The following is a 115,343-nucleotide window of genomic DNA, read 5'->3' as shown; positions in this document are numbered from 1 at the left end:
AAAGCAAAACCAGGACGTGACTTTTTCCCGGCTTGTCAGCAAGTTGTAATTCAAGGTAATGATTTAGATTTAAACAAGTTACCTTTGATACGTCCTTATATTGGTGATGCTGGCAAGATTATCACGCTGGGATTAGTAATTACCAAAGATTGTGAGACGGGTACTCCAAATGTAGGCGTGTATCGCTTGCAACTACAATCTCAGAATACGATGACAGTTCACTGGTTATCAGTGCGGGGTGGAGCAAGGCATTTGCGAAAAGCGGCCGAACGTGGGAAGAAATTAGAAGTTGCGATCGCACTTGGTGTAGATCCTCTAATTATTATGGCAGCTGCCACACCCATCCCTGTAGATTTATCAGAATGGCTATTTGCTGGACTTTATGGTGGTTCTGGTGTGCAGTTGGCTAAGTGTAAAACTGTAGATTTAGAAGTTCCCGCAGATTCCGAATTTGTCTTAGAAGGAACGATTACACCAGCAGAAGTTTTACCAGATGGGCCCTTTGGCGACCACATGGGTTATTACGGCGGCGTGGAAGATTCGCCATTAATCCGCTTTGAGTGTATGACGCACCGGAAAAATCCGATTTATTTAACAACATTTAGCGGCCGTCCACCGAAAGAAGAAGCGATGATGGCGATCGCACTCAATCGCATTTATACTCCCATACTGCGGCAACAAGTCTCAGAAATTGTCGATTTCTTCTTACCAATGGAAGCTTTGAGTTACAAAGCGGCGATTATTTCCATTGATAAAGCATATCCGGGACAAGCGCGACGGGCAGCTTTAGCATTTTGGAGTGCTTTGCCACAATTTACATACACAAAATTTGTAATTGTTGTAGATAAAGATATAAATATTCGCGATCCGCGTCAAGTTGTGTGGGCAATTAGTTCCAAAGTTGACCCAGTGCGGGATGTCTTTATTTTGCCGAATACACCTTTTGATACGTTGGATTTTGCCAGTGAGAAAATTGGCTTAGGTGGACGTATGGGAATTGATGCAACTACAAAAATTCCACCAGAAACAGACCATGAATGGGGTTCGCCTTTGGAATCTGACCCTGATGTGGCGGCGATGGTAGAGAGACGATGGGCGGAGTATGGTTTGGCAGAGTTGCAGTTAGGAGAAGTAGACCCAAATTTGTTTGGCTACGATATGAGGTAATGTGCTAGGGGAACTCCAAGAAATAAATTATCCAATATTGTGGGGTGGGCATCTTGCCCGCCCAGTCTATAATATGGCGGGCGAGACGCCATTGGTGTCAAGTTAAGCTCAAACTTCCTATGTCAATAAGCATTTATGCTCAAAAATTCGGTTTTAAAGGGATAAAAAACGAACTTTCTCAGGGACTATTAATGCTTTGTTTATTAGCATCACTCCCAGCTTGCGTATAAAAGTCAGAAAAAGTTCACCTTTATACTTCGTTCCTAACAAAACCTATCGTTGACAAATGGGTTTTAACCTTAAGTTGACACTAATGGCGAGACGCCCACCCCACAAGAGTTAATGGAATATTTTTTATTTGGAAGTCCCTAAGACAAGAGACGCGATGAATCGCCGTCTCTACAATAGACATCTCCGAAAAAGAATTGTTTTGACGTAGCAGTGCTAGGTCTCTACAAGGGTTCTGGGTAACGCATCTTTAATTTCTGGAGATGTCTAATAATCAATCTCTTGTAGAGACGCCGATTTATCGCGTCTTTAAGATTTATTTCTTCTCTCAGTGTCCTCCGCGCCTCTGTGGTAGCCTAAATCTATTTTTCTCTGCAAAAATGACTAACTCAGCACCAAGTCGTTTGGGTGAACTCGCCAACCTATTTTTTAAACTGGGCGTTATCGGCTTTGGCGGCCCGGTTGCCCATATTGCCATGATTGAAGATGAAGTGGTTAAGCGCCGTCAGTGGTTGACAAGGGAGCATTTTCTAGATTTACTGGGGGCAACGAACCTAATTCCTGGCCCAAATTCCACAGAAATGGCTATTCATATAGGATACATCTATGCAGGATGGCTGGGGCTGATTGTGTCAGGCGTTTGTTTTGTCTTACCTGCGGTTCTAGTTACTTGCGGGTTTGCTTGGGTTTATGTTGCTTACGGCACTTTACCCCAAGTTGCTCCCTTACTTTATGGCATTAAACCAGCAGTTTTAGCAATCATCATCAATGCCCTCTGGGGCTTGGCAAAAAAGGCTGTGAAAACCCGCCAATTACTAGTAATTGCTTTGGCTGTAGCATTACTGACATTATTATTGAAATTAAATGAAGTAGTTGCCCTACTAATTGGGGGATTGCTGGGTATGGTTTGGTTACATTCTGGTGATAAAAACGACAAGCCAGGAGATAAAGCCAACTTTCTCATTGCTAGTCTCAGCACAGGTGCAACTTTGAAAGCATCAGTGGCTATTGCTGCATTAGTCGTTACTGTATCTACTGCAACCAATGTTTCTTTATGGCAGTTGGGTTGGTTTTTTCTGAAAGTTGGTAGTGTCTTGTTTGGTGGTGGCTATCTTTTGGTGGCTTTTCTGCAAGGGGGATTAGTTCAAGAATACGGTTGGCTGACACAACAACAGTTACTAGATGCGATCGCAATTGGTCAATTTACTCCTGGCCCAGTACTTTCCACTGCTACCTTTATCGGTTATGTCATTGCTGGCATACCTGGTGCTATTGTCGCCACAATCGGAATTTTTCTACCTTCTTTTGTTTTCGTTGCTGCCCTGAATCCCTTAATCCCACGCTTACGGGCTTCTTCTTGGACTAGAGCCTTTTTGGATGCTGTGAATGTTAGTGCTGTAGCCCTAATGGTTGTTACTACTCTACAACTGGGGGCAGCCACTTTAACCTTACCACAAGCCCCATTTGTAGATTTTCTCGCCCTAGCGATCGCCATCGTCTCAGCTATTTTAGCTATTCACTACCGCATCAATGCTGCATGGTTAGTCTTTGGTAGCGCTTTCATTGCATGGGGTGCTTCACTCTTGGGCTACATTCGATGAAATTCCAAGTATTGTAGATTAATAGCAGTTATTAACTTGACTTTAAACACTTATTAGTTTATTGACTCGAATTTATACAGATTTTTCTGATTTTGTCGGCTTAAACAAGTCAAAAAAAATATATATGAAATCTTGCTTTCAAACTATTTTCATGTGATAATCACCATTAACTCCTGCAAACCTACCAACTTACAGTAGTTTATAATCAGAGTTGAATAATTCAGCTTTTGAAAAGCTATAAACATACCAGTCTATAGCTTTAGGGATAATACCTATAAAAATTTGCGACTTTGGATTTTAGCACACATCTGTGCATACATTCGACTTAACTTATAAAGGATGAGAAATAAGTTTTTCATGCCAATTTTTACCGTAAATTAAAGGGTTTAAGAACCTGCAATCTACATGTAGCACCCATTTCAGTCGGGGTTTGTCTTGAGAAATCGCTCCACTTGGGATGCATCCCAAGACCGCGTTTCTCGCTAAATCCCCGTCTGAAATGTCTTTGATTTTGAATTTTGAATTTTGAATTTTGAATTGTTATGTCTCTATTCAATCATCTAAATTACTATCCTCAATAGTTAAGAAATTAGTTTATGAAGTTCCAGTCATTTCGTTTTATCCCAAGTTTGGGGCGGTCTAAATCTTCCCAGTCCCCAATCCCTAGTCGCCAATCCCCAGTCCCTATTTCAATCCGGGGTCTTTCGGTAATAGTTGCAATGGGTGCATTTTTGGGTTTAGCGATCGCTACTCATACCGGCAGTTCCAAGAATGCTACAGTCACTCAGCCGATTGCTACCAACTTGTCAAATGTTACCTTACGCGCTTCAAATTTCAAAGGCGGTTGGGATTTGCAACTTAAGTTATCTGGACAAGATAAATTTCCCTACAAAACCGAGTTTACAGAATTTACTGGCGGAAACTTGATCGTACAGGCAATCAACGCCAACGCTCTTGATATTGGTAGTGCTAGTGAGATCCCACCAATTTTTGCGATTCAATCCCAAGGGGCGGTAAAAATCATTGCTTCCATTAAGGGGCCGACAGTGGGTCAAGTCGTACTCATACCACAAAATTCCAAAGCGAAGAAGTTTGCTGACCTCAAAGGTAAGAAAATCGGCTATGTGAAAGCGACTACAGCTCATTACTTCCTGATTAAGATGTTGGCACAAGAGGGATTGACACTCAAAGATGTGAATGCCGTACCGCTAACTATTCCTGACGGACTCTCTGCCTTTAGGAGAGGCGACTTAGATGCTTGGGCTACTTACGGTTACGCAATCCAGCAAGCCCAGAAAGACGGAGCTAAGGTACTCAAATCAGCGAAAAACATTCTCAGCGGTAATTTTACAATTGTCGCATCACCAAGTGCGATCGCCGATCCCAATAAAAAAGCGGCGATCGCAGACTTCCTCTGCCGCATCCAAAAATCGCAAGATTGGCAAGCATCAAATATAGAGCTGTGGTCAAAGAACTATGCAAAAGCAATTGGAGTGGATGAAAATTTTGTCCTCAAAGATGCCAAAGAGGGTTTAAAACAGACGCGATCGCAAGTGCTGCCAATTTCCCAACAAGCGATCGCTTCCCAACAAGATGTCGCCGACACCTTTTATCGTGCCGGAGTCATTTCCACGAAGGTTGACGTGAAACCATTATGGGATGGAAGCTTTACCAATGCGATTAATAAATGCAAATAGTCAACCAACAGGGAGTAGGGAAGACGGCATTGGTCGGGGCATGAAACCCCGACCAATGCTACCGTCTTGAAAGACGGGGCTTGTATCCCACTGGTTGTTGGGGCTATTCTTTTTCCCTACTCCCTACTCCCTACTCCCTACTCCCGCCCCAACGGGGCTTGGTCAATCCACGGTTTGACTGACAATAAAAAAGTTAACTTCAATTAAGGTGAAATATGTCCATTCAAGACACAGTAACTAGCTGGGAACAACTGTTAGAAATTGCCCAAAAAAATACCCCTGCTCGACGGGTGCGTAGACCAGGGCAATCTCCTTCTACTGCTCCTATCCCTAGCAGTCTCCATAAACTGCCACCAGATACAGAACCGCCAGTACTTCTTTACCGCGATACTAACTCTTGGTGTCCATTTTGCGAAAGAGTTTGGTTTGCTCTCGAAGAAAAGGAAATTCCCTTTGCAACAGAGTTTATCGACTTGACTAACAAGCCTAAATGGTATACCGACTTAGTTCCTACAACCCTTGTCCCGGCTGCAAAAATTGAGGGAAAGTTAGTTTATGAATCCAAAGACATTCTTCTAGCATTAGAAGAACAATTCGGGCCAACCTTGCTGCCTGAAGACCCAGAGGAAAACGCTGTTGCTAGGCAATGGCTTGAGGATGCTGAAACCAATGGTGTGAGAGATATCGCTTACAAATTTCTCAGACAAGCTCCTGAAGATCCTCATGAATTAGCCAGCTTACAGGCAGCTTTTGAAGCGAAATTAGACGAACTCGAACAACTTCTTGGAAAGTATCCTGGCCCCTACTTTTTGTCAACATTTAGCGTGGTAGATATTACCTACAGCCCTCATTTAGACCGTTTGGCGGCTAACTTACCCGTTTATCGGGGATATCACCTCAAGGGAAATCCCCGATATCCTCGGATCAACGCTTGGTTTGAAGCACTCAAGCAGCGTCCTGCCTATCAGCGCGTCAAATCGGATGATACCACCAATAATTTACTCCTGCGTCGCCGATGGGGCGTGACACCAATCGGCAATCCTTTGCCCCCTGACCCAGCAGCTAGCCAAGAAATCCAATTTCGGGCAGAAGCGGCTGAGAGGTTGACTGATAACCGAGAAGTTGCTTTAGGAGATATCCTAAAAAACTCCGGGGTGCAAGCATTGGCAGTCAATGGCGACACAACAGCCGTTAAAGAAGCAGTTGATTTTCACCTGAGATTGCTGGCTGACTATCTCATCAATGGCAATGGTGCAGCATTACCGTGGGGACGCGTGGGTGGCAAAGACAATGCCGATCCAACTGCGGCCGCCATTGGAGCCATCACACTTGCCTATGTGAGAAATCGCATCTGTGCGCCACGGGATATGAGCGCTGGTGCTGCAACTGCATTCCGGGCAGCAGCAGATAAAGTGTTGGCATATCTCTATTAGCGATCGCTAGTGACAGGCTAAAATTCTATTTCGCACGGTGGTAGTCAGGATAATTTTTAACTACCACCGATGATCCGATCGGGTTCAATGTCAGCCTCCTTGTGAAAATAGGTAAGTTTCAATCCAGGATTAAGACCGTTTCGGCACTATTACCCCAAATACCCAATTTCCTATCTGTACCTGCCGTTTCTGCGATCGCCAATTGAGAATTCAGCCCGACAACCATTTTTCACCCAAATACGATCATTCCGATAGCCCCAATTTCCTCTACAAGTGGCGTCAGACAATCGCCTAACAAGCCTCACTCTGCCTCTACTACTTATTGAACAAGTATTCCTCTGATTATTACGGCTTGAACAAGTAATTATTTCCTGAGCGGAAGCGGGAGCTGCAACGCCCAAAAGTGTACCTATACTAATGCTGGCAACCATAAAGGTGGCAGCAACAATGGGAAGACGGATAGCCATATTCAATGTTAGACCTATTCAAAAATTCAAAAACAAAAACTATAGTAATTATAGCAAACTGCATTAATAGCCAATTTTCAAATCAATTAAATGCAAAGAATATTTGTATCATTAATAGTATTAAATACAACAGCTTCTATCAAGAATATAACTACTACTTAAGAAGTAAAGCCAGGAAAGTAAAAAGTCTAAAACCTATATACAGCAGGTTTATAGTAGGCTTTTTCTACCTTAACTTTCGTTTTATATACTAAAAACGGCTGAGAACTTGACTTTTGAATAATCGCCAAAAGCTTGTTTGTGCCAAGCTTATAGCCATTTTTTAAAAAGTCTCGTTGTTACCCGTTCGCAGTATAACTAAATACAGTTCAGTTAAGCATTTGTCTCTTCTCTCAGTGCCCTCTGCGTCTCTGTGGTAGCCTGCGGCAAGCCGCTCCGCGTCTACGTTAAAAAAATTGATGTTGACAAAGGGTTTTAGCCTTAACTGAACCGTATTGTTTTATAAGTGATCTAATATCAATACATTTGGGCATTAATTTGAGCAAATTTATGTAAATAAAAAAAGGAGAGTATTGCTACTCTCCTAAGGTAATATGAGTGAAAATTTATTTTCTTAGTGATTCAAGCGAGCTTCACGTTGACGCAATTCACGAACATGTCGCGCACGAGCTTGACGTTCACGTAATTCATGAGCGCGTCGTTCACGAGCTTGGCGTTCACGCAATTCACGAGCGCGTTGTTCACGGATTTGACGTTCACGTTGAATTCGATTGTTATTAAAAGCTACAGTATTATGATTAAAACGATCGCGCTCAAATTTCAATTCAGCAGCATTAGCATTTTGAGAAAGAGCAGCAATTGAGGTAGCGGCTAATAAGCCTCCAAGTAGAATAGCTTTTAAGCGGTTCATATATTTCTTAATCTGCCTTGCATTACTTGATTTGTACATTCTCAATGTAATCGACATAATCAAATATACGCCTGTGACAAAAGTCATATTTAAATAGTTACTTTTTTCACTAATACTAGGATTTATATTTAATTTTTGAAATTGGATAATGGTCGATATTTCACTTGATACACGTTATACCCTCAGTATCCTTAGTAAGATTTAAATCTAATTCCTATCAGCACACCACAAAAAGGGTATGGAATTTAGCGAGTCAAAGGTTTGCCTCGTTCCTAGTCTCCGACTGGGAATGCTCGTCGTTGAGGCTCCGCCTCGCTTGCTGGCGGCAGAGCCATCAAGAGCAGCATTTCCAGCCGGAGGCTGGAAACGAGGTTTTAAAGGAGTTGCGGAATGTCAAATTATTTAACTAAATCCTTCACCTTATTGATAATGCTCACTGGATCAATGCCTTGGTGTAAAAATTGTTCCCATAAACCGCCGCAACCTTCTTTATGAGTACCAAGATAAGCATACTTGGGAGTAAACCCGCGCTCTAATAGCCAGCTACCGAAACGGCTGCCCAATCCAGTTCGACGGTTAAAGGATTCCACAACCAGTACAAAAGGAGCATTACCGATTTTCACCATTATCTCTTCGTCAATAACGTTTAAGGTTGGTTTATTGATCAAACCTACGTCTAGCCCTTCTTGCTGGAGACGCTCAACAGCATCCAGGGCACGATATAGAGCTTCACCAAAGCTGATGATGTAGCCTTGGGTTCCTTCTCGAATTACCTCATCTTTGCCAGAGACAAATTTATAATCACTACCAAAAAATTCATGGCCGTTTTTGTCAAGAATTAATGGTACTTTAGAACGAGTAGAGAAAATAAACCGCAGTCCCGGATCAAAAAATACAGCTTCTACACAAGCTTTCATTTGATTCGCATCAGATGGAAAGTAAAGACGTGTTTCGTAGCCATCATCTAAACCATTGTCAGCGAACATATTGTTCAAACCAAAGTGGCAGGTATTATCTGCCATATCATCGATACCTGCATGAGAAAAGTGACAAAGTACATTAGAGTAGTTCAACCGCGCCATCGTAATCTCTGAGATACACATTTCCAAGAAAGCGCTAAAGGTTGCGAAAATACCTTGTTTTCCTGCTTCCATCCCAAATCCGGCAGCAGCAGAAAAGTTACCCCGTTCCATGATGCCAGAGGAGATAAAAATTTCCGGGTAGGCATCGTGAATCTTCTTCAGACCACAAGAGCCTTCAAGATCGCTATCAATGACTCTGACTTTTTGCTTGCGTTCTGCTTCACTGATGCGACTTAAGACAGAAACTACCGCATCACCAAACACATTGCGGTTAGCATCCCATTTATTACTAGAGCCAAGAAAAGTATAAGTGTGCTTCGGTTTTTGAATGCTCTTAATGTATTCAACAGCAGTAGTTTGTTGGTGTGATTCGAGATATTGAATTGCTAACTCTACGGAAATCACATCATGACCGTGAGTCGAACCTTCTAACCCTTTAATACCAGGACACATGGGGCGTTTATTGATGATGGCAACTGGCCCAGGAGTTGCTACAGCTTCACAAATCCGACGGTATAAGTCGTCTAAGTCTTCTCCATCTCCTTCGAGTATCTTTAACCCATGCCCTTCTAAGGTTTTGGCGACTGTAAAACCGGGTAAATATTTTGAAGGATGTCCGGCGATTGTCACGTCATTATCATCAATGATTAGCTTCACATTAAGATATTGAGCGACAGCCAAGCGGGCAGCTTCCGCGTCATTACCTTCCTGCTGGGAACCATCGGAACCAAGACAGAAAACTATCTTACCTGGATTGGCGATCGCTACGCCATTGACGTAGGGCCATATATGTCCTAGTCGTCCAGAGCTAAATTTTACACCAGGAGTTAGCCCTAATTCCGGGTGTCCTGGTAAGCCGGAGTGGGCTTCACGATAGTGCAGGAGTTGCTCACTTGGTAAGTCACCGTGCAAGGCTGCCATCAAATACTGAGTTGCAACTCGATGTCCGGCTTCATCAAAGAAAATCGGCACAAATTGATCCGATGCTGCCCGAAATAAGGCATCAAGTATGACCACCTCTGGTACTGTGTCATAAGGCCCTCCAGTGTGGCCACCCACCCCTCTAGCAGCTCCAGTGGCTGTAAACAAGACGATCGCATCGCGGCAGAGTTGAATATTTGTTTTTAGGCTCTCTCGTTCCTCCACGGTAAGAGTTGTCTTGGCTGGGTTAAGAACCAGAGGCTTGTAAGCACTCAAATCAATAGGAAATTGAATCTTCGTAACAGTCACGTCGTTTCGCTCCGAATTCAAAAGTCAAAATTCAAAATTAAGGGAACTCCAAGAAATAAATTATCCAATGTTGTGGGGTGGGCAACATGAGCGCCCAGTCCATAGGGCGGGCGAGACGCCCACCCCACAAGAGTTAATTGAATATTTTTTTATTTGTCAGTCCCTGATGATCCCCATAAATAAATTTAGGGGCTTGTATCATGAGTCGTTTTCGGTCATTGAAAATGCAGCTAAGATTGTTAAATCCCGCTTGCGTGAATATGCTTGAATTTATTTAAAGACGATCGAAAATATGCAGAAACCTGCATGTCTATGAGTATAAACTCACAAACGTGCAATTTCAAGATCAAATATGCAACTTCAGGAAAATCAACTATGTTAACTGCGGAGCGCCGACAATTCATCTTGGAAATTCTGCGACGTGACAAGAAGGTACTATCGTCGGAACTCAGCGCGGTTCTAAAGGTTTCTGAGGATACGATTCGTCGGGATCTCCGAGAACTAGCTGAATCTGGTCTTTTGCAGCGCGTTCATGGGGGGGCACTTCTGGTTTCTCCAGCTGTTGCGAGTTATGCCGATCGCCAAAAACAAGCACCGAAAGAAAAAGAAGCGATCGCTCGTGCAGCTGCCAAATTAGTTTGTACAGGGCAGGTGGTGATTTTAGATGGAGGTACAACAACTCTCCAAGTAGCCCGTCATTTGCCCTTGGATTTGCAAGCGACAATTGTCACCAATAGCCCTCCCATTGCGATCGCCTTGGCAGAACATCCCCATATTGAAGTTGTCATGTTGGGTGGACAACTCTACAAAAAAGCCTTGGTAAACGTTGGTGCTACAACAGTTGAGACATTACGAATGATTCGTGCAGATTTGTGCATGTTGGGGGTGTGTAGTCTACATCCAGAATTTGGGATTAGTGTAGCGAACTTGGATGAAGCCCATGTTAAACGAGCGATGATTGCTGGAGCCGCGGAAGTAGTTGGATTAGCCACAGAGGAGAAGTTAGACACTGCTGCACCTTATGTTGTGCAGTCGATTTATGCACTAACTTATCTTGTAACTGCACCGACTGTATCCGATCGGCTGCTAACTTCTTACAAAGCTTTAGGTTTGACGATCATTCGTGATGAGTCGGCTTGAGGAGGCAGGGGGCAGGGGGCAGGAGGTAAAGCCGACCTACTTATTATCGTTAATTAAAGGGTTTAAGAACCTGCAATCTACATGTAGCATCCATTTCAGTCGGGGTTTGTCTTGAGAAATCGCTCCACTTGGGCAAAGCCCAAGACCTCGTTTCTCGCTAAATCCCCGTCTGAAATTTCTTTAATTTTGAATTTTGAATTTTGAATTGTTCAGGTGTCATTTTGTCCAGATACTTTGGTCGGTGATGGAACGCACTTCGATCTGTGCAGGCAAGATTTGGTCTTTGTAGGAACGATCAGCCACGGTTTGCAATGCGCGGATATCGTCATCGCTCACCGGGCGCAATTCTCGTGCGGAGCGTTGGGTAATGGATTTTGAGGTATTTAGTGGCAAGCGCGACAGTTTTGCGTAAACTTGAGCATAGCCATCTGGATTCGCGATCGCCCAGTCGCTAGCTTTGTTCAGCCGCTTTAAAAAATCTGCGATCGCCGCCCGCTTACCAGGATCGGCTAGGGCTTTGTCGCTTGCGGTAATTAACGATAATCCACTGTTGATACCCTGACCGTCACGCAGCACCCGCCCGCCATTTTGTTGCGCCACATAAAAGTAGGGATCGAAGGTCGCCCACACTTCGATACTCTTGGATGAGAAGGCCGCAGATGCATCAGTTGGTAGCACAAATTTGACCGTTACATCAGTGCGTTTCAGACCAACCTCTTCAAGGGCACCATAAAGCTGGTACTGCGAAACACTACCCCGCGCTGAGGATACTACTACAGTCTTACCCTTCAGGTCAGCCACACCTTTAATGGGAGAATCCGCATGAACGATGATGCCAAGTCCTTCGCCCTTGCCAACTTTGGTTGCAAGGATCTTGAGCGGCGTTTTACCTACGGCTGCGGCCAGAACAGGAAGATCGCCGGCGGGTGCGGTATCCACTGCACCCACACGCAGCGCTTCAAATAAAGGTGCAGCACCCTGGAAGCTTGCCCATTTGTATTTATACGGCACACCTTCAAGTGCATTGGCGGCTTCCACAAGCGCCCGCGTACCACCAACTTGATCGCCTAGCACGACGGTAACTTGTGACAGATCAACATTTGTCGCTTTTTGCGGACTGGCTAGCTCCCCACATCCATAGAGTCCTAGCAAGGGGAGAAATGCAACCGACAGGATGAGTACCTTATTAATATGGTTGAATCGCATCATGTGTAAGTGGGGAGTGAGGAAAAGATCAATTTCATGCTTGGCGGTGTACAAAGTTCATCGGGACTACTGGTCTGTCCCATTAATTCTGATAGGTGAATCAAATTTCAATTTCTCTTCTTTACCTCTTAACTTTGCGCTCTTTGCGTCCTTCTCTAACGAGACGCTGCGCGAATGCGGTTCGTTCTTTTTTCCCTCAAATTTAATGGGACAGACCACTACTTTCTACCTCGCTATTGCAAAACTTAATTACGAATTACGAATTACGCATTATTCTCAGATTCCTGTTTTGTATGCTGGCCCCAAGGTTCACGAGCGAAGATCCGGCGTACTATCGGCTCAAAGAAAGTCAGGGGCAGAGTATCATAGTTTGGATCAAATGATTCTTGATCCCACTTATGGCAGAATTCAGCAGTGGGGTCAAAGTAAGGATGACCTCGGAACTTTTCTCTAGCATGGCGATCGCGTCCTGTATGATGCCAGAAATAATAGCCTTGGAAAATCCCATGATGTTCAATTATCCAATGGGTAGATGGACTCACATAAGGTTTGAGGATGGTTGCTGCTAGCTCTGCATGATTTACAGGTGCTAATAAATCACCAATATCATGCAGCAATGCAGCTACCACAACTTCTTCTTCTGCCTCATCCCGAAAAGCGCGTGTTGCCGTTTGTAGCGAATGCTGATAGCGATCGATCAAATTTCCTGGATAACTCTCTTGTAAGCCAACTAAAAGTGTTAGGGCGCGATCGGCAACCTGATTTAACAAAGGCTTAGAGTGTTCCCGTAACAAAAGATAATCCTCTTTTGTTCCGTCTGCCATTCGTGTATAAGTGGCAATAGGTCTTTTTGTAGATGAGTCTGACATTACATACTCCCGATGTAAATCTCAAAATTCTCTGTTTATTCTTTCAATACCTTCGCCAATTTACAAGTATTGGCATCTCTCCCATTCCCTACTACTGGCGTGGCAAGGCTAAAATGTTGCAAAAAAATTGTAGGTTGGGTGGAGGCTTTGCGTAACCCAACATCCTGGTAAATAAGCGTACAGAATTAATTACACTTTTAATTTGCATAACTAGGGCGGGCAAGATGCCCACCCCACAAGAGTTTTAATTCCAGGTAATATGCAAGGTTATTTGTCCAACAGCTTATTAAGCTTGCTATGCCACTACGCTGGGTACTGATGTCCAATAATGGGATGAGTTTGATAAGGCTCTTCAAGAAACTTGCGCTCTTCATCAGAAAGTTTCAAATCTACAGCCTCAACTGCATCTTTGAGATGTTCTATCTTGCTTGCACCAACAATCGGAGATGTTACGCCTGGTTGATGTAATACCCAAGCCAAAGCAATTTGTGTTGGTTTCACACCACGTTTTTGCGCTAATTCGACGACGCGATCGACTACTTGAAAATCAGAATCTCGATAGTAGCGACTATGACCCAATTGGTCGGTTTTTGCTCTTATTGTCTCACCATAGCCTTCCTTAGTGCGATTCCCAGCCAAAAAGCCTCGCGCTAAAGGACTCCAGGGAATAATCCCAATGCCTTGGTCTAAAGACAGAGGTATTATTTCTCTCTCTTCTTCTCGATAAACCAAGTTGTAATGGTTTTGGATAGAAACAAAGCGAGTCCAGCCGTGTTTGTCAGCAGTGTAAAGAGCTTTAACAAACTGCCATGCGTAAACACTTGAGATCCCCAAGTAGCGAACTTTACCTGATTTGACTACATCATGGAGTGCTTCTAAGGTTTCTTCAATTGGTGTCTCGTAGTCCCAACGGTGAATCTGGTACAAATCTACGTAATCTGTTTGTAGCCGCCGTAAGGAAGCGTCAATGCTATCAAAAATATGCTTTCGAGATAGTCCTCGGTCATTGGGGCCATCACCGACTTTGTTATATACTTTGGTAGCAATTACAACTTGATCTCTTTTCGCAAAGTCTTTTAATGCCCGACCCAAGATTTCTTCGCTCACACCCAATGAGTATGTATCAGCAGTGTCAAAGAAATTAATTCCCAATTCCAAAGCCAGTTTAACAAATGGGCGACTTTCTTCTTCTTCTAATACCCATTCATGCCATTTGCGAGAGCCAAAGGTCATAGCACCTAAAGCTAGGCGTGATACTTTCAGTCCAGTTTTGCCGAGATTTACGTATGTCATAATTTTTTAGGGATTTAAGTATTCGGGATTGGGCATGGGGCATGGGGCATTAACTGGTTCCCAGCCTGGAGGCTGGGAACCGATTCTTGGAGGCTCCGCCTCCAGTGGCTTGACCAGAGGCAGAGCCTCTCAGAATTCGTTCCCAGCCTAGAGGCTGGGAACGAGGCACAGTCCCAGTCCCCAGTCCCTAATCCCTACTACGCTGGGTACTGATGCCCAATGATGGGATGAGGTTGATAAAGCTCTTCTAGAAATTTGCGCTCTTCATCAGAAAGTTTCAAATCCACAGCTTCAACTGCTTCTTTAAAATGCTCTATCTTAGTTGCCCCAACAATTGGGGCAGTCAGTCCTGCTTGATGCAATAGCCAAGCTAGGGCAATTTGCGCTGGTTTTACACCGCGTTTTTGAGCTAACTCAGCGACGCGAGCAACTATTTGAAAATCTGACTCTTGATACTGGCGGTTTCCCTCTGAATCTTCGACTTTTGACCGTATTGTTTGACCGCCTTCTTGAGTGCGATTTCCCGCCAAAAAGCCTCGTGCTAAAGGACTCCAGGGAATAATCCCAATGCCTTGGTCTAGAGATAGAGGTATAATTTCACGTTCTTCTTCGCGGTAAATCAAGTTGTAGTGGTTTTGGATAGAAACAAAGCGAGTCCAACCGTGTATATCAGCCGTGTAAAGAGCTTTAGCAAATTGCCAAGCATAAACACTAGAGATTCCCAAATAACGCACTTTACCTGATTTAACTACGTCATCAAGTGCTTCTAGGGTTTCCTCAATTGGTGTTTCATAATCCCAACGGTGAATCTGGTACAAATCTACGTAATCTGTTTGTAGCCGCCGCAAGGAAGCATCTATGCCATCAAAAATATGTTTGCGAGATAGTCCTCTGTCATTAGGGCCTTCACCAGCTTTACCGAAGACTTTTGTCGCAATGACAACTTGATCTCTTTTGGCAAAGTCTTTAAGTGCCCGTCCTAAAATTTCTTCACTGATGCCTTGTGAATAAACATCAGCTGTGTCAAAGAAGTTAATTCCCAATTCCAAAGCCAGTTTGATAAAGGGGCGGCTTTCTTCTTCTTCTAATGTCCATTCTCGTAGTTTACGAGAACCAAAGCTCATAGTACCAAGGGCAATACGTGATACTTTTAATCCACTTTTTCCGAGATTTATGTATGTCATAAGTTTTTGGGGGTTGGGGATTGGGGATTGGGTACTGGGTACTGGGTACTGGGTACTGGGGATTGGGTATTAATTAGTTATTTGTTCCCCTGCTCTTCTTCCCCAGTCGCTAGTCACCAGTCCCCAATCCCTGCTACGCTGGGTACTGATGTCCTAAGATGGGATGTGGTGTGTAAGGTTCTTCCAGGAACTTACGCTCTTCATCGGAAAGCTGCAAATCTACAGCCTCAACTGCTTCTTTGAGATGCTCTATTTTGCTAGCACCAACGATCGGAGCGGTTACGCCTGGTTGATGCAATAGCCAAGCTAAGGCAATTTGTGTTGGTTTCACGCCGCGTTTTTGCGCTAATTCGACGACGCGATCGACTATTTGAAAATCTGAATCTTGATAGTAGAGATTGTGGGCGAATTCGTCGGTTTTTGCTCGCACGGTTTGACCATAGTCTTGTTTGCTGCGATTTCCGGCGAGGAAACCACGCGCTAAGGGACTCCAAGGAATGATCCCAATTCCTTGATCTAGAGATAAGGGTATGATCTCTCTCTCTTCTTCTCGATAAACTAAGTTGTAGTGATTTTGGATCGATATAAAGCGACTCCAACCGTGTATGTCAGCCGTGTAAAGGGCTTTGGCAAACTGCCATGCGTAAACACTTGAGATTCCTAAGTAACGAACTTTACCTGATTTGACTACATCATGTAGTGCTTCTAGGGTTTCCTCTATGGGCGTTTCGTAGTCCCAACGGTGAATTTGATACAAATCGACGTAATCTGTTTGTAAGCGCCGTAATGAGGCATCAATACCATCAAAAATATGCTTACGAGATAGCCCGCGATCATTGGGGCCATCACCGATTTTATTGTAGACTTTGGTAGCAATAACTACTTGATCTCTTTTAGCAAAGTCTTTGAGCGCCCGTCCCAGAATTTCTTCACTGGCACCTAAGGAGTAAACATCAGCAGTGTCAAAGAAGTTTATCCCCAATTCCAAAGCTAGTTTAATAAAGGGGCGACTTTCTTCTTCTTCTAGTACCCATTCTCGCCATTTCCGAGAACCATAGGTCATAGTACCCAAAGTCAAGCGTGATACTTTTAATCCACTTTTTCCGAGATTTACGTATGTCGTCATACTGTTTGCTCTACTTTTTGATAACGTTGTGATAGTTCTAATGCAACTTGAGAAGCTTGATGTGCTTCATCGATGTGTCCTAGCTGGTTGTAAGTATTAGCTAATTCTCGTTGAATCACGGGAATGTTGCTACGGGCAGCATTGCGCTTTTCCAGAACATTTAAGGTTTTGTGATATTGCCGATCGCGAATCAGTGCATCAAGATAAATTTGCTCAAATAAATCTCGTTGAGCATGAGATCCACCTGTGGAGTATAAATCGGGTAATACTGGCTCTAGTTCAGCGATCGCATTTTCCCAATCCCCACGAGCATGAGCAATCATCCCCCTAGCGGCTGGTACTCCTACCTCTATCCAAGTCGGCCGCGCATAGGGTAAGACGTTCTCTCCATGAGTTTGCATACTCTCTAACATCTCTGCCGCCCAGTCATCTTTACCGCCCCGTACCAATGCATAGATATATTGCAAATCCAAAAAGGCGAGGGTATGTTCGTGTATTCGTGGTTGCAGGTAAGCAGCAAGTTCTTGCCAGCGCGAACCAACATCTACACCGCGTAACTCTAGCCGTAACAACAAGGCGATCGCGTTAATCTGTTCGCGTCCATTGTCTTTTTTGGCACGTCCCCAGATGCGCGTGTCATATATCTCTAATACTTTGGCAAAATTCTCAATATCCAAGTAGTAAAGGGATGTGTGCCACCAAAGATGTCCATAAAAAGCCGAGCTACCATATTCCCAAGTGTCGCTAAGACTTTCCATTAAGCTAATTCCTTCTTGTAAGCGTCCTTGAGTTTCTAATACATGAGCAACGGCGTGGTGTGCCCAACGATTATCTCGTTTCAGAGCGATCGCTTGTCGCCCATATTCTTCTGCTTCTGCTAAACGATGGCACTCTTCTAGCCCAAAGGCCAGCATCCCATACATATAAGGGTTGTCACGATTGGCGGCGAAAACTTTTTCGGCAATTAGTAACATTCCCTGACTGTTACCGGAATTTCGATAGTGGTATTGAGCTAGATGTACCGAGGCTAAATCGCGGGGAAAGGCAATGGCGATCGCTTCATGATGAGCGATCGCTTGAGCAATGTCTCGGTTTGCCCATGCTTCAATTGCCACAACGTAAAGTTTTTCGCGATCGTTCGCTCTTTTTAGGTAAGATTTCGCCAGATTGAGATAGTATTTGGCCTTGGTTAAGGCAACAGAGCCACCAGCAAATAGATAAAAGGCGGCAACTTGAGCGTTGGCGATGGCTACGCCCGCCGAAGGCATCGCACAAGTCGGATCTGCTTCAATTGCTTTGAGAATCACTTGGGCATCGTTACCAACACCCAATAATTGATCCACAAAGCCATTGATGGCATCTACCGCTGCTGATGAGTCGGTAGTAATTTCGAGTTCAGATGCATCTTTTACCATTGATTTTCCCAGAGCATTGCACAGCGACAAGCATGACTTTGCAAAAGCTAGGCTATAAACTACTGTATCTCAATAGGGTTACTGGGGTTAATAATAATTGGGATTAATTTTTTTCAGAACTTTTTTGTCACCTAAATCTTTGCTCAGGGTGGCTTTGGAAAATTGCCGTTGCATAATAGAGGGAAGTTAAAACAATTCGCAATTCGCAATTCACAATTACGTTTTGCGACGGGGATTTAGACCCCGACCCAAAACGGGCTGCCTGTATTGCTGGGGACTTAAACCCCCAAAGTTCGTTAACAATGAATAAACTGCCCTCCAACCGTGAGATTTCTTATCTGGAAACAGACTGGAGACTAAAATGACCCCAGCAGCGATGTCTGGTGACAAGCCGCAAAGCGTCTACGCTACACCCCGTCAGGAATCACCCTTATTGTTTGAGGGAGTGACCTGGAGAGAATTCAAAGCAGTTGAGCAGTTGTTAGAGCGCCCAGGATATCGCCTATCTTTCCTAAATGGAATATTAGAGATCCGAAGAATGCCAGGAGAAGAACACGAAACCGTCAAGGAAAGGCTTGGGGCGTTGCTGGAACTGTACTTGCTTGCGGCAGGGTTTGACTTTACTCCAACTGGTTCAATGACATTAGAAAGTGAATCGGGTGCAGTAAAGCGAGAAGCAGATAAATCTTATAAACTTGCGCCTGGTCGAGTAAGTCCCGATTTGGCTATAGAAGTGGTGTTTACCAGTGGCGGGATCAACAAACTGGAAGCATACAAGCGGCTGTTGATTCCTGAAGTGTGGTTTTGGGAAGACGGTATGTTATTCGTTTATCACCTGCGCTATGAGGGCAACGCACTTCACTATGAAAGGGTTTCCAGTAGTGAGGAGGTCAAAGGGATCGATCTGGATTTGTTGTTACGCTGCATTAATATGGTGAATCATGTTGATGCCATCAAGACTTTTCAGCAAGCACTTCAGAAGTAACTAGTACTGCAAGGCGGAATTCAAAATTCAAAATTCAAAATTCAAAATTCAAAATTCAAAATTAATACAGCGTAAGCGTTTCATTGATTTTGAATGGTGAGGCAGTCCGGTCTTCTCCCAAGGGGAGACGCCAAGGGCGATGGGGGTTCCCCCCATGAGGAACTGCCGTTAGCGCAGCGTTAGCGAGTCTGCGAGCGTCACCCGAAGGGGTGGTTTATTTACGCCGTGTTGTACTGGTGTATTTGCTCCACTCAGGGGTAAGGGTGCGTGCTGGGCGATTATCAGCCAAGCAAATGATTATTGTCTAATGACTAAATCGACGGGCGGCTATCCCGGACACCCCTCTTGAAGGTATGGGATTCCCGCCGATTTTCGTTGAATCATGATTTTTCTCTTTGATAGCGTTGATTGCAATTTCCTTAGAAAAATCCTCGCGGTGGTAGTGGTGTGCCGTTGATTTCGTAGTCGCCAATGGCACGAGCCTTAAAATGGCTGGGATTATGGGATGCCAGGGTGCGGGCGTTGCGCCAATGACGATCTAAGTTAGAGCTTTTTTTAGTTGTGGAAGCCCCGCCAACTTCAAATAGTAAGGTGGCTGAACGTAGTGCCAAGTCATCGACAATTAATTTTGCTTTGGATGCACCCAGAGAAGCTGCTAGGGCTGCGGCTAATTGAGCCTCCTCACCTTGGGTTTTGGCAACAGCGAGGCGATCAAGACCATCGGCAGCAGCCAGTACAATTGCTTCAGCAGCAAAGGCGTTGGCGGAGAGTTGCCCGACAGTTTGCTGTAACAGGGGGTCATCTGCTGCTTGCTCGGCTACAGCATGGTAGAAGGTTCTGGGGCGTTTGTGAATTAGCGCTGTCGCATCGCGCAAGACGCTGCGAATAATCCCGGCGTTCACCGCCGTCAGGAACAATTGCGGGACGATGTTGTAGGGTAAATTGTCTTTGTCTGTATCCTTTTCCAAAATGACTTCATCTGCTTCCACACGGACATTTGTAAACTTAGTTGTTCCCGTGCCAGTCAACCTTTGCCCAAAGCCGTCCCAGTCGTCCACAAGCTCAACCCCTTCGCGGTTGCTGGGAATAATCCCCGTTGCTGGGATGTCTTCTGGTGTGAGCAGACGCACGTAAAGAAAGTCTGCGTAAAGGCTACCAGTGCTGTAATATTTCGTTCCGTTGAGACGGTAGCCGTTACCATCAGGTGTTAATTTGGTATTGACGACTCCGCCACCACCGGCTTTTTTCAGTTCTAGTTCATTGGCAGCGCTACCGAAGATTGCGCCATCAACGGCGGCTTTGAGCCAGCGCCGATTTCTGGCGGTGCGTTCGGAACGCAAAATTCGCTCTGTGATGGAGAAATGATTCCGCACAATGTGAGCAACATTCGCGTCAGCATCCCCCAAGCGAATAGCAACCTCGAACAATTCCCGTGCGGTTCTACCAGCCCCACCTTCAGCAACAGGGATTCGCAATGCACCCAACCGGGAACGCCGGATTAATTCCACCACATCATAGGGCAGAATGCGATCGCGATCGCGCTCACTTGCCCCAACAGCGATAAAATCCAAAAGCTGCTGGAATTCTGGCGAATTGGCTGTGACAGGAGCCGAAAACTTAATTTGGGGTTCTAGAACTTTCTCTACAATTTGGGTCATGGTTTTTCTCTCTCAAATATCTGATGTTGAAATGTTCTTAGAAAAATCCTCGTGTCGGTAGTGGTGTACCGTTGATTTCGTAGTCCCCAATGGCACGGGCCTTGAAGTGACCGGGATTATGGGATGATAAGGTGCGGGCGTTGCGCCAATGACGATCTAAATTAGAGCTTTTTTTAGTTGTGGAAGCTCCACCAACTTCAAAGAGCAAGGTAGCTGAACGTAGTGCCAAGTCATCAACAATCAATTTGGCCTTAGCTGCACTCAGAGAAGTTGCCAAAGCTACTGCTAATTCAGCCTCTTCACCTTGAGCTTTGGCAACACTCAGGCGATCGAGTCCATCAGCAGCAGCCAGTACAATTGTTTCTGCGGCAAAGGCGTTGGCGGAGATTTGACCGATAGTTTGCTGCAATAGCGGGTCATCTGCTGCTTGCTCGGCTACGGCATGGTAGAAGGTTCTAGGGCGTTTATGAATGAGGTTTTTTGCATCACGCAGCACGCTACGAATAATCCCTGCATTCACCGCAGTCAAGACTAATTGCGGAACAATATTGTAGGGCAGTTTATCTGCATCTGGGTCTGTATCAAGAATTACCTCATCTGCGGCAACGCGCACATTGGTGAAGGTAGTTGTTCCTGTGCCGGTCAAGCGTTGCCCGAAGCCGTCCCAGTCGTCTACAAGGTCAATCCCCTCGCATTTCGTTGGTATAATTACTGTGGCAACGGTATCATCAGGTGTTAGTACTCGCACGAAAATTAAGTCTGCAAAAAGACTACCAGTGCTGTAATACTTGGTTCCATTCAGACGATAGCCATCACCATCAGGTGTTAATTTTGTATTTGCCACTGCGCCGCTACCAGCTCGCTTCACTTCTAGTTCAGTTAAGGCGAGTCCAATAATCGCGCCATCAGCAACGGCTTTGAGCCAACGACGATTTCTGTCACTGGGTTGAGCGCGTAAAAGCCGCTCTGTAACAGAGAAATGATTCCGCACAATATGAGCCACATTTGGGTCAGCATCTCCCAGGCGAATCACGACCTCAAACAGTTCTCGTGCAGTGCTACCAGCGCCACCATCAGCAACAGGGATTCGCAATGCACCTAATCTGGAACGCCGGATTAAGTCGATGACATCAAAAGGCAGGATGCGATCGCGATCGCGCTCACTTGCTCCGAGAGCGATAAAATCGAACAGGCTTTGCAATTCTGCCGAGTTGGGCGTTACAGGAGTCGAGAACTGGAAGGTCGAATCTATAACTTTTTCTTCGATTTGAGTCATTGTTTTTAGTTATTGGGCATGGGACATTGGGCATGGGGGACTATGTAAAATCCAAAATCCAAAATCTAAAATTCATTGTGCGATCGCCTTGGCAATCACCTGTACAATAAACAGATCGTGGGCGGCTCCAGCAATGCGGAAGCGGGCAAAATTTTCCATTTCTTCTTGTGTTTCGGGCGGACGAGTCTCTACTTTTTCCAAGTTGAGTAAATAAGGCGCGTGTTGGGCTGCTAGCTTGTTCAGAATTTCAGTTTCATATTCTTCAGTCCACACGGGTTTGCTTAGACTTGCAACCATTGGTTTTCTCCTGATTTAATAATTAGATATCTCCAGAAATTAAATGTGCGTTATCCAGAACCCTTGTAGAGACGTAGCATTGCTACGTCTCTACATTCTTTTTCACCAGATGTCTCTTGAAAAATGTCAAAGCTTGAGTTTTTCACGCCTAAATAGGCTTTGTGGGCGATTTAATCCGAAGCGATCTCTCAAGGTTTTTCCTGTATACTCGTGGCGAAAAATTCCCCGCTTCCTGAGAATTGGGACTACGTGATCGACAAAAATCTCCAAGCCTGAAGGTAAAACATCTGGCATTAAATTAAAGCCATCAACAGCCCCAGCTAAAAACCATTCTTCAATTGAGTCTGCTATTTGCTCAGGTGTCCCAGCAATAAAACGATGTCCTTTGCTGAATCGTTTAGCTAACTCGCCGACAGTGAGATGTTCACGACGAGCCAGACCGATTATGGCCTTGCTAAACCCTCCCACGCCGTCAGCTGGCTGATATGTACCATCAAGTATGAAGTCAGGGAATGGTTTATCTGGGTTTAAGTCATAGACTACAGACCCCAGATGACCGGCTAAGGCACCTAACCTTTCTTCTGTCCCTGTCAACTCAAGATGCTCTCTGTGCCGCTTTTTAGTCTCTTCTTCTGTGCTACCAATCACAGTTGACAGTCCAGGTAATACCTTAATTGCGTCAGCCGGTCGCCCATGTTTAACTGTGCGTCTTCTGAGATCGGTTGTATACTCAATTGCATCAGGGAGTGATAAGAGTGATGCAAAGACCCCATCTGCATAACGAGCAGCTAATTCTAAGCCTCCAGGTGAGCCGCCAGCCTGAAATAAGATGGGCTGTCCTTGGGGAGAACGTGGGAGATTAAGCGGGCCATCGACATGAAAGTGCTGCCCATGATGATTAATCGCATAAATCCGTTCTGAATCAGCAAAGCGTCCGCTAAGTTGATCGCCGATGAGGGCATCATCGTCCCAACTGTCCCATAATTTCCGCACGACTTCGACAAATTCTGCGGCTCTTTCATAACGTAATGACTTGGGTAAATGGGGCGCGTCACTATAGTTTTTAGCTGCGTTAGCGTTACGAGTGGTGACTACATTCCAACCCACCCGCCCATTGCTCAGATGATCCAGAGAACCAAAGCGACGGGCAATATTATACGGTTCTTCAAACGACGTAGATGCTGTACCAATTAACCCAATATGTTCTGTAACTGACGCTAAAGCAGCAAGTAAAACGGTAGGATCAAAACCGATTGCTGGGCCTGACTCAGGTGATGTAAATAAAGATGGGCTGTCTGCGAGAAAAATAGCGTCCAGGGTTCCCCGTTCTGCGACTTCAGCAATGTGCTGCCATTGATTAAAATCATAGTAGCCAAAGGGTGATGCTTGGGGACTCCGCCAAGCACCAGGATGATTACCAGCAGGCAGAGCATTAAGACCAAAATGTAATGTACGATTACTCATAATTTATTAGAATGCAGGTGCGATCGTCCCTTGGTAGGTGTTAGCAATAAAATCTTTTACTTTGGGATGAACAACTAATTGATCGAGTTTTTTAATGTTGGGATCATTTTCTTTGGACCGCAAAGTTGTTAACCCTGCTGTATATTTTCTTTCTAGATTGGTTGGGTCTATAAGGATAGGATCTAGCTTAATTCGGGCATTTGCCAATGTAGTTGCATATAGCGAAACAACATCTAAATCATCCAGCGCTCTAGCTAGGGAACTTCCATCTGCTTCTTGAATTTTCAAGTTTTTTGGATTTTCGGTGATATCTTTAATGGTGAACAAATCACCGGAATTATCCCTAAGCTTAATCAAGCCCGCAACTCTGAGTAATCTTAAACCACGGTCTTGATTGATGGGATCATTGGCAATCCCAACCGACGCACTCTGAGGAAGTCCATCGGCTGATTTGATTTTCAATCGTTTTGAATAGAGTGCAAATATATAGGAAAAAATGCGCGGATGCATAACTAAATCTAGATTGAGTCTCTTGGCGATGTTTTCCATAAACGCTTGATGCTGACCAAGATAAGCGTCAATTTCTCCACTTTTAAGCGCGTTGTTGGCAAGGATACCATCGCTAAACTTGATCAAATCAACCTTTAAGTTTTGACTCGGTGCTAACTCTTTCTGCACAAACTTCAGAATATCTTCTGGGACAAGCTGGGTAATTCCCACTTTGACGGTGCTGATTTGTTGAGATGAATTTTGACTAGAGGTGCAACTGGTAAAGAGAACAGATGCGATCGCACTTCCTGTTCCTAAAATAAAATATCGGCGATGTATTGCTTTTGAACGAATCACTTTGTGTTTTACTCCTCATCGATACTTTTCTGCTTTAAAACACTGGTACTACTGCATTTTGATACGTATTTTTGATAAATTCTTTGACTTTGGGATCGATTATCAGTTGATTTAGCTTTTGAATTTTGGGGTCATTTTCTTTACCCTGCAATGTCACTAAACCCAGAGCATATCTTTTATCGTTGGTTGATTCTTGGACGATGGGACGCAAATCAAGCTGTTTTGCTTGGATCAGCAGACTCCCTAAAAATGCGCCCACAACGACATCATCCAATCCTCTGACAATAGCTGGCCCTTCTAATTCTTTGAATTGCAGATTTTTAGGGTTTTCTACTATGTCTTTAACAGTAAACAGATTACCCGATGTATCTTTCAATTTGACCAATTTTTGAGATTGCAAAAACTTGAGGGTACGATCCTGATTACTAGCATCACTCTGGATGGCGATTGTTGCACCATTAGGAATTTCACTCAGTGATTTAATCTTTTTAGAATAAATTCCGATTGGCGTTAAATAAGTTTGATTTAGCATCACCAGATTGAGGTTGAGTCTTTTCGCAGCATCTTCCATAAACAGACGATGCTGAAAATAGTTGGCATCAATTTCGCCACTCTTTAAGGCGTTATTCACCTGTACCCAATCGCCAAATTTAACAGTCTGAATCTCTAAACCTTGACTGGATGCTAATTCTTTTTGAATAAATTTGAGAATATCTTCAGCAATTACAGACCAAACCCCAACTTTAATTATGTTGGTTTGTTGTGATACTGATACATTCTGAGTAGTTGGCGTACTGGTCGATTGATTTTGACTAGAGGAACAACTAGCGAAAAGAACGGAGGCTAACGCACTTCCTGTTCCCAAAATAAAATAACGACGGTTTATTCTTGTTGAAAGAATCATATTAATTCACAATTCACAACTAAAGACACTTTCAGACGAGGCTTAAATCCCCGTCTGAAATTGCTCACCTAACGCATCATCGCTAATCATTAATTTGCAAAGGTATTGAGCAAAATGTATAGTTTATTGACAAAGAGCTTGTATCTTATCTGTCTTTCAATTACTATTATTGCATTAATCTACTGTAAGTCAATCGGCAATAAGTATTTTGCAATTGTACTGCAATTGGCATAGTCACGTACAGAAGACATCTATAAATGATGTCTTCTAGACTTTACTACCGGATTCCTATCTGATTTTGGAAATCTACTTAGTAGAGTTAGTATGACCAAACTTACAACTAAGCTCTAAGTGTAGATGATTTTTTCCAGAATCAAAGAGGATTCCTATACTAGAAATAGGTGTTGAACTTAGTCTCAACAGATAACCTTTGTGTATAAGTCTTGATTCCAAATTCTCAACAACCAGAAGAGCATCACCTATGAGCTTAAACAGCCAAGTTATCGATAAACCGACCTCTCAAGATTTGCCATACGTAGAGGCCAACCTCAATTACCTAGTCCCGATGGTGGAAAAACCTATCAACTATACTTATGAACCACCATCAGGTACACCTCGCTCCAATACCGCCTATCAAACACACAAACTGCGAATCTACAATGCTCGTTCCATCTCAAAAGATATCTTGCTAGACCAAGAAGGATTTGCATTTACCGAGCATAATACCAATGTTCGCAACTTTTATGACGAAGACGAACTACGTCAGGTTTACTATCCAGAAGCAGAGCAATTATTAAAAGAGGTAACAGGTGGAACTAAAGTAGTGATATTCGATCACACTCTGCGTAATGCCGATTTAAGCAAGCCTGGTGAAAATAAAATTAGGGAACCTGGCAAGCGCGTACACAATGACTTTACAGCTAAATCTGGCTATACAAGGGCGCGCTGGGAGTTAGAAAAAAGAGGTATAGATAATGATGAGATTGAGGCACTATTAAAACAACGATTTGCCATCATCAATGTGTGGCGGGGAATAGCTGACACAATTCAAGAATCGCCATTAGCACTGACTGATGCACGTACTATTGCACCACCAGAACTTGTAGCGGGTGATTTAGTATATCGCGATCGCATTGGTGAAACTTACGCAGTCACATACAACCCAGAACATAAATGGTACTACTTCCCTCAAATGCGGCGAAATGAAGTCATATTTATTAAATGTTTTGACTCCGCAGAAAATGGGCCTGCACGTTTTTCTGCCCACTCAGCCTTTGACGATCCGACGAGTTCCGTAGATGCGCCTGCAAGACAAAGTATTGAGTTACGAACATTGGTCTTTTATCCTGCATAGATGAGTTAGGGAGCATCCTGTTTTGGCGGATCGCCCTGCGAAGACAGCGCACCCTACGCGAACTAGAAGTCTGGGGCTATACAAACGAATGGCACTAAGAAAAGCCCAAAAGCTTGTGTAGCCTCGTTCCCAGCCTCCAGGCTGGGAACGTATTCCGAGAGGCTCCGCCTCTGGTCAAGAAAGAGGAGGCAGAGCCTCCCAGAATGGGTTCCTAGCCTGGAGGCTAGGAACCAGTCATGGTAAGGGCTGTATCTTAACTTAGTGCCATTCCGCTATACAAACTAAACCCGCGCAGGCGGGTTTCAGAGAGTCCGCATAGGCGGACTTAGTTTGTGTAGCCGCGATTTCCAATCGCCCGGTGTTTCTATATTTTTTCACCTTCGTAAGCAAGAGCTTGATCGCCTGCTTGGGCAAATCTCTGAGCGAGTTCAATTAGCTGTTGTCGCTCTTGATCGTTAGCAATCCCAGCCGGAGGAGGCATGAGTTTTTCTTTGATTTGGCGCACCGTTTCATGTCGTAAGGTGAGAGCCTGATTCGGATAATTCAGTATTAATATAGGATTCTGCTTGGCGGCGTTGTCTGGCCTGTGGCAGACAACACAAGCATTTTCCCTCAGCTTGACCTCCAATGCCCGATAAGCAGCATCAACTTTAGTCACGTATGGGTTCGATGGAGAAAATAAATGTGTATATAGTGTCACATAAGGCTGCTTCTTGCCATTAGCGTCATTCCAAACCCATTTACCATCCCAGGAATGATTTACCTTTGGACGCTTGGGATCAACTACTGCTGAACGTAGCGAACCGATCAGCTTCTTTTGTTCTAGAAAGAAAAGTAATTCCGTAGTTTGCTGATAAGAATCCCATTTTTTTGATGAGTGCCAGAACGGATAAGGAAAATCTCCAATATCAAGCTGATTCCGAAACTGAGTGGAAAGGTGGATGACAATCAGATTATTTATTTGTTCAACCTTGGGTTCACCTTTAAACATAAAGGTAGAGAGGTAAGTACGTCGCCATACGAAGGGATCAAATTCGGTTTTCTGGTTATCTTTGAGATTATAGTTACCAACTTTATTTTGAGCGCCCCATAAAAAGGGTACGTTCATAGTTTCGCGCAAGATTGTTAGCTTGGCGAGTTTGTCAGCGCAGGAGTTGAAGGCAGCTAAATTTTTAGGATCAGAGACGACGGGACAAGCCGCAATAATTTCTTTGCCGACTTTCTTAGCTAGTTCTATATCCGGCGATGCTTCTTGTGCTGATACTGTATTCTTGGTGTTGAATGCTGGGGTTGTAGAGATCAAGAGAGCGATCGCGACTACTATGCTCAGTAACACAAACTGCGTAGGCGCAGCCCGCCGCAAGTATCGCGAATAAAATTTCTGAAGATTGGGCATTGGGGAATTCTTCAACTCAATAAGATGCAAACCAATGGTAGAGACGCGACATTGCACTTTTGCTCTGCAAACGCGTCTCTAAGTCTGCCTTTCTAAGGGACTTCCAAGAAATAAATTATCCAATCTTGTGGGGTGGGCGTCTCGCCCGCCTTTGCTTACTGGGCGCTCATGTTGCCCACCCCACAATAAATAGTTGGTTGGATATTTTTTATTTGGAAGTTTCTAAACAGTGAAAGCTTTAAATCGTGACTTTTGTACCATCAAATTTGGTAAACGTGAAACCTTCAAATTTTTCGCGGAAAGTTAGTTTCTCGTCTTTCAGGATACCAATGGCGATCGCTTCGCCAAGGGCTAACGAAGCTGCTGCATCTGTGCGCCAGTGAATCCCTGCACTATCACGACCTAAGCCAATATTCGCCGCCAGTTTGTTCAATTCGCCGCCCACTGTCAATGGTGGCCCTTGATATGGAATCAACTTGCTGGGATCTTTGGGATCGGGCACTACCGGATTGGGAATCACATAATTTTCATCAAATAGCGCCTTCAAGATCGTGACGCTAGCACCCGCCGACACCGAAGCGCCCCCTGGATAAGAAGAGTGCAACGGTGCCCCTTCGGGGAAGGCTTGGGGTAGTAAATAGGATTTATTTTTGCTGAAGAAGCGATCGAGTGCTTCAGACTGGAAAACTTCCGAGTGAATCGGATAGTTGGTTTTATTCACCTTGTTGTTGTGAACTAATCCACCATAAGCCTCAGCTCGTAGACGACGATGTACATAATACTTTTGCCAATAAGCCGCTCTAACTGCATGAGGACTAACCCAACCGATCAGAGATTGTGAATACCCTGGGCCAAATGTTCCAGAACCACTAGATTGTGTCTTCGACTTGTTGTAAGGATTGCCAACATTGTAAGGTGAACCAACACCGCCAGCGAGGGGATTATCACTGACTGGCTTGGCGAGTAGAATCAAAGCTGCATTTGTATAGACTGGTGGTGGGGTATGGGCAATCTCTGACTGGTCGCGCCCGTTGATAAAGTAGCGAGGGGTTGAGTCAAACTTAATCGTTCGACCAGGATCGCCACCATTTTGTACTAGCAACCACTCCTCATAGTTAGTTTGGAAACTATTTTCGGGAATAGCTAGAGGAACACGGTTAAGTTGAGCATAACTATGGGTTCCTGCGGGTATTGGACGCAGTAAAAACTGGGAGACATAAGGGCCTACATCTACCCCTGGTAGAGTGTGATAAATCGTTTTACCAGAGGCATCAACATAAATCGCGGTGCCTCGAAACAAAAGTTCGGGTGTAACCTGTCCGTTTTGTTTAGGCCCTTTAAATGCTGATAACCGATTCAGATCCTTAACAGCTGCCAGAATCAGAGGGTTAGTTGTATCATTGCGGAATTCGCTAAAAGGTACATCCTGTAATAGTTGTTGCCAAGCAATTTCCAGGAATTCAGCCCCCTGTTCTGCACTATCTAGGGTGGGTGGTACTGGAATCGTCAATTGGCAAGTATTCACCCCACTCAAGCTAATTGCTAATGGGGTGAGCGGTTGTACTAGCTTTCGTTTGCCACCCAGAATGATTTTTTCATACTCGTTGGGATCGCCAGATTTCAGCGCATTAATCAAAGATTGATAAGCCTTCAGATCAACTTCGCCCAGTTGATTATGGGGCAATCCTCGTGTATCTGTGGCAATTTTGTTGGCGTACTTCGCCTCATCTCCGTTGGTGGGATGGGGAGGAATGGGAATTTCCCGATTAAGCTTGGCTGCTGTTGTACGTACTTGAAAGGCTTTCTCGCGTAAGTCGCCATAGTTTGGCTTGACAGCAGGTTCCTGGGCCTGGACAATATTTTCTCCTTTCTTCGAGGAAAAGGATGAGCTAAAAACCCCAGCAACAACACTAGCTGCACTAAATAAGCCGGCGCGGCCGAGAAATGAGCGTCTGCTGGCACGACCAAGGAATAATCTTCTACTACCTGCGTTAGTTTGAAATTGCTTAGTTTTTCTTATTTCACTATCAGCCTGAGCATTTTTTTCAGAATCTTGATGAGAATTGGGATCTGCTTGCATCTAAGTTGTTCTCCACTGGCAAAAAATAATTCAAAAATCCAGCCACGAGTAAATACATGAGCGGCTAAAAGCTAGAATGACTTTGAGCCACACACGGAATAACCACCTCTATAAAAAGATGGCAATCTCACTGAATTTGTGATGAAATCTGGGATTGTTCTACTAGAAAGTAACTTGCATTGGAGATTGTTCTCCTGACAGTTATCTAAAGTATTTAATGCTAATACTCAAGCTTTCATCGCATGGTTATTACACTTCCGTAGTCTTAATCAGTCCGATAGCTTGTTGCCAAGATTCAAGAGTCGCTATATGAGCTGCACTTTCTTCCAGCAGACTGCAAAGCCCGATAAGTCTATCGATTTACCGTATTTTTGATGTTAAATCAGACTTTCTCACAAATGGTGATCAAAATCAAGAGGTTTTTACAATAAACTTATCAAGAGCCTGAAAGTCCTGGAGGAGTTACGGCAGAACAAGATGAGGAGTGGGGGAAGAAGTTTTCATTCCCTCGTTCTGTCCGAACCTTTCGTGGGGTCTAACTTGCAAAGACCTTGTTTTTTGCTGCTAGCTGTGTGATACTTTCCTTTGAATTATAAAATAACATAAATCTCTTAAATAAGGCAAAAAATAATGATGATATTCAAGAGATTTAGAACGTGGATTTTATTGATTGGATTAGCACTATTGACGTTTGTCTTTGTCGCTTGTGCTTCTGGCAATAAAACTACTTCACAAGCACCAGAAAAAGTAACCATTGCTTATCAACCTGGAATTAATTACGCTAATCTACTTATCGTCAAGCAACAGCAAATTTTAGAAAAACAATTTCCCAAGACACAATTTGAGTGGCAAGAATTATCGAATGGTGCAGCTATTAGAGATGGAGTTATCGCTAATCAAATACAAGCTGGTGCAAGTGGGATTGGGGCGTTTCTTGTAGGTTGGGATAAAGGTGTGGGCTGGAAAACATTAGCTTCACTTAACTATAGTGAGTTTTGGTTAATAACGAAAAACCCCAACATCAAAAGTCTCAAAGATATCAAGCCAGGAATGAAAATTGGTTTACCATCTCTAGATGGGATACAAGCACTTGTAGTACGAAAGGTGGCGCAAAAAGAATTAGGAAATCCCACCGCACTCGATCAAAACTTGCAAGTGATTTCTCACCCGCTAGGTTTGCAATCGCTGTTAACTGGTCAAATTGATGCACATTTTACAACGCCACCTTTTCAGTTTCAGGAAGTTGAAAAAGGTGGTAGGGTAATTATTAAAAGCTCTGATGTTTTTGGCAAGACTAGCGCAGCTAGTGTATTTATGACTGAAAAATTCTACAATCAATATCCTGAGTTTGGCAAAGCTTTGTATACCGCAATTGCCAATGCTACTAAAATCGTGAATGAAAAACCTGATGAAGCGGCCAAAATTCTCTCAGAAATAGATGGCGGAAAAGTCTCACAGGAACAATATAAAAAGTGGCTTACGAATAAAGCAGTGGCTTATGGAATTGAGCCAAGAGCCTTCCTCCAATATGGAGCATTTATGCATGAAATTGGCATACTAAACAAGCAGCCCAAATCAATTGATGAATTAATTTTACCACCGCTTAAAGGGGGTGGGGGAGATTAACTTCATGATTAATTTAGAGTCTTTGATACTAGCTACTGCGAAGGTAAGAATATCAATACTAATAAATTTGTCGAAGTTGCTGCTTATCTAGAAAGTTGACTCGGCAATTATTCCTGGCGTGAGGCTTTTAGAGTATGAAATTTGTGAGTCGAACAACAGCAAATTCCGATAAATTTGAGAAGTTATATGCTGATCTCAAAGCCAGTAGTACTTTCAGGCGCGGAGTAATTTTTTGTAGCTTATTGATTTTTTGGCAATTGTATGTATGGATTGCCCAAGTTCCTCCCTTGCTGATTCCTGGCCCAATAGCAGTTTTAGAAGTACTGTGGCACGACTTATTGAGTCAAAAACTGCTGCAAGCAACACTCAGTACTTTGTCTGTGTTATGTATTGGTATGGTCTTGGGTGTGATTCTGGGTACGGCTTTAGCAGCTTTCGCCAAAGTTTCTCTTTTTGGTCAAGATTTGCTAATTGTGATGAGTTCGATGCTGAATCCCTTACCTGCGATCGCTATTTTACCCCTAGTAATGATTTGGTTTGGGTTCACTTCTGTTTCTATTATCATAGTTACTGCCCATGCGACAATTTGGCCAATTGCCCTGAATACAGAAATGGGACTCAGTACTATCAACCCAACGGTTCTGATGGTGGGGAAAAACCTTGGTCTAGATGGTTTCAAATTGATTCGAGAAATCATGATCCCTGCTGCATTACCTCACATCTTAACAGGTTTAAGAACTGCTTGGGCTTTTGGTTGGCGTACCGTGATTGCCGCTGAATTAATATTTGGTTCAGGAGGTGCTACTAGCGGTTTGGGATGGCAGATTAATAACAGTCGCTACTTCCTACAAACCGATCGCGTATTTGCTGGATTAGTGGTAATTGCAATTTTGGGTTTAGCTGTCAATTATCTTTTTCGATTAATTGAAATCAACACGGTGCAAAAATGGGGTATGAAACGTAGTTAAACAGTTGATATAATTAGGTAATTGTCTCTACAAAACATCTAAAGCTTTGCATAAGTTCGTAGCTTTTTTCAACGCAGAGGAACACAGTGGTAAACGCAGAGGTACGCAGAGTTTTACCAAAGTTAATTCGCTATGAATTAATGAAATGTTGTACTTAGTATACATGACCGTAAAAGAGGTTCGGAAATATCGAGGGTTGATGTTGGGTTTCACTATGTACCCCTACGAGGATCTTGCTACCACCCAACCTCTTTTTTGGGTAGGCTGTACTTAGCCTTTATTTGACTGTGGAAATAACCCCAACTGAGCGTAAATTGGATCTACTATTTTTCCTATTTTTGGCAGTTGTCTACTAAAGAAATATGCTCCTAAAATACAACAGATACCACCAAACATTAAAGCATTGCTAACACCAAAATACCCTGCCAATGCTCCAAAAAATAAATTACCAAAAGGCAGTATTCCTAAAAAACCGGTTGTAAAGATACTAGTTACCCTACCTCTTTTATCTTCTTCAAGTAGAATCGATTGCAGAAAGTTACTAATTGAAGCCAAAGTGAGACTATTATTCATGCCGATGATAAACATGAATATTAGACAAATATTTAAATTAGTTGACCTGGAAAAAATTATTAACCCTAAACCTAAAATGGCTGTAGAACTTGCGATGATTGTTCCTAATCCGATGATATTTTTTCTGGAAATGAGATAAACACCTGAAATTATAGAACCAAGTGCCGAAGCTGTCATCAGATAACCCATAGTTTCTGCGTTACCTTTCAAAACTTCTTGAGCAAAAATTGGTACTAAATTGACGTAGGTCATCCCCATAAAGCAGACAATAATTTGCAATATCAATAAGTATTTAATTGGCAAGAATTTGTATGCATAAACAAACCCTTCTTTGAGGTTGTTCCAAATTTGGGACTTGTGATTAGATGCATTATGTATAATTGGGTTTACTTTGACAGTTAAGATTGCAGATATAAAAGGTAGATAACTAATACTATCTACGAGAAAACAGGAAGCTGCACCAGACCTAGCAATCACTAAACCCCCAATCATCGGACTAACAAACTTCGCTGTGTTAATCAAGAATGAATGGGAAGCCATTGCACTATAAGTATCTGATTTTTTATCCAAAAGTCTGGGAATAATTACCTGACGTGCTGGTAAATCAAAAGCTTTTACTGTTCCCTGAAGCGTACCAATGAGAATAATCCATACAACGTTGATGTTACCACTAAGAGTTAGAAAGGTTAGGGTAGAAGAGAGCAAAATAGATACTAACTGAGTAGTTAATAAGACATATCGTAAGTTCCAACGATCTAATAAAACTCCTACTAAAGGAGTAAGAACTAAGCCCGTTGCTTGATTTGTAAATCCAGCTACACCCACTAATATAGCCGAATTAGTTAATTGGTAAACTAGCCATACTAAAGCAATTTGAGTCATCCAAGACCCAAAAAAAGATAAACTTTCGCCAATAACAAAACAAGAAAAGTTTACAGATTTAAGCGCAGGTGGAAGTTCAAAAGAAGCAAACTTGAGCTTTTCTTTTTGGAAGTGTTCTCTATTACTTGGTATCATGATTCTTTCCCTGATTAAAAGTTATTGCAGCCCTGTTTTGTCAGAATAGACTTCACTTGAAAATCTGAGTTAGTAGTTTGTATTCAGCGATTTATCGCTCAATTTCAAGGGCTAAAGCCGCTTACTAAGTACACGTCACCGTAAAATTGGTTCGGAAAAATCAAGGGTTGATGTTGGGTTTCACTACGTTCCACCCAACCTACGAATGATTAAATTCCATACTCTTTTTCAAGTGGGCTGTACTTAGCTAGGAACTTTTGTAACTCCTCAAAATTAATAAGACAGACTACCATAGCCTAAAAGTTTTCATCCTACTTCGTTGTATTTACGTAGCGTCGCTTTGCGTTCACTCTATTCATGCTTTTTCCTTTATTTGGATAAGATAATTTGCACAGACAAGGACACCAATAGAGACATTGCATTGCAACGTCTCTATTAATTTTTCTGATGAAGTTTTAGCAAACCTGCATATTACCAGCCCTGAATGAGTATTAGCAATACTTAATGTTCGTAAAACAGAAAGTTTGTATGCTTACTATTAGAACAAAAAAATAGCGAGACTATGACTAGAGTATGTATCATATCATGTCTGATCGAATATGTAAGTACGTTGTAACTGGCTTTGATATCAGCGTTGAATTAGTCGCCCGGATTTTGCCCGATACAGTCTCCTAATTGCTTACCTGGTTTCTCGTTCCCATTGTTGCTATGGGAACAAGAAAAGCCATTGCAAGGTGACTCATAAAATATTTTTCTCAGCGCTCTCCGCGTCTCTGCGGTTTAGAAGCAATTTATTTAACCGCAGAGGCACAGAGAACACAGAGAGAAGAGCTTTTCAGATGACGTGAAAAGTAAGAATTTAGTATGGGTGAACTTATAGCCAAGCGCGATCGTATTGAACAGGCCAGAGTTTATCGTGTCCTAGCTGTTTGGCTGCCAGATGTGGCCAGTAAGGATTGCGGAGGAGTTCACGTCCTAACAGGACTATATCAGCTACTTCTGTACGAATAATTTCGTCGGCTTGTTCAGGGGATGTAATTAAGCCCACGGCTCCTGTATGAATATTAGCTTCGCGGCGGATGCGTTCGGCAAACTCAGTCTGATAGCCAGGTTTAATTGGTATCTGAACGCCTGGTATAGTACCCCCTGAAGAAGTATCGATGAGATCGACTCCTAGAGATTTCAGTTTGTCGCTTAGAGCGATACTTTGCTCAATGTCCCAGCCATTGTCTACCCAATCGGTGGCGGAGATACGTACCCAGAGTGGATGTGTCTGGGGCCAAACCTCTCGGACTGCTTGAACTACTTCTCTGAGGAGACGAGTCCGGTTTTCAAAACTGCCACCATAATCATCTTGACGGTGGTTAGAAAGGGGTGAGAGAAATTGGTGCAGTAGATAACCGTGGGCAGCATGGATTTCAACTACTTTGAATCCAGCTTGTAGAGAACGTTTAGCGGCTTGGGCAAAGGCATCAATAACTTCTTGAATTCCCTCAAGGCTGAGGGCTTCTGGAACTGGGCTATCTTGGCTAAAAGCGATCGCACTACTCGAAATTAAGGGCCGCCAACCTTCCTGAGATTCATCTAGTGCTTTTCCTCCCTTACTCGGTTTGGCAGTGCTGGCCTTTCTACCTGCGTGAGCAAGTTGAATACCTGCAACAGCACCAAAATTATGAATTAATGCCACAGTCTTAGCTAAACTTTCTATATGTGAATCTGACCAAATTCCCAAATCTTGCGGGCTAATGCGTCCACGTGGCTCCACAGCTGCTGCTTCTGTGATCACTATCCCAGCACCGCCAACTGCGCGAGAGGCTAGATGAATAAAGTGCCAATCGTTAGCATATCCATTTGTACTGGAATATTGACACATTGGTGAAACGGCGATGCGGTTGCGAAAGGTAACTTCACGAATTTTGAATGGTTCAAACAGATGTGCCATTGATATTGATTCCTTCTCTTGCTAGGTAAAAGGGGTTGGGGATTGGGGATTGGGGATTGGGGATTGGGGACTGGGGACTGGGGATTGGGGATTGGGGATTGGGGATTAGGGATTGGGGATTGGGGATTAGGGATTGGGGATTGGGGATTAGGGATTGGGGATTGTGGGCTGGGATTTTACTCGTAAGAATTATGTAAGGGACTTTGACTCGAATGGCACTAAGTTAAGACACAGCCCTTGGAGTGACTGGTTCCCAGCCTGGAGGCTGGGAACCGATTTTGGGAGGCTCCGCCTCCAGTGGATTGACCAGAGGCAGCAGCCCTCTGGGAATACATTCCCAGGCTTCAGACTGGGAACGAGGCGACACAAGCCTTTCGGCTTTTCTTAGTCCCATTCGATTTTGACCCCTCCCAAGTTTTGAATAATTTCCCAGTCCCCAGTCCCCAGTCCCCAATCCCCACAACCAGTCCCCACAACCAGTTAAACAACTGTAGATTTTCTCTTACGTACACTGAAATGAGCGATAAACGCCACTGTCAACAAAAATAATCCCAAGGCGCAAACGCCGTTCCATTGCCACAATCCCCAGACATAAGTACCAAGAAAAGAGCCGAGTGCGCCGCCAGTGTAGTTTGTCACCATGTATACCGTATTCAAACGGCTCTCAGCATTTGGAACTAAGTTGTAGACGCGGATTTGATTTGAAATATAACCAGTGTGCATTCCCAAGTCAAGAATAAGCACCCCTAATATAAGACCGAGCAAATGAGTTCCACCAGCTATCCAAAGGATGACAAAAGCTGATAGAGATAGCGTAACAGCTACTCCAATTAACATTCTGGGGCCGCGTTTGTCTGCTACTCGTCCAACAATTGGGGTGGTAAAAACGCCGATTAAGCCAACTAAGCCAAATAAACCTGCAACTCGACTGTCGTAATTATACGCGGGAGATTCTAGTAGAAAAACTAGAGTTACCCACGCAGCATTAAAGGCTGCAAATACTAGTGCAACATTCAGCGCCGCTTCACGTAATACAGGCTGTTCACGCACTAGTTGCACAAGACTCTGCATTAGTTGCTGGTATGACAGGGTAGATGAAGCCTTACTTACAGGTATCCGCCCTTGGATGACAAAAGCTAGGATCAGCATTACACCTGCTGAGATGCCATATACGGCTCGCCAACCCAGATATTCCCCAATTATTCCACTGACTGAACGGGCGAGAAGAACGCTGAGGATCATACCACTGAGTAGGGTTCCAATAACTTTACCCCGCTCTGAAGGGTGTGTTAGTTGGGCGACTAGTGGAATAACTAGATGTGCTACTATGCTACAGAAACCAAGTACGAAACTTGATACAGAAAGCCAAGCCATATTAGATGCTGTAGCTTCCACGACTAATATACCAGCCAGCAAACCTAGCATAGTAACAATTAACCAACGGCGTTCCATGCGATCGCCCAAAGGAACTAATAACAGTAGTCCGACTGCATAGCCAGTCTGGGTAAGAGTGGGAATAAATCCCACTTGTTGGACAGAGATATTCAAGCTACGTCCCATATCAGCTAGTAGCGGCTGATTGTAATAGACATTGGCCACTGCTAAACCACAAGCGATCGCTAAAGTTAAAACAGTACTCCGCTGCGTCAGCGAATTGCTATTAGTGGTTAGAGCAGTATGCTCTTTAGAACTCATTATGATGCACCAAAATATTGAATAGTAGCTTAAATGCTTGTTGAATGACTAGAATCATCATCAAGATTTTGATGAATAGGCTTTTTCTCAGGCTTTTTGGTCTGTAATTCCCAAATGTCGCGTTTTCCTAGTTCTTGATCCGCTAATAACTGTAGATGATCTGGTAATTTCGTTGTTTGCCAAATTGACCAAATTTCTCCACAAAGTAATTCTTTTTCAATTTGTCCAAAAAACATGATTTTACTCTCCAGTAATGCTCAAGTTTAAGTTTCGTAACTCCTAATTTCGGAAAGATGAAGTAACAAATTTGTCATTTTTCATCGAACAGAATTCAGAATGAATAATCGGCGTTTTTGCACTCACACCAACTTGAGAATTTGGTTAGCTTACTTCCCGCAGGGTATCCCCGACTGGTAGCGAGTCGGCGTATCCTTACAGAGAAGCAAGCTACGCGTAACATCTCCGGCTCCGCTCCTGAATTCTGAATTCTGAATTCTTCTTCATTCTTTCACCATCTTTAAAATACAGGTACTATTCGTCCCTGATACTGCTTGTTAATAAAATCTCTAACTTGTGGATCGTTAAGTAACTTATTTAGCTTTTGAATTTTTGGCTCATTTTCTCGACCCTGTAATGTAACTAATGCCAAAGCATATTTTTTATCTTTAGCTGTCTCCTGTCCCATAGATTGCGGTGTTATTCCTGCTAGAGCAACGGTTTGAGCCGAAGAAACAATGAAATCTACATCATTAATAGCTCGAACTACCTGGACTCCTTCTACTTCCTTAATTCGCAAATTTTTCGGATTCTCAGCTATGTCTCTTTGAGTTACAAATTCTTTGGTATTTTCCTTAAGTTTTATTAAGCCATTACTTGCCAGTAACCTCAATCCTCGGTCATTATTAATCACATCATTGGCAATTGTGACAGTGGCATTTTGAGGAACCTCATTTACAGATTTAAGGTTTTTTGAGAAAAGACCGAGTGTGCTTAAGGAAACTAGATTTAATGGGACTAAATTGATTTTGAGTTCCTTGACTGCATTATTCATGAAAGGTCGATGTTGGAAAAAATTGGCATCAATTACTTTGTCTCTTAAAGCCGTATTTGGTTGTATCCAGTCATTAAAATTAACAACTTTTACTTCTAATCCTTCTTGAGGTGCTAGCTTAGTATTTACAAATTTCAAAATATCTTCAGATATAATTCCCGTCACCCCAACTTGAATGACTTCTTTTTGTGCCGTTGCTTGGGCTGTATTTGAAGTTACTTGAGCTTGTTGTTGGCTACAGCTAGCAAATAGGATAGAGGCGGTAAATGAGCCTAAAGCTGTGAGAAAAAATCGGCGGTTAATTTTTGGATGTTGTATGTTCATGGGCAATATTCTTGGTGATTCAAGATCGGAAGTGAACTAACCGCTTTCTCTACAAGATGCGGAAGACGCAGAGAGAAGATTGAAAAGTTTACGAATCCTGACAAAATGGCAATTTATGAAAATAAGTGAGGTTTAAAACCGTACTTCGTCCCGCTACGCGCTAACGCCTGCAAGTGGCGCGTTCGCGGTAGCGTTCGCACGAGAAAGAATCATTGTTTCCCAAGGGTTGTTGAAACCCCATCCGCAAGTGGCGTGGCTGTCTTTAATTTTGAATTTTGTTAGCGCAGCGTTAGCGAGTCCGCGTTCGCGAAGCGTCTCGTAGAGAGCGTCATTTTGAATTTTGAATTGATTCATCGTTTTCTTGTTCGCTGCGCCAGTAAATCGCCTAAAAACTGTACGATTTGCACTAGGGCAATCAGAACCACAATGGTGGAAATCATCACGCCAACATCGAATCGTTGGTAGCCGTATTGAATTGCCAAATTACCTAAGCCGCCACCACCAACGGCCCCAGCCATTGCGGAAGAGTTCAGTAGACTCACAACCAGAATTGTCATACCCAGCAGCAGGGAGGGGAAAGCCTCTGGAATCAATACTTTAAGAACGATTTGCCAATGGTTACAACCCATTGCTTGGGCGGCTTCTATTAGTCCTTTATCAACTTCCAGAATGCTGGTTTCAGCGATGCGGCCGAAAAATGGGATGGCGGCGAGGGTTAGGGGAACTAGCGCGGCTGTACTACCGATGGAAGTACCGACAATCAATCGCGTTAGTGGTGTCAAGACGACTAGCAAAATAATAAAGGGAAACGATCGCCCGGTATTGACGATCGCACCCAAAACTTTATATACCTGTGGAAAATCTAGCAGGTTCCCTGGCGCTGTCATCACCAAGATTAAGCCCAAAGGCAAACCTAAAAGTATCGCTACTACCGCTGATATACTCACCATGTAAAAGGTTTCACCAGTAGCCAGCCATAAACTTTGCAGCAATTCTTGCCCTTGCATCAATAAACCTCCACTTCAAACTCTGATTTGGGTAAATATTTCAAGGCTTGGGTTACTTTTGATCCTTCTAGTTGGATGTGAAATTGACCAACGCGGCGATTGCATACTACGATAAATCAATAGAGTTAGCGTTGTATTGACTATAAGATTTGCATAGATGAAGATAAAAAACAAGGGCAGGGGGGCAGGGAGCAGGGAGCAGAAGGAAAAAAGCAGGGGGCAATGGCACAAAGCAAAGCTTATAGCTTTGCCCTAACTGGTTCCCAGCCTCCAGGCTGGGAACCCATTCTCGGAGGCTCCGCCTCCAGTGGGCTGACCAGAGGCAGAGCCTCTTGGAATACATTCCCAGTCTTCAGACTGGGAACGAGGTGAACGATAAACTGGGCGCTCATGTTGCCCACCCCACAACAAACATTTGGATAATTTATTTCTTGGAGTTCCCCTACGGCCGATTAACGATGTTGGATTGAAAATGGTGTAAAGCGTCAGAGTCGCAATCCTGCCTGTTTTAGTAGTGGGAGAACGCGCTTGCCGAAGAAATCGAGATCGGGTTCAAAATCGTAGAAGGCGAGTTGGAAGCCATCAACACCAGCTTCTTTTAGTTGCAGAAGTTGGTCGGTAATCTGCTCAGGGGAGCCGATCAGTTGGATGTTACCGCCGATCGCACTCCCAACACCATGCCGCAGATTGCCCCTTTGATGCCCCTTCCAGGCATGTGCATCACTGGTGAAGCGAGAACGTCCAGCGATCGATTCGCGATCGGCGTGGTCGATAATTGCTTGAGCATATTCTTCCGCCTCCCGTTCGGTTTCGCGGACGACAATTAGTGGATTTAGGAGAGTGCGTACTTGTCGGCCATTGTCGATCGCCGACTGTTTGACACGGGCAGTGTGAGCGGGTAGCGAGGATAGGGCGCTTTCGATGTCGCCACCACCGGGGCTAGTGATGAACACGATATCAGAGTGGCGACCTGCAAAATTGATACCTGCATCGGAACCAGTGGCGTTGACCAAAATCGGCCGACCATAAAGCGATCGCGGGCTAATATAAGCATCCTTAAACTGCCAAGAAGCCTGACTCTGATAAGAAAAGTTTTCGGTTTCAGACCAGAGTCTTTCGAGGATGGAGACAAATTCATCAGCGAGTTCGTAGCGGCGATCGTGTTCGATCTGGCTCCAGCCGAACAATTCATGCTCATAAGCTCGGTGTCCGGTGACGACATTGATACCCCATCGACCTTTGGAAATGTGGTCGAGGGTTGCGCCAAATTTGGCAAGATGAATCGGATGCCACGGCCCGTAGAGGACGTGAATTGTCGAGATTAGCAGGATGCGTGAGGTAATACTGGCAAGGGATGCAGTGGTGATGAAGGCATCTAAACCCGCTTCCGTCCGTGTCGGGCCTTGTCCACCTTTAGGCTGCCAGGTAGAATAGCCAAAAACGAGGTCAAAACCGAGTTCCTCAGCCTTTTGGGTCAGCTTGGCATTGTAATCAAATGACCAGTCGGTAGTGCGCGGTAAGGCTGATGAACTCCAACCACCATGATGAATAGGTAAGAATAATCCGAGCAAAACGGGCTGTCGTAAAGCTTGCGACAACGGGCTATCAGGATAATCTGCCGGACTAGCCGCCGTAGCACGTGTTTTAAGTAAAGTAGTATCGATTGCATTCATAGTTTGATTGGGGATTGGGGATTGGGGATTGGGGATTGGGGACTGGGGATTGGGGACTGGGGACTGGGGACTGGGGACTGGGGATTGGGGACTGGGGAATAATAACTCCTAACTCCTAACTCCTAACTCCTAACTCCTAACTCCTAACTCAGCACTCAGCACTCTAATGCACTTCTACCTCAAACTCTGATTCGTGTAGATATTTCAAGGCTTGCGTGATCTTTGACCCCTCCAGTTCGATGTGAAATTGACCAACGCGGCGATCGCCTACGGTTTCGACGCTACCACTGAGGATATTGATATCAACATCAAAACGACGTGCTAAAGTGGCGAAGATTGGTTGTTTGGCTTGTTCTCCGGCAAAGGCGATCGTTGCTAGCACTGCGCCAGGACGTGCTAAATGTCCATTGCGACGTGGGAAAACTTCTTGGGCGAGAAGTGATTCTGGTTTGGCAATTAAATCACTGACTCGCCCCTGTTCTACAACCTTGCCAGCATTGAGTACGGCTACACTGTCGCAGATTTGTTTAACTACGCCCATTTCATGGGTAATCAGCAAAATTGTTAGCCCCATACGCCGGTTGAGATCGCGCAATAGTTCCAAAATCGATCGCGTCGTTTGAGGATCGAGTGCTGAAGTCGCTTCATCAGAAAGCAATACTTTTGGTTCACCAGCTAGCGCCCTAGCAATACCAACCCGTTGCTTTTGACCGCCCGAAAGTTGTGCTGGATAAGCATTCGCTTTACCTGCCAAACCAACTAGTGAGATTAATTCTTCAACTTTTGCCCGTTGCTTCAGTTTGCTGTAACCAATCACTTCCAAAGGAAAAGCGATATTTTCCGCCACAGTTCTGCAACTGAGTAAGTTGAAGTGCTGAAAAATCATTCCAATTCGCTGACGACTTTGGCGCAACCTGATACCGGAGAGTTTGGTGATTTCCTGTCCATCCACTGTGACGTAACCTGATGTAGGCTTTTCTAATTGATTAACACAACGAATTAAGGTACTTTTACCTGCACCACTCTGTCCTAAAACCCCAAAAATCTCACCTGGTTTGACCTCAAAGCTAACGCCATCCAGTGCTACGATCTCTTGATTTCCTTGGTGATAAACTTTGCGTACATCAGTAAATGTGATCATCTTAATAATTACTCCAAAAAAAGGATATATGTCTTGTTTGAGAAAGCAAAGAAATTTATATTGCAATCCGATTCATTTAAGCATTTCTTTCTTCTCTCAGTGTCCTCTGTGCCTCTGTGATTCCTTCAAAAAATTGACTTTTTTGCTAAGGAATAGGAATCACTGCACCTTGATACTTTTCTTTAATAAAATCCTTGACTTTTTGATCCCGGAGCAATTTGTAAAGTTTCTGAATTTTAGGGTCATTTTCTTGCCCCTGCAAAGTAGTAAGAGTAACTGCATAGAGTGGGTTTTTAGCTGATTCCAATGCCAAAGCATCTTTATCTGTTCGCATTCCTCCTGCTAGAACTGTTGCACCTGTCATCACACCTAAATCGACATCAGGAAGAGAGGGTAACAACTGACCAGATATAACTTCTTTGATTTGCAAATTTTTGGGATTCTCGACAATATCTTTGACACTTACTAAAACCCCAGGATTATTTTTCAGCTTGATTAACTTAGCTTCTTCTAGTACCTTCAACGCCCGATGAGCATTGTTGATATCGTCAGGAATAATCACTAACCCATTTTTAGGAACCTCAGCTAAAGATTTATGCCGTTTGGAATAAATGCCAACTGGATTCAAATGAATTGGAGGGTTTAAGGCTACCATTTTGATATTGTGTCGCTTGCCAAAGTCCTCCATAAAAGGTACGTGCTGAAAGTAATTAGCATCTATTTGTTTATCCCTCAGTGCGAAGTTGTCCTGCACACCGTCACTAAAGGTAATGATTTCGATGTTTAGTCCTGCTGCCGGTGCTAAATTCTTTTTGACAAATTCTAAAATCTCTCCGGCTGGGACAGGTGAAACTCCAACTTTTATTTTCTCTTCTTGTGTACTTGCAACTGTATTAGCAGTTGTTTTTGCTGATGTATTGACTGCGGTAGTAGAGGCAGAATTGGGTGAACTACAGCTAGCAAATAATGTTGATGCTGTAAATGATATAGCAGTTATTACAAAGAAGCGGCGGTTAATTTTGATTAAAGGATTTTTCATGCGATTGCCTTTGTATAGTGTTACAGGAGTTAAAAAGATTAACTTGCTTTTTGAACTCCAAAATTCCATCTAAAAACTCACATCATTAGGGAATTGCCAGCACAGCACCTTTGTATTTCTCTTTAATAAAATCCTTAACTTTTTGATCGCGGAGCAATTGATAGACTTTTTTAATTCTGGGGTCGTTTTCTTTTCCTTGTAACGTAGTCAGAGTAACTGCATAAATTGGGTTTCGAGCAGATTCCAACGCTAAGGCATCTTTATCAGTTCGCATCCCTGCTTGGACAACCCAGTTACCTGTTATTGCTGCTAAATCCACATCAGGAAGTGAGGGAATTGCCTGCGCTCCTGGTATTTCTTTGATTGTGAGTTTTTTGGGATTTTCAACAATGTCTTTGACACTTGCTACTCCTTTAATATTGTCTTTTAGCTTGATTAATTTAGCGCTTTCTAGCACCCTCAAGGCTCGGTTAGCGTTGCTAGCATCATCAGGAATAGTGACAAGTCCATTTTGCGGGACTTCAGCTAAAGATTTGTGACGCTTAGAATAAACTCCGACTGGATTTAAGTGAATTGGAGGATTAAAAGCGACCATTTTGATATTGTGTTGCTTGCCATATTCTTCCATAAAAGGAACGTGCTGAAAGTAATTAGCATCGATTTGTCCATCCCTAAGTGCTGAGTTATTTTGGACAAAATCATTGAAAGTAACAATTTCAATATCTAGTCCTGCCTCCGGTGCTAAATTCTTTTTCACAAATTCTAAAATTTCTCCTGCGGGTACAGGTGTAACTCCAATTTTGACTTTCTCTTTCGTTGCCGTAGTGACAGTATTAGCTGCTGGTGTTGCTGCCGGATTTGGTGCGGGACTAGAAGCAGAATTGGGTGAGCTACAGCTAGTAAATACTGTAGATGCTGCAAATGATGTAACCGCGATGAAAAAGAAGCGGCGGTTAATTTTGATTAAAGGATTTTTCATGCGATCGCCTCTTTTTTTGTCAATTAACAAAGAAGAATTCAGGAGTCAGGATGGGCTAAACGCTAATACGCTTGGGTTAAGGCTAAAATACTTTTTTTAACGAACCGCAAAGGACGCATTCGCGCAGCGTCTCGTCAGAGAAGGACACAAAGGAAGAAAAGGAAGAGAAGCTTAACTGAACTGTATTGGGCTAAACCTTAGCTATCCGCTAACAGAATGAAATTCTGTGCAAATTATGGAAAGCTCAGAGTTAGGGAGTCCGCGAGAATATTGATTCTGACTCCTGAATTCTGAATTCTGACTCCTCAATTCCTTTTTGCTTTACCATTTTTGGTCAGGAACCCAGTTGAAATTTTTATCTTTGACATCGATTTTTTTGGGAATAACTTTTAATTCGTAGAATGCATCTGCCATATTTTGTAAGCCCGTCAGAACTTCACTGTCTACAGGTAAAACCTGTCTAGTTCCGCCACGTCCTTCAACGATTTCCATTGTCTTTAAATCAACTTTATAGAGTTTTGAAAGCAGTTTGGCAGAATCTTTGTTGTTATTTTTAGCCCAAACACCAGCCTTTTCTAACTCTTGCAAAATGACTTTGAGAATGTCTGGATGATCGCGTACAAAATCTGGAGAGGCAAAGTAGAAACCTGGGCTTTCGACAATAGCTTTGTCACCAAATACTGTAGTATTATCTGCTAATAGACGAGTCCGAAGTTTGCGCTCAGTTTCAGCAGTGTAAGGGTCCCAAATTACCCAGGCATCAAAATCGCCACGTTGAAAAGCGGGTAAAGCTTCTGCTGGTGTCAGAAAAACAGGTTGAATGTCGCTGTATTTCAAACCCGCTTTCTCTAAAGCGCGGACAATCATATATTGCGAACTCGCTCCTTTCGCAAAAGCAACTTTTTTGCCTTTGAGATCAGCAAGAGTTTTGATCGGTGAATTTTCTAGCACCAAAATAGCTGAACTTCTGGGGCTACTTGTACTCGCAGCTACCCGCACAAATTGTTTATCAGCCGCTTGAGCAAATACACTTCCGGTACCACCACCACCACCGAAAACGATCGCACCTACTCCCATCCCTTCAAGTAAAGGTGCAGTAGAGGAAAATTCATTCCAGGTTACAGAAATCCCTTGAGGTTGTAAGCGTTTCTCTAGCGCTCCTTGGGCTTTGATAATATTTAGTAGAGACATCCCTTTTTGATGCCCCATTTTCAGCACTGTTAGCTGATTCTTCTGGGGTTCCTGTTTCTGCGGACTGGCAGAATTAGCCGCATTGTTCGGGGTGCAGGATGCGATCGCAAAATTCAAGCCTAAACCAATTACAAATAGTAGCACCAGCGATCGCATTCCAGGTTGCTGAACAAGCTTTAACAACCTCCTCTGATTTATCCAAACTAAAAACTGATTCACCAATCGAGTTAACATAATTATTCCTTTGTTGCTTGCTTTATTCCGGTAAACAGGTTATACCAATTTGAAAAATGATGGCGACAGATGAATTCACACCAATGTAATTCCCAATCCAAAATCTAAAATCCCAAATCCAAAATGGTAGCAGGTTTACCACTTCTGGTCAGGAATCCAGTTGAAATTTTTATCTTTGACATCAATTTTTTTGGGAATAACTTTTAGCTTATAGAACTCATCCGCCATACGTTGTAACCCTGAGAGTGATTCGTCATTCACAGGTACTACTTGTCTAGTTCCACTGCGTTCCTCAACAGTTTTCATTGTTGCCAAATCAATCTTGTACACCTTAGAAAGCAATTTGGCAGAATCATTAGTGTTCTTATTAGACCACTCAGCCGCCTTTTCCACCTCTTGCAAAATGATTTTTAAAAGGTCTGGATGGTCGCGTACAAAGTCTTGAGAAGCGTAATAAAAACCTGGACTTTCGATTGCAGCTTTGTCACCAAAGATAGTGCCATTGTCTGCAATTGAACGAGTGCGAATTTTTTGCTCGGCTTGAGCGGTATATGGGTCCCAAATTAACCACGCATCGATATCACCACGTTCAAATGCAGGTAAAGCTTCTGCTGGTGTGAGAAAAACAGGTTTAATATCGTTATATGTTAAACCTACTTTTTCTAAAGCCCGTACTATGATGTAATGCTGACCGGAGCCTTTAGCAAAAGCAACTTTTTTACCTTTGAGATCGGCAACGGTTTTGATGGGTGAATTTTCCTTGACTAAAATTGGTGAACCCTTTGTACCACTACTGAGTGATGCAGCTACGCGCACAAATGGTTTATCGCCTGCTTGAGCAAAAACGCTTCCTGTACCACCACCAGCACCAAAGACTATTGCACCTGCACCCATCCCATCAAGTAGGGGTGCTGTAGAAGAAAATTCATTCCAGGTGACAGAAATACCCTCAGGTTTTAAACGTTTCTCTAGGGTTCCTTGTGCTTTGAGAATATTTAGTAGTGCTACCCCTTTTTGATGCCCCATTTTTAGCACTGTTAGCTGACTTTTTTGGGGTTCTTGTTTCGGTGCAGTTACAGAGTTAGCGGCATTATTCGGGGTGCAAGATGCGATCGCAATGCTCAAGCCTAAACCAATTACAAATAGTAGAGCAAAAGCTTGTATACCAGGTTGTTTCCTAAACTTCAATAAGCTTCTCTGATTTATCCAAGCTAAAAATTGATTCACAAGTCGATTTAACATCCTTCCTCCTTGGCGTTACATAAAAATTTGATTGGCATCCAAACAAGGGAATAATTTGTTATAAATAATTAAGAAGCACGAGGCTCAACTTAGAGAAAATCACTATGTTGAAAATCTATCTATGAATATTTTTTATAAAAGAATAAATTGAAACTTCAGAAAAGGTTTGATTGGAATTATTTAGCTGAGTGATAATACAATTAATCTGCCTAACGGTGTAGTGTTCGTGATAACTAAATTTGATAATATAAAAAATATTTTTATAAAGAATATTAAGTTTTAAATTTTCTTTGCTTTATTGGTTAACAGCAAAATTCATAACTATTATCGGAATAGTTATGCTCCTAAAAAATAATAATGAAAAAAGCACAATCTAATGTCTAGATATAGAGCTTATCGTACCCTATGGAAAGCTGCTATGCGTCTATGTATGCAGTACACGCTGACTTCTGTGCTAAAAGGAGAGAGACTTTAAGTCTTACTCCCCTTCCAGTAACAAAAGTTTTTCTACTTCTCTCTTAATTGTTCCTTCTATTTGCTTATTGACTAATAGAAGTGAGTTGAGGATTAGGAATATCAAGTAGGTAAGAAATTACCTCTTTACGCCAAGCATCGTATACTGGCTCGATGCCTTTAGTATTAGCACCATTGAAATTTTCAGCATCTTGCCAGCGCTGTTTAATATAAGGAGCGCGACGTTGCTGAATTTCTTCGTCGAGTTCTAATAATTGTGCGGCGATTTCCGATTTTTCAGTAGGCGAGGCTTGCTCAAACTTTTTGCGCCACCAATTAGCGATCGTAATCCGATGAACTGCTTCATCATCATTGAAATGCTCTTTACTCTTCTGGGCTAATTCCTCGTCACCGATTGTGGATGTCAGTTTATTGAACCAAACTTGGGGCAAGATGTAATGCTCATAGTGGAGTTCCCAGGCAACAAAACCTAGCCAATTGCGAAAGGGTACATCTCCTAAAAACTCCCAATGGCGTTCAGCTTCCTTGCGGATATCGTCAATGGGATCGCGTCCAGTGAGGGCAATAATACGTTCCCGAAAGGCGATCGCATGGGCCCCATCATCCCCAATTTGTCTGCTTAAAATCAAATGCAAATCAGGGTCAGGAATCAACAAAATTGCCTTACTAGCAGCTTGCACAATAGACAAGTCGTGTCCACCTGTTGCAGCCCAGTACTGATAAAAACCTGCTTTTTCTTCTTCTGTTTCTGGGGGACGACTAGCATGTTCACGAGTTAGGGGAACGTGAGGCGCGTGCTTGCTAATCAATTTTTCTAGAGTTTCTTGTTCAAACTCTACATTCCAAGTCCGAGTTAGAGTTGCAGTCATAAAGTTTTTTTTGGGAATTGGGAATTGGGTATAGGGGAATGGCACTAAGAAAAGCCCAAAAGCCTGTGTAGCCTCGTTCCCAGCCTAGAGGCTTGTGAATGTATTCCGAATGGGCTGCCGCCTCTGGTCAAGAAAGAGGAGGCGGCAGCCCCCCCAGAATGGGTTCCCAGCCTGGAGGCTAGGAAGCAGTCAGTGCAAGGGCTGTATCTTAACTTAGTGCCATTCGGGTATAGGGCATTGGGCATTGGGCATTGAAAAGAGGCAGAGGGGCGGGGTGCGGGGGGCAGAGGGGAAAATTCTTCTCCCTGCTCCCTTGCTTCTTTCCCAGCCCCTAATCGTTAACACTCACAAGTTTGGGCAGTTTGGAGATGGGAATATCCAAGAAGTAAGAGAGTACTTCCCGCCGCCAGGCATCATAAATGACTGGCAAATCATCAACTTCAATGCCAATAGCGCGGTTAGCCAGCTGCCAATGATCTTTAAGATAAGTACTGCGGCGGCGTTGACCTTCTTCATCTGCTTCTAGGACTTGTGCGACTAAATCCTCTTTCTCAGATGGCGAGGCTTTGTCAAATTTACGCTGCCACCAATCCACAACTCCTAGACGGTGAACTGCTTCATCTGGCAAGATTCTCTCAGCAGCAAACTTTGCTGATTCTGGGTCATTGATTTTGCTAATGCGGCTGTTGAGCAAGAGCAAAGATACGATATGGAGTTCGTAGTGTAATTCAAAAGACAAGAAACCTTGCCAATTACGAATAGGTAAGTCCCCTTGGTAGTCCCAATGCTTTTGTACTTGCTTTTGGATATCATCTATAGGGTCATATCCAGATATAGCTTGCGCTCTGAGACGAGTATTTTGGGCGTGTGCGCCGTCATCTCCAAGTTGTCGGCTCAAAAACAGCTGTAATTCTGGGTCGGGAATTTGGTCTATTACTTTGGCACAAACTTGGACAATGAATAAATCATGGGCTGCACCAGCAACACGATATTGGTAGAAATTCTCTTTTTCTTCTGGTGTTACTGGTGGTCTGGGATCTTCCTGACGTGTTTTGGGAAGATGAGGAGCGTGCTTGTCAATCAGTTTGTTGAAAATTTCAACTTCTAATTCAGTTGTCCAAGCTGGACGTGTGAGGATTGCTGTCATATTTTTTTGGGTAATGGGGATTGGGGATTGGGGAATGGGGATTGGCCTGGTTCCCAGCCTCCAGGCTGGGAACCCATTCTGGGAGGCTCCGCCTCCAGTAGCTTGACGAGAGGCAGAGCCTCTCGAAATACATTCCCAGCCTGGAGGCTAGGAACAAGGCTAAACAAGCTTTTGGGCTTTTCTTAGTGCCATTTGGTTAGGAGGCTAAACGAGTAGTTTGAAAATACGTCCCAGTCCCCAATCCCCAGTCCCTTGTTTAATCGTTAATACTCACGAGTTTTGGTAGTTTGGAAACAGGAATATCGAAGAAGTAAGACAGTACCTCTTGTCGCCAAGTGTCGTAAATTACATCTCCTCCTTCAACTTCAACGCCAAGGGCACGGCGGGTAATCTGTCCATGCTCCTTAAGGTAGGGATTGCGCCGGCGTTGAACTTCTTCGTCTGCTTCTATTACTTGTGCTGTTAACTCAGCTTTTTCAGTTGGTGAGGCTTTGTCAAATTTACGGTGCCACCACTGCGCGACTCCTGCACGGTGGTATGTTTCATCGGGAATGATTCTCTCTGTGGCAAAAGTTGACGATATTGGATCGTACAATCTTGACAGCCGCCGATTTAATACGCCAGGGGCAACAATATGATGTTCATAATGTAGTTCCCAGGCTAACCAGCCTAACCAATCACGTATGGGCAAGTCTCCTAAATAGTCCCAATGCTTTTGTACTTGCTTTTGAATATCATCTATGGGGTCATGGCCAAATAATACTTCTATTCGCCGACGGGTATTTTCAGCGTGTGCGCCATCATCTCCAAGTTGCCGACTTAAAAATAGCTGCAATTCCGGGTCGGGAATTTTATCGATGATGTTGGCGACAACTTGCACAATAAATAGATCGTGAGCAGCTCCACCAACGCGGAAGGGATAGAAATTATCTATTTCTTCTTTTGTGGCGATCGCTCTTTGTTCATACAACCGCTTTTTCGGAATATGCGGGGCGTGCTTATCAATTAGTCTATCAATAGTTTCAGTTTCAAATTCAATTGTCCAAGCCGGACGTGTGAGAATTGCTGTCATTGGTTTTTCCTGTGTGTGAGTTTGAAATGAGACAAGTTACTCAGGGTTCTCCGGTTGAGCGATCGCCCAATTATTGAGGGTATTGGGTACTGAGGATTGAGTATTTGGAAAACTTTCCCCCAGTCCCCAGTCCCCAATCCCTCGTCTTAATTCGACTGGGAATTAGATGAGTTGCTCCAAGGAAGAATCCTGCCTTGGGGGTCGCTGGGCAAATTGTTACGACCCATAAATATTTTGGCTGACTGTTCTCTGACACCTGCTGGAGTACCTCCGGGATTCCAACCAAGGGTTTCTCGGTATCCGCCCAACAATCCTGCTTTTATGAGAGTTTCTTCATCAACTTGCACAGACTCATCTGCCTGTGGAGCAACGAACAATGCGTCTACTGGACAATACAGTTCGCACATAAAGCAGGTTTGGCAGTCGCTTTTACGAGCAATTCTTGGTGGACCATCTGGCACTTTGTCAAAGACGTTGGTGGGACAAGCCGAAACGCAGATATTGCATTTAATACATCGAGATTCGCTAACTAGTTCAATCACAGTGCTACTAACTCCCTCTCTTTAGCGCTGGTTTCGAGTTTTTGAGGCTTTACCCACACTCGATCTAAACCACCACTTAGTAAACGGTGGTATTGATTTGGATCTTGCTCAGGATAGTCTAAGTGTTTGTGCATACCGCGACTTTCTTTGCGTTCCAGGGCGCTAGAGTACATCCACCTGGCTGTCGCTACCATTGCAGTGGCTTCTCTAGCTTGAACAGCTTGATTTTCTGACACTCCTTGACTATTGCGAATTTCTTTCCAGAGGTGATTTAGGCGACCAAGAGATTCTGTCAATCCTTGCTCTGTACGGAATAGATTGCGATCGTAGGGGAATACTTCTGCTTGGACTGCTCGAATCACTTCTGAAGGAGCAAAGCTGCTACTGCTGGCGTTATTGGCAGACACTCCAACTTCTCCAAGTCCGCGGACGGTGCGTTGATTGGCTTGAGTTCCCAACTGGCGGGCGTAGTTGGCTGCTGCTTCACCTGCCCAATATCCTGAAGAAGTGGCCCAGGCGGCGTTATGACTACCACCACCTGTAAAGCCACCACAAATCAATTCCCGTGTTGCGGCATCACCAGCAGCATAGAGTCCGGGTACGGTGCTAGCACAGGTATAATCGGTAATCCTAATGCCGCCTGTACCGCGTACTGTTCCCTCTAGACGCAGAGTTACGGGGAAATGTTGGGTGAAGGGGTCGATACCCATGCGGTCAAAGGGTAATAAGAAGTTGTGTTGGACAGTCCGCAACATCGCCTGAATTTCGGGAGTTGCTTTGTCTAGGCAAGCATAAACAGGTTGGGTAAGCAGGGTACGGGCAATGATCGATCGCCCTTTTTGAGAACCTGCACCTTCAATTTCTGTACCATCTTGGTAATAGAAGGTTGCCCAACGGTAGTAAGCGCCTTTGGTAACGGAAGAAAAAGCTGGTGATAGGGCGTAAGCATTGGAAAATTCCATTCCTGACATTTCTGCACCTGCTTCAGCTGCCATTAAGTAACCATCGCCTGTGAGAACGTTACAACCTAAAGCTTTACTGAGGAAGGCACAACCACCAGTAGCAATTACTACGGCTCCAGCTTTGACTGTCCAGCGTTCACGAAGTGTCCCCGCAGGGGATTCGCCAGTTTGGCGACAAATACCTTTAGCACCTGCCACTACACCTTCTGTGTCTACCAGCAATTCTAAAGCTGGACTGTGGTCAAGTATTTTCACCCCTGCTCTAGTAATCTTTTTCCGCATCAAGCGCATATAATCATGAGCTTGTTGTAGCGATCGCCGATGGGGACGCCCTTCATCATCTACAGGAAAAGGATAGCCCCAATCTGACAGTTTATTCAGGTTTGTATAAGTCTGATCTAATACACGTTCCATCCAAGGACGCTCTGAGAGGAAACCCCCTAGAGCTTCCCGACTCGCCATTGCCGCTTCCCGTTGTTCTGGGTCAGGTGGAACATACCAAACACCAGTACCAGAAGGTGCTGTTGCTCCGCTCGTACCGCAGTAGCCTTTATCTACGAGTACTACTCTCACCCCTTGAGCGGCAGCATTCCAAGCCGCCCAAGTTGCTGATGGGCCACCGCCGATGACTAAAACATCAGTCTCTAAATTCAGTTGTGATGTAGTATTATTGCCTGATTCAGATTGATATGCACTCACGATTACACCTCCTAACTTATTGAATTGGGAATTGGGCATTGGGCATTGGGAAAGAGGAGGCAGAAGTTCTTTAATTTTGAATTTTGAATTTTGAATTTTGAATTGATTTCTCCCCCAGTCCCCAATCCCCAGTCCCTATCCTGCCACCAGTTCTAGCGATGCCTCCGGCGGGCTACGCCTACGCACTCGTGGCATTACCTCTTCGGAAAAATGCCTCATTTCAGTCGCGAACGGCTGAAATTGCAGCATAAATGTGCCAATTCCCACTCTGTTAAATTCGGCAATGCGACTAGCCACGGTGTCATAGCTACCAACTAAGCCAGCAGCCGTGCCACCGTTACTTCCTACGCCTGGGTACTTGGCTAAGTTCTTAAACATCACGACTTCCGAATCGACTCCTTTGAGCAACTCTGAGCGATCGTCTTGTGCTACTACCATTGCCCGCAAGTTGTGATATTCTTCTTGGGCTTCTTCATCTGTGGGTCGAGCGATCGCAAATGCGGACATTGCAAAGCCCAGTGGTTTGGAGCGATCGCGCGGCTGTTTTGCAACCTGAGCAATGGTTTCTCGGATCACTTCTATAGGACGACCGTTGAGAAAAAATACATCTGCCTCTTTTGCCGCTAATGCCTGCGCTGGTTCTGACTCACCTCCCACATACACACGTGGATGAGGATTAGCTACGGGAGGAGGATTAAAGCTGAGGTCACTGATCTGAAAATAATCTCCTTGAAAGTTAACTCTTTCTCCACTCCACAGCGCCTTTACTACTCTGATCCACTCATTGGAATAGCGGTAACGCTCATCGTGGGGAAGAAAAGATATGCCTGATTTTTCCATTTCTGGCTTAAACCAAGCACTTACTAAGTTGATCGCAAAACGCCCACCACTGATCGCATCAATACCTAATGCCATCTTCGCTAAAATTGCTGGATGAAAAAGTAAAGGCTTCACAGCGGCAATAATTTCGATAGAATTTGTGGCTTCGGCAAGGGCTGCTGCTGCTGTCCAAGTTTCCAGCTGATCTAGTTGTTGATTTCTAGGATTAATAATGTGTTCTGCGATCAAAGTTGTAGTAAACCCGCACCGTTCAGCCAACTGGAGGAGATCCTTAGCTCGTGAATAACTGGCATCACGAGGTTCAAGAGGATGGTTCATTACGCCGCAGTTGCCGTAAACGGGAATCCAAATCCCGTAGCGTGGCTCAGACATAGCTTTCAAGAACCCTTGTAATGGACGCTAAAAGTTTACTTGGCACTAAATTTTGAGTTTATCGGATAATCCACCTAATCTCCTGTGAATCTACGGTAAACCGACTAATATGCCGTAGTATACAGTTATGAGATTTGCATAGATTGTGCTAAAAAACAAGAGGTTATTAAAATTTATTGACATTACTCCTTAAGAGAGTTCAGTTTGTAGCGAAAACTTCTCAAAAAAATAAAGGACAAGTATAATTCTTGTCCTCAATGCTTAAAATAACAGATTTTCCGTCGAATAGGTCACACAAAAGGAACTAAGTATTAGACATCTCCAGAAATTAAATATGCGTTACCCATAACCCTTGTAGAGACGTAGCAGTGCTACGTCAAAACAATTCTTTTTCGGAGATGTCTATTGGGTATTAGGAAAACTCTTTCCCAATCCCCAGTCCCGAATCAAATTAATTCTCTGTACCCATATGCCCGTAAAATTGAAAGCGTCCAATGCCGAGAAATTGGCCAGCAGTTTTCTCACCAGAGGGAAAAGCCTTAACGCCAAATAAATAGACGCCATCATTAAAAGGATTCTCGTAAGTTTGCAGACCAATCGTAACCGTCTTACCTGGTGCTATGGGAGTATCAAAGGTTACTGTGATAGTCTGCTGTTTGTCGTTACCTTTTACAGTTTTGAGTGCCAGCTTTGAACCTTGTTGATTGCGTGTGCCTTCAAAGGCAAAAGTATCTTTCTGATTGAATTCAATATCTTCACTCCCCTGAATCTGGTTAAAAGTGACCTGCTGCAAGGGTTCCCCGGCTGTCGCTGGCACTTCCAGAGTGAAATAGTACGTCGTATTGGGAATACTTGTAGCGCTGTATGGAGTACTGGCACTAACTAAACGTGGTGGTTCGGCAAAGGCGATCGTACCATTGCTTAAGGTAACTGCATTGGCTACCGAATGAGGTAGTAAATATAGTCCAGTGCTGACAACAAATAGAGTACTAAAAAAACGATTTACGTACTTCATGATTTATATTTTTTTACCTCAATGTTTTTTATCTAAGACTCAATAATTTCAGTCTTGCTTCAAATACCCATAAGCAATCCTGAGTAAACCAATTATTACAGTCTTTAAAGTTAGTAAGTTAATTAAGCTTACCGACTATTTATTATGCGGTTTTGCTGTAATTCTAGCACGCGCTTTCAAGTTCTCCAGGAATAAAAATGGATATTGAAATTTAAATTTAACTGGTGATTTTGAGCTAATTATTATTAGTAAATTCCCTCAAAAGTCGATGATTTTAACGGCCTTTCATGGTAACCAAACACTCATACATCCATATATTTACCGTAGTTTAACTAACTTAATACCCTCATAGAGCGATATAGTTACCGTAGGATAAATAGCAAATTATTTTAAAAATTGATAATTTTATACAGGAGTAAATTTATAAATTGAATTACATATCAATAAATTTACTGAACTTATAATTAGTAAATTATGTTAAAGAAGAAAGTGAATTACTACAGTAGTCTATCAATAAATAGTTGATGGATAAATAAATTCCTTGTAGAGAGGGCGATTTATCACGTCTTTATAATAGACATATGCGTTACCCAGAACCCTTGTAGAGACGTAGCACTGCTACGTCTCTACGTTATTTTTCGGAGATGTCTAATGATTTATCGGATCTTTGCGCTCTACAATTTCCATCAAAAAACCTTAACCGAACCGTATTGATAGCATTCTTGTTTACGTGAGGTACACCCGTAGGGTCTTGCCGTGCCCCATTGGTGTCAACTTAAGCAAAAATGAACCATAAGATGTAATCTGAGAACATCTTGATTGATGTTCTTAGTGATACATCATGAGTAGCAAACGCCCAGCGCGAACAGGAAATCCAGACCTGCGGCAGCAAAAGCATGTACCAGCACCGCCGATTGCGGAAATCCAGCAAAAAAGTCTATACACCGTAGCCTTTATAAGGAGAGGGATTGAGGGTGAGGTAAACCAGGGACATATATTGTATGTTATTTAATTCTGATTCCTAACCATGTACAGCAGATTTCAACTTCGTGCGAAACTTGCAACAAGATAAATGTATTCTCTATACCCATGAAGTATTGTAGATATCGTTAGTCTGCAATCTTTGGCTCTGGATTTTCAAAAAAATGTTACGACTTTATCATTTATTACTAGGTTCTATTTTGCTGGTGTCAATACCTCTGGGAGCAAAATTTGTTCTCCCCCAATTTTCTCCTCCACCCAAAGCGGTAAAACCTCTAGCTGTTGCAAAACTCCCCAATCCTAATGAGGGAAATATCTGGCAGAAAATCTTAGTAAATGCTGCTGCTCCAACTAACTGGCAAGTTGCTCCTTGTGAGGGAAATGCACCCTTGCTGTGTATCTCCTCTGGCGGGAAACGTTTGGGTACAGTTGAGATTAACGTTTACCCACTAGCTAACAATGAGGACTTCCGAAAGAAACTTGTAGCAGCTGGTATTCCAACTGGTTCTCAAGTTGACTACCAAAGTCCCAAATACCAAACCCAGGTATTAGAAGCACTCAAGGCTTGGGTTGCAGATCACTACGCTGCCTTTGCAAAAGATCGTCAGGGTAAATATGGAAAAGAGATTACCTTCTCAACTTATCCACCCCAACCAGTACCTATTGGCAAGCTTCAGGGAATCCGCTATGGGTTCGCTGGACTTAAGCAACAAGGTGGAGTACAAGAGCAACATATCGGTCATGTTGCCTTTGATGGGACTAAACTTTACGTAATTACTACTGCATTTGACACAGATACGCAAACAGGTAAGTTTGAGAAACTGGAAAACTTAGCTATTTTTCAACCTTACTTATATGCGATCGCCGCAGATTTGCGTTTACCTTAATAGGGATTGGGGATTGGGTATTGGGGATTGGGTATTGGGGATTGGGTATTAGACATCTCCGAAAAATACGTAGAGACGTAGCACTGCTACGTCTCTACAAGGGTTCTGGGTAACGCATATTTAATTTCTGGAGATGTCTATTGGGTAAAATTTTCTTCTTCCCCAGTCCCCAGTCCCCAGTCCCCAGTCACCAGTCCCCAGTCCACCTAAATCTCAGCTACCGCCCGTTCTATTAAGCGATGCGCTAAAGTTTGCGTACCGGTGTGTTCATAATAATTTGTTGATACATCAATGAACGCTGCAAGGTAATCTAACTTGTCATCGGCAACATCGATAAAACCTTGCAAATTGTGGACAACCTTTTGTGGCGTTAAATCATTGGCGGAGACTAGCCCACTCATCCAACCTTTAACTGAGTCAAAGCTTTCGCCAATAAAGTTGAGTTTACCAGCAGGACTATCCCCTGGAATCACATCTTTGATGCTTTGGAAAGTCGAGTTTTGTTCTAACTCCTGTGGATTTGTTTGATCAAGCACAGATAACGCTTTGCTGATAAAGCCTGGCCCCAGAGGTATCAAACCATCAACGCAAACTAATGCCACCATGCGGATCAGTGACTCACCACTATACTCACCTAAAGAGGCGACAAAATCCCCAATACTATCTCCAGGAATGCCGTTAATTTGACAGAAGGCTACTAACTCAGCCACTAATTTCAATGTCAAATCAATGGTTTGGGCTTTATCAGCTTTGGGGGTGACAGAATTTAAAAAACCCAACAAAGGAATTTTTTCGCTAACTTTGTTAGCTAAAGCTGCTGCACCAAGGGCTTTATCTGTAGTATCAACGGTTTGATATAACCACAAGGCTGTTTGGTATCCTTGGGATTTGTCGTTGAATAGATAAATCGCTCGTTCGCCAATTTGCTGAATTAAATCTTCGTCGTCTTCGCCAGTGACAGTCTTAATGGTGTTGACAAAGCCGACGGTATTTTGCCACTCGCCAGGAGCAACAAAATCTAGGGATTTCAACATAGAAACAGTCAAGCCGCCGGTTGGTAATTGATCAACTAAATCAACAATCGATTTACTCACAAAAATCTCCTTATTTAGGGTTTATTATCTTTAATGTCAGTAATTTGGCTCATTTCAGGTTAGCCAGACCATTAAGATTAAACTTCTCTAACCAATCTGCGCGATCGCTAGCTTTAAATGACGAATCACGAGAAAGTGCTTTTACTTGGTACTTACCTACCAAAATTGCAGTTTGCGTCTTACCAACTTCTATTGCCGGATAGCCACCAATTTTTTTGGTACTATTTGAGAACTTTGCTGTGGCATTAGGTGTGCTGGTAGTATCAGAAATAGACAGTAACGCTAGTTCTTTACCGCCTTTTTTCAACTTCGCTTCCGAAAAACCTTTTTTCTCTTGGGTATAGACGCGCTGGTAGCCATCACCTGCATCAGGGAAAAATTTATTAAATTCGCTACCCTGAGTTGCGTTCTTAGCAACTGCAAGACCCTTTTTTTGTTGAGTGCTTTCTTTTTGCACCTGGTCAAAACGTCCAGGTGTCTTTGGACTACAGGCCGTTGTCAGTATCATTACCGACAGCAACAAAGCGGCTACTACCCTACGCCCACGGTGTAAAATCATTCTTGGCTTCTCCTTATAGTTGAGCTTTGAGGCAATTATCTGCGCTGCTAGCAATTATTACCCGTAAAATTTACTTTTTGATAATTATTGCCTAAGTTCTCAACTATAGCCGTTTAATTTTGCACTTCAAATCAGACTTAACGCAGCAATTAACCCAATGCAAAAACGCCCCCCCTTTCGGGAGAGCGTCTTTCAATCTAGCGAAACTTCAGAATTAACCGTTGATAGCAGGAGCGGTAAGAGCTACAGGAGCAGAATCGCCAGCAGCCAAATCTAGAGGGAAGTTGTGAGCGTTACGCTCGTGCATTACTTCCATACCCAGGTTAGCGCGGTTGATTACATCTGCCCAAGTTGCAATCACACGACCTTCAGAGTCAATGATTGATTGGTTGAAGTTGAAACCGTTCAAGTTGAACGCCATTGTGCTTACACCCAAGGCGGTGAACCAGATGCCGATTACAGGCCATGCTGCTAAGAAGAAGTGCAGTGAACGGCTGTTGTTGAAGGAAGCGTATTGGAAGATTAAGCGACCGAAGTAGCCGTGAGCCGCAACGATGTTGTAGGTTTCTTCTTCTTGACCGAATTTGTAACCGTAGTTTTGTGATTCAGTCTCAGTTGTTTCACGAACCAAGGAAGAAGTTACAAGAGATCCGTGCATTGCAGAGAACAAACTTCCGCCGAATACACCAGCTACACCTAATTGGTGGAAGGGGTGCATCAAGATATTGTGTTCTGCTTGGAACACGATCATGAAGTTGAATGTTCCAGAGATACCTAAAGGCATACCATCAGAGAATGAACCTTGTCCGATTGGGTATACCAAGAAGACTGCACTTGCTGCTGCAACGGGTGCACTGTAGGCGATAGCAATCCAAGGACGCATACCTAAGCGGTAGGATAGTTCCCATTCACGACCCATGTAGCAGAATATGCCAATCAGGAAGTGGAAGATTACCAATTGGTAAGGGCCGCCGTTGTACAACCACTCATCTAAGGAAGCTGCTTCCCAAATTGGGTAGAAGTGCAAGCCGATGGCGTTGGAGGAAGGTACTACTGCACCAGAGATGATGTTGTTTCCGTAGATCAAGGAACCTGCTACTGGTTCACGGATACCATCGATGTCTACTGGAGGAGCTGCGATGAAAGCGATTACGAAGCAAGCGGTAGCCGCTAGCAGGGTAGGGATCATGACTACGCCGAACCAACCGATGTAAATCCGGTTATTGGTGCTGGTGATCCATTCGCAGAATCGATCCCATACGTTGGCGCTTTCGCGACGTTGTAAGGTTGTTGTCATTGTTTTATAAATGCGATTATTTGCAGATGAATTTAGGTAGGTTTGACTACCTGTTACACATCTTAAATAATTTATTGCGTTTTGTAAAGTACTTTCAGAAAAAACTTTCTCTTGGGATTTACGCACCCACAGAGAATTTTAGATTTTGGATTTTGGATTTTGGATTGTGAAAAATGGGGACTGGGGACTGGGTACTGGGGACTGGGCAAGAAAAGTAGAATTAAAATTTATGAGTAAAATTTGGTTAGGGGTCTGAATCTCTATCTAAATCTCCCTAATCCCCAGTCCCTAATCCCCAGTCCCTAATCCCCAATCCCTAATCCCTAGTTCAATTTGTTGCTGGCTGCTTGGATATGGACTCTATACCCACTTCTGGTAAAGGTGGACGCACAGATAAATAAATCAATGGGCCGAATAGGGGTATCAAGGTTATTAACCAGAAAAACTGCGGATTTTTCCAACCGCGACGCGCCATATCATCCCCTAGTAATACAGGAAATAATAGGGAAAGTAGACAGAAGTCTATGCTCATCACATGGATAAAGCGGTTAGTTTGCCACTCTTGCACAAAACTGCCCCAATCTCCTCCTCTTAAACCGTAGACAACTAGAATAACTGTGGCTACCGTTAATACAAAACCAGTCACACGAGAATCTAGCACCTTAATTAAGGTATTCTTTTTACCGAGAAATTGATTATTTGGTTCTCGTAGGGCTAAGTAAGGCAACAAGGCAAAAGCACCAACTGCAAAAGAAGCAGTAGCAAACAGCCAAGCAGGTATTTTTTGTCCTCTACCATCAATAAAAACTACTGCGCTGTAAATAAGAGGCCAGATGCCCATGAGGTTGAATAGTGCTATAACTAACGGGTTAACGCCTTGCCAGTGGCCAAGAGAAAGGTTTTTAATTAACTCAAATGTATCGGGTTGATCGGGAGGCGCGAGGAAAAAACCATAGACAATGAATCCCAGCCACAGCAGGCCAAAGGCAATTTTTCTCACCATGAAAGATTTAGGTAGGTAGTATTAATTATTGATTTTGCCACTAAAAACTAGGCTACTTAGCATTCAAGGATTGAAATAACTAAAAGCTTCTGAGAGATAATCAGCGGCAGATGCTACTACTGCGATCGCACTTTCATAATCTAGGCGCGTTGGCCCCAAAACTCCCACACTTCCTACGGGTATCGAACCCCGGCGATAGTTGGAAGAAATCAAGGTGCAGGTACGTATCGGTTCTAAGGGATTTTCTGCGCCAATACGAACTGTTACCTTTGGTTTACTACCTTCCTCTGGTTCTGCCTCCTCAAATATTAATCGCCACAGTTGGTCTTGTTCTTCTTCCAACAGATGGATAATTGTTTGTACTTGCTGTAACTGGGCAAATTCTGGCTGGCGCAAAACTTCTGACACACCCCGAACCATAATTTGGGTTGCACTGGGTGCAAGAGTCCGACGTGTCAATTCGGCAACTGAATTTTTCAAGAATTCCCCGTAGCGTTGGAACTCCTGATCTAGTTCGCTCCAGTTGAGGTAGGGTAATTCCAACAGACTTCGCCCCCGCAAGTGACTATTCAAAAAGTTAGAAACAATCTGTAACTCGCGATCGATTACCTCTGAATCCCGTTGTGTCTCTTCTACTGTTGGCGACAAATCCATCAATTTGGAATGTGTCTCGTAACCATCTGTCACCACAATTAGCATGATCCGCCCGGCTTCAATTTGCACTAATTGCATATGTCGCAATAGCGCTGTAGTCGTTTGCGGCATAGTGATCAAGCTAATGCAACCACTCAAGGTTGCTAAAATTTGCGCGGCTCCTTGCAGTAGGGTTTCTAAACTCCGATCATGCCATTGTAGCTGTTTTTGCAGTGCTACCTCTACTTCTCGCCCTAAAGTTTCTGTCCGCGTAGCGTCTGTCTGCGACACGCTGCGCGATCGCAGAGAAGGTGTAATTAGCTGGTCAACATAAATGCGATAGCCTGAATCTGAAGGTACACGTCCAGCAGAAGCGTGTGGTTGATAGAGTAATCCAGACTTTTCTAAAACGCCCATCACATTGCGAATTGTCGCCGAGCTTACACCCAGGTCGTACTCCTCGACCAAAGCCTTTGAACCAACTGGCTCTGCCGTAGCAATATAGTGACGTACCGTTGCCCAAAGTATATGCTGTTGTCGATTTGTTAACTGGACTTCCATTGTGGTATGTTTTGCCGAAGGCAAATTTTAATCAAACTTTGAACAGATTTGTGGATTTAATCGAAAACAGAAAATATTAATAATTGATTAAGATATTAGATTATACAACTATATTATGATAAGAATTTTTAAGGTTCATACAGATACGGCATTTTGTAAGAGTAAGGTTTAAATAGTAGCTCAATTTTTTTAGTAAAAGCTGCTAGTTATAATTTACCCTCATCATGCTCTTTTATAACCGTATTTTTGCACAAACTTTCAATTGCAAAAGTATTATTAGATACGTATTTTTTGGTAGAGTCTAATATTCAACTGTGATTTGACCCAGAAAATTTTTGTGCAGATGTGCTTGATATCCCAATTCCAAGTTTTCTGGCAGGCGTCTAAAGTAATGTACTGCTGTTTTCAGCATAGCAAAAGCCAGATGGAAGACTGAGTTCCACCTGAGCAAAAGCTAATATTGGGGAATTGAAGGATCTACTAATAGGGAATAGGCATCAATACCACCCGAAATATTTTGCACATTTGTAAAACCTTGAGCAATTAACCACTGGCACATCTGGGCAGAGCGGATGCCGTGGTGGCATAGCACAAGGGTTTCAGCTTGTGGATTGAAGAGGGTAGGTACTTGATCTCCCCATTCGGCAAATTGACTTAAAGGTAGGTTGACAAAGCCCTCAATGCTAGCAATTTCCAATTCTTGGGGTTCACGCACATCTACTAGCTGAATACTTGTATCATTAGAAGAAAGACGTTGTGCCAGTTCTTCTACACTAATTTGGTTCATGGGTTGACAAAAAGAATTCCCTATAAACAGTCCTAATCTTATTTATGGTGACAGAAAATCTCTACCTTTGCATGAGTATCCATTCTCAAGAGGGTTGATTAATTCTGCTAGTCTTTCTGCTTAAATGGCTGTAAACCGTCTTTTTTAATAGGTTAAATGTGAATAGGCAACGTTCATTTATTGGTTTTATCGTCGCTGGGGCGATCGCACTGCTAGTAATTGTGATCGCCAGCTTTTACTGGTTTTTCGCCAAAAGTCCGGCTAACCTCATTGCTTCCACCTCCCAGCCTGGTGCAGCCATATTCGTGTCAAAACTTTCCCCTGCAATGGTTTCATTACTGGCAAATCCCGATCGTTTGCAGGCGTTGGATCGTGAAGAGGAACTATCTAAACTCAAAACCAGTTTATTCGCCAAGAGTGGCATAGATTACAAAGAAGACATTCAACCCTGGTTAGGGGACGAAATTACATTAGCGATCGCCACCTTAGATATCGATCGGGACTTAGAAAACGGACAGCAGCCAGGGTATCTATTGGCACTAGCAACCAAGCAACCGGAGAAAAGCCGCGAGTTTGTCGAATTGTTTTTTTCTAAACGGGCGTTAGCTGGAGCAAACCTAACTGTTGAACAATATAAAGGTGTAAAGCTGATTTCTGACAATCAAGAAGAAATCACAAAAGAGAAAATCCAAAATCCAAAATCCAAAATCCAAAATTATCTAGCTGGTGCTGTTGTTGGCGAAGGCTTTGTATTGTTTGCCAACGATCCGAAAGTGTTGCGAGATGCGATAAATAACGTCCAAGCGCCCGATCTGAATTTGACTAGCTCTCCTGAATACCAAAAAGCTACCAAAGAACTGCCCAAAGGGGGTTTGGCTGTAGCTTTCTTAAATCTTCCCATCGTGGCAAAATGGCAAGGGTTAGAGTTATCAGAACAACTTTATAATAGCCAAATCATATCCTTGGCGTTGAATCCCAAAGGATTGCTGGCGGAAACCACCTTTTTGACTTCATCAGAAATTGTCCCACCATCTACACCATTATCTAAACCTGTAGGAGCATTGCAGTATATTCCAGCGTCCGCAGGTTTGGCAATTTCCGGCTCAAATTTGAGTAATTTGGGTGACAGTGATTTAACTAAACTCTGGAGACAAGCAACAGCAACTATATATGGTTCTGGGGAAGATGTGGTTTCTCGGTTAGCAAAACCTTTGGCGGATGTTCAAAAACGCTGGGGTATAAACTTGCCAGAGGATATTTTCAGTTGGGTACAAGGAGAATATGCCATAGCATTGTTACCTGAGAAAGAGCAAACAACCCCACATTGGATTTTTGTGGTGGAAAAATCTGAGAGTGTGGAAAAAGGCGTTACTCGTCTAGATGCGATCGCCTCATCCAACGGACTCAGTATCAGTCCGTTAACTATAGATCAGCAAAAAATTTCTGCTTGGACAGAGTTAACTACGGCTACTAAAAAAAGTGATGTTAAAGAAGGAGAATCTTTTAGCATTGAAACAAAAGTGCGGGGATTGCATACAAACTTAGGAAATTACGAAATTTTCACCTCTGATTTAGAGACAATGGATAAAATTCTCACAATCAAGAATAATTCCATAATTGACAATCCCAACTTCAAAGATAGTATCGCTGCGATTCCCTTACCAAACCAAGGCTATATATATCTTGACTGGACAAAGAGCCAAAATTTGTTAGAGCGTCAAGTACCGATTCTCAAACTAGCAGAAGTCTTAGGTAAACCATTTTTTAATAATCTGCGATCGCTCACACTCAGTAGTTATGGAACTGACACGCGATCGATTAAAGGTGGTGTCTTCTTCCAACTAAATAATTCGTGAGATTTTCATATAAGTTTAAAATGCAGAAGGTAAAATATGATCTTACCTTCTGCATTTTATTTTACCGGATATTTACGTATATTTTCTGTACCATTTGCTATTTGTATTTGTAATCTTTGGATAGGTACTGGCTACTGGCCTAGAAATTTAGGTTCGATGTGGCAGTGAGTCTCAAATACATCAAAAATAATTTACACAATACCCAGGTAGCGATCGGTAATGGGCAAAGCAATTGGCATTGATCTAGGGACGACGAATTCTGTCGCCGCTTTTAAGTTAGCAGAAGTGGAAGTAGTTACGGCTAACGATAACACGCCCCCAGACAGGAAACTGACGCGATCGGTTGTTGCTTGTGAGCAAAATAAATTTTTGGTAGGAGATCAAGCTTACAACCAACTCAGGGCTAATCCTGAAAACGTGGTTGTTTCCATCAAGCGCCTAATAGGAAGAGGTTTTGGCGATCCAACCGTACAAAAACAAAAGTCGGAATTTGGTTACAAAATTGCTCAACCTAGTCAGGGGACAGACAACGGTATTGCAGTTTGGCTAGGAGGTAAAGAATATCAGCCAGAGGATATTTCTGCTGAGATTCTCAAAAAAGTTGTGCAAAATGCCCAAGTTTATCGTCAAGGGTTTGCTAAAACAGGCGAAGTCATAGATCAAGCAGTTATTACCATTCCCGCTTACTTCAACGACAAACAACGCCATGCTACCCGCACAGCTGCACTCAAAGCTGGAATCACTCCTTTGGAACTGCTACCGGAACCCACAGCCGCGGCCATATCTTACGGTTTTTTTCCAAATGGGGAAGATTTCAAAACAATTTTAGTTTTTGATTTTGGTGGTGGTACATTTGATGCTTCGGTAATTCAAGCAGCAGGAACTTCATTTATTGAACTGGGAAAAGCTGGAGATTTATGGCTGGGAGGAGATGACATTGACTCTCGCATGATCAAATTTGTTAAACAGCAATTTGCCCAGCAAGAAAGAATTGCTGATATTGATGGCTTGATTTCCAAAATGCCCCACTATCAACGAGTGCGATTTAATGCTGACTTAAAGTTAGCAGTAGAACGCGCCAAAGTTGAACTAAGCACTGTTACAGTATCTTGCATTGCTCCTGCGACTCAATTGCTAGACGAATTGGGTATTGCCATTCCCATTGAAGTAGAAATCACCCGCGAACAATTTGAGGAAATAATTTCTGATTTGGTAGAGCGTTCGATTCAAATTTGCCGCCAAGCACTACAAGATGCTGAACATCATCTAGAGATGATAGATGTAGTCTTATTGGTTGGTGGTTCTTGCCAAATTCCTCTAGTCCAACGCAAAGTCAGAGAAGCCTTTGGAGCAGATAAAGTAGTGGTGCATCTCCGTCCGATGTATGCGGTGGCGGAGGGTGCAGCAATTGTCGCGGCTGGACTAACAGAGAAAGTCACAACAGTCTCTCGTGATTATTTTATCAAACTAGTGGATGGCAGAGAGCAAGTAATTAAGCGGGGTGATATTTTACCAGTGACTACATCCCACACTTTTAAAACTGCTGCTGATGGACAACGGTTGATTCACTTTCAATTTTTTAATCCCGATCAAGTAAGGCAAGATTTGGATGGGGTGAGCGGAAATGAAAGTATTGGAGATATTTGGTTAGGTTTAAACCAATCTTATCCAAGAGGGACAGAAGTTTTAGTCAACTTAGAGTTAGATGAGAAAAACAGTGTTCTAGGGATGACTGCCACATTAAAAAATGACCCTTCAGAGAGAGTGAGTTGCACCTTTTCACGAGGGCGATCAGACGAGAAAATATATAAGGAATTAGAGGAAACGATCGCAGAACTCAATAACCAAAACCTAACTCATATCGGTGTAGAAGAAGCACTGAAGCTAGCGTTACCAGTGGTGCAGTTAAGCAACCAAATCATTGATCCAAAGACCGGAGAGGAACGTGGCGATTTACGCGATCGCGCTGGTGCAAACTTGAAAAAATTTCAGGTATCCATGTCTAAGGAACGTCTAGAAGCTGAGTCTCTTGTTAATGAATGCGATCGCATAGTTAAACTCTGCGGATCGATAATTCCCCAACTACAGCAGGAACGATTGCAAAAGCTGAGTCAAGAATTGCAAGATGCCATCGACACCAATAACCTCTCCAAGATGGAGTCTAAAAGTGAAGATGCAAGACGAGAACTTGACAATTTACCTGATGAAGTCCAGCTCATTCAAGCTTGTCTTTTAGCAATTCGTCAAGCTTGTGCGGTTGCACCGACTCAAGCAAATGCCATGTCTGACAAACTTTCTCGGATGCTTGGAGCTATGGAAAGTGATGATGGACAGGAAGCCAATCGCTTGTGGAGTGAATTGCAACCAGATATCCAGCGTTGGCTAAAAGAGGATTTACCCAGCAACAGCATTGTCACAGGACTAACGCGATGAAGATTCAGCTGAACTGTCCTGTGTGTGATTACCAAGAAATTGAAGGTGACACTTGTCCTAACTGTGATACCGACCTTTCTGTAATTCGGATGCTCAAAGAATTACCGCAGGTGGAAAACCCTCTGCGACAAGTGAAAATCGCTAAATGGCAATTAGGAGTTGCTTTACTCCTCCTCATTATCGGCATTGGGTTGGGAGCAATAGGGAGCTTTATATTCCTGCAACCACAGTTACACACATTAACTGTCTCTTCTCCCAATCCAGTTAGTAGCGATCGCCTAAAACTACCAGTTAATCATGCCCCTGTGACAGCTAAGAAACCCCCAAAACCAATTACCTATACTGTCAAATCGGGAGATAACCTCAGCGCGATCGCTGAAAAATTTTGTGGTAAAGGAACCTCTTGGCAAGTAATGGTTAAAGCTAACCCCCAACTCAAAGGGCGGGAAAATGATATAGACGTAGGAGATATGTTGAAAATCCCCAACTGCAAGGAGGGCGCTTGATGAGCATTGTTGATAGCTTCAACGCTTTCACTAAAACTCTGCTGGGAGTGGGTATTGTTGATGCCTGGAAGCAAGCACCACAGACTAAAGAAGCTAGTCAAAAAGCCGCACAATTAGCCCAAAACAAACACCTGCGAGAAGCAGTAATTATTGCAGAAAAAGCTCTGGCTGTCTGGTCGAGAAAACCAGGTTTTTGGGAGCGCTTGATTTGTCAATTGCTGCTGGGTCAGCTGTTAGATAATCTTACTCAGCAACTCAAGCAGTGGCGCTATCAAGTGGCAGAAGTAGATAAACTAGCTGCTAATGCCAAAACCCTTCTCAAGCAAGATACGGGCGACCCTTTAGAAGCACAAGCACTCGCAAATGCGATCGCTCTTTATCAGCGTTGTACTAAAATCCTCCACGATGATCGCATCTCGCGGTTAATCAGCCAGTACCAACAAGAACTACAACGGCGACAGCAGTTTTTGACTTTAGTGACACAGGGACAGTCTCAGGCAGAAAATCGGTTTTATAAAAATGCGATCGCAGTTTACCGAGAAGCTGAAAAGCTTTATTCTACTGAGTCTCTGCAACAGGCGATCGCTGCAAGCGTTGCTCAAATCCAACAAGAAGAAATTTATGATATTGCTTTTGAGAAGGCGCAACAAGCTCAAAGTGAAGGAAGATTACAGGGGGCGATCGCACTTTTAAAAAATGCTCTGACTAACTTTTCTCGCTCTGACGGACTTGATTTACTACAACAGCTACAACAAACACTTAAAGGAAAAGAACAATTTCGCCAAGGGCTAGCAGCAGAAAAAGCTGGTGATTTTAAGGCTGCTGCATCCCTTTATAAAAATGCTAAATTGCTCTTGCCCAACTCTACATACTGCCAAATCCGGTTAGCACTTGTGGCAATTAAAACTCAGGCATGGGCGATCGCGCTAAATCACTTAGAAGCTATACCTGGAGAACAAGCTGCTTACTTACGTGGATTTGCCTACGCACAACAAGAAGATTTACAGGTAGCTTATAAAGAATGGCTTGGGCTGACTACTACTAACATTGCCAAGCAACGAGAGATAATCAAAAACCTTTCGCAACGTCAACGTCTGCTAAGACTACAGAATATAGAGCAGCTAGTAAAGGCTGAAAACTGGCAGAATGCTAAAACAGAAAGTACAGAATTTATCCAAAAATTTGGTTCCGATCCGTTAGTCGAGAAAAATCTTAATGAACATATTCAGCCACGTTTAGAAGTTGAAGTATGGCAAGAAAAAAATTGGAGAATTATTGCTGACAAAGCTGAAGAAGCCTGGATTTTACAACCTAATATTACCACATTACATAATTGGGCAATAGCAAATTATTATCTTGCTAAAACTGATCCTCTAAAATTGTTAAATGTGATAATTTCATTTTCAACAGCGCTGGCAAATATAACTGAAGATCCAAGCCTTCAAGATGTGCCTTGGTTAGAAAATAAACCTGTAGATTTTTCCTCAGTCTCTTTAGAATTAAAACGTCGAATAGCAGCATTAATAGATACTTGGAAAGATAAAAATATTCAAGAATATTTTAATTTACGCGATTGGTATAGATTAGAATTAGTATCTCTAAACCTTATGGGTGAGCCATCACAATGGGGAATGAAAATAAAAGATGTATTTATTACACCTAGTTGTTATCAGCAATACCTTACTGAGTGGCAAGGTAGTTACAACAATAGGATAAATGCTCACCAAAAAATTTTAAATTCTCTTTATACAAATTGGGGATTAGCTATGGCTGCTTGTTTAGAAGGAGATTACCAAAGAGCAATTCAACTTAAACCCTCAACCACAGATAATTCTGATATCGCAGCATTTGCTCAGAAATTTGTCGCTTACCATGAAGGTTGTTATCAACTACAGCAGCAAAAATGGCAAAAGGCAATTATTCCTCTGAAGCAAGCAAAGCCAGAAATAAAAACTAGTAATGATTGGCAACAAGAAATAGATAGACTTTGTGGATTGCAACGTCAAATAATATCAGAATTTCAAGAGCATTTAGAGTTTGCCAAGTTTTGGTACGACCTTTTAGAAAGTCGAGATGCTAGAAGTTATCTAGCTGAGTATAAGGCAGAACAAATACGTGAACAAATTGCTAATGAACAAATTTCATCAGAAATAGCACTGAGAGAACTACAAAAAATTAAGGAAATTGACAATCAGAATCCTATTGTAATCGACTTAATCAAGAGAATTGAATTTAATCAAGAATTAGAATTAATTGACAATTTACTAAAAAATAATAAATTTGAAGAAGCTGTCCAACGTGCTAAGAAATCTCAGCATCAACGTATACGTAGTATTGTGTCGGACATTTGCGTAGAAATATTAATCAAGGGTTTCCAAAATCGCGATTTAGGATTTGAAGATATTTATCAATTAGGCTATTGGGCTTATGAACTCTGTCCAGATGATCCAAATGTCCAAGAAGTTTACAGGTTTAGCCAAGAACTGAAGGATATTCAAAATCTAATGAAATGCGATCGCTTTGATGAAGCCGTTCATCGTGCCAAATACTCACAACATAACTCTATTCGTCACTATGTCGCTGACTTTTTTATTAAAACCTTGCTTAAAGGTATTCAAAACCGCGATTTATCTTTTGATTTGATTCAGCAATTAGGTCGATGGTCTTATGAACTTTGTCCAGACGAACCTGCTTTTCAAGAAATTTATCATAGTCTAAAGATTCGTTAATTAAAGGTATTCAATGGAATATAATCCTTATGATATTCTGGGTGTATCCCCAGCAGCATCCAAAGCTGAAATTGCAAAAGCTGTAGCAATGGCAATGAAGCAAAAAAAGCATCCTATGGATATCATTGCTAAAGCTCAAAAAAGCTTACTTAAACCAGAAGAACGCATTATAGCCGACTATTTGCGCCCCATACTACCCACTATTAAGCACTTCAAATATAGCGATTTATCGCCTTTGGTTCAACCAGCACCTACACTGGTATTATTGCCAGAATTCGATGGATTAGAGCAAGCGATCTCTGAATCTGCCCAAGAAGAATGCCTAGAACAAGAGCCTTTACCCATAACCCTATCAGAGTTATTCGCCGAGGGCATGACAGCTTGTAAAGAAGGCCGTTATCCCAAAGCGATAAAATATCTCGAAGACTACTGCCAAAGCTGTACAGAACGGAATAGTAAAGATTACATTCAAGCCCAAATGTGGCTGATTAAAGTGTATAAAATAGTTGGACAATTAGAAAGAGCGATTGCACTTTGTCAGCTTTTGAGTAACCATACTCATCCACAAGTGCAAACTTGGGCAACTAAAACTTTACCGATGTTATCAAAAGAGGTTTCTCATGTTTAATTTTATTCTCAGTCAAGGGAAGCGTGATTGGCTTAAACAAGAATTTGGCAACCTCCAAAAGGAAAAAGTTTTATTACAACAGTCCTTGCGAGAACAGCAAAGCCAAACCACAGCAAATACTGAAGATTTATTCTTAGAATTGCTAGAAATTGGTGATGCACTAGAAGCCTTACTAGATTATTTTGAACAGAACCCCAACCCCAGCCCAGAATCTATCCAGCGTTTACCCAAATCTGTAGGGGCGGTTCATCGAAAGTTTCTCGGTGTACTAGGAAAGCGCCAAGTTTTACCTATAGAAATAGAACTGCAAAGTACACAGCCAGATTTTAATTTATGTCGTGTTGTTGATCGTGAAGTCAAAAATGATATGCCAGACCAAACAATTACTAAAATAGTTCGTCGAGGGTTTTCTTTAGGAGAAAAGATCCTGCGTCCAACAGAGGTAATAATATCTAAATCATCAATTGGAGAAGTGTAACTGCTGTTCAGATCAAAATACAACCTAGTAATTATCTACCTACTTTCAAAGTTATTAACTGTGGCACATGTGAATGTGGCACATCCAACTGAAATTTCACTGGAATTTCTTCATTAGAATATGTATATATCATTACTACTTTAAAAGCCTGTTGGAGGGCTACTATGAAATACTGTCGCCCCCGACTTCAGTTTCGCGGTGGATGGTTGGTAGCTATACTTACCGCCATCACAGCTACCCCTGCAATAGCAGAGACAGCGAATTTTGGCACTTTCAATTTATCAACAAATTTTAATCCAGCACAAGGAACAGTACAGGGGTTTACAGGTGGTTCTTACTCATTGTCTGCCATAAGTAACCGCGATCGCGATCAAAAAGCCTGTGTTGGCTTTGCCGATCCCAATCCAGATCACATTATGGTTTTGGAAAAAGACTTTTCTAAGTTGACAATTCAAGTCGATAGCAATAACAACGACACGACTTTACTGATTCAAGGCCCAGATCAAGCAACAATTCGTTGCGGCGATGATACTGGCAAAAGTAAAGATGCTAGCGTTAGCGATCGCAACTGGAAAAGTGGCACTTATCGGATTTGGGTAGGTACATTCAATCCTGGAGTCAAGCTCGATTACACTCTGAAAGTAGAGCAGCAGTAATGGGAGTAGGGAGTAGGGAGTAAGGACTTAGGTATTGGGAAAAATTCATGCCTATTCCCCATTCCCAATTCCCAATTTTTACGTGTAACACCTGAGAGGATAATATGGATAGTAGCTTGTTGTGCTTTCCGAGGGTGCTATCTCGTGCTATCTATACTGCGTGCTGACTTTCGTATCATATTTGAACGTGACCCAGCTGCTCGTAACTGGTTGGAAGTTTTATTTTGTTACCCTGGTTTGCAAGCCCTGCTATTCCATAGGCTGGCTCACTGGCTGTATACTATTGGTCTTCCTTTGATTCCGCGCCTGATTTCTCACGTGGCTCGGTTTTTGACTGGAATTGAAATCCACCCTGGTGCAGCAATTGGGCAAAGTGTGTTTATTGACCACGGTATGGGTGTAGTAATTGGTGAAACTGCGATCGTCGGAGACTATGCCCTAATTTACCAAGGTGTCACCCTGGGGGGTACTGGTAAAGAATGTGGCAAGCGCCATCCCACTGTGGGCGAAAATGTTGTAGTTGGTGCTGGAGCGAAGGTACTGGGCAATATCCAAATTGGCAATAACGTCCGTATTGGTGCTGGATCTGTTGTTCTCAGGGATGTACCCTCAGACTGCACCGTAGTGGGCGTGCCTGGGCGGATTATATATCGTTCTGGAGTTCGGGTTGCACCTCTGGAACACAATAACTTACCAGATTCCGAAGCTGAAGTAATTCGTGCTTTAGTAGACCGGATTGAGGCGCTGGAAGAACAAATACAAACTCTTCAGCGCACACACTCTTCTGAAAAAACTCCTGTTTTAGTGGGTTGTTTAGTCACTCAAGAAGATGAGTTAACCCACGATACTCGCTGGTGCAACCTCAAGGATAAGACCATCCAGCAATTTCTAGATGGTGCTGGAATTTAAAAAAATGAAAGGGAGTGGGGAGTGGGGAGTAGGGAAACTAAGCCCATTGGTGTCAACTTAACGTGAAAGCAAGTCTGGAAGAAGCTTTTAGATTGCTTCGTTCCCAGTCTCCGACTGGGAATGCTTGTCTTTGAGGCTCCGCCTCTCTTTACTGGCGGCAGAGCCACCAGGAGCAGCATTTCCAGCCGGAGGCTGGAAACGAGATTTGAAAAGGGTTTTAGCTTAAGTTGACACCAATGAACTAAGCCGCCCACAAGGGGCGGGGTTTCAACCAATATGCGATACAAGGATTTTTTCTCTGACGAGACGCTAGCGCGAACGCGCCACTTGCAGGCGAAAGCGCGCAGCGGGACGAAGTACGGCTTTAAACCTAAATCGAGGGCTAATTTCTTCCCCTACTCCCTACTCCCGCCCCGTCTAATAACTAATGACCAATGACTAAATTATGACTTCGGTTCACCCAGACCCGGAGTTTCTTCTTTATTAATCTTAGGTACAAAATCAGGACGCTCTTTGCTTTCCCAACCTGCGGGGCGTTTCGAGTTGTACCAAGCTATTGACCCAATAGTGACAGCAGCAACAAAACCAACGACATACACCAAGGTAAAAGCCACGGGAAATTGAGGGCCAGCATCTATAGCTGGTGTTGCTGTCTGCATAAAAAATAAATGCATGATTATATTCTCCAAGGTTAGGTAACACTACTTAACACAGTATAAGATGAGCGTATCACCTAACATCCCCCCGAAGTTTAGTTTGAACAACTTGATATTGTATGGCAAAGAGCAGAGGGAGCGGGGAGTAGAGAGAAGAGTTTTCCCCTCAGCAAGAGCAGCAGCCTGCCCCTCTACCTCTTTTCAATAGACATCTCCAGAAATTAATATGCTTTACCCACAATCCTTGTAGAGACGTAGCAGTGCTACGTCAAAACAATTCTTTTTCGGAGATGCCCAATGCCCTTCCTCATTGCTGAGGAGGTCTAAGTCTATCCCGCCAGCTAGGCTGTGGTGATGAAGAACCGGAATTATTGCTAGGAGAAGACTCTGGCTGACTTCTTCGAGGCGAGGGAGAATCAGATTCTACTCTTCGCCGTCGTGGAGTAGATGATTCCCCTGAAGAATTATTGGAATTTGATTCGCTGCGATCGCGCCTTCTCCGTCTTGGGTTAGAATCGCTTGATTGCTGTTCATCTTGAGAATAGCTTCTCCGGTTTCTACGTCTCCTAGATGAACCACTATCCTCAGAATTTCTCGCACTTTCTCTTTCTGAGTCATCATCAGAGTCAATAGAACTATTCACCACTTGCTTGGGTTTAATGGACTGAGCTTTGATTGTGCCTTTGCGACCTTCTAACTTGGGTCGTTTGGGAAACTTTTCTACTGGCATCCCCTCTACCGCTTTTTCCATAAATTCGTGCCATGTATAAGCGGCACTACTACTACTGCCATCTGTGGGGCGGTTATCATCGTTACCTAGCCAGACCCCTGTCACCATCTGGGGAATGTAGCCAATAAACCATAAATCACGGGCTTCGTCTGAGGTGCCGGTTTTGCCTGCAACTTCTCTATTATCTAATTGGGCCGCAGCACCAGTCCCTTCTTCGACGACGTTGCGTAGCATCCAAGTCATGATGGCGGCACTGTCAGCGTCAAGGGCCCGTTTTGACTTGAAATTAGCTGACCAGATTACTTTGCCTTGGCGGTTGAGGATGCGGGTAATACCATGAGGTTCTGTGTGCAATCCCTGAGTTGCAAAACTACCATAAGCGCTGGTCAACTCTAGTAGATTGACTTCATTTGAGCCAAGAGCCAAGGAATAGGTGGGCTTGAGTTCAGATTTTATCCCCATATCATGGGCAAGTTTAATCGTGGGTGTAAATCCCACATCAATCAACACCTTCACCGCAATAATATTAACAGAGCGGGTGAGAGCATCTCTCATGTTCATTGAACCGTGGAAATTTTCACTATAGTTTTTCGGTTCATAGCCATCTACAACAAAGGGCGCATCCTCATAGCTATCGTAGGGGCTTTTACCGCTAGCGATCGCAGTGGCATATACAAACCCTTTAAATGTCGAACCTGGCTGCCTTTGTGCCTGAGTAACCCGATTAAACTGGTTTTTACCAAAGTCTTTTCCCCCCACCATTGCCTTAATTTCACCGTTGCGGGGGTCAATGGCCACCATTGCTGCTTGCTTAAAGTTTTCCCAGCGTCCTTGATTTCGCAACGTTTTCCCAACTGCTTCTTCTGCAACTTTCTGCCAACTTGGGTTGAGCGTGGTTTCTACTACTAGACCCCCACTTTTTAGCACATTAGCAGAAACATATTTCGGCAATTCTTTTTGGATGTAGCTGGTAAAGTAGGGTGATTCTACTTGGACTCGTTTGGGTGAACTACTTTTGAGGGTTAATGGCTCCTTGATGGCTGCTTGCCTTTGTTCTGGGGTAATAACTCCATCTTCTTGCATCCGTAACAATACTAAGTTACGCCGCCGGATTGCCGCTTCGGGATTTTTGTCTGGAGCGTACAAGCTAGGAGCCGGGGCTAATCCCGCAATCGTTGCCATTTCTGCTAGAGAAAGTTGGTCTGGCGACTTACTAAAATATACCCAGGCTGCATCTGCCACACCGTAAGCTCCAGATCCCAAATAAACCAGATTCAGGTAACGCTCTAGAATCTGATCTTTGGTTAATTCTTGCTCCAGTTTTTGTGCTAGGCGGACTTCCTTGAGTTTGCGCCAGATTGTCTGCTCTTGTTTTAAAAACAGAATCCGCGTTAGTTGTTGGGTAATGGTGCTACCACCTTCTACCACACCTTGCGATCGCAAATTATTCCAACCCGCTCTCACAATCCCTTGCGGATCAACTCCGTTGTGTTGCTTAAATCTTCTATCTTCTGAGGCGATGAAAGCTTTTTTTAAATTATCTGGTATTTGTTCCAGCTTTAGCTGTTCTCTGGTTGCTTCACCTTGTTGTTGTAATATGCTGCCATCAGCAGCTTTAATGGTCAGTGTTTGCTCTCTGAGTACGGCATTCAACTCGGACTGATCTGGCAAAGTCCGATCTATTGAATTGATGAGGTAGATCAAGGCAACTATTCCACCACCTACACCCAAGCCTGCCCAAAACCAGATGCGGCGGTAGAATGGTTTACCGCCAGTTGGCCGATTGGCCTTCGTCCTAGATGGTAAAATTTTCATTTTGCTCGGTAACTGCCTCGTCTGCGCCAGATGTGCTGGTGGTAAGCTCTCATTTGTTCCTCCTTATCCAGAGTCACTCAAATTAGTTGGTCTTCGCTTGAACCAGGAGGTTAGCTTCCCCACGTCAGTTCCTCGCTCAAAGTAGTAACTATATAACCTACCATCAATCAGCTTTGGGGTTATAGCACTGTCTTTGTGTTAGTATAATATCCCATAAATTAATTAACTAAATTCATCATAAAAATAATGTTTTTTAGATTTGATTAATTTAGTTCTATGAAAGGGAGTAGGGAGTGGGGAAACTAAGAAAGCTTTTCATCGGGCTGGGTTTCAATCTACCTTGGGATACAAGGATTTTTTCTCGTGCGAACGCTGTTCGCGTTCGCGCCACTTGCGGGCGTTAGCGTGTAGCGGGACGTACCCCTAGGGGGATCTTGCTACGCGGTAGCGTCTCTAAGAGTTGTACGGCTTCAAACCTCAATTTCTCCCAAAGGGAGACCCTGTTCGCGTTCGGGGGTAATTTCTTCCCCTACTCCCTACTCCCTAATCCCGCCCCGAAGGGGCAGCAAAGTATCCCCAAAGACAGCCCGAAATCAGCTTACTTCAGGAGAGTCTGATGCCTATTGCTAGCTACGCCAAAGCAAAACCCAGACGTAGCGCCATTGCCCTGGGTAGTAATATCGGCGATTCCCAGACAGTTTTAGAAGCAGCAATAGAGATTTTAGCCCAAACGCCAGGTATTCTCTTAGAAGCCAGATCCAACTGGTATCAAACCAAAGCCGTGGGGCCACCACAGCCAGATTACCTCAATGGCTGCGTCACATTGCAGGTAGAAATTCTACCCCAGCAGTTATTAGAAATTTTGTTAGGGATTGAACAACAATTTGGGCGTGTGCGTCAGGAACGCTGGGGGCCACGCATCCTAGATTTGGATTTGTTATTATATGATGACATTGTTATGGATACGCCAAATCTCCAGATTCCCCACCCACGAATGCGGGATCGGGCCTTTGTGTTAGTACCACTAGCAGAAATTGCCCCAGATTGGCTAGAACCAGTTTCCGGGTGTGTTATTAAAGCACTGCTGAAAGAGGTAAACTGTTCAGATGTACATTTATGGGTGGGAAATTAAAATTACCATCCTTAAAGGTAGAATAACGCTGATTTTGCCTCTGTATTCACAGATAATCAGATTTTAATATGCCATTAGGTAGAGAATTACCACAACTACTAAGACAACGCCTGTTTTATAAAGGACGCAAATTTGATTTTGAAGTTAATCGCTTGCGTTTGCCGAATAAATCAGAAGGAGAATGGGAATGTATTCGTCACCCTGGTGGTGCCCTAGCTGTGCCAGTGACAGCAGAAGGTAAACTTGTACTGGTGCGCCAGTATCGTTTTGCAATTCAGGGACGGATATTAGAATTTCCGGCGGGGACAGTGGAAGCAAATGAACAGCCTTTAGAAACAATACAGCGTGAAATCGCTGAAGAAACTGGCTATAGTGCCCAAAAATGGGACAAACTAGGCGAATTTTTCCTAGCTCCCGGCTATTCTGATGAAATTATCTATGCTTTTCTGGCGCGAGATTTAGAAAAGCTGGAGACACCACCACCACAAGATGGAGACGAGGATATCGAAACTGTGTTTTTGACTCCCGAAGAATTAGAAAAAGCTATTCTGGAGGGAGAGCCGGTGGATGCTAAATCAGTTTCTAGCTTTTTTCTGGCGCGTCCGTTTTTAATTTAATACTCTTTCCTTATGCTGCTAGAGTTAGCGATTGCAGATGCTTACGGTGCCGGCTTTGAATATGCTGATGAGATGATCGTTAACAACGACTTGAGTCGATACGTCGAACATCCGCGTTTTCGACTCATTCCTGGCAGCTATACTGATGATACCCAGATGAGCATTGCTATTGCAGAAGTGATTGTTGCTCAAGCACCGTGGACGCCAGAAGTTTTAGCCGATAGTTTTGTTAGAGCCTTCAAGCGCGATGAGAGAGAGGGTTATTCTAGAAATTTCTACCATTTTCTGGGAGAAATTCAAGCTGGTGAAGAGTTTTTAACGAAAATTAACCCTGATAGTGACAAAAGCGGGGGAGCGATGCGTGCAGCACCCATTGGCATCTATCCGACACCAGAAAAAGTCATTGAGGCGGCAACAATTCAAGCCGCAATTACCCACAATACACCTGATGGGATTAATGCAGCCGTTGCGGCTGCCTTAATGTCACATTATTTTATCTATCGACTGGGAGCAAAACGCAAATTAGGACTATTTCTAGAAGGTTACGTATCTGGTGAATGGTCTAAACCGTGGGAAGGTAAAGTAAAATCCAAAGGCTGGATGAGTGTTAGAGCAGCGATTACTGCGGTGATGCGAAATAACAGTATGAGCCAACTTTTACAAGATTGTATCGCTTTTACCGGGGATGTGGATACAGTAGGTGCGATTGCCCTAGCTGCTGGTTCTTGTAGCGAAGAAATTACACAAGACATTCCCCATCATCTTGTCACAGGCTTAGAGAATGGAGCTTACGGTAGAGATTACCTCATCCAACTAGATAAGCAGCTAATGAGTTTAGTCAAAAACTCGTAGTCATCGCCTCTAGCCCTTTGATCTGACATTTAATTACATCTACCTACTTAGCGCTTCTCATTCAAAAGAGAAGCGCTATTTGTTACCTTGACTAGAGCGACATAGAAATTGACTTAGAGTCAAAGTTGTAAGAGCATGACAGGAAGAAGCCCATAACTCCTAAATATGTGTCTTTATGCCATACACATATATATTTCATACAGATGAGAAAAATTACAACTTTTAACAGTGCTGGTAAACTAACTGCTCTTTTGTTCCTGATAACTCTCTTCCTGACGCCTTGTGTGATTGTAAATGCCGGCGAACGCGGCGTATTGATGAAATTTGGCGAAGTACAAAACCAAATATTAGGAGAAGGACTTCACTTAATTATTCCTGTAGTCAATACGGTGAAAAAGTTGAGTATTCGAGTCCAAAAACAGGAAATTTCGGCAGAGGCTTATTCCAAAGATTTACAAAGTGTTTTCGCCGATGTCGCTCTTAATTGGCATATTATTCCGCAGGAAGTAAATGTTATTTTTCAAGAAATTGGAGATGAGCAAAATATAGTCATTCGGATTATTAACCCAGCAGTTGCAGAAGTAATAAAAGCAGTCATAGCAAAGTATACTGCTGAAGAAATTATTACTAAACGAGGAGAAGTCAAAGGTGGAGTAGATGAGGCATTATCCACACGACTCAGCAGCTATCATGTTGCAGTTGATGATATTTCTCTAGTTCATGTTCATTTTTCAGAACGATTTGATGAGGCGGTGGAAGCGAAGCAGATTGCTGAACAAGAAGCAAAACGAGCAGAGTTTATCGCACTGAAAGCAACAAGACAGGCTGAGGCTAAAGTTAATTTAGCCAAGGGAGAGGCTGAGGCACACAGATTATTACGCGATGGTTTAACTCCAGAAATTCTGCAAAGGCAAGCAATCGAAAAATGGAATGGCAAGCTGCCATTAATTGTAAGTAAAGAGGCTCCAAAATTCTTGAATTTAAGTGAACTTTTAAAATTTAATGGAAAGTAATCTTCTTGTTCAAAACTCATGCACAAATTGATATATTTGCTACATAAAAATTGTAGGAGCGCACACTAGTACGTTCCTACAACCTATACCCTTGCAAAAAGGCGATAAACTAAATTAACTGTTGGAGAATAAAATAGGTACATCGAGAATCTTCAACTGGATCAATAGTACAATCAACAGTGTATAAACTGTTGAGGAAATTAGACCTGTGAATAATTCTTTTTTGAGGTTATGTTCTTGAGGTTCTTTTTGAAAAATTTCCTTAGAACCGAACTGCATCAATAAAATCCCCACAATATTAGAGAGCCAGTATCCGATAATTGAAGCAGGTAGAAGTAATTTTGGTGAAAAGAAACTACATACATACCCAAAACCATAAGCTATTGGCAGATTAAATAGTAAGTCATTCCACCAACATAGTGGTGACAACAAATATCCCAGTACTATTAAAAATCCACCTCTGAGTTTTTTGAAAATATCTTTTTTGAACTCTTTTGGATTAGACTCTTGCACCTTCTCTAGTTCTGTGTCTTCTGTTACATTCAATTCTTGACTAACGTTTTGGACGCTTTCCATAAAAACCCACTATTCCTCTGATCTTAGTGTAGTTTAATATATAAACTAAATTAAAGTCTAGTATCAGGAGTTATAATATTTTCGATTTTTAATGCTGAAAGCCCTACAATTGCAGAGTCTCAGCAAAATAATAAAAAGTAAAATTGAGGTTTAAATCAAATGCAACTTCAGAATATCTGATTTAAACCAGATAAAATGTTTGAAAAGTCTTCTGATTGGTAGCCAAATATTCTATATCCCCCCAAATCCCTCTATAAATCAATACGCTTGGGTTAAGGGCTACTGGCAACAATTTTGGGTTTTCGAGACGCGATAAATCGCCGTCTCTACAAGTGTTTTGTTGCTCATTCGATGACATCCAGCACCGATACTACAATAGCCAGAGCTTTCTTCCTTTAGGAGTAGGTAGATGTTGAGTAGCAAAAATTTTATATTCTTACATATAGCATGGGCAGAAATTTTAACTAATAATAGCTACAATAAAATTACTGAGGCATCTTAATCGGAAAATGACAGACTTAACTCCAAATAGCACCTTTTTAATAGCAGGAATTGTTTTTATAACAATTGCTGTCATTGGGAAATCTAAATTAGCTTTTATTGAAATCAATCCTGGTTTTTTTGGTAGGCTTTTGGCTCTAATTATTGGGACTTCGAGTCTATTATATGCTTTGGGATTGTTCAATTTTTCAGTCGGAAACCTTGACTTATTAAGAACTTCTCTGACAGAACAAATAAAACAGAGCATAAGTTCAATTAACGAGCTTTTGCAAGGCTCATAATCAGTCAGAAAAATTTATTTATGGCGTTATATCCAGGGTTAAGGGGAAGAAAATATTGAGTTTAGTCCCTTAACCTTTATATTACTAATAATATGCTCCGACAAGACTATAAGTTAGACTAGCCATTACTAGTAAAGTAACAATCACATAAATAAATTCTCGCTGTAGTAAAAAAGTTAATAGGGAAATAAAAACGCGCAAAATTGGAGTCGCAATTAGTAGTAGCAGTCCAAGTTGAATAATGCCGCGTAGGCGTAGCCCGCCGTAGGCATCGCTACCTGATAAAACTGCTTTTACTACACCTATCGGTGAGCGAAATTCTGATGGTTCTCCCCGAAAAAAGCGATATTCCGCAGGTTCAGCACCGTGATGAATCAAGTAGAGTATCCCCCCTACCAAAACCACAGCACTAGCTATCAAAACTCCATATTTCATGAGGTTACTGAGCAAATATTCTAATTGCTGCTCACTTAATGTTTTGATGATGTTATTGTTAACATCAATTTCAGTTTCATTAGGCAATTGTGCTACTATGCTAGTGTTTTGTTCTTTTAATTTTTCGATATTAGAGTCTGTATTTTCCGGCGGTAAAGTTAGTGTAACCACTTCACTATTTGATTGTGCTAGTAATGTCCAACGAAAGCTATTATTAAATTTATACATTTTACAGCCCCCCGATTAAACTGTTGTAGACCATCTTCAAAGCCATTACCACCAGCACAACACTGAAGATAATTCTTAAAATCTGCGTTTTAGCGCCTGTCAATACTCGTGCGCCTAAGAAAGCACCAGGTAATACCCCCAACATCACCGGCATAGATAGTCCCGGATCGATGTAGCCTCGTGCTAGATAAACTCCAGTTGATGCTGCTGCTGTCACGCCGATCATAAAGTTGCTGGTGGTGGTAGAAACTTTGAAGGGTAAACGCATAATTTGATCCATCGCCAATACCTTGAATCCCCCAGAACCAATACCAAGTAACCCAGAAAGTACCCCAGCTATTAACATCACACCAAATCCCATTGGTACTGAATGAACTTGGTAAGACATAACTCCCTCTGGAGTTGGATAACTGCTATTCAGTTTGAGATAATTTGCGATCGGATCTATTACTTCATCTTCAGCGTGTTCTATTCTGGGTCGTTGTGAAAGGTATGCTGAATAAATCAGGACGATCGCTAGCACGATAGTTAGGGCTTTTACAGAAACAAAAGTAGCGATCATTGCTCCTGCGATCGCACCAATGGTTGTTGCTACTTCTAAAAACATTCCCAATCGCAAATTAGTATAGCCTTTTTTAATATAAGTAGATGCTGCACCCAAAGAAGTAGCGATTACAGATACTAATGAAGCACCGACAGCGTATCGAATATCAACGCCAAATACCGAAGTTAATAAGGGAACAATTACTACTCCACCCCCTAGCCCAGTTAGCGCCCCTAACAAGCCAGCGCTAAATGAACCAATCCAAATCAGTAATGAAAATTCTAAAATAGTCAAATTTAATTCCTCTTTTTTTTACATGTATATCAAGATGCCAAAATATTTTTTGTATTATTTAAAACTTAATCGATATTTTTTCTACTGACTACAGATATAGCTGTTTATAATCGTGTGTCATACCCTAATGCTTGGGTATTCAAAAGTCAGAAGCCAAAAGAAACTTGAAATCCTAACTTCTCATTCAAAAGTCTCCTTAAATTCCTGAAAGTGTAAAGATTAAATCAATACTAGATACTGGTATTGTCGTAGGTGCAATTACAGCAAAAAATTGCATCGGCACTTCTGAGAAGGAAAGACAATCTAGTTTGAAACCATAATGGAATAACTTTTCTTTTTTCATTAAGCAAGTTTTGAGCTTTCCAATGGCGCATATCTCGATGGAGATATAGGGAATTATGGGTTGTATTTAAGTAAATTTTCTTCTTTCTTGAGTAGTCTCTGACTTATACTTACAGATATCAATATATCTCTAACTTAATGCATATATCTTTGGTTGTATTTCTAAAGATATATTTAATACTACCCGATGTATTTCCTAGAATCAAGTATTAGTAAAAATCTCATCTTACTTTTTATTCACAAAGAGAAAATCGCGTTAAGGAATTAAACGTATAGGAATACTTCAAATTTATTTTCATAATTAAAAATCATGGTAAACACTTAGCCGATTGCTAAAAGTAATACATATAGAACATCTGGATTATTCAAATTCAATCTGAGTACAAACATATTTAGAGAATTTGGCGTGATAACTTACTTAAAAAAGAAGTGTATTAAATTAAATAAGCCGAAGGTAATACTTCCAAAATACATTTGAAATGATAGGGTAAAAATTAAAATTTATGCTCAGGAAAACCGAAGTATTATCGCAGGCATTTTTTACAGAAATTCAATATTTAACATTAGTTACAATATTGACGATACTCTTTAGATATCCAGCTATAGGCTGCAATTTGTAAAAGGTTGGGACAAGAACATGAAAAACTTCAAATACATTTTGATGGTGGTTGTATTATTCGCAAGCTTAGTATTTGCTAAACCTTCCTTAGCCGATCGCCCGAAATATAGCAAAAACCCTGATTACATAACACTGATTCAACAATTGAATAATTTGAAAACGGCGGAAAAAACACAAACTCAATTAGAGGGCTATACACCAGAGCAAATCGACCAGAAAATTAACGAGTTAGAGTTGCAACAATATGCTTTTGAGTCAGGAATCGACTGGGGTCAATGTACTAATCAAACAGGAAAAACTCTAGCCATCTACGGCCCAGAACCAAATATTGAGGATGATGAATACTCTGAGGGGGCTGCATTGTATTTTCTGGGTAATGGCCAGACAACTAAAGATCGATGGAATTGTAAGGGAGTTTATCTACCAAATGATGCTACAGCCAAGACTTTGGGAATAAACGAACAAGGAACAGAATTACCGGGTGGCTTTGTAATCAAGGTTCCGAATGGAACTAACTTAGTTTTGAAGACAAATCCAGATACTGGCGTGATTGAATTCAATCAAGCTGGTACTAAAATATTGAAAAGTGGCGAAGTGAATTGGTTTGTCCCGAACGTATCGCAAGATGTTGTAGATGCACGAGTGATTAATGCACCTACCAAGAATCTCTAGTTACACCACCATTTCTGTATTTTGGGTGTACTAGTTTTTGCTACTTTCGGCATCGCTTTACCCAGATTTCTCACCACATCTCAATAATTAAATGAGTAATGAGTAATGAGTAATGAGTAATGAATCTTACTTATTACTTATTACTTATTACTTCGACCGTGAGGTTCGCGCTTTGGGAGAGTTCAATCTGCCAAGTTCAATCCCTTCTTTCAAGAGTGAGAAATGCGGGTTTAGTTTTAAAGCGATCGCTATGCCAATGTTACCGGACTGGGGTTTATTAAAACATAACTGACAATCACGTTCAACGCCCTCATTCTGAAATTAACTCACGATACACTGTCATTGTTTCTTGATGAACGCGGGCAACACTCAGCCTTTCTAGGTTTTTATTTGCCCGATGTTTCCATTCGTGCAGCATCTCGGCACTACTCAGTAATTTTACTAAAACCCCAGACAAAGCATTACTATCTTTTACTGGCACCAAAAGACCTGCTTGCCCATTGTCCAAAGCTTCAGGAATGCCGTCTACCTGAGTACCAACGATCGCAATTCCAGTTTCTCTAGCTTCCGAAAGTACCAGGGGGCAAGGGTCGCGATGGGAAGCCAGCACAAATATGTCACAAGATATCAGATAGCGTTGCGGTTCTGGTTGGAAGCCTTCAAAATGAATGCGTTCTTGTACAGAAGTTGCTTGTGCTTGAGCCTCAAATAGTTGTTTATCCGGGCCATTTCCAACTAAATAAAGATGGGCTTGGGGAAAATCTGAGGCAATTTGTTCAAAGGCCGCGATTAACTCAGCAATTCCCTTACGTTGATACATACCGGCGACAGTGGCGATCGCTGGATGCTGTAATAGTAAAGGTTGATAATCTTGTATTGGTCGGGTGCGAGGACTGCCTAAAGTGCCATTACATACCACCCGCAACTTGTATTCTGGGATACCACGCCTAATCATAGAATCTCCCACAGCCTTACTGACAGCAATTACCCTGTCAGCTAAACCCATCAGCAGACTGGCACGCTGAAATTCGTTGTGGACTGTGGAAACTAAAGCATATTTGTGTCCTTTAAAAATACGCGCTAGTATGACCCCTGTCATCATGTGTGCATGAACAATATCCGGTTGAAATTCAGCTGCGATCGCTCGGTAACGTACAGCTGCTTTAATCATACTTAGCGGTTTCCTGCTTTGGTCTAAGTGGTAGTGTTTGACACCACAAATCTCTAGTAAAGCCTCATATTCACCACCAGCAGAAATAATCGCTACCTCATAACCAGATTTTGCCTGTAAACAAGCCAAATCCACAGCCACATTCACAATACCGTTACCTATTTCTTGAACGTGGTTCAAAATATGTATGATTCGCATAATCTTTAAGATGTGTATAAAAAATAAAGATAAGTAACTGAGTATAAATCAACATAATTATTGAGGTCTTCAGTGACAACTCAAAAGTAGTCAGTAGTGCATAAAATTGACCACTGGCTACTGATTAAGAGCGCTTCTAACCAGTTACCTAGCTTAAAGACTTATTCAGTAACGGCTCGAGAAATCGGGGTAAAACTCCAAATTTGTGAAGACGAAATCTGCTACTTAAAAAATTACGACTCAATCAATACAAGTTTACGAACCTGAGAATTGTTTCCCTGAGAACGGCGTGATGAGGCAGCAGTTAGCAAAAATTTCCAAGACTGAGGAGAAAGTATAGACGGATCTATGATTGAAAGAAAACTCTTGAGATTTTTTTGCTTCAGCGCCACTAAAAGCCAATGGAGTTTCAGGTAATTTTTTATATCCTGAAAGACAGGAATCTTTGAGCGATGTTGCTCATTTACCAAAGCGTAAATTTTCTCCTTCATCAAAATATTTGTCGTCAACCGCCGAGATAAAGAAAACTTTTGATTATACGCACCCGGCCAGATAGTGCGGTAAGCAAGACACTGGTTGAAGAAAATCGCATCGCCAAACTGAGCAATCCGAATCCAGGAATCGATGTCATCACAGTTAGCATCGAGTGTGGAGTCCCAACCACCAGTTTGTAGGAAAGCATCACGCCGACAAGCTACTTGTACAGGTGTGCCAAAGGGTACAAGCTCTAAAAGCATACCGTAATGAATATCGGCTTGTGGGATATAAAAAGCTAAACCGGGACCAACTTGGGGGGTGCGAGAGAGTTCAACTTCATTGCCATCCACCTGAGCCGCCACACAAGAGCAGATTACAGCATCGGGACGAAGTGCGATCGCCTTTGCCATCTCTTCTATGCAGTTGGGCGCTAAATAATCATCATCATCTAAAAACTTAATCCAGTCGCCGCTAGCTTTGGCAACTCCTGCATTTACCGTTGCTGCATGACCAAGGTTAACTTCGTTACGATGGTAAACAACCTTATCCCCTAAACTTTGTAGATAGGTTTGGGTGTCATCAGATGAACAGTCGTCGGCAACAACCACCTCACACTCAATTGTTTGGTTACGAGCCGAATCAATTGCTCTTTGCAGCAAATTCAAGCGATTATAGGTACTAATGACAACGCTAAATTTCATAAATTTTACCCCTGTGGTACAGCATTCTGCAATATAGCTTTGATCTTTAGACCGTTGTATCAGTAAAATTATCAATCCCAACAAGTAGACTGAAATAGGATTATCGATTTATCATTGATGATCGTGAGTTTTTTTTAAGCAGACAGAAAGACTATGAACGCTCAAGAGATTATCCGCTCCATTGAAGCGGAACAGATAAAATCGAATCTGCCCGACATTTACGTGGGCGACACTGTAAAAGTGGGAGTGAAAATCAAGGAAGGCGAAAAATACCGCGTCCAACCCTATGAGGGAGTCGTAATTGCCAAGCGCAATGGTGGCATCAACGAAACTATTACAGTCCGTAAGGTTTTTCAAGGCGTGGGCGTTGAGCGAGTATTTTTGCTGCATTCTCCCCGCATTGACAGCATCAAAGTATTACGTCGCGGTAAGGTCCGCCGTGCTAAACTGTATTATCTCCGCGATCGCGTAGGTAAGGCAACCCGGATCAAGCAACGGTTTGACCGCCCTTTGTGATTCGTCCTTCAATCATTATGGGAGAAATCTCAAGCCTCAAGCGGCATCTGCCGCTGACTTGTTTTCCCAGCGAAATTGAGGTATGATAGAAATCGCATATTGCGTTAAACTGAAATCTAGTTCAGCGCAATCACTGGATCAAAAACAGCTTGTGCGCTCTTAGTTCAGTTGGTAGAACGCAGGTCTCCAAAACCTGATGTCGGGGGTTCAAGTCCTCCAGGGCGCGCTCAAGAGCAAAAAACCAAGCCCGAAATAATTACGCAGCTGCTATATTAGCAGTTAGCGATAATAATTTCGGGTTAACTCATTGCATTTGCAGTTGTTTTACTTTCAATTAAGTGGAATAGAGTCGAAACTGCAAATCTGGACGAACAAAGAGTAAGAAACAAGAGGATAAACGGTCGTGGCCAAAAAAAGTGAAGCAGAATTGCCAGAAACTCCAAATGGGTTTAGCTTTGGCAACTTCATACAGGGAACCAAAGAAGAACTTGAAAAAGTAGTTTGGCCCAGTCGGCAACAGATAGTGAGCGAATCCGCTGCTGTGTTATTAATGGTGGCACTCTCCGCATCTTTGATATACTTGGTCGATGGATTGTTTCATTGGGCAGCAAAACAGGTGTTCTGATGACTTTTGCAACAGATGAACCACGCAACTCAACGTTGCAGTCAGAGGAAACAGCAGAAACAGCAGAAGCAGCGTCCAAAGAAGCACGCTGGTATGCAGTGCAAGTAGCCTCAGGCTGTGAAAAGCGTGTAAAGACTAACTTAGAGCAACGCATTCAAACTTTTGATGTCGCTGACAAAATTGTTCAGGTAGAAATTCCGCAGACGCCTGCGGTGAAAATCCGCAAAGACGGCAGTCGCCAGCATACAGAAGAAAAAGTTTTTCCTGGCTATGTGCTGGTGCGAATGATGATGGATGATGATACCTGGCAGGTGGTACGAAACACCTCTCATGTCATCAACTTTGTCGGTTCAGAACAAAAACGTGGTAGCAGCAAGGGTCGCGGTCATGTCAACCCCATACCATTGAGTGCTTCAGAAGTCGAACGTATATTCAAACAAACCAGCGAACAAGAAGCTGTTGTCAAAATTGACATGGCTACTGGTGATAAGATAATGGTGCTTTCTGGCCCATTTAAAGATTTTGAAGGTGAGGTGATTGAAGTTTCTCCAGAACGGAGTAAACTTAAAGCCTTGCTCTCAATTTTCGGCAGGGATACACCAGTAGAATTGGAATTTAATCAGGTAGAGAAACAGAGCTAAATACAAATGGCGAAGAAAGACAAATGGCGAAGAAAGTAGTGGCGGTCATTAAACTGGCCTTGAATGCTGGAAAAGCCAACCCAGCACCGCCAGTCGGGCCCGCCTTGGGTCAACATGGTGTCAATATCATGATGTTTTGTAAAGAGTACAATGCCAAAACAGCAGACCAAGCTGGAATGGTGATACCTGTAGAAATTTCGGTTTTTGAAGACCGGAGTTTTACGTTTGTACTCAAAACGCCACCTGCATCAGTGCTGATTCGGAAGGCGGCAAAAGTTGAAAAAGGCTCAAATGAACCCAACAAAAAGAAGGTTGGGTCAATTAGCAAAGCACAATTGCAAGAAATAGCCCAAACGAAACTCCCCGACCTCAATGCCAACGACATCGACGCGGCAATGAAGATTGTGGCAGGAACGGCTAAAAATATGGGCATAACAGTCACAGACTAAGAAAGTTATGAGTTATGAGTTATGAGTTATGAGTTTTAAATTAGTAACTCCTCATTCCTAACTTCCTAATCTAAAATCCAAAATTTTATCGGGGGAGAGGCGAGGCTTCGGAATTACCCCAGGAGAAAAAATGCCAAAAATATCGCGTCGTTTGCAAGGACTGCAAGCAAAAGTAGAAGAGAAAGACTATCATCCCCTAGAAGCTTTAGCCCTTCTCAAAGAGACAGCAACAGCTAAATTTACCGAAGCGGCCGAAGCGCATATCCGGTTGGGAATTGACCCCAAGTATACAGACCAACAGTTGCGGACAACAGTAGCACTGCCCAAAGGTACAGGACAAATCGTCCGGGTGGCGGTGATAGCCAGAGGCGAAAAAGTAAATGAAGCGAGCAACGCTGGTGCTGATATAGTAGGTTCAGAAGAACTGATTGACGAAATCCAAAAAGGTAGAATGGATTTTGACAAGCTGATTGCCACACCCGATGTAATGCCACAAGTGGCAAAACTAGGTAAGTTGCTTGGGCCACGTGGTTTGATGCCATCACCCAAAGGTGGAACCGTAACATTTGATTTAGCAGGTGCGATCGCAGAATTCAAAGCTGGTAAATTAGAATTCCGGGCTGACCGAACTGGCATTGTTCATGTTATGTTTGGTAAGACAACTTTCTCGCCTGAAGATTTGTTAGTTAACCTGAAGGCATTGCAGGAGACGATTGACCGTAACCGTCCTTCAGGAGCTAAAGGTCGTTATTGGCGCACATTTTATGTGTCAGCCACAATGGGGCCATCAATTAAAATTGATGTCACCGCCCTACGAGATTTGAAACTGAGCGAAGCAGGGTAAAAGGGATTAGGGACTGGGGACTGGGGATAATACCTAATCTTCATTATCTAATACCCAGTACCCAATACCCAATCACCAGTACCTAATTAAATAGGCAAAGCCGGAGACAGCAGGTGCTAATAGCTTAAATATCCTGCCGAGGTTAAAACTCTAATTGTCAAAATTACCACCCACAAAGGTGTGATAACTATGGCATCGGGAGTTTTAATACTCAACCCCGGCTAAATTAGCTGGGGTTTGTTGTTTGGGTTCAGGTTGAGAAAAAAACGTAAAAGTAGGGCAATCACCGATTGTTTTAAGGAGGTGAGATTGGAATGGGTAGAACACTAGAAAATAAAAAAGAAATAGTAGCTGACCTCAAAGAAACTTTGAGTGAGTCAACTCTGGCACTGGTAATTGATTATCAGGGGCTAACAGTTTCGGAAATCACAGACTTACGGCGGCGGCTGCGTCCTAGTGGCACCGTTTGTAAGGTGACAAAGAACACTCTGATGGGCATTGCCATTGAAGGTGATGAAAAATGGCAACCTTTGTCAGAATTACTCAACGGTGCTTCCGCGTTTTTGCTGGTAAAAGACGATTTTTCATCGGCAATTAAGGCATACCAAGAATTCCAAAAAGTCACCAAGAAGACAGAACTTCGCGGTGGTGTACTGGAAGGTCGCCTACTCAAAGAACCTGATGTCAAGATACTCGGAGACTTGCCATCTAAGGAACAACTCATCGCCCAAATTGCTGGGGCTATCAACGCCTTGGCTACCAAGATTGCTGTGGGTATCAACGAAGTTCCTGGTTCACTAGCCCGTGCTTTGAAGGCTGTGTCCGACCAAGAGCAAAGTGGTGGTAGCACCGAAACCGCCGTTGTCGAAGATAGCAGCACCGAAAGCACTGCTGAAGCTGATAGCAGTACTGAAGCTGCTGCTGAATAGACTTCGTGGTTCATCAGTCAAAAGTCAAAAGTCTATAGTTAAAGACCAATGACCCATGACAAATAAATAATCAAACTTACAGGAGTTATATCAATGTCTGCTGCAACCGATAACATTTTAGAACAACTAAAAACTCTTTCTTTGTTGGAAGCTTCTGAGTTAGTCAAACAAATTGAAGAAGCTTTTGGTGTGAGTGCTGCTGCACCTGTTGGCGTAGCGTTCGCAGGCCCTGGTGCTGCTGCTGCTCCTGCTGAGGAAGTTGTTGAGCAAACCGAGTTTGAAGTGGTTCTCGAATCAGTCCCAGCTGATAAGAAGATTGCCGTGCTGAAGATTGTCCGGGAATTGACCGGTTTGGGTCTGAAAGAAGCTAAAGACTTGGTTGAAGCTGCGCCCAAAGCAGTTAAAGAAGGTATTGCTAAGGATGCTGCTGAAGATGCTAAGAAGCGCATCGAAGAAGCTGGCGGTAAGGTAACTATCAAGTAGTCACAATTCTATTACCAGTTTTGTATTAAGGAGCCTAAGTTAGGCTCCTTTTTTTATAAATCAATACGCTTGGGTTAAGGGCTACTGGCAACAATTTTGAGTTTCCGAGACGCGATAAATCGCCGTCAATACAAGTGTTTTGTTGCTCATTCTGAACTGTATTGTTTTATTTTGAGGCTAGGCTAATGAGCATTTTTTCAAAAATTCTCAATACAGGCTCCTCTCCATTGTCTCTAGTGAAAATACTATAATTTGGATGAGAATTAATTTCAATCAACCAATATTGATTATCTCTATCTAAGACGATATCCAAACCACCATAATCAATATCTAATTCTTCAAAAATTGGTCTGGCGAAATTAGCAATCTCTGATAATATTTGTGGTTCGTTGATATGTTTGGCCTTTGCACCATCCCAGTGGAGAGGACTGAGATTACCTATAAATTTTGCATCAGTTATATCTTTTTCATAGAGTAAAACTAATTCTTTATTTAAAAAAACGGCTCGATACTCAGATTTTATATGAATAAACTCTTGAGCGATCGCAACGTAATCATACTTTTTATCATTGATATTAAAAATCTCTTTTAAAGCGGTTTCAACTTCATCTGTATTCTGGCATAAAAATACATTATGTCCACTTGAACCAGAATTTCGTTTAACAATTACAGGTGTTTCAAAGTTCTCTTTGATTTCTAATATAATATCTTGAAAGCTGGGAAATTTTAAGTAAATCTTATATTGGAGGTCACAAAAAGGGGAAAGAAAACCTACTGTCCGAGGAAGCTTAACTTTTTTCTTTAAAATATGGTAAGTGTATTCCTTATCTTTAATGATTTGTGCTACTGCCTGATTTATGATCGGAGTACTATAATTACAAAAATAATGATGGTGATTATTGAGTTTTATTTTGATTAAGTTTTCCGCAGGATGAATGATTTCATAGCTAATGTTTAAGTTTTCACAAGCTTTGAGTAATAACAAAACGTTGTCTAACATAAATACTTCAAGTTAAACGTCTAAATTACGAATTACGAATTACGAATTACGAATTATTTAAACTTGCTGTTTGCCGTTTAAAAATTACTATCTCAGTACCAACAACCGGATTTCGAGCTATTAGCCTATTTTGGGAGTCGATAATTTCCAAATGGGTAAAATCAAGTTCTTGAGAGCGTTGTAATATCTCCGCAGCTAGTTTGTCTTGCTGAGATTCCTTGAGAGTGTACCAATCATCACTAATTTTGACTGTAAGATTACTCGTGCGAAAGTTGGCTTGAATTGACTTTATCAGACCAGAGGCAATGCGATCGCTAATTTCGGCTACCTGATTTTCAATAGCCGCAATCAAGGCTTGTTCTGGTGTCAATTCTATGATGGGTGTAGGCGTTGGTGTTGGCGTAGGAATTGGTTCTGGTTCTAGTTCAGGCGTTGGTGGCGTAATTTGTACTTCTGGCGGCGGCGTAATTTCCTCTGGTGGCTGTGGTTCTGGTGCGACTGACTCTGGTGGAGTAGTTATCGTTGGTGTCGGTGTAGGAATCTCTTCAACTGGTGGAACTGTTGCTACTTCAGTCGGTTTAGCGGTAAGGACAGTTGTAGTTGCCCAAACGAGAATTACAGCAATTCCAGTAACAATTCCCGTCAAAACTGTATCTGATAACTTTGTTGACAAATTTGATGGTAAAAACAAGCGGATTGTCCTTAACAGTCCACCCCACCACAACTGAAGCTGCTGAAAAAAACCAGGTTTTTCCTCACTACCAGGTGGGGGTGCTGTCTCCAGTTTTTCCACCGTTACTTCTAAAACACCAATTGTCCCTTGGAGAAGTTGGATAATTTTAGCCTTCCAAAATGGCTGAACTCTCTGGTAAGGTTTTTGGGGAGGTTGAGTTATCTGCTCATCCGTCGGTTTTGACTGATTGTCTTGTGACATGGAACTTTCACCAAAAGCAGCGAATCAAAGACAAACAACGTACATTATTACTGGTGCTGCCTTCTTTTGCCTTAATGTATCACTTCATTGCTCAAAGTTTTCCGCTAAACTGACTATTTATTAAATTTGGTGACTTATGAACCTGAAACGCCGTCAATTTTTATTTTTAAGTAGCCTCAGCACTATTGGTGCAGGATTTTTAGGCTGGATGTTAGCTCATCAAAATCATCAAAGTGCTGATATTAGCGATTCAACAACAGCTATAGCCGCTAACCCAGCCAAAAAAGACTTGTTATTACGTTTTGTGTCTGTAGCCGATACGGGGACTGGGGCTAAGGGACAGTATGCCGTAGCTACAGCGATGAATGCATATCACAAACAAAATCCTTATGATTTAGTCGTTTTGGCTGGAGACAACATTTACAATAACGGCGAAATTGAGAAAATTAATGAAGTTTTTGAGCGTCCCTATCAAGGTTTGCTGAAGCAGGGTGTAAAATTTCAAGCTTGTTTAGGTAATCACGATATTCGTACTGCCAATGGCGATCCACAAGTTAAATATGTCGGCTTTAATATGAAGGGACGTTACTATACATTTCGCCGGGGAACTGTACAATTTTTTGCTTTAGATACCAACAGTAATGCTGATTGGGAAAACCAGCTAAGTTGGTTAGAAAAAGAATTAAGTATTAGTAATGCTCCTTGGAAAGTAGTGTTTGGACATCATCCGATTTATTCATCGGGTGAGTATGGGACTAATCCAGATTTTATTAAAACTTTCACTCCTCTATTTAAAAAATACGGCGTTCAGCTTTACATCAATGGTCACGAACATAATTATGAACGTACTCGTGCTATTGATGGTACAACTTACTTAATTTGTGGCGCGGGTGCTGGCCATCGTCCTGTAGGGCGTTCTGAGTGGACAGAGTATTCTACCAGTGATTTAAGTTTTGCCTCTTATGAGGTGTATAAAGATAGAATAGAAATAAGTGCGATCGCTACTGATAATCGCATTTTTGATAAAGGTATTATTCAGTTAAAATCAGCGTAATTATTATGAAAGTCAAGCGCTTGAAAATGCAATCCTTCCGTGGAATCGGCGATTTGACCCTGGAATTTGATCTAACGGAACCTATTGTGCTTATTGGTATTAACGGTGTAGGTAAGTCCAGTATTCTTGATGCTCTTTCCCTCTTACTTTCGCGTTTTATGGAGTGGATTGGAGGTGTTTCTCTGAAAGATGAAGTAAGAGCATTTAGTGAACTAGATATTTCTAATAAAGACATATTAACAAAACTGAATATTACGATTTTATTAGGTGGAGGAGAAGATAATTGGGAAATATCTAGAAGTCGTAATGGAGTATCTCAAGATTCAATGCATGAAATGATAAGGTCTGCTGCTAATGCAATTTGGCGTCATTGGCAAAATGAGCCTCAATACAATTTACCTCTAGCAGTGTACTATCCCGTCAATCGTGCAGTTCTTGATATTAGTCTAGATATTCCAAATAAAACTCAGTTTAAGCAAATAGATGCTTATGAAAAAGCGCTTACAGGCAGCAGAAATGACTTTGCGGTTTTCTTTCAATGGTTTAGAAACCGAGAAGATTTAGAGAGTGAGTTACTACGAGACAATCGTACTTACCAAGATTCACAGTTAGAAGCAGTTAGACAAGCTATATCTTCATTGATACCTAGTTTCTCAAAGTTACGGGTTCGTCGTTCTCCTTTAAGAATGACTGTAATCAAAAAAGGTGAGGAACTTATAGTTAATCAGCTATCTGATGGAGAAAAATGCTTGCTGGCTATGGTGGGAGATTTAGGAAGACGATTAGCGATCGCTAACCCAGGTTTAACAGAACCACTCGAAGGTGAGGGTGTTGTTTTAATTGATGAAATTGAACTCCACCTACACCCGAAATGGCAACGAGAAATTATTCCGGCGTTGACAAGAACATTCCCCAATTGCCAATTTATTGTCACCACCCATTCGCCTCAAGTAATTAGCCAAGTCAAGCCGGAAGGAATTTATATTCTAGAAAAAACAGACGAAGGTGTTGTTGCTAAAAGACCAGAAAGTTCCTTTGGGAGAGATAGCAATCGTATCTTAGAAGACCTCATGGGTGTTCCAGCACGTCCACAAGAAATTAAATCTCGTTTACATGAGTTATTTAGACTCATTGATGAGGGTAATCTTGTTGGTGCTAGGCAATTATCTCAGGAAATTGCTGATATTATTGGACAAGATGAACCAGAATTAGTAAAAGCAAGTGTATCTATTCGACGCAAAGAGATTTTGAATCGGTGAAATATATCACATTATACTAAATAACATTAGCTTAATACTCACTGTAAAACTATATGATTCTTGAGGCAGTTATTCTTCATGTCAAACCCGGTTTAGAATCCGATTTTGAAGCTACTTTCAAAAAAGCTTCTAAAATTATTTCCTCAATAGACGGATACTTATCACATGAATTGCATAAATGTATAGAAGTCAAAGGTAAATATTTATTACTTGTAAGATGGGAAACTTTAGAATCTCATACTGTCGGATTTAGAAGTTCTGCTGAGTTTCAAGAGTGGAAAAAACTTCTACATCATTTTTATGATCCATCTCCCATTGTTGAACACTTTGAAGAAATTGAAATATGAAAAATTAAGATCCCCGACTTCTTTAAGAAGTCGGGGATCTGCAACTGTATTACTCTACTCGTTGTAACTGCGCTACTCTTGGATCAACAATTTTTTGTCCCAAGCTAGCAAATTTAATTGCTACAGACATTTTACTACCCGTTCCGAAAACATGAGTGATTTCACCAAGCCCAAAGGTTTTATGTAATACTCTATCGCCTACTTGCCAATTCTGGGTTGTGTCTTGTTTTCCATTGGGAGTAGAAGCAGTTTTGGTATAACTTTGACGACTCGCACGTTTTGTAGATATTAATTCTTCTGGTAATTCATCGAGAAATTGCGATCGCATCGCAGGTTCACGAGAACCATACAAACGACGTTCCCGCGCGTGTGATAAAAATAACCTCTCTTGGGCGCGAGTAATCCCCACATAACACAAGCGGCGTTCTTCTTCCAAAGATGCGGGATCACTTAGCGAACGGTAGCCGGGAAATAACCCCTGTTCTAATCCCACTAAAAATACTACGGGAAATTCCAAACCTTTGGAAGCGTGCAAAGTCATTAAAGAAACGGCTGTCTGTCCTTCTTTTAATTTATCATCAGGATTTACGGCTTTGTCACTAAGAAAGTTTTGTAAGGAAATATCTTCGTTTTCTTCTTCTTCTTGAAATTCGATTGCAGCATTGTAAAGTTCCTGAACATTTCTTACCCGTTCTTCATTTTCATCTGTATCTTTGCTTTGCAAATCTTGGATATAACCAGAGTCTTCCAGCACTATATTTACAAGCTCAGGAACGGAAACTGTTGCGATTTGTTCTTGCCAACTTTGAATCATTTTAGCAAAGTTATTTACCGCTTTTGCAGACCTTCCAGCTAATGTATTAACTGAGGTTTCGTCGATGAGAATTTCCCACAGAGTCACCCCTAATTCATTAGAGGCGTTTTCTAACGCATCAATAGTTGCTTTACCAATTCCCCGCCGAGGAGTATTAATAACTCGTAATAAACTGACTGTATCAGATGGGTTGGCGATCGCTCTTAAATATGCAATGACATCTTTAATTTCTTTGCGATCATAAAATTTAATTCCCCCTACAATCGTGTAAGGAATTTGTTTTTCTACTAACAATTGTTCAAAAGGACGAGATTGGGCGTTTGTGCGATAAAGTATAGCAAAACTACCCCAGTTTAACTCTGGATTTTGATTTTCTAAAGTACGAATTTGATTAATCACAAATGCCGCTTCTGCAAGTTCTTCATCGGCTTTATGACAAGTAATCTGCTCACCTGGGCCCCGTGTCGCTTTCAGGATTTTATCAATCCGCTGGGTGTTATTTTCAATCAGTTCATTAGCCGCTTGCAGAATGTTTTCACAAGAACGATAGTTTTCTTCCAGCTTAACCATCGTTCGGGTGTCATCATCTACCAAACCATCGCCAAAGTCTTCCTGAAATCCTAGCAAGATGGTGAAATCTGCCATCCGAAAGCTGTAAATTGATTGGTCTGCATCACCAACAACGAAAACTGAGCGATTTTCCCATTCCCATTCGCTCTTTTTGGTTTCGCCATTAGTAACTAATAAATTAATCAGTTGATACTGAGTGCGGTTAGTATCCTGATATTCATCTACGAGAATATGGCGGAATTTGCGATGCCAGTAACCTAATACCTGCTCGTTTTGTTGAAATAATCTAGTAGGTACAAGAATTAGATCGTCAAAGTCGAGAGCGTTGTTTTGTGCTAACTTATCTTGATATAAATTGTAAACTTGGGCAATTATCCGTCCGCGATAGTTGGGTTGTTCTTGCTCAAATTCTTGGGGTGATAAACCTTGGTTTTTAGCGTTACTAATAGCGTAGCGAACAGACCGAGCGTCAAATTTCTTATCGTCTAAGTTTAGTTGTTTATTAACGATTTCTTTGATCAGAGTCATCACATCTGATTCATCAAAGATAGAGAAATTGCGATTCCACTTGCGTCCTTTTTCGTCTACATATTTTTCAATATCAAAACGGAGAATGCGAGAGAATAGGCTGTGGAAAGTGCCACACCATAAGTCTTTGATAGTATCTTTGTAAACTTGCGATCGCAGTAGCGTTTGTTGGTATTCTGTCAATAAATCCAATCGCTGTCCGTGTTGCTTCATCGCCAGTTGTTCGGCAAACAGCCGTTGAATCCGTTCTTTCATCTCCCGCGCGGCTTTATTGGTAAAAGTAACCGCCAGGATATGTTCTGGATCAACACGGTGTTTCAGAATCAGATTTGCAATACGATAAGTCAGCGCTCGTGTTTTACCGGAACCTGCGCCAGCAACAACTAGCAACGGGCCGCAGTAATGTTCGACAGCTTGACGTTGACTGGGGTTAAGGTGACTGAGAAAGTCAAGGGTTGTTGTCATAGATGTGAAAAAGCGATGTCTAAGGGCGGGCTACGCCTACGCCTGGTGTCACATCAATAAAGAGTTGCTATTGCCCAGGTTACAATATCCTAACGAAACTTGGTCAACAAAGATTAGCAATATTCTTAACCAGAACAGCAGGTATTTTGGCGCTACTAATGCCACGAGGTGATGTAATAGCATCGGCAGGTTCAATTACCTCAGCTAAGGCATCTAGTTGTTCTCCAAGATAATCAGAATTTTGCAAGATTTCTGGATTGACAAAATCATGTCTGAGCAGAGCATAAACACAAACCCTACCATCTGGGGATTGCCGATATCGCAAAGACGGGTTGTAGCCCATATCTTCCAATAACTTCAGGGTTTGTGCAAGAGTCATATTTTGCACAGCAGTCAGTTCTACTGCTAAAAATACTTCTCCAGGTTTCGGAATGACTGGAAGCTCAAGTGTCATAAATCTCTCCCTCAAATTGGCATTCGTAACGTTTTCCTTTACCTACTTTCTTGGGTTGACCAATTAACTTCACGAGTGCTTTCCCTTCCACAGTCGCTTCTTGTGCTTTTATTTGACATTTTTGCATAGCTTCTACTTCAGTGTCAGCCCAAACATAATCAGTCCAGATTTCCTTTGGTTTTTCCGGGTCTTCCAGCATTTTATCAGTTTCAACTGTTCTAGCTCCGTTTTGCACTCGGCTGCTCCGGCTCATGTCCCGACAATACGTTAACTTTTCTACGTAGAAAAGTTAGCCGCTAGTTATTCCTGCGCGTTGTGTCGTAAAATCAGCGACGGGGAATCAAACATCAAAACATGGTGGGCAAACTCTCACTTGTTCAGTTGTCAACAGAGCTTACAGCTATTTTCAGTTAATTGAACCACAGATTTTCGTAGGGATACGTCAATGTTACCTAGCCCGTGGTTTATTTGCTTGAAAAACGCTGTAATACCTAACTGAGAGTATAGTCACCAATCGGACTATTCACTCCTTGAGTAACCAATTGACATTAGGTAACAATACACGATACATCATCATTGAACCGTTAAATTTTTAAAGATGAAAAATTTCTTTAATTGCAGGTTTTACCAGTATAAAGAGGGGTGGATATGGATTTTAGCTTAATTGTATCCAACATTTTGAATCCGCCAATTCTGTTTTTCTTTTTAGGCATGACTGCTGTTTTTGTCAAGTCTGATTTGGAAATTCCCCCACCAGTACCCAAACTCCTTTCGTTGTATTTGCTGTTTGCAATTGGTTTTAAAGGAGGGGTAGAACTAATCAAAAGCGGGCTGAATCAGGAAGTGATTCTAACACTCCTGGCAGCAATGTTGATGGCTTGTTTTGTGCCAATTTACACCTTTTTTATTCTGAAGTGGAAACTGGATACTTACGATGCTGCGGCGATCGCAGCAACCTACGGTTCTATCAGTGCCGTCACTTTCATCACTGCCGGCGCTTTTCTCACTGAGCTTGGTATTCAGTATGATGGTTACATGGTAGCAGCTCTTGCCCTGATGGAATCTCCGGCGATCATTGTTGGTCTGATTTTGGTAAGTATATTCACCGCCGATGAAAAGCGAGAGTTTGCTTGGTCGGAAGTTTTGCAAGAAGCATTTCTTAATAGTTCAGTTTTTCTACTAGTTGGTAGCCTCTTAATCGGTGTCTTGACAGGAGAACGTGGTTGGCACGTATTAGAACCCTTTGCTCAAGGGTTGTTTTATGGCATTCTCACCTTCTTTTTACTAGATATGGGACTGGTAGCTGCGAGAAGAATTAAAGACTTGCAAAAAACCGGAGTTTTCCTGATTTTATTTGCCATACTAATTCCAATACTCAATGCAGGCATTGGGTTAGCGATCGCCAAATTCATCGGTATGCCTCCGGGAAATTCGCTGTTATTCGCTGTATTGTGTGCCAGCGCTTCTTACATTGCTGTGCCTGCGGCGATGCGGATGACTGTTCCCGAAGCAAATCCCAGCCTATATGTTTCTACCGCTCTAGCAGTCACATTTCCGTTCAATATTATTGTGGGAATTCCGCTATATCTATACGGAATTAACCTATTCTGGAGGTAATAATATGCACGTAGTTAAAAAGATAGAAATTATCGCCAACTCCTTTGAACTTGCCAAAATTTTAGATAGTTTAGACAAGTCCGGTGTACATAGCCATGCCGTCATTAGAAATGTTGTTGGTAAAGGATTACGAGGAACGACAGAAGATTTAGACATGACCATGCTTGATAATGTTTACATCCTCGCATTTTGTATGCCAGAAGAACTCAAGCGTGTTGTCGAAAATATCAGACCACTCCTGAATAAATTCGGAGGTACTTGTTACGTTTCCGATGTCATGGAAATTCGCTCTGTCAGATGTGTAGCGTCGATGTAAGAGAGTTATAAATCAATGAAGCATTTCATAGAACGTCGTGACTTTTTGAAGTTAGGAATGACCGGAGCCTTTGGAATGATGCTAACTGCCAGCGATTTACTCTGGCGGGTAGAACAGGCGAAAGCTGCCGAAATTCCCTCAACTTCCCCTGAATCCCTCAGTCCCGATGCAGCCTTACAAAAGCTGATTGAGGGAAATCAGCGATTTATTGATCATCATCCCCAATACCCCGATCAATCTGCGCTGCGGTTGCAGGAAGTTGCTCAAGCTCAACATCCATTTGCAACTATTCTCAGTTGTGCGGATTCACGAGTACCCGCAGAAATTGTTTTTGATCAAGGTATTGGGGACATTTTTGATGTGCGGATTGCCGGAAATATTGCCACACATGAAGCGATCGGCAGTATTGAATATGCGGTTGTCTTATTAGGCTCTCCGTTGCTGATGGTAATGGGGCATGAGCGTTGTGGGGCTGTTACCGCCGCTGTAAAAAAGGAATCATTACCTGGTGATATTAGTACTTTTGTTCAGGCAATTAAGCCAGCTCTGAAAAAGGTCAAGAATCAGCCAGGTGATGCGGTTGAAAATGCTGTGGTGGCAAATGTGCAATATCAAATTGAACGGTTGAAGCGATCGCAACTTTTAACTGAGCAGGTAAAGTCCGGCAAATTGAAAATTGTCGGCGGTCGTTACGATTTAGATACAGGGAGAGTAACTATTATTACTTAATTCGGTGGAGGATTGCTAGATGAGGGAGAGTGAGAATTTTAGATTTTAGATTTTGGATTTTAGATTGAAATTTAATCCAACGTGAGTTCGATGAACCTCTCCGTTTCGGAGAGGGAGGAGCAATGAAAAAGTCAAATAAAACTTGTCGAACTCACGTTAATCCAAAATCGTCAATCCAAAATCCAAAATTGAATTGCCCCATACCCAATTCAATCCTGCACAGTCATTGGCAGACGAATAGTAAAAGTAGAGCCAACTCCTGGTTGACTTTTGACAATAATTTCACCACCCATCATCTGGCAAAAGTAGCGGCTAATTGCTAACCCCAGTCCCGTACCTCCATACTTTTTCGTAGTCGAGGGATCACCTTGGGTAAAAGGTTGAAATAACTGCTGCTGTTGACGGTGAGACATACCTATACCTGTGTCGGTCACGGTAAAAGTAATCATACCCAAAGGAGCATCCAATCGTACTTCATCCTTTTCTCTGTTGACTGTCAGCGTCACCTTGCCGTTTGTAGTGAATTTACTGGCGTTGCTGAGTAAGTTTAACAATACCTGCCGCATTCTAGTTTGATCGGCGTACATGGTGCCAAGTTGCTCGTCAAAATTTACTTCTAAAACATTGGCATTTTTTTCGATAGCTGGTTTGACTGTGAGGACAACATTATGAATCAGCGTTGCAATCTCGAATGTCTCTGGATAGAGGGTCATTTTCCCCGCTTCAATTTTTGACAAGTCGAGAATGTCGTTAATCAGGTGCAGTAGATGCTTACCAGCAGCGTTAATTGTTTCTAAGTCTGTGATAAAGTCTGCCGATAAACCAAGATCGGTAGCGTCGTCTTCTAGAAGTTGGCTTAAACCAATGACAGCATTTAATGGTGTGCGTAATTCGTGGCTGACATTGGCTAAAAATACGCTTTTTGCCTTGCTAGCAGCTTCGGCTAGTTCTTTAGCTTGTTGTAGCTCTTTTGTTCGCTCAGATACTCGCTCAATCAAACGATTTAGAGATTTTGCGAGTAGCCCAATTTCATCTTCAGTGGTAACGGGCGCTCGTAAATCGAAATTATGTTTCCTGGCAACTTGTTCAGCTACTTGGGTTACAGTGATGACTGGTTCTGCGATCGCTCGACTGGTACGCCAAGCGACAATGGCTGCGATCGCTACCGAAACCAGCATACTCAAGATCACGATGAATCGCTCAACTATTCTCGCTTGCTCAACGGCTTTTTGCCTTTCTTGCTCTTGATCTTCAGCAGTTTGCAGGATGTTAGTTAAGTTTTGCGAAAGCTGCTCTAGCCGCATGGCTGTTTCACCACGCATAATTGACAATAACTGCGATCGCGCAGAGTCAATCTGCTGAGACTGAACTTTTTTGGAGTCGATTTTCTGTAATACTACTTCTATTTGGTCAACGTAGGCTTTTAAATTATTCTTATAATCTAGCAATAACGTCTGTAAAGTCGAACTTGTTGCTGCTAGTCTTTTAGGCTTACTATCGATAAATCCGCCAATTTTTGACTCTAGTTGCTGGGCTTTTTCAACATTCTTCAGAAAATCAGCTTTTTTGCTTTGCAGTTGTTGCGAATTTTCTAATACAGCGACTAGGTTAGAACTATGTAACTGTGCCCCGACTACTGCATCTTTATAATTACTCAGTAATTGTCCTTGTTCATAAGCTTGATTGAATTGTCTAACTTCCCTTCCCCGGTAGTAATTAGCAATCACTAACCCAGTCAGTGAGCCAAAAAAGCCAATTCCGATCGCTACAAAGTACCCATAGCCAATTTTTTGATGGATGCGCCAAGAACTAGCTTTGAGTTTCCCTCGTGAGGGAAATTCTATAGTTGGGAGTTCGTCTGTCGATTGCTCTTCGGCTGACACTTTTTTGCTTTCTGAACTGCCGTCAATAGGGGTTGGCTTTTGAGTTGGCATGTCTCAAACCTCCTTGCCTTCCCACAAAAATAATCAAATTAGCCTAGCTGGTGCAAACACTTCAATTAGTCATTAACATCTACATTATCTTCTTTTATCGCAATAGAAAATCATTGCTTACTAGATAATTAGCATAACCTTATGCTGTACGAGTATTTTTTGCAGCTTCTTTACTAAGTAAAATTGCTATGACAAACAGAATTTAATTTTGTCAGGAGCAACGATATCGTTTTCTGCACTAAAGACCTGTCTGAGAGTGTGTTCTCCTTACCATACTACTTTCCTCAATATGCTGGTTGATAGCAATGAGTTTTTGCCATCACCTACGCCATTACTCTACCTTACTGCTTCCTTATAAAATTAATACAATCAGGAAAAAAACAAAAGTTTGATAATTGTTGGGCATTGGGCATTGGACGTTAAACCTCGTCTACCTTGAGAACCATAGTTTTGTAGGTTGGGTGCAGCGATCGCGTAACCCAACATAAAATTTGGTGGTAATGTTGGGTTGCGTTTCACTCCACCCAACCTACATAAATATATCTTTTAAAAAACTCTAGGTTTCAAGATAGATGAGGTTTAGTTATTTCTTGCCTCCTCCTATGCTTTTCTACCCAGGCACGCATATCATAAAATAGTTCAAATGTCTAGTCTATATGAATACATAAAAACTTTTATTACGTATTAATATCAATACGAATGGGTTAATTGACGAATGCGGCTTAAGATAGCTTTAATATCAGATAAAATCGGCTTCTAGGCTTATACAAATGAGAGGTGGACTTATTTTTGCATGATTTGTACTTAGATTTAGTACGATTATGAGCAAATGACACGGAATGGGATAATCACAACTTGAGGATTCCAGTTGATTCCAAAAAATAGAACTCAGGAAGTTGATTGTAATACATCCTACTGCCTTCTAAGTTCTATCCTCCTACTGACTATCTACCTTGTAGTTGATGCAGTAGATATTAAGGGGCAATTATGGTTATAGGACACTAAAACCCTTTTGTGCCCTTCACCGAATTGTACTGATGCACTTGTGCATTACCTAATCAACACCCTTTTGGTTGTAATTATCCAGATTAGAAAAACTCAACTGTCAAATTAATAGGAGTGAAAATGCCAGAACAAGAATTTACCGAAACCGCATCCAAAGACACTACAGTGGCAGAGATCAACACCCAAACGGGAACTATCACCAAACTTCAGCCTCCCGCACAGTCTCAAGACGAATGGCTAAAATACGGGGAGCAAATTTCTACCTTTTTAGCAACATTGCCAGAATATGTGGGAGGCTTCTTTAATCAATATAAGCAACCCCTGGTAACAGTTGGTTTAATTGTGGGATCAATTGTTGCCGTTAAAGTTCTCTTAGCAGTATTAGATGCTTTGAATGATATTCCTTTGGTAGCACCTACTTTCGAGTTGATTGGTATTGGTTACTCTGCCTGGTTTGTTTACCGCTATTTACTCAAAGCTTCAACCAGGAAAGAGTTAACTAGTGAAATCACCACTCTTAAATCACAAGTTGTCGGTAAACAAATTCCAGAAGCTTAATATCTAATTATCGCTTCTCTATGAGACTCCACGCGTAGCTTACTTTTGTGTAAGAGTACGCCCTAATTCCAAATTAGCGAAGCCTGAATGCCGATTTACGGCATTCAGGCTTCTCTTAAAATGCCCCACTCAGTTTATTAACAATTCGTATAGAACTCGCTCCTTCTTCCCTTGCTTTAATTACGAATTACGTAGCTTGCTTCTCGCCGGAGGCGATTATTACGAATTATTGTTGAGACGAGCCTCCAGTGGGCAATTTACTCTTTGGGTTCGCTTTTGGGGTCTGGGAAAGTTCTGGAGATATTTTGGGCGATGCCTGGGTTGGGCTAGACCTACGCACTATATTCGGAGATGTAATTGCCTCCAATTTGCCCCGTTTTACTAAAGCTTGATGAATCATCGCCGCCACTTCTGCCCGACTAGCTACTTTGTTGGGATCGAGGATTTGGGGATTTGGATAGTTAACTACCAGACCATTGGTTGTAGCGGTGGCTATTTTAGCTATAGCATAAGGTGGAATATCTTTAGCATCTTTATACACACTGATAATCTGATTCGGGGAAGTGGGGGCTTTCAAATTTAACCCACTAACAAGGGCAACTAAAACTTGTACTCGTGAAATATTTTGTTGTGGTTTGAAGGTTTTCTTCGGGTAGCCTTTGAGAAATCCGGCGCTGATGGCTTGGTCAATTGCTGGAGTTGCCCAGAATTTTGTTGGTACATCTTTAAATGCGATCGCAGTCTTAGACGGTTCTTGGTCAAAGGCTTTTTCTAGTATGGCAGCAAATTCAGCGCGGTTTACAGGCTGATTTGGTCTAAAAGAATAATCAGGAAACCCTTTGAGAATTCCACGGGCAGAAAGAACGTCTATAAAACGCCGACTCCAAAAGTTATCGGGCACATCGTTAAATGCAATTGGCGGCGGAATGATTGATTTTGGTTTTGCTGGAGTGACTAAAGGCAAAGCTGATGATTTAATTGATGACTCAATTCCTGTTGAAGGAGATACAGGTGTCTGTGCTTGTGAAGATGGAGTCGGGATTACCAGAACAGATGGTAATGCTGTGCCCCAAGGAGTTGTGCTGTTCTTTGGAAATGAAGGTGTGGTGGGTTCAACAACAGCCTCCGGTGGAGAATAGGGAACGTTGCGGGGGACTACATAAGGTTCTACTTTGGCAGTAGGAGAGGGCAATACTTGATTTGGTTGAATACTAGAAGATGGTGTGCCAGAAGGCAAGAGTAGCCCGTTTAAGTTCCAGCTAGAATCTCTGCGGGACAATGACCAAAAAAGAATCGCTCCGATAGTGGTGAAGGCAATCAAAATGGCTATAAATTCATCAAAGCCAAGGGCAGTTTTTTGAGATGACTCCGGTTCGGAAGGAGGTCTATTTGTCATCGTAATTACCCTGGTAGCAGTAAAATTTGTGTCTAAACAAATTAAGCCACAGATGACTCTTTTACACCAGCCCTTTTTTAATTCGTAATTCGCGATCAGGGCGGGCAAGATGCCCACCCCACAATCATATTGGAAAAATATTAGTGCAAATTAGAGGCGCAACGGCTTAGTATATCAGGTTTCTGGTTCAATGCCGAGCGATCGCAATTGGGCAGCTAGGCGATCGGCTCTTTGGCGTTCCTGTTCTGCTCTTTGGGATTCCTGTTCGGCTCTTTCATCGCCACTCAACAACAAATTGCCTTCTAAATCCCACCAACGCAGCCAGGGTAATTCCACATTCTGATAAACTCCTAGCCATAAACCTAATTCAACACCCAAAGCAACTATAGGATAATGTCCTCGTTCATTTGCTGATAATATCTGATACCGTCCTTCAATCAGATGATAAACTTCTAGGTTGGCTTTACTCGCTTCATAAATGCCGTAGAAGGGAGGACGAATGACTTGCTCATAAATCCAAAATTTACCCTTCAAAGGAGTTTGATCCCGTTCTTCACTACCGTCCCCAGAGACAAATTCTAAAACAATCAACGGGGCAATAAACTCTCGCCACAACACATAAGAACGTCGCGTTTGCCCATTGAGCAAAAATGGTACATTCGGTACATAAAACCAATCTGGTGCTTCTGCGCCTTTTTCCGGGGGATCAGTCAAGCGCCAGTAAATACCTAAGTCTTGCCCTATACAGTATTCATCTTCAGGATTTAATTGCTTAAGGATGGGTGTAATTGAGTCAGTTAGTAGGATGCTTTGGGGATGCTCTTGCCAATTTTTCACAAAAGTACCATCGGACTCAGGAAGTTGAGTATGATCCGGGAAGGGAAAAGGAGTGAGAGCGTTGGGTGGATTGGTTACAGAGGTCATAACGCTACCTTTGCACTCTTCGTAAAGATTATTTTTAGTTTAGCTTGCGTAGGCGTAGCCCGTCGTAGACATCGCTTTCTAAATATTCTCCACCCAGATTATAAATCGCACGCCAATTACTTCTAATCGCTTGAGAACGATTTTCAGCTTGACAAACAACTTGTATTGTTAGATACGTAAACTGAAACCGGATTTTGCGGGTGGCAGAATGTAAAATATTAACTTATTGTTTACCTGTCTGTTAAAAAATTAGGGTGTCTAGTGCCAGAAGAATTCAGTCGCCAAATTTCACCGCCATTTTTGTCTCTTGGTAGCGATCGCGATCTTGATTTAGATTCAAGCCTCCAAGAGCTACCAATGTATAACTTCTCGGTGGAAATCAGCCACACTGGTATAGAAGTGGCTAGTTTTTTGGAAAAATATCCCTTGCTACCAGGAATAATTTTGGTAGAACAGGGAGAGTTCATTGGGATGATTTCGCGGCGGCGATTGCTCGAATTTTTGATTCGCCCATTCGGACAAGAGTTATTTGTTCAGCAATCATTAGCTGTTCTCTACAGCTATGCGCGGACACCGATTTTGCTAGTTGCTGATACAACATCCATTTTAACAACAATGCAACTTAGCTTAAAGCGATCGCCAGAATTATTAGCAGAACCAATTGTAGTCCAAACGCAATCTGGTGCTTATAGATTGTTAGATGTCCAAGAATTAAATATTATTTCTTGGCAAATTCGGGGAATTGACAATCTGATTCGGTATGAACGCAGTCAAGCCCAAATGATTCAAAATGATAAAATGGCCAATTTGGGGCGTTTGGTAGACGGCGTAGCCCACGAAATTTTAGACCCAGTGGGTTTTATTTGGGGTAACATAATTTATGTTTCAAACTACAGTCAAGATTTACTCAAACTCATAGCAGCTTACAATCGAGAGTTACCATCAGTTTCTCCGGCAATTGATCAGATTAAAGAAGAGATTGAGTTTGATTTTTTAGAGCAAGATTTGTCGCGATCGCTTGCTAGTATTCGCACAGGAGCGGAAAGATTAAAAAAGCTCGTTACTAGCTTGCAAAACTTCTGTCATATAGATGAACTTTTCCCCAAGCCAGTAGACTTACATGCCTGTATAGATAGTATAATATTATTAATTAATAGTCGTCTTCAAGGAGAAATTGAAATCGTCAAATACTACGGTCAATTGCCCCCAGTCTATTGCTTTATGGGGCAGTTAAACCAGGTTTTGATGAATATTTTAAGCGAAGTTGTTGATACTTTACTCAATGAAGCAGTGCGACAGCAGTTAAATTTAGAAGAGACAAAGACTGTCCAAAAACCTCGAATTGAGATTACCACAGAAGTGATATCACAAGAAGCAAGTAATCCAGATGCACCAGATTCTCGCTGGATTTTAATTCGTATTGCAGACAATGGTTCTGGAATGTCTGAAGAATTACAACAGCAAATTACAGAGTCTTTTTCTCTTGATACAAAGAATGGTAAAAATACTAGTTTAGCAGTAAGTTATCGAATTATCACTGTGAGACATGGCGGTAAACTGAATTTTCATTCACAGATTGGTATAGGTACAAAATTTGAAATTTTATTGCCTTTAGTTTGATTGATTACGAATTAATAATTACGAATTACGTTAGGGAATTCCAAGAAATATAAATTATCCAATATTGTGGGGTGGGCAACATGAGCGCCCAGTCCATAGGGCGGGCGAGACGCCCACCCCACAAGAGTTAATTGGATATTTTTTTATTTGTCAGTCCCTTAGCGGAACAGGGCGTAGCCCATTACGAATTACGAATTAAAGTTGTGTTAGATTACTGGGCAACCTTCCTGCTGGATAGGAATTTGAATCACAAACTCCGTTCCTTTTCCAGGTATCGAAAAAAATTCTAACTTACCGCGATGTTTTTCGGTGATGATTTGATAGCTGATAGCCATGCCCATTCCTGTCCCCTTTCCAACAGGTTTGGTTGTGAAGAAGGGGTTGAAAATCTGTTTTTGAATCGATTCAGGAATTCCAGAGCCATTGTCTGCGATCGCAATTTTTACCCATTGCAAATCAACGACAGAGGTACGAATCATGATGCGACTGGGATTATCCCGGATTTCTTGATAAGTTCGTTTGGTATTGAATTCTTCGAGGGCATCGAGCGCATTTACTAGAATATTCATAAACACTTGGTTTAGCTGTCCAGCGTAGCACTCTACATGACATAAATTGCCGTATTCTCTGATAATTTGAACCCCTGGGCTTTTATCAGTGGCTTTCAGGCGATGCTGCAAAATCATCAAAGTATTATCGATGCCTTCATGAATATCCACCGCTTTGCACTCAGTCTCATCTAGGCGCGAGAAGTTACGCAGTGACAGCACAATCTCTCGAATCCGCTCCGTCCCGATATTCATTGAGTGCAATACCATAATTGCGTCTTTTTCTAGAAACTCTAAATCGATGGTTTTGCGTTCGGTCTGAATTTCAGCAGGTGGGTTGGGGACGTAACGGTGATAAAGTTGGACAAGTCGCAATAAGTCATGGGTGTATTGGCTGATATAGCTGAGATTTCCATAAATAAAGCTAACCGGATTGTTGATTTCATGAGCAATCCCAGCCACCATTTGACCAAGGGCAGACATCTTTTCGCTTTGAATTATTTGAGCCTGCATTTTATGCAAACTATCTAAGGTATTTTCTAACTCTTGGCCTCTTTGCTGCAAGTTTCTTTGAGAGTCTTCTAACTCACAAATGACTTTCTTAAGTAAAAACTCTTTTGTTTCAATGTCAATTTCTAGCTGGCGGCGTTCATTTTCGCTGCGTTCCAGCTTTTTCCGCAAGATGCGGTTTGTTTTTTCCAACTCTTGGATTTGTATGGAATTGTCTTGGTTATCCATACACTACTCATTTTGTCCCTACTAACAGTGTTACAAACGTTTTGTTATGAATTTGGGTTTGACCTCCACCCACTAAAGGAGCAATTTCACCATAAGCATAAAAACCACAACAAGGTAATGCCTTTGGTAAATGAGTTCTGACAAGCTGATATTCAAGTCTTGTCATAGTTCCCAGAATTCGCCGACGGGCTGCACAGGAAATAAGTAATGCTGCTGTTGGTTCCACACCAGGATAATCGGCAAGAGCATTCTTCAAAGATGTTTCAGATGCGGACAGAATATTGTCACGAGTCGCATCAGTGATTTGCACAACTGCCTGTTCAGGAATATCTAAGAAGAACTTCATGCTACCAGACTGTTGATCGTAGCCATTGGGTGCCCGTAAATAGAAATGATTTTGATCCTCAAAAACTGCCAGAGCATAGATGGCATAATTGGATGCAAATCTTTCTTCACCGAGATAATGCCGATAGAAATCTAATGCACGCTGCCCATCAATTTCATAGACGACGTTGCCATCCACTTTCGTTACACGGCTACGTTGACTAATGGGAGTCCAACCACAGGCAACTCCGTGAGAAAATAGTAGTTTTCCAGAGAATAGCAGCACTGGAACTGAATCACTCAATACTTCACCTTGGAAGAATTGGTAGGTTTTGTCAAAGGTATAGTCATCGGCAGTCATTCCGCCAATGATGGGAATATGTTCTCCCAGGCTTTGTTTTAAAGCTTCTAAAATTAAAACCCCATTGCTGGTTAGACTATCGGGGAAGGTAAGGCACAATTGGGGTACAGATGCACTCTTTGCGTTAGCTTGGGCGATCGCTTCTTGGGCTGCAAGGGCTGGATTTTTGGATACTCCTCGGCCAATACCTGAGTGAATTTCCACTTCATCGCTAGCAAACAGCATTAAGGTCAGAGAATCTTGCTGAAACTCCAGAATTGAAGAGATTTCTCCATTTGTCGTTCCACCAATCAACTCAATTCCGGGAAAAGCATCTTGGATGCGTTGCAAAATTAACGCATGGTCAAAATCTATAGCAGTGAATAAAATTCCAGCTTGGGGAAGCGAACCAGCAAGAGAACGGCTACATTCTTGAATAACTTCAGCGATCGCATTTTGAGAATCAGGATCGTCGCTATGGCCAACAACAACTCGAAACACAACTACCTCATTGTAAGTTTAAAGACCAGATAGCTGATCCAATTTGGATCTCAGCACCCAGCAACCTACACTTAGATTTCCCACTTACTTGCACTAAATCTCAATTCACCTGACTTTTTATCTCCCCAGTCCCCAATCCCCAGTCCTTAGTTCAATGGACATCTCCAGAAATTAAATATGTGTTACCCAGAACCCTTATAGAGAGGTAGCAGTGCTACGTCAAAACAATTCTTTTTCGGAGATGTCTAATTCATCTGCAATAAATTTTCGCCACGTTGGTAAATTTCCCGCGCGTAATCAGTCCAAGCACCTTGTCCCCAATAACGAAAACAACTGGTTTGCAGCAAAAGGTTATGTAGAAGAACGTTACGGTATTGAGACTGTTTCGTGATAGCTTCTGCTGAGTCAGTTTGCAGCAATGGATCAAACTTTTGATGGAATAAACTACTTAACTGATACATCGGAGACAACACATTTTCATATCCTTTTACCCAACTGATATGATTTGTCCAAGAGGCTCCATCCAGATGAAAATTAGAGTTTGTTTGCTTTAATTCTTGAATCGCATTCTCTACAGCTTCCGGTTGATTATTATCCGGTGAAACTCGCTCCCAAATTTGATATTGTCCCACTGGTTGACAAGTTGGATAATCTTCAGGTTTGCATCCAGCAGCTTCGATTAATTCTAAATACTCTGTACCACACACCCCAACAACACCTGATTTTCCTCCGCCATTATTTACCATATCCCCCCAAGCTTGTTTAAAAGCGCTAGGAAATTCATTCATCATCACGCCGCCATTTTCGCCATCACCAATTTGGCTAACTATTGGTGGTACAAATACACTCCCAATTTGTTGTTTGGATAATGTTTTCGCTTCATAATAAGGCTGCATTTGTGCAACTAATTTAGTATCCGAACCTTGGGTTTTAATTAAAGCTGTGATACTAATTGTTTCACCTTGAGAATTGCGGGCAATCAGACGATGTGGTAAATGTTTATGAGTGAGAGATTGACCAGTAAGAGTTTCTACAGAATGTTCTTGAACAAGTAGCCAGCGATATCCACATTCTTTCAGCGCTTTCACAAATTCAAAGAGAGCATCAGGGTGATTTGGTAGGTGCATTTCTGGCGGCGAAAATCCTTTGACTCGCGCTAGTGCTTCCCAGCCAAAAATTGCCGCAAAGTGATGTTGCCATGCAACAATCTGTAATTTAATATCTGCTATGGGTGTGGAAGGAATAACTGCATGGCTCCACGTTGTACCCAGCCATTCTACATAAGGTTGATAGGTGCGATCCCCAGTAATCCGTTTAAGATTATCCAGAACATCACCGCGTCCCATTTGCCGCAGTCCCCAGAGAAGATTACCAGAGTAATCCAACATTACACGCGGATTGCAACCTTGATTTACCAATTCGGGGATCAAGTCACCCATACGGCTGTAACAATGGGCAAAAGGATCTGCATTATGGTTATCGCCTTCATGGGGATGTTCAAACATATATTGCAGATTGCTGATCAGTGTACCGCCATTTCCAGCAGGTATAGTTGGCTGGTGCATGTGCAAAGCGATCGCAAACACAGCATTTACGTCTTCTAAGCGGATATTCGTTGTTGGTAAAAAGACTGGTCGATCTTGGTTAACCACAGAGAGAACCTCTGTTTCCCAACCAGAAATATTTGGCAAGCCATCAATGATTTCGGGCAAAGGAGTCAGAGTTGTGGGGAAGGAAAGCATTTCTGGTTGCTCCGAAACAAGGTATGTCTAATTATGCGATCGCACAGCAATTTCTGATCTACAACTTTATTCCAAAATCCAAAATCCAAAATCTAAAATCTAAAATCTAAAATCGCCTCGGTGTCTCCCCTTCCCTACGAGATACGCGAAGGGATCAGTTTTTCAATCAGCCGTTGTCTTCTTGGTGCTGGCGGTGTTGCTATTCGTAAAATTAGCTCTAACAACCAAGGGGCGAGGCGTTGACACAACACGGCTAAATGACTTTGCCATCCGACTAAAATTTCTGGTGAATCATTTCGCATTCCGGTGACGAGTGCTTTAGCCACTTGCTGCGGAGTCATGGGGATCACCCAGCGAAATAATTTTAAGTCGCGCACCATGTCTGTATCTGTCAGAGAAGGCAGTAATGCAATGACGCGAATATTGTGTTCAGCTAATTCTTGGCGCAAGGCTTGGGTAAATCCTAAGATGGCAAACTTGGTTGCTGAGTATGTCGCCATCGTTGGTGCAGCCACTTTCCCCATCAGGCTCGATACATTGACAATTGTCCCTTGTCTTTGGCTGGCCATACGTCGAGCAATCAAACTAGTGAGGTTGTACATTCCTAACAAGTTCACAGAGAGTTCTTCTTGAACTTGGGGCATTTTAGATTGCAAAAATGAGCTTTGGTATGCGACTCCCGCACAATTAACCAGCAGGTGAATCTGTCCGTAATTGCGCCATAGTTGGGCAACAGCGATATTTACTTCAATTGTTTGAGTCAAATCTAAGGCCACGATCGCAGCTTCCGTACCCATCGCCTCGATTTCGCTAGCTACCTCCAATAACTTGCGGCGATCGCGTGCTACCAATATCATCCGCTTGATGCCTTGTTGCGCTAGTTCGATGGCGATCGCTCGTCCAATTCCACGCGAAGCCCCTGTAATTAGGGCAACTTTACCTTGAATCTCCATTGGTTTTATCCTCTAAAATTTAAGTCTTACCAAACTCTTCGTTATTACCAATACACACAAGCAAGAGCTACTTGCTTGTCGGCACAAAGTAAGACAAATAATCAATCACAATTGAAATCAAACTGAAACTAAGCCTTTAAGCAATGAGACATTTCTTGGTTAATCTGCAATCTACTCATAGTTGTCTATATGAGGCAGAAATTTCTCGTTTTGAACCCGTCAAAGCCTAACATACTTGGCTGAATAGGTATAGCTCATAGATTTTATTTCTCCTAGATCCGAGCGTTCATCAGCATCGTTGTCATACACACGTTAGCAATTAAATCAAGGTAT

The 115,343-nt window shown here is 42.5% G+C and carries 104 protein-coding genes, 1 tRNA gene, 1 pseudogene and 1 other annotated feature (1 of these 107 only partly in view); of the genes and pseudogenes, 43 read left to right on the top strand and 63 right to left on the bottom strand.

Going from position 1 to position 115,343, the window contains the following annotated elements; genetic code table 11:
- The 4 genes from V7K76_RS03180 to V7K76_RS03165 form a co-directional block, all read left to right on the top strand.
- Positions 1–1,167, top strand: partial view of a UbiD family decarboxylase gene (locus V7K76_RS03180; protein ID WP_334777192.1) — the 3' portion only. The gene continues 342 nt to the left of window position 1, outside the view; 1,167 of the gene's 1,509 nt are visible here — the last part of the coding sequence; its start codon lies off the left edge, out of view; the stop codon is at positions 1,165–1,167.
- A gap of 608 nt (positions 1,168–1,775) precedes the next feature.
- Complete coding sequence (gene chrA, locus V7K76_RS03175) at positions 1,776–2,996, top strand: chromate efflux transporter (protein ID WP_334777228.1); 1,221 nt, start codon at positions 1,776–1,778, stop codon at positions 2,994–2,996.
- Between the two features lie 596 nt (positions 2,997–3,592).
- Positions 3,593–4,693 carry an ABC transporter substrate-binding protein gene (locus tag V7K76_RS03170; RefSeq protein WP_334777191.1) on the top strand — a complete coding sequence of 367 codons (1,101 nt, stop codon included), beginning with the start codon at positions 3,593–3,595 and terminating at the stop codon, positions 4,691–4,693.
- A gap of 215 nt (positions 4,694–4,908) precedes the next feature.
- Positions 4,909–6,126 (top strand): glutathione S-transferase family protein, encoded by a 1,218-nt coding sequence (locus V7K76_RS03165; RefSeq protein WP_334777190.1) that lies wholly within the window; start codon positions 4,909–4,911, stop codon positions 6,124–6,126.
- Between the two features lie 266 nt (positions 6,127–6,392).
- Here V7K76_RS03165 and V7K76_RS34545 read toward each other — a convergent pair.
- Both V7K76_RS34545 and V7K76_RS03160 read right to left on the bottom strand, forming a co-directional pair.
- Positions 6,393–6,557, bottom strand: a pseudogene (locus tag V7K76_RS34545) (DUF3011 domain-containing protein); the annotation flags it as partial.
- Between the two features lie 649 nt (positions 6,558–7,206).
- Positions 7,207–7,503 (bottom strand): hypothetical protein, encoded by a 297-nt coding sequence (locus V7K76_RS03160; protein ID WP_334777189.1) that lies wholly within the window; start codon positions 7,501–7,503, stop codon positions 7,207–7,209.
- 238 nt (positions 7,504–7,741) lie between these two features.
- Here V7K76_RS03160 and V7K76_RS03155 point away from each other — a divergent pair, with 238 nt between their 5' ends.
- Positions 7,742–7,909: a hypothetical protein gene (locus tag V7K76_RS03155; protein ID WP_334777188.1), complete on the top strand. Its 168-nt coding sequence runs from the start codon at positions 7,742–7,744 to the stop codon at positions 7,907–7,909.
- Here V7K76_RS03155 and V7K76_RS03150 read toward each other — a convergent pair.
- Positions 7,902–9,815, bottom strand: coding sequence for a transketolase C-terminal domain-containing protein (locus V7K76_RS03150; RefSeq protein ID WP_334777187.1), 1,914 nt, complete (start codon positions 9,813–9,815; stop codon positions 7,902–7,904). The genes V7K76_RS03155 and V7K76_RS03150 overlap by 8 nt on opposite strands.
- A gap of 375 nt (positions 9,816–10,190) precedes the next feature.
- On the opposite strand from V7K76_RS03150, the gene V7K76_RS03145 reads away from it, so the two are divergent.
- The gene (locus V7K76_RS03145; RefSeq protein WP_334777186.1) at positions 10,191–10,955 is read left to right on the top strand and encodes a DeoR/GlpR family DNA-binding transcription regulator; all 765 of its coding nucleotides are present in this window, start codon (positions 10,191–10,193) and stop codon (positions 10,953–10,955) included.
- A gap of 216 nt (positions 10,956–11,171) precedes the next feature.
- Here the strand turns inward: V7K76_RS03145 and V7K76_RS03140 are convergent, their stop codons facing one another.
- From V7K76_RS03140 to V7K76_RS03115, 6 genes are all read right to left on the bottom strand, one after another.
- Positions 11,172–12,215: an ABC transporter substrate-binding protein gene (locus V7K76_RS03140; protein WP_334777185.1), complete on the bottom strand. Its 1,044-nt coding sequence runs from the start codon at positions 12,213–12,215 to the stop codon at positions 11,172–11,174.
- A 209-nt stretch (positions 12,216–12,424) separates the two neighbouring features.
- Positions 12,425–13,030 (bottom strand): HD domain-containing protein, encoded by a 606-nt coding sequence (locus tag V7K76_RS03135; RefSeq protein WP_334777183.1) that lies wholly within the window; start codon positions 13,028–13,030, stop codon positions 12,425–12,427.
- Positions 13,031–13,333: 303 nt separating this feature from the next.
- Positions 13,334–14,323: an aldo/keto reductase gene (locus V7K76_RS03130; RefSeq protein WP_334777181.1), complete on the bottom strand. Its 990-nt coding sequence runs from the start codon at positions 14,321–14,323 to the stop codon at positions 13,334–13,336.
- Positions 14,324–14,520: 197 nt separating this feature from the next.
- Entirely contained in the window at positions 14,521–15,507 is a 987-nt protein-coding gene (locus V7K76_RS03125) for an aldo/keto reductase (protein ID WP_334777180.1), read from the bottom strand.
- A gap of 133 nt (positions 15,508–15,640) precedes the next feature.
- Complete coding sequence (locus tag V7K76_RS03120) at positions 15,641–16,633, bottom strand: aldo/keto reductase (protein WP_334777178.1); 993 nt, start codon at positions 16,631–16,633, stop codon at positions 15,641–15,643.
- A complete protein-coding gene (locus tag V7K76_RS03115) occupies positions 16,630–18,048 on the bottom strand; it encodes a tetratricopeptide repeat protein (protein WP_334777177.1) in 1,419 nt (472 codons plus the stop codon). Before V7K76_RS03115 ends, V7K76_RS03120 begins: the two co-directional genes overlap by 4 nt.
- 361 nt (positions 18,049–18,409) lie before the next feature.
- On the opposite strand from V7K76_RS03115, the gene V7K76_RS03110 reads away from it, so the two are divergent.
- On the top strand, positions 18,410–19,033 hold the full coding sequence (locus V7K76_RS03110; protein WP_334777176.1) for a Uma2 family endonuclease: 624 nt from the start codon (positions 18,410–18,412) through the stop codon (positions 19,031–19,033).
- Between the two features lie 419 nt (positions 19,034–19,452).
- Here V7K76_RS03110 and V7K76_RS03105 read toward each other — a convergent pair whose 3' ends face one another.
- The 6 genes from V7K76_RS03105 to V7K76_RS03080 all read right to left on the bottom strand — a co-directional run bounded on the left by V7K76_RS03105 (position 19,453) and on the right by V7K76_RS03080 (position 25,478).
- The gene (locus tag V7K76_RS03105) at positions 19,453–20,691 is read right to left on the bottom strand and encodes an acyl-CoA dehydrogenase (RefSeq protein ID WP_334777175.1); all 1,239 of its coding nucleotides are present in this window, start codon (positions 20,689–20,691) and stop codon (positions 19,453–19,455) included.
- A gap of 37 nt (positions 20,692–20,728) precedes the next feature.
- The gene (locus V7K76_RS03100) at positions 20,729–21,967 is read right to left on the bottom strand and encodes an acyl-CoA dehydrogenase family protein (RefSeq protein ID WP_334777174.1); all 1,239 of its coding nucleotides are present in this window, start codon (positions 21,965–21,967) and stop codon (positions 20,729–20,731) included.
- Positions 21,968–22,039: 72 nt separating this feature from the next.
- On the bottom strand, positions 22,040–22,264 hold the full coding sequence (locus V7K76_RS03095; RefSeq protein ID WP_334777173.1) for a hypothetical protein: 225 nt from the start codon (positions 22,262–22,264) through the stop codon (positions 22,040–22,042).
- A gap of 126 nt (positions 22,265–22,390) precedes the next feature.
- Positions 22,391–23,728, bottom strand: coding sequence for an LLM class flavin-dependent oxidoreductase (locus V7K76_RS03090; RefSeq protein ID WP_334777172.1), 1,338 nt, complete (start codon positions 23,726–23,728; stop codon positions 22,391–22,393).
- Between the two features lie 6 nt (positions 23,729–23,734).
- On the bottom strand, positions 23,735–24,574 hold the full coding sequence (locus V7K76_RS03085; RefSeq protein WP_334777171.1) for a MetQ/NlpA family ABC transporter substrate-binding protein: 840 nt from the start codon (positions 24,572–24,574) through the stop codon (positions 23,735–23,737).
- A gap of 34 nt (positions 24,575–24,608) precedes the next feature.
- Positions 24,609–25,478 carry a MetQ/NlpA family ABC transporter substrate-binding protein gene (locus V7K76_RS03080; protein WP_334777169.1) on the bottom strand — a complete coding sequence of 290 codons (870 nt, stop codon included), beginning with the start codon at positions 25,476–25,478 and terminating at the stop codon, positions 24,609–24,611.
- 481 nt (positions 25,479–25,959) lie between these two features.
- Here V7K76_RS03080 and V7K76_RS03075 point away from each other — a divergent pair, with 481 nt between their 5' ends.
- Positions 25,960–26,832, top strand: a complete 873-nt coding sequence (locus V7K76_RS03075) for a CmcJ/NvfI family oxidoreductase (RefSeq protein ID WP_334777168.1) — start codon at positions 25,960–25,962, stop codon at positions 26,830–26,832.
- A gap of 364 nt (positions 26,833–27,196) precedes the next feature.
- On the opposite strand, the gene V7K76_RS03070 is transcribed toward V7K76_RS03075, so the two are convergent.
- The gene (locus tag V7K76_RS03070) at positions 27,197–28,228 is read right to left on the bottom strand and encodes a hypothetical protein (protein WP_334777167.1); all 1,032 of its coding nucleotides are present in this window, start codon (positions 28,226–28,228) and stop codon (positions 27,197–27,199) included.
- A gap of 238 nt (positions 28,229–28,466) precedes the next feature.
- A complete protein-coding gene (locus tag V7K76_RS03065; RefSeq protein WP_334777166.1) occupies positions 28,467–30,308 on the bottom strand; it encodes a vanadium-dependent haloperoxidase in 1,842 nt (613 codons plus the stop codon).
- Between the two features lie 630 nt (positions 30,309–30,938).
- Between V7K76_RS03065 and V7K76_RS03060 the strand changes: the two genes are divergently transcribed.
- Both V7K76_RS03060 and V7K76_RS03055 read left to right on the top strand, forming a co-directional pair.
- Positions 30,939–31,934, top strand: a complete 996-nt coding sequence (locus tag V7K76_RS03060; RefSeq protein ID WP_334777164.1) for an ABC transporter substrate-binding protein — start codon at positions 30,939–30,941, stop codon at positions 31,932–31,934.
- 143 nt (positions 31,935–32,077) lie between these two features.
- Positions 32,078–32,902 (top strand): ABC transporter permease, encoded by an 825-nt coding sequence (locus tag V7K76_RS03055; RefSeq protein ID WP_334777163.1) that lies wholly within the window; start codon positions 32,078–32,080, stop codon positions 32,900–32,902.
- Between the two features lie 270 nt (positions 32,903–33,172).
- Here the strand turns inward: V7K76_RS03055 and V7K76_RS03050 are convergent, their stop codons facing one another.
- From V7K76_RS03050 to V7K76_RS03020, 7 genes are all read right to left on the bottom strand, one after another.
- Positions 33,173–34,492, bottom strand: coding sequence for an MFS transporter (locus V7K76_RS03050; protein ID WP_334777162.1), 1,320 nt, complete (start codon positions 34,490–34,492; stop codon positions 33,173–33,175).
- Positions 34,493–35,366: 874 nt separating this feature from the next.
- Positions 35,367–36,434: an NADPH dehydrogenase NamA gene (gene namA / locus V7K76_RS03045; RefSeq protein ID WP_334777161.1), complete on the bottom strand. Its 1,068-nt coding sequence runs from the start codon at positions 36,432–36,434 to the stop codon at positions 35,367–35,369.
- Positions 36,435–36,657: 223 nt separating this feature from the next.
- Positions 36,658–36,828 carry a hypothetical protein gene (locus tag V7K76_RS03040; RefSeq protein ID WP_334777160.1) on the bottom strand — a complete coding sequence of 57 codons (171 nt, stop codon included), beginning with the start codon at positions 36,826–36,828 and terminating at the stop codon, positions 36,658–36,660.
- 86 nt (positions 36,829–36,914) lie between these two features.
- Positions 36,915–38,129: an MFS transporter gene (locus V7K76_RS03035; protein ID WP_334777159.1), complete on the bottom strand. Its 1,215-nt coding sequence runs from the start codon at positions 38,127–38,129 to the stop codon at positions 36,915–36,917.
- A gap of 29 nt (positions 38,130–38,158) precedes the next feature.
- Complete coding sequence (locus tag V7K76_RS03030) at positions 38,159–38,365, bottom strand: hypothetical protein (protein WP_334777158.1); 207 nt, start codon at positions 38,363–38,365, stop codon at positions 38,159–38,161.
- 281 nt (positions 38,366–38,646) lie between these two features.
- A complete protein-coding gene (locus tag V7K76_RS03025) occupies positions 38,647–39,504 on the bottom strand; it encodes a MetQ/NlpA family ABC transporter substrate-binding protein (RefSeq protein ID WP_334777157.1) in 858 nt (285 codons plus the stop codon).
- A 350-nt stretch (positions 39,505–39,854) separates the two neighbouring features.
- Positions 39,855–40,511, bottom strand: a complete 657-nt coding sequence (locus tag V7K76_RS03020; protein WP_334777156.1) for a methionine ABC transporter permease — start codon at positions 40,509–40,511, stop codon at positions 39,855–39,857.
- A gap of 222 nt (positions 40,512–40,733) precedes the next feature.
- Between V7K76_RS03020 and V7K76_RS03015 the strand changes: the two genes are divergently transcribed.
- Positions 40,734–40,883: a hypothetical protein gene (locus V7K76_RS03015; protein WP_334777155.1), complete on the top strand. Its 150-nt coding sequence runs from the start codon at positions 40,734–40,736 to the stop codon at positions 40,881–40,883.
- Positions 40,884–40,996: 113 nt separating this feature from the next.
- On the opposite strand, the gene V7K76_RS03010 is transcribed toward V7K76_RS03015, so the two are convergent.
- From V7K76_RS03010 to V7K76_RS02950, 13 genes are all read right to left on the bottom strand, one after another.
- Positions 40,997–42,184, bottom strand: a complete 1,188-nt coding sequence (locus V7K76_RS03010) for an LLM class flavin-dependent oxidoreductase (protein ID WP_334777154.1) — start codon at positions 42,182–42,184, stop codon at positions 40,997–40,999.
- 163 nt (positions 42,185–42,347) lie between these two features.
- Positions 42,348–43,325, bottom strand: coding sequence for a methionine ABC transporter ATP-binding protein (locus V7K76_RS03005; protein WP_334777153.1), 978 nt, complete (start codon positions 43,323–43,325; stop codon positions 42,348–42,350).
- A 145-nt stretch (positions 43,326–43,470) separates the two neighbouring features.
- On the bottom strand, positions 43,471–44,364 hold the full coding sequence (locus V7K76_RS03000) for a MetQ/NlpA family ABC transporter substrate-binding protein (RefSeq protein WP_334777151.1): 894 nt from the start codon (positions 44,362–44,364) through the stop codon (positions 43,471–43,473).
- 85 nt (positions 44,365–44,449) lie between these two features.
- The gene (locus V7K76_RS02995; protein WP_334951682.1) at positions 44,450–45,373 is read right to left on the bottom strand and encodes a MetQ/NlpA family ABC transporter substrate-binding protein; all 924 of its coding nucleotides are present in this window, start codon (positions 45,371–45,373) and stop codon (positions 44,450–44,452) included.
- Between the two features lie 291 nt (positions 45,374–45,664).
- Positions 45,665–46,768, bottom strand: coding sequence for an aliphatic sulfonate ABC transporter substrate-binding protein (locus V7K76_RS02990; protein ID WP_334777148.1), 1,104 nt, complete (start codon positions 46,766–46,768; stop codon positions 45,665–45,667).
- A 135-nt stretch (positions 46,769–46,903) separates the two neighbouring features.
- Positions 46,904–48,010, bottom strand: a complete 1,107-nt coding sequence (locus V7K76_RS02985; protein WP_334777147.1) for an aliphatic sulfonate ABC transporter substrate-binding protein — start codon at positions 48,008–48,010, stop codon at positions 46,904–46,906.
- 539 nt (positions 48,011–48,549) lie between these two features.
- Positions 48,550–49,353, bottom strand: coding sequence for a hypothetical protein (locus V7K76_RS02980; protein ID WP_334777145.1), 804 nt, complete (start codon positions 49,351–49,353; stop codon positions 48,550–48,552).
- Positions 49,354–49,684: 331 nt separating this feature from the next.
- Positions 49,685–50,500 carry a hypothetical protein gene (locus V7K76_RS02975; protein WP_334777144.1) on the bottom strand — a complete coding sequence of 272 codons (816 nt, stop codon included), beginning with the start codon at positions 50,498–50,500 and terminating at the stop codon, positions 49,685–49,687.
- A gap of 256 nt (positions 50,501–50,756) precedes the next feature.
- Positions 50,757–51,572: a hypothetical protein gene (locus V7K76_RS02970; protein WP_334777143.1), complete on the bottom strand. Its 816-nt coding sequence runs from the start codon at positions 51,570–51,572 to the stop codon at positions 50,757–50,759.
- Positions 51,573–51,718: 146 nt separating this feature from the next.
- Positions 51,719–52,114 carry a 4Fe-4S dicluster domain-containing protein gene (locus V7K76_RS02965; RefSeq protein ID WP_292848577.1) on the bottom strand — a complete coding sequence of 132 codons (396 nt, stop codon included), beginning with the start codon at positions 52,112–52,114 and terminating at the stop codon, positions 51,719–51,721.
- The gene (locus V7K76_RS02960; protein ID WP_334777142.1) at positions 52,111–53,775 is read right to left on the bottom strand and encodes an FAD-binding protein; all 1,665 of its coding nucleotides are present in this window, start codon (positions 53,773–53,775) and stop codon (positions 52,111–52,113) included. The genes V7K76_RS02965 and V7K76_RS02960 overlap by 4 nt, the downstream gene beginning before the upstream one ends.
- Positions 53,776–53,910: 135 nt before the next feature.
- Positions 53,911–54,987 carry an LLM class flavin-dependent oxidoreductase gene (locus tag V7K76_RS02955; protein ID WP_334777140.1) on the bottom strand — a complete coding sequence of 359 codons (1,077 nt, stop codon included), beginning with the start codon at positions 54,985–54,987 and terminating at the stop codon, positions 53,911–53,913.
- A gap of 451 nt (positions 54,988–55,438) precedes the next feature.
- Complete coding sequence (locus V7K76_RS02950) at positions 55,439–56,002, bottom strand: DUF2808 domain-containing protein (RefSeq protein WP_334777139.1); 564 nt, start codon at positions 56,000–56,002, stop codon at positions 55,439–55,441.
- 841 nt (positions 56,003–56,843) lie between these two features.
- Here V7K76_RS02950 and V7K76_RS02945 point away from each other — a divergent pair.
- Together V7K76_RS02945 and V7K76_RS02940 are read left to right on the top strand one after the other, a co-directional pair.
- On the top strand, positions 56,844–57,014 hold the full coding sequence (locus tag V7K76_RS02945) for a hypothetical protein (RefSeq protein ID WP_334777233.1): 171 nt from the start codon (positions 56,844–56,846) through the stop codon (positions 57,012–57,014).
- A 133-nt stretch (positions 57,015–57,147) separates the two neighbouring features.
- Complete coding sequence (locus V7K76_RS02940; protein WP_334777138.1) at positions 57,148–57,870, top strand: hypothetical protein; 723 nt, start codon at positions 57,148–57,150, stop codon at positions 57,868–57,870.
- A gap of 206 nt (positions 57,871–58,076) precedes the next feature.
- On the opposite strand, the gene V7K76_RS02935 is transcribed toward V7K76_RS02940, so the two are convergent.
- The 6 genes from V7K76_RS02935 to V7K76_RS02910 form a co-directional block, all read right to left on the bottom strand.
- Entirely contained in the window at positions 58,077–58,964 is an 888-nt protein-coding gene (locus V7K76_RS02935) for a hypothetical protein (RefSeq protein ID WP_334777137.1), read from the bottom strand.
- A 49-nt stretch (positions 58,965–59,013) separates the two neighbouring features.
- Positions 59,014–59,523 carry a hypothetical protein gene (locus tag V7K76_RS02930; RefSeq protein ID WP_334777136.1) on the bottom strand — a complete coding sequence of 170 codons (510 nt, stop codon included), beginning with the start codon at positions 59,521–59,523 and terminating at the stop codon, positions 59,014–59,016.
- A 214-nt stretch (positions 59,524–59,737) separates the two neighbouring features.
- A complete protein-coding gene (psbA, locus tag V7K76_RS02925) occupies positions 59,738–60,820 on the bottom strand; it encodes a photosystem II q(b) protein (protein WP_334855211.1) in 1,083 nt (360 codons plus the stop codon).
- Between the two features lie 328 nt (positions 60,821–61,148).
- The gene (locus V7K76_RS02920; protein ID WP_334951688.1) at positions 61,149–61,823 is read right to left on the bottom strand and encodes a DUF2834 domain-containing protein; all 675 of its coding nucleotides are present in this window, start codon (positions 61,821–61,823) and stop codon (positions 61,149–61,151) included.
- A gap of 63 nt (positions 61,824–61,886) precedes the next feature.
- The gene (gene hrcA / locus V7K76_RS02915; protein ID WP_334777569.1) at positions 61,887–63,017 is read right to left on the bottom strand and encodes a heat-inducible transcriptional repressor HrcA; all 1,131 of its coding nucleotides are present in this window, start codon (positions 63,015–63,017) and stop codon (positions 61,887–61,889) included.
- A gap of 454 nt (positions 63,018–63,471) precedes the next feature.
- Positions 63,472–63,804: a rhodanese-like domain-containing protein gene (locus tag V7K76_RS02910; RefSeq protein WP_334777568.1), complete on the bottom strand. Its 333-nt coding sequence runs from the start codon at positions 63,802–63,804 to the stop codon at positions 63,472–63,474.
- Between the two features lie 158 nt (positions 63,805–63,962).
- Here V7K76_RS02910 and V7K76_RS02905 point away from each other — a divergent pair, with 158 nt between their 5' ends.
- From V7K76_RS02905 to cysE, 8 genes are all read left to right on the top strand, one after another.
- The gene (locus tag V7K76_RS02905) at positions 63,963–65,660 is read left to right on the top strand and encodes a DUF3352 domain-containing protein (protein WP_334951691.1); all 1,698 of its coding nucleotides are present in this window, start codon (positions 63,963–63,965) and stop codon (positions 65,658–65,660) included.
- A gap of 219 nt (positions 65,661–65,879) precedes the next feature.
- Positions 65,880–68,093: an Hsp70 family protein gene (locus tag V7K76_RS02900; RefSeq protein ID WP_334951693.1), complete on the top strand. Its 2,214-nt coding sequence runs from the start codon at positions 65,880–65,882 to the stop codon at positions 68,091–68,093.
- Positions 68,090–68,599, top strand: coding sequence for a LysM peptidoglycan-binding domain-containing protein (locus V7K76_RS02895; RefSeq protein WP_334951695.1), 510 nt, complete (start codon positions 68,090–68,092; stop codon positions 68,597–68,599). The genes V7K76_RS02900 and V7K76_RS02895 overlap by 4 nt, the downstream gene beginning before the upstream one ends.
- Positions 68,599–71,328 (top strand): peptidase M, neutral zinc metallopeptidase site, encoded by a 2,730-nt coding sequence (locus V7K76_RS02890; protein ID WP_334951697.1) that lies wholly within the window; start codon positions 68,599–68,601, stop codon positions 71,326–71,328. Before V7K76_RS02895 ends, V7K76_RS02890 begins: the two co-directional genes overlap by 1 nt.
- Before the next feature lie 13 nt (positions 71,329–71,341).
- Positions 71,342–71,956: a molecular chaperone DnaJ gene (locus V7K76_RS02885; protein WP_334951699.1), complete on the top strand. Its 615-nt coding sequence runs from the start codon at positions 71,342–71,344 to the stop codon at positions 71,954–71,956.
- Complete coding sequence (locus V7K76_RS02880; RefSeq protein WP_334951701.1) at positions 71,949–72,434, top strand: nucleotide exchange factor GrpE; 486 nt, start codon at positions 71,949–71,951, stop codon at positions 72,432–72,434. Before V7K76_RS02885 ends, V7K76_RS02880 begins: the two co-directional genes overlap by 8 nt.
- Positions 72,435–72,598: 164 nt before the next feature.
- Positions 72,599–73,090: a hypothetical protein gene (locus V7K76_RS02875; protein ID WP_334780582.1), complete on the top strand. Its 492-nt coding sequence runs from the start codon at positions 72,599–72,601 to the stop codon at positions 73,088–73,090.
- A gap of 144 nt (positions 73,091–73,234) precedes the next feature.
- A complete protein-coding gene (gene cysE, locus V7K76_RS02870; RefSeq protein ID WP_334780583.1) occupies positions 73,235–73,999 on the top strand; it encodes a serine O-acetyltransferase in 765 nt (254 codons plus the stop codon).
- A gap of 443 nt (positions 74,000–74,442) precedes the next feature.
- Here the strand turns inward: cysE and psb35 are convergent, their stop codons facing one another.
- Complete coding sequence (psb35, locus tag V7K76_RS02865) at positions 74,443–74,673, bottom strand: photosystem II assembly protein Psb35 (protein ID WP_334780584.1); 231 nt, start codon at positions 74,671–74,673, stop codon at positions 74,443–74,445.
- A 289-nt stretch (positions 74,674–74,962) separates the two neighbouring features.
- Positions 74,963–77,200, bottom strand: coding sequence for a transglycosylase domain-containing protein (locus V7K76_RS02860; protein WP_334780585.1), 2,238 nt, complete (start codon positions 77,198–77,200; stop codon positions 74,963–74,965).
- Between the two features lie 616 nt (positions 77,201–77,816).
- Here V7K76_RS02860 and folK point away from each other — a divergent pair.
- The 4 genes from folK to V7K76_RS02840 all read left to right on the top strand — a co-directional run bounded on the left by folK (position 77,817) and on the right by V7K76_RS02840 (position 80,814).
- Positions 77,817–78,332: a 2-amino-4-hydroxy-6-hydroxymethyldihydropteridine diphosphokinase gene (gene folK / locus V7K76_RS02855; RefSeq protein ID WP_334780586.1), complete on the top strand. Its 516-nt coding sequence runs from the start codon at positions 77,817–77,819 to the stop codon at positions 78,330–78,332.
- Positions 78,333–78,400: 68 nt separating this feature from the next.
- Positions 78,401–78,949, top strand: coding sequence for an NUDIX hydrolase (locus tag V7K76_RS02850; protein WP_334733955.1), 549 nt, complete (start codon positions 78,401–78,403; stop codon positions 78,947–78,949).
- A 12-nt stretch (positions 78,950–78,961) separates the two neighbouring features.
- On the top strand, positions 78,962–79,801 hold the full coding sequence (locus V7K76_RS02845) for an ADP-ribosylglycohydrolase family protein (RefSeq protein WP_334780587.1): 840 nt from the start codon (positions 78,962–78,964) through the stop codon (positions 79,799–79,801).
- 203 nt (positions 79,802–80,004) lie between these two features.
- Complete coding sequence (locus tag V7K76_RS02840) at positions 80,005–80,814, top strand: prohibitin family protein (RefSeq protein ID WP_334780589.1); 810 nt, start codon at positions 80,005–80,007, stop codon at positions 80,812–80,814.
- A 114-nt stretch (positions 80,815–80,928) separates the two neighbouring features.
- Here the strand turns inward: V7K76_RS02840 and V7K76_RS02835 are convergent, their stop codons facing one another.
- Positions 80,929–81,390 carry a hypothetical protein gene (locus tag V7K76_RS02835; RefSeq protein ID WP_334780590.1) on the bottom strand — a complete coding sequence of 154 codons (462 nt, stop codon included), beginning with the start codon at positions 81,388–81,390 and terminating at the stop codon, positions 80,929–80,931.
- A 509-nt stretch (positions 81,391–81,899) separates the two neighbouring features.
- Between V7K76_RS02835 and V7K76_RS02830 the strand changes: the two genes are divergently transcribed.
- Positions 81,900–82,172, top strand: coding sequence for a hypothetical protein (locus V7K76_RS02830; RefSeq protein WP_334780591.1), 273 nt, complete (start codon positions 81,900–81,902; stop codon positions 82,170–82,172).
- Between the two features lie 84 nt (positions 82,173–82,256).
- Here the strand turns inward: V7K76_RS02830 and V7K76_RS02825 are convergent, their stop codons facing one another.
- Entirely contained in the window at positions 82,257–82,835 is a 579-nt protein-coding gene (locus V7K76_RS02825) for a DUF1634 domain-containing protein (protein ID WP_334780592.1), read from the bottom strand.
- A 1-nt stretch (position 82,836) separates the two neighbouring features.
- A complete protein-coding gene (locus V7K76_RS02820; protein ID WP_334780593.1) occupies positions 82,837–83,673 on the bottom strand; it encodes a sulfite exporter TauE/SafE family protein in 837 nt (278 codons plus the stop codon).
- Between the two features lie 979 nt (positions 83,674–84,652).
- Here V7K76_RS02820 and V7K76_RS02815 point away from each other — a divergent pair.
- Positions 84,653–85,306 (top strand): hypothetical protein, encoded by a 654-nt coding sequence (locus V7K76_RS02815; RefSeq protein WP_334951707.1) that lies wholly within the window; start codon positions 84,653–84,655, stop codon positions 85,304–85,306.
- Positions 85,307–85,616: 310 nt separating this feature from the next.
- On the opposite strand, the gene V7K76_RS02810 is transcribed toward V7K76_RS02815, so the two are convergent.
- Together V7K76_RS02810 and V7K76_RS02805 are read right to left on the bottom strand one after the other, a co-directional pair.
- A complete protein-coding gene (locus V7K76_RS02810; RefSeq protein WP_334951711.1) occupies positions 85,617–86,675 on the bottom strand; it encodes a glycosyltransferase family 4 protein in 1,059 nt (352 codons plus the stop codon).
- Positions 86,676–86,908: 233 nt separating this feature from the next.
- Positions 86,909–87,853 carry a glycosyltransferase family 2 protein gene (locus V7K76_RS02805; protein ID WP_334780596.1) on the bottom strand — a complete coding sequence of 315 codons (945 nt, stop codon included), beginning with the start codon at positions 87,851–87,853 and terminating at the stop codon, positions 86,909–86,911.
- A gap of 153 nt (positions 87,854–88,006) precedes the next feature.
- Between V7K76_RS02805 and rplS the strand changes: the two genes are divergently transcribed.
- The 8 genes from rplS (at position 88,007) to rplL (ending at position 92,340) form a co-directional block, all read left to right on the top strand.
- Entirely contained in the window at positions 88,007–88,369 is a 363-nt protein-coding gene (gene rplS, locus V7K76_RS02800; protein ID WP_094348921.1) for a 50S ribosomal protein L19, read from the top strand.
- A gap of 153 nt (positions 88,370–88,522) precedes the next feature.
- A tRNA-Trp gene (locus tag V7K76_RS02795) sits at positions 88,523–88,595 on the top strand.
- Positions 88,596–88,772: 177 nt separating this feature from the next.
- Positions 88,773–88,994, top strand: coding sequence for a preprotein translocase subunit SecE (gene secE / locus V7K76_RS02790; protein ID WP_322678465.1), 222 nt, complete (start codon positions 88,773–88,775; stop codon positions 88,992–88,994).
- Positions 88,994–89,635, top strand: coding sequence for a transcription termination/antitermination protein NusG (gene nusG / locus V7K76_RS02785; protein ID WP_179066188.1), 642 nt, complete (start codon positions 88,994–88,996; stop codon positions 89,633–89,635). Before secE ends, nusG begins: the two co-directional genes overlap by 1 nt.
- A 23-nt stretch (positions 89,636–89,658) precedes the next feature.
- The gene (gene rplK, locus V7K76_RS02780) at positions 89,659–90,084 is read left to right on the top strand and encodes a 50S ribosomal protein L11 (RefSeq protein ID WP_094331821.1); all 426 of its coding nucleotides are present in this window, start codon (positions 89,659–89,661) and stop codon (positions 90,082–90,084) included.
- Between the two features lie 130 nt (positions 90,085–90,214).
- Entirely contained in the window at positions 90,215–90,928 is a 714-nt protein-coding gene (rplA, locus tag V7K76_RS02775; RefSeq protein ID WP_334780597.1) for a 50S ribosomal protein L1, read from the top strand.
- Between the two features lie 82 nt (positions 90,929–91,010).
- Positions 91,011–91,179: a sequence feature (ribosomal protein L10 leader region), on the top strand.
- 63 nt (positions 91,180–91,242) lie between these two features.
- Positions 91,243–91,857 carry a 50S ribosomal protein L10 gene (gene rplJ, locus V7K76_RS02770; RefSeq protein ID WP_334780598.1) on the top strand — a complete coding sequence of 205 codons (615 nt, stop codon included), beginning with the start codon at positions 91,243–91,245 and terminating at the stop codon, positions 91,855–91,857.
- 93 nt (positions 91,858–91,950) lie between these two features.
- A complete protein-coding gene (gene rplL, locus V7K76_RS02765) occupies positions 91,951–92,340 on the top strand; it encodes a 50S ribosomal protein L7/L12 (RefSeq protein WP_334780599.1) in 390 nt (129 codons plus the stop codon).
- A 166-nt stretch (positions 92,341–92,506) separates the two neighbouring features.
- Here rplL and V7K76_RS02760 read toward each other — a convergent pair whose 3' ends face one another.
- On the bottom strand, positions 92,507–93,340 hold the full coding sequence (locus tag V7K76_RS02760; protein WP_334780600.1) for an ATP-grasp domain-containing protein: 834 nt from the start codon (positions 93,338–93,340) through the stop codon (positions 92,507–92,509).
- Positions 93,341–93,386: 46 nt separating this feature from the next.
- Positions 93,387–94,274 carry a hypothetical protein gene (locus V7K76_RS02755; RefSeq protein WP_334780601.1) on the bottom strand — a complete coding sequence of 296 codons (888 nt, stop codon included), beginning with the start codon at positions 94,272–94,274 and terminating at the stop codon, positions 93,387–93,389.
- Positions 94,275–94,410: 136 nt separating this feature from the next.
- Here V7K76_RS02755 and V7K76_RS02750 point away from each other — a divergent pair, with 136 nt between their 5' ends.
- Genes V7K76_RS02750 through V7K76_RS02740 form a run of 3 tightly spaced genes read left to right on the top strand, consistent with a single transcriptional unit; the run spans position 94,411 to position 96,934 of the window.
- A complete protein-coding gene (locus V7K76_RS02750; protein WP_334951715.1) occupies positions 94,411–95,328 on the top strand; it encodes a metallophosphoesterase family protein in 918 nt (305 codons plus the stop codon).
- Between the two features lie 26 nt (positions 95,329–95,354).
- A complete protein-coding gene (locus tag V7K76_RS02745) occupies positions 95,355–96,587 on the top strand; it encodes an AAA family ATPase (RefSeq protein WP_442936203.1) in 1,233 nt (410 codons plus the stop codon).
- Positions 96,588–96,640: 53 nt separating this feature from the next.
- Positions 96,641–96,934: an antibiotic biosynthesis monooxygenase family protein gene (locus tag V7K76_RS02740; protein WP_334780605.1), complete on the top strand. Its 294-nt coding sequence runs from the start codon at positions 96,641–96,643 to the stop codon at positions 96,932–96,934.
- A gap of 49 nt (positions 96,935–96,983) precedes the next feature.
- Here the strand turns inward: V7K76_RS02740 and pcrA are convergent, their stop codons facing one another.
- The 3 genes from pcrA to V7K76_RS02725 form a co-directional block, all read right to left on the bottom strand.
- Positions 96,984–99,311 carry a DNA helicase PcrA gene (gene pcrA, locus V7K76_RS02735; RefSeq protein WP_334780606.1) on the bottom strand — a complete coding sequence of 776 codons (2,328 nt, stop codon included), beginning with the start codon at positions 99,309–99,311 and terminating at the stop codon, positions 96,984–96,986.
- 103 nt (positions 99,312–99,414) lie between these two features.
- Complete coding sequence (locus tag V7K76_RS02730) at positions 99,415–99,765, bottom strand: acyl carrier protein (protein ID WP_334780607.1); 351 nt, start codon at positions 99,763–99,765, stop codon at positions 99,415–99,417.
- A complete protein-coding gene (locus V7K76_RS02725; RefSeq protein WP_334780608.1) occupies positions 99,755–100,018 on the bottom strand; it encodes a hypothetical protein in 264 nt (87 codons plus the stop codon). Before V7K76_RS02725 ends, V7K76_RS02730 begins: the two co-directional genes overlap by 11 nt.
- 395 nt (positions 100,019–100,413) lie before the next feature.
- Here V7K76_RS02725 and V7K76_RS02720 point away from each other — a divergent pair, with 395 nt between their 5' ends.
- From V7K76_RS02720 to V7K76_RS02710, 3 genes are read left to right on the top strand one after another with little or no spacing between them, the layout of a single operon-like run.
- Positions 100,414–101,382 (top strand): sodium-dependent bicarbonate transport family permease, encoded by a 969-nt coding sequence (locus V7K76_RS02720; RefSeq protein WP_334705803.1) that lies wholly within the window; start codon positions 100,414–100,416, stop codon positions 101,380–101,382.
- Positions 101,383–101,386: 4 nt separating this feature from the next.
- The gene (locus V7K76_RS02715) at positions 101,387–101,698 is read left to right on the top strand and encodes a P-II family nitrogen regulator (RefSeq protein WP_334780609.1); all 312 of its coding nucleotides are present in this window, start codon (positions 101,387–101,389) and stop codon (positions 101,696–101,698) included.
- Between the two features lie 15 nt (positions 101,699–101,713).
- A complete protein-coding gene (locus V7K76_RS02710) occupies positions 101,714–102,427 on the top strand; it encodes a carbonic anhydrase (protein WP_334780610.1) in 714 nt (237 codons plus the stop codon).
- Positions 102,428–102,636: 209 nt separating this feature from the next.
- Here V7K76_RS02710 and V7K76_RS02705 read toward each other — a convergent pair whose 3' ends face one another.
- Entirely contained in the window at positions 102,637–104,361 is a 1,725-nt protein-coding gene (locus V7K76_RS02705) for a sensor histidine kinase (protein WP_334780611.1), read from the bottom strand.
- Positions 104,362–104,730: 369 nt separating this feature from the next.
- Complete coding sequence (locus V7K76_RS02700; RefSeq protein WP_334780612.1) at positions 104,731–104,880, bottom strand: hypothetical protein; 150 nt, start codon at positions 104,878–104,880, stop codon at positions 104,731–104,733.
- 606 nt (positions 104,881–105,486) lie between these two features.
- Between V7K76_RS02700 and V7K76_RS02695 the strand changes: the two genes are divergently transcribed.
- A complete protein-coding gene (locus V7K76_RS02695; RefSeq protein WP_334780613.1) occupies positions 105,487–105,924 on the top strand; it encodes a CAAD domain-containing protein in 438 nt (145 codons plus the stop codon).
- Between the two features lie 226 nt (positions 105,925–106,150).
- On the opposite strand, the gene V7K76_RS02690 is transcribed toward V7K76_RS02695, so the two are convergent.
- Together V7K76_RS02690 and V7K76_RS02685 are read right to left on the bottom strand one after the other, a co-directional pair.
- A complete protein-coding gene (locus tag V7K76_RS02690; protein WP_334780614.1) occupies positions 106,151–107,320 on the bottom strand; it encodes an S-layer homology domain-containing protein in 1,170 nt (389 codons plus the stop codon).
- Between the two features lie 174 nt (positions 107,321–107,494).
- Positions 107,495–108,244: a Uma2 family endonuclease gene (locus V7K76_RS02685; protein ID WP_334780615.1), complete on the bottom strand. Its 750-nt coding sequence runs from the start codon at positions 108,242–108,244 to the stop codon at positions 107,495–107,497.
- A 261-nt stretch (positions 108,245–108,505) separates the two neighbouring features.
- On the opposite strand from V7K76_RS02685, the gene V7K76_RS02680 reads away from it, so the two are divergent.
- A complete protein-coding gene (locus V7K76_RS02680; protein ID WP_334780616.1) occupies positions 108,506–109,864 on the top strand; it encodes a sensor histidine kinase in 1,359 nt (452 codons plus the stop codon).
- Positions 109,865–110,070: 206 nt separating this feature from the next.
- Here V7K76_RS02680 and V7K76_RS02675 read toward each other — a convergent pair whose 3' ends face one another.
- The 4 genes from V7K76_RS02675 to V7K76_RS02660 all read right to left on the bottom strand — a co-directional run bounded on the left by V7K76_RS02675 (position 110,071) and on the right by V7K76_RS02660 (position 115,010).
- Positions 110,071–111,150, bottom strand: coding sequence for a sensor histidine kinase (locus V7K76_RS02675; RefSeq protein ID WP_334951723.1), 1,080 nt, complete (start codon positions 111,148–111,150; stop codon positions 110,071–110,073).
- A gap of 7 nt (positions 111,151–111,157) precedes the next feature.
- A complete protein-coding gene (locus V7K76_RS02670; RefSeq protein WP_335029657.1) occupies positions 111,158–112,315 on the bottom strand; it encodes an FIST signal transduction protein in 1,158 nt (385 codons plus the stop codon).
- Positions 112,316–112,560: 245 nt separating this feature from the next.
- Positions 112,561–114,057: a glycosyl hydrolase family 57 gene (locus V7K76_RS02665; protein WP_334951727.1), complete on the bottom strand. Its 1,497-nt coding sequence runs from the start codon at positions 114,055–114,057 to the stop codon at positions 112,561–112,563.
- Between the two features lie 134 nt (positions 114,058–114,191).
- Positions 114,192–115,010, bottom strand: coding sequence for an SDR family NAD(P)-dependent oxidoreductase (locus V7K76_RS02660; RefSeq protein WP_334780620.1), 819 nt, complete (start codon positions 115,008–115,010; stop codon positions 114,192–114,194).
- Positions 115,011–115,343 lie beyond the last annotated feature (333 nt).

This window comes from Nostoc sp. (assembly GCF_036917975.1).
Classification (GTDB): domain Bacteria; phylum Cyanobacteriota; class Cyanobacteriia; order Cyanobacteriales; family Nostocaceae; genus Nostoc.
This window is presented reverse-complemented; position numbering and strand designations above follow the sequence as displayed.

What these genes read in the sequence shown, in the direction of transcription:
- hrcA (WP_334777569.1), bottom strand. Translation starts at nt 63,017, where the DNA reads ATGGAAGTCCAGTTAACAAATCGACAACAGCATATACTTTGGGCAACG.
- V7K76_RS03170 (WP_334777191.1), top strand. Translation starts at nt 3,593, where the DNA reads ATGAAGTTCCAGTCATTTCGTTTTATCCCAAGTTTGGGGCGGTCTAAA.
- V7K76_RS02660 (WP_334780620.1), bottom strand. Translation starts at nt 115,010, where the DNA reads ATGGAGATTCAAGGTAAAGTTGCCCTAATTACAGGGGCTTCGCGTGGA.
- V7K76_RS03080 (WP_334777169.1), bottom strand. Translation starts at nt 25,478, where the DNA reads ATGATTCTTTCAACAAGAATAAACCGTCGTTATTTTATTTTGGGAACA.
- psbA (WP_334855211.1), bottom strand. Translation starts at nt 60,820, where the DNA reads ATGACAACAACCTTACAACGTCGCGAAAGCGCCAACGTATGGGATCGA.
- V7K76_RS02985 (WP_334777147.1), bottom strand. Translation starts at nt 48,010, where the DNA reads ATGTTAAATCGACTTGTGAATCAATTTTTAGCTTGGATAAATCAGAGA.
- V7K76_RS02860 (WP_334780585.1), bottom strand. Translation starts at nt 77,200, where the DNA reads ATGAAAATTTTACCATCTAGGACGAAGGCCAATCGGCCAACTGGCGGT.
- V7K76_RS03060 (WP_334777164.1), top strand. Translation starts at nt 30,939, where the DNA reads ATGATGATATTCAAGAGATTTAGAACGTGGATTTTATTGATTGGATTA.
- V7K76_RS02835 (WP_334780590.1), bottom strand. Translation starts at nt 81,390, where the DNA reads ATGGAAAGCGTCCAAAACGTTAGTCAAGAATTGAATGTAACAGAAGAC.
- V7K76_RS02885 (WP_334951699.1), top strand. Translation starts at nt 71,342, where the DNA reads ATGGAATATAATCCTTATGATATTCTGGGTGTATCCCCAGCAGCATCC.
- V7K76_RS03100 (WP_334777174.1), bottom strand. Translation starts at nt 21,967, where the DNA reads ATGACTCAAATCGAAGAAAAAGTTATAGATTCGACCTTCCAGTTCTCG.
- V7K76_RS02725 (WP_334780608.1), bottom strand. Translation starts at nt 100,018, where the DNA reads ATGAGCCGGAGCAGCCGAGTGCAAAACGGAGCTAGAACAGTTGAAACT.
- V7K76_RS02730 (WP_334780607.1), bottom strand. Translation starts at nt 99,765, where the DNA reads ATGACACTTGAGCTTCCAGTCATTCCGAAACCTGGAGAAGTATTTTTA.
- rplK (WP_094331821.1), top strand. Translation starts at nt 89,659, where the DNA reads ATGGCGAAGAAAGTAGTGGCGGTCATTAAACTGGCCTTGAATGCTGGA.
- V7K76_RS03130 (WP_334777181.1), bottom strand. Translation starts at nt 14,323, where the DNA reads ATGACATACGTAAATCTCGGCAAAACTGGACTGAAAGTATCACGCCTA.
- V7K76_RS03035 (WP_334777159.1), bottom strand. Translation starts at nt 38,129, where the DNA reads ATGAGTTCTAAAGAGCATACTGCTCTAACCACTAATAGCAATTCGCTG.
- V7K76_RS02745 (WP_442936203.1), top strand. Translation starts at nt 95,355, where the DNA reads ATGCAATCCTTCCGTGGAATCGGCGATTTGACCCTGGAATTTGATCTA.
- V7K76_RS02755 (WP_334780601.1), bottom strand. Translation starts at nt 94,274, where the DNA reads ATGTCACAAGACAATCAGTCAAAACCGACGGATGAGCAGATAACTCAA.
- V7K76_RS02750 (WP_334951715.1), top strand. Translation starts at nt 94,411, where the DNA reads ATGAACCTGAAACGCCGTCAATTTTTATTTTTAAGTAGCCTCAGCACT.
- V7K76_RS03115 (WP_334777177.1), bottom strand. Translation starts at nt 18,048, where the DNA reads ATGGTAAAAGATGCATCTGAACTCGAAATTACTACCGACTCATCAGCA.
- rplJ (WP_334780598.1), top strand. Translation starts at nt 91,243, where the DNA reads ATGGGTAGAACACTAGAAAATAAAAAAGAAATAGTAGCTGACCTCAAA.
- V7K76_RS03155 (WP_334777188.1), top strand. Translation starts at nt 7,742, where the DNA reads ATGGAATTTAGCGAGTCAAAGGTTTGCCTCGTTCCTAGTCTCCGACTG.
- V7K76_RS02810 (WP_334951711.1), bottom strand. Translation starts at nt 86,675, where the DNA reads ATGCGAATCATACATATTTTGAACCACGTTCAAGAAATAGGTAACGGT.
- V7K76_RS02900 (WP_334951693.1), top strand. Translation starts at nt 65,880, where the DNA reads ATGGGCAAAGCAATTGGCATTGATCTAGGGACGACGAATTCTGTCGCC.
- rplA (WP_334780597.1), top strand. Translation starts at nt 90,215, where the DNA reads ATGCCAAAAATATCGCGTCGTTTGCAAGGACTGCAAGCAAAAGTAGAA.
- V7K76_RS02740 (WP_334780605.1), top strand. Translation starts at nt 96,641, where the DNA reads ATGATTCTTGAGGCAGTTATTCTTCATGTCAAACCCGGTTTAGAATCC.
- V7K76_RS02875 (WP_334780582.1), top strand. Translation starts at nt 72,599, where the DNA reads ATGAAATACTGTCGCCCCCGACTTCAGTTTCGCGGTGGATGGTTGGTA.
- V7K76_RS03165 (WP_334777190.1), top strand. Translation starts at nt 4,909, where the DNA reads ATGTCCATTCAAGACACAGTAACTAGCTGGGAACAACTGTTAGAAATT.
- V7K76_RS03160 (WP_334777189.1), bottom strand. Translation starts at nt 7,503, where the DNA reads ATGAACCGCTTAAAAGCTATTCTACTTGGAGGCTTATTAGCCGCTACC.
- V7K76_RS03065 (WP_334777166.1), bottom strand. Translation starts at nt 30,308, where the DNA reads ATGCAAGCAGATCCCAATTCTCATCAAGATTCTGAAAAAAATGCTCAG.
- V7K76_RS02910 (WP_334777568.1), bottom strand. Translation starts at nt 63,804, where the DNA reads ATGAACCAAATTAGTGTAGAAGAACTGGCACAACGTCTTTCTTCTAAT.
- V7K76_RS03030 (WP_334777158.1), bottom strand. Translation starts at nt 38,365, where the DNA reads ATGTTTTTTGGACAAATTGAAAAAGAATTACTTTGTGGAGAAATTTGG.
- V7K76_RS03095 (WP_334777173.1), bottom strand. Translation starts at nt 22,264, where the DNA reads ATGGTTGCAAGTCTAAGCAAACCCGTGTGGACTGAAGAATATGAAACT.
- rplS (WP_094348921.1), top strand. Translation starts at nt 88,007, where the DNA reads ATGAACGCTCAAGAGATTATCCGCTCCATTGAAGCGGAACAGATAAAA.
- pcrA (WP_334780606.1), bottom strand. Translation starts at nt 99,311, where the DNA reads ATGACAACAACCCTTGACTTTCTCAGTCACCTTAACCCCAGTCAACGT.
- V7K76_RS03020 (WP_334777156.1), bottom strand. Translation starts at nt 40,511, where the DNA reads ATGCAAGGGCAAGAATTGCTGCAAAGTTTATGGCTGGCTACTGGTGAA.
- V7K76_RS02675 (WP_334951723.1), bottom strand. Translation starts at nt 111,150, where the DNA reads ATGGATAACCAAGACAATTCCATACAAATCCAAGAGTTGGAAAAAACA.
- V7K76_RS02845 (WP_334780587.1), top strand. Translation starts at nt 78,962, where the DNA reads ATGCTGCTAGAGTTAGCGATTGCAGATGCTTACGGTGCCGGCTTTGAA.
- V7K76_RS03135 (WP_334777183.1), bottom strand. Translation starts at nt 13,030, where the DNA reads ATGTCAGACTCATCTACAAAAAGACCTATTGCCACTTATACACGAATG.
- V7K76_RS03040 (WP_334777160.1), bottom strand. Translation starts at nt 36,828, where the DNA reads ATGGGACTAAGAAAAGCCGAAAGGCTTGTGTCGCCTCGTTCCCAGTCT.
- V7K76_RS02760 (WP_334780600.1), bottom strand. Translation starts at nt 93,340, where the DNA reads ATGTTAGACAACGTTTTGTTATTACTCAAAGCTTGTGAAAACTTAAAC.
- V7K76_RS02690 (WP_334780614.1), bottom strand. Translation starts at nt 107,320, where the DNA reads ATGACAAATAGACCTCCTTCCGAACCGGAGTCATCTCAAAAAACTGCC.
- V7K76_RS02830 (WP_334780591.1), top strand. Translation starts at nt 81,900, where the DNA reads ATGACAGACTTAACTCCAAATAGCACCTTTTTAATAGCAGGAATTGTT.
- V7K76_RS02950 (WP_334777139.1), bottom strand. Translation starts at nt 56,002, where the DNA reads ATGAAGTACGTAAATCGTTTTTTTAGTACTCTATTTGTTGTCAGCACT.
- V7K76_RS02705 (WP_334780611.1), bottom strand. Translation starts at nt 104,361, where the DNA reads ATGCCAACTCAAAAGCCAACCCCTATTGACGGCAGTTCAGAAAGCAAA.
- V7K76_RS02980 (WP_334777145.1), bottom strand. Translation starts at nt 49,353, where the DNA reads ATGACTGCAACTCTAACTCGGACTTGGAATGTAGAGTTTGAACAAGAA.
- V7K76_RS03015 (WP_334777155.1), top strand. Translation starts at nt 40,734, where the DNA reads ATGGCACAAAGCAAAGCTTATAGCTTTGCCCTAACTGGTTCCCAGCCT.
- V7K76_RS03005 (WP_334777153.1), bottom strand. Translation starts at nt 43,325, where the DNA reads ATGATCACATTTACTGATGTACGCAAAGTTTATCACCAAGGAAATCAA.
- V7K76_RS03025 (WP_334777157.1), bottom strand. Translation starts at nt 39,504, where the DNA reads ATGAACATACAACATCCAAAAATTAACCGCCGATTTTTTCTCACAGCT.
- V7K76_RS02805 (WP_334780596.1), bottom strand. Translation starts at nt 87,853, where the DNA reads ATGAAATTTAGCGTTGTCATTAGTACCTATAATCGCTTGAATTTGCTG.
- V7K76_RS03000 (WP_334777151.1), bottom strand. Translation starts at nt 44,364, where the DNA reads ATGAAAAATCCTTTAATCAAAATTAACCGCCGCTTCTTTGTAATAACT.
- V7K76_RS02840 (WP_334780589.1), top strand. Translation starts at nt 80,005, where the DNA reads ATGAGAAAAATTACAACTTTTAACAGTGCTGGTAAACTAACTGCTCTT.
- V7K76_RS02850 (WP_334733955.1), top strand. Translation starts at nt 78,401, where the DNA reads ATGCCATTAGGTAGAGAATTACCACAACTACTAAGACAACGCCTGTTT.
- V7K76_RS02940 (WP_334777138.1), top strand. Translation starts at nt 57,148, where the DNA reads ATGTTACGACTTTATCATTTATTACTAGGTTCTATTTTGCTGGTGTCA.
- chrA (WP_334777228.1), top strand. Translation starts at nt 1,776, where the DNA reads ATGACTAACTCAGCACCAAGTCGTTTGGGTGAACTCGCCAACCTATTT.
- V7K76_RS03090 (WP_334777172.1), bottom strand. Translation starts at nt 23,728, where the DNA reads ATGAGTAATCGTACATTACATTTTGGTCTTAATGCTCTGCCTGCTGGT.
- V7K76_RS03010 (WP_334777154.1), bottom strand. Translation starts at nt 42,184, where the DNA reads ATGAATGCAATCGATACTACTTTACTTAAAACACGTGCTACGGCGGCT.
- folK (WP_334780586.1), top strand. Translation starts at nt 77,817, where the DNA reads ATGCCTATTGCTAGCTACGCCAAAGCAAAACCCAGACGTAGCGCCATT.
- V7K76_RS02825 (WP_334780592.1), bottom strand. Translation starts at nt 82,835, where the DNA reads ATGTATAAATTTAATAATAGCTTTCGTTGGACATTACTAGCACAATCA.
- V7K76_RS02815 (WP_334951707.1), top strand. Translation starts at nt 84,653, where the DNA reads ATGAAAAACTTCAAATACATTTTGATGGTGGTTGTATTATTCGCAAGC.
- V7K76_RS03070 (WP_334777167.1), bottom strand. Translation starts at nt 28,228, where the DNA reads ATGCCCAATCTTCAGAAATTTTATTCGCGATACTTGCGGCGGGCTGCG.
- V7K76_RS02990 (WP_334777148.1), bottom strand. Translation starts at nt 46,768, where the DNA reads ATGTTAACTCGATTGGTGAATCAGTTTTTAGTTTGGATAAATCAGAGG.
- V7K76_RS03105 (WP_334777175.1), bottom strand. Translation starts at nt 20,691, where the DNA reads ATGACCCAAATTGTAGAGAAAGTTCTAGAACCCCAAATTAAGTTTTCG.
- nusG (WP_179066188.1), top strand. Translation starts at nt 88,994, where the DNA reads ATGACTTTTGCAACAGATGAACCACGCAACTCAACGTTGCAGTCAGAG.
- V7K76_RS03050 (WP_334777162.1), bottom strand. Translation starts at nt 34,492, where the DNA reads ATGATACCAAGTAATAGAGAACACTTCCAAAAAGAAAAGCTCAAGTTT.
- V7K76_RS02945 (WP_334777233.1), top strand. Translation starts at nt 56,844, where the DNA reads ATGAGTAGCAAACGCCCAGCGCGAACAGGAAATCCAGACCTGCGGCAG.
- V7K76_RS02685 (WP_334780615.1), bottom strand. Translation starts at nt 108,244, where the DNA reads ATGACCTCTGTAACCAATCCACCCAACGCTCTCACTCCTTTTCCCTTC.
- V7K76_RS02890 (WP_334951697.1), top strand. Translation starts at nt 68,599, where the DNA reads ATGAGCATTGTTGATAGCTTCAACGCTTTCACTAAAACTCTGCTGGGA.
- V7K76_RS02695 (WP_334780613.1), top strand. Translation starts at nt 105,487, where the DNA reads ATGCCAGAACAAGAATTTACCGAAACCGCATCCAAAGACACTACAGTG.
- V7K76_RS03110 (WP_334777176.1), top strand. Translation starts at nt 18,410, where the DNA reads ATGACCCCAGCAGCGATGTCTGGTGACAAGCCGCAAAGCGTCTACGCT.
- V7K76_RS02720 (WP_334705803.1), top strand. Translation starts at nt 100,414, where the DNA reads ATGGATTTTAGCTTAATTGTATCCAACATTTTGAATCCGCCAATTCTG.
- V7K76_RS03145 (WP_334777186.1), top strand. Translation starts at nt 10,191, where the DNA reads ATGTTAACTGCGGAGCGCCGACAATTCATCTTGGAAATTCTGCGACGT.
- V7K76_RS02710 (WP_334780610.1), top strand. Translation starts at nt 101,714, where the DNA reads ATGAAGCATTTCATAGAACGTCGTGACTTTTTGAAGTTAGGAATGACC.
- V7K76_RS02975 (WP_334777144.1), bottom strand. Translation starts at nt 50,500, where the DNA reads ATGACAGCAATCCTCACACGTCCAGCTTGGACAACTGAATTAGAAGTT.
- psb35 (WP_334780584.1), bottom strand. Translation starts at nt 74,673, where the DNA reads ATGCATTTATTTTTTATGCAGACAGCAACACCAGCTATAGATGCTGGC.
- V7K76_RS02665 (WP_334951727.1), bottom strand. Translation starts at nt 114,057, where the DNA reads ATGCTTTCCTTCCCCACAACTCTGACTCCTTTGCCCGAAATCATTGAT.
- V7K76_RS03075 (WP_334777168.1), top strand. Translation starts at nt 25,960, where the DNA reads ATGAGCTTAAACAGCCAAGTTATCGATAAACCGACCTCTCAAGATTTG.
- V7K76_RS02930 (WP_334777136.1), bottom strand. Translation starts at nt 59,523, where the DNA reads ATGATTTTACACCGTGGGCGTAGGGTAGTAGCCGCTTTGTTGCTGTCG.
- V7K76_RS02955 (WP_334777140.1), bottom strand. Translation starts at nt 54,987, where the DNA reads ATGTCTGAGCCACGCTACGGGATTTGGATTCCCGTTTACGGCAACTGC.
- V7K76_RS02920 (WP_334951688.1), bottom strand. Translation starts at nt 61,823, where the DNA reads ATGGTGAGAAAAATTGCCTTTGGCCTGCTGTGGCTGGGATTCATTGTC.
- V7K76_RS03120 (WP_334777178.1), bottom strand. Translation starts at nt 16,633, where the DNA reads ATGACGACATACGTAAATCTCGGAAAAAGTGGATTAAAAGTATCACGC.
- namA (WP_334777161.1), bottom strand. Translation starts at nt 36,434, where the DNA reads ATGGCACATCTGTTTGAACCATTCAAAATTCGTGAAGTTACCTTTCGC.
- V7K76_RS02880 (WP_334951701.1), top strand. Translation starts at nt 71,949, where the DNA reads ATGTTTAATTTTATTCTCAGTCAAGGGAAGCGTGATTGGCTTAAACAA.
- V7K76_RS02715 (WP_334780609.1), top strand. Translation starts at nt 101,387, where the DNA reads ATGCACGTAGTTAAAAAGATAGAAATTATCGCCAACTCCTTTGAACTT.
- V7K76_RS03125 (WP_334777180.1), bottom strand. Translation starts at nt 15,507, where the DNA reads ATGACATACATAAATCTCGGAAAAAGTGGATTAAAAGTATCACGTATT.
- rplL (WP_334780599.1), top strand. Translation starts at nt 91,951, where the DNA reads ATGTCTGCTGCAACCGATAACATTTTAGAACAACTAAAAACTCTTTCT.
- V7K76_RS02970 (WP_334777143.1), bottom strand. Translation starts at nt 51,572, where the DNA reads ATGACAGCAATTCTCACACGTCCGGCTTGGACAATTGAATTTGAAACT.
- V7K76_RS02895 (WP_334951695.1), top strand. Translation starts at nt 68,090, where the DNA reads ATGAAGATTCAGCTGAACTGTCCTGTGTGTGATTACCAAGAAATTGAA.